This window comes from Candidatus Manganitrophus noduliformans (assembly GCF_012184425.1).
GTDB classification, from domain to species: Bacteria; Nitrospirota; Nitrospiria; order SBBL01; family Manganitrophaceae; genus Manganitrophus; species Manganitrophus noduliformans.
Window position 1 is genome coordinate 169,452 of the sequence record NZ_VTOW01000005.1, and the last position, 115,343, is coordinate 284,794.

The window sequence follows — 115,343 nt, forward strand, 5'->3', positions numbered from 1 at the left end:
GACGCCGGGTACGGGGAAAAATCGCAGTTCAAAGTCATGGATGCGGAGAAGCTCCAGTTCGAAAATAATTTTTTTGACGTGATCGTCTGTAGCGGAGTCCTGCATCATCTCGACGTGACAAAGGCCTTTCCCGAGCTCTCGCGCGTGTTAAAACCGAACGGACAGATTATCTGCCTGGAGTCGCTCGGTTATAATCCGGTGATCAACCTCTATCGAAAAAAGACCCTTCATTTGAGAACGGCCTGGGAAGCGGAGCATATTCTCACCATGCGGGAAGTAAACCTTGCAAAGAACTATTTTAACAAGGTCGACGTCAACTTTTATAACCTCTTTTCGATTTTGGCCGTTCCCTTCAGGAACAGCTTTATTTTTAAACCGCTTCTCACTCTACTTGAGGGAATAGACGCCATTGCCCTGAGGATTCCGTTTGTCAAGCTGATGGCTTGGCAGATGATCTTTGAATTGAAAGAACCCAAGCAGAAGGTGGAAGGATAAAATGGACACAGTTTGATGCGGCATCACAAACCGAGCAAAACATCTGGCCTGTCATGATTAAAAGAATTTTCGACATTGTTTTTTCATCCCTGGGACTTGCGGTACTTTTCCCTTTGCTGCTGCTTATCGGGGTGATCATCAAGGCCGGATCGCCCGGTCCAGTCTTTTACAGAGGGACACGGACCGGGCGATTCGGCCGGCCGTTTCGAATCTATAAATTCAGAACGATGGTGGTCGATGCGGAGAAAAAGGGGGGGCCTTCGACTGCGTTGAATGATCCGCGCCTGACCGACATCGGAAAATTTCTCCGGAAGTACAAACTCGACGAGTTCCCCCAATTGATCAATATCTTTGTCGGAGAGATGAGTTTTGTCGGGCCGAGGCCTCAGGTCGAACGATATACCCAACTTTATAACGACGAAGAAAAGGTCATTTTAACGGTGCGGCCCGGTCTCACCGACTACGCTTCGATCCGATTTATTCACCTGGACAAGATCCTTGGAGATGATCGGGCCGATGAAAAGTATCTGAAGGAAATAGAACCGGAAAAGAACAGACTGCGAATGAAGTATGCAATGAAAAACTCGCTCTGGATCGACACCAAAATCTTGATTCAAACCTTTATCCAGCTTTTCAAAATAAAATCCTTATGGAATACAAAAAACTTGGGTTAACTGATTTGGTGGTCTCCCGGATCGGGTTCGGCTGTTGGGCGATCGGCGGACACGGTTATGGGAAAGTCGATGACCGGCAGTCGATCAATGCCATCCGTGCCGCATTGGATTTAGGGATCAACTTTTTCGATACGGCCGATGTCTATGGTTTCGGTCACTCAGAAGAGATCCTTTCAAAGGGACTTGGGTTTTCTCGGAATGATGTGGTTGTCGCAACAAAGTTTGGTGTTGCCTGGGATAGCAACGGAAATACTTATCACGATTGCAGTCCTAAAAGAGCGGTGGAGGCACTTGAGGGGAGTTTACGTCGATTAAGGCTAGACTGCATCCCTTTGTACCAAATTCATTGGCATGACAACGTCACGCCGATATATGAGACGTTGGAGGCTTTGAGAAAGTGTCAGGAGTCCGGAAAAATACGTTACATCAGTTGCTCCAATTTTTCGATTGACCTCGTTAGAGAGGCGATCAAAGTCCACCGGATTGAATCATTACAGTGTTTGTATAACATCATCCAGCGGGATACTGAACGCGACATGGCTGAGTGCCATGATCAATTTAGCCTCGGTATCATCGTCTATGGACTGCTGGCCCGTGGTTTGCTCTCGGGCAAATACAGCCTGGGCAGCCAGTTTGGAGAGAATGATACCCGTAGCAAATGCGAATTATTCAAAGGGGAGAACCTCAAAAAAAATCTTCATTTTGTAGAAACGCTAAAGCGGATCGGCTTACTTTATGGAAAAACAAGTGCTCAGGTAGCGATCCGATTCGTACTGGAGAATCCGGTCGTTACATGCGCGATTACAGGTAATAAAACGAGAGAGCAAGTAGAAGAAAATGTGTCAGCATTAAATTGGAAGCTAAAGCAAGAAGATCTCCAAGCGCTTCAGCCATCCGATGAGTGTTATAACCTTAAATAGAAGGAGAGATAACATTGAGCCATAACGTGTCTTTTGTTGACCCTAAAAAGAATTATCAGAGTATCAAGGAGGAAATCGACGAAGCTTATTTCGATGTGATGTCGAACGGAGATTTAATTGATCGGCGCCACCTGAAATCGTTCGAAGAAAATTTAGCTAGGTTTGTCGGAACCCGCTACGCGGTGGGTTTAAACAGTGGCTATGATGCGCTCCATATGTCTTTGCGCGCGGCCGGCATCGGGCCTGGAGACGAGGTGATTGTTCCGGCTCATACTTTTGTTGCAACGGCATCTGCGGTGGTGAATGTCGGGGCAACCCCGGTCCTGGTCGACGTTGCCAAAGATTTCAATATCAACATTGACCTCATTGAAGCGGCGATTACGGATCGGACAAGGGCGCTTATGCCGGTGCATCTGAGCGGACATATGGCGAACATGGTCCGTGTGATGGAAATCGCCGATCAATATAATCTGATTGTGATTGAGGACGCCTGTCAAAGTCTTGGCGCCAGCCTGAACGGCAAGAAAGCAGGATCGTGGGGTCTGACCGGATGCTGGAGCTTTTATCCATTTAAGATGCTCGGCGGTTATGGAGATGGAGGCGCCATCACGACCGATGACCCTGATGTGGCGCTCTTCGCCCGGCGCATGAGATTTAATGGTGAGGATAGAGAAACCGGTGAATACCATGGTCACGGGTTCACTTGCCTGCTTGATAATTTACAGGCGGCATTCTTGGACGTAAAACTTAGTCACCTGCCTGCATGGATTACTCGAAGAAAAGAGATTGCCCAGCGTTACCGAGCTGCTCTTTCCAATCTCCCAGACTTGATGCTTCCTCACTATGATTATCCTGGCTATGATGATGTTTATCAAAACTATACCGTTCGATCTAAGCAGGGAGATGCTTTTTCAGAATATTTAAAAAGCCACGGTATTGGGATCTTAACGCAATTCCGGAAGCCCTATTACAAGCATATGGCGCTGAAATTGGTAGACCGCGGTTTCCCGGAAACGGAAGCGCTCAGTCGAGAGGTCTGCTCTTTGCCGATGAATTCCGAAATAAGCAATGAGCAGATTGATTATGTGATTAAAACCGTTCGATCTTTCTACGGTCGTGAATGGAGAGGCGGAGGAAAGTAAAATGAAAGAGTTATCGAAGATCACAGAATCGTTCTCTGAATCTGTTATTCGTGAGATGACCCGCGTCTGCGACGCGGCGGGCGGATACAACCTGTCCCAGGGCTTTCCCGATTTTGAGAGCCCGAAGGAGATTAAAGAAGCAGCCATTGCTGCCATTCATAAGGAATATAACCAGTATCCTGTCACATTCGGGGAACCGGAGTTGCGCGAAGCGATCGCTAAGAAAGCAGCGCGGTATAACGGAATCCAGTGCGACCCGGATACAGAAATTACGGTCACTTGCGGTTCGACAGAAGCAATGATTGCGACGCTGAAGGCAATCATTAATCCCGGAGATGAGATCATTGTATTTGAGCCGTTTTATGAAAATTACGGTCCCGATGGCATCTTGTCTGGAGCAACGCCTCGCTATGTCACCTTAAATGCTCCAGACTGGTCTTTTTCATTAGAAGAGCTTGAGAAGGCTTTCAATAAAAAAACAAAAGCGATTATTATCAATACGCCCAATAATCCCACCGGAAAGGTTTTTTCACGAGAGGAGCTGCAACAAATTGCGGCTTTATGTGTTCAGTGGGATACGTATGCAATTACGGATGAGATTTATGAACATATTTTATATGAGGGCGAGCATATCTCACTTGCAACCCTTCCTGGGATGAAGGAGAGAACGGTTACAATCAACTCCATCTCAAAAACCTACTCCGTGACGGGTTGGCGTGTTGGATGGGCGATTGCAGATAAAAAAATCACCCAGCGGATTCGCAAAGTCCACGATTTTCTCACCGTCGGAGCGCCGACCCCTTTTCAGCATGCGGCCTCTGTTGCACTCGCTTTCCCGAATGAGTATTACGAAACGCTCCGAGCGCATTATCAGAAGGCAAGAGCCTTTCTTGTCGGTCTTCTCCGGGAGGCCGGATTCAAATGCGCCCCTCCCGAAGGAGCCTACTATATTATTGCCGACACTTCCACGTTAATGGCCGAGCTGGATGTCGATAATGATTTTTCATTCAGCAGCAAACTGATCGAAGTCACCGGCGTTGCCACCGTCCCAGGCTCGTCGTTCTATTCTATTCCGAGCAAAGGGAGAAACCAGGTTCGGTTTTGCTTCTGTAAAAAATGGGAGACCTTATTCGCCGTCGAGAAGGCATTTAAGAAGTATTTCAAGGAAATCGGAAAGTACTGAATCGGGTTTTGTAGAATTTATTGGTCACAATCGAGGAGACTCAAGATCATGAAAAACAGAATAGAGGGGTTGGGCGGACTTGCGGATCCACAGCTGTTTAACGAAACGCTTGAGATATCGAAATGGAAGCAGGAAACCCTGCTCCAACAACTGAAAATGATGTTGATTATCCGGGGTGCCGAAGAAAAACTCGCGGAGGGGACCGTCGCGGGAAAAATAAAATGTCCCTGCCACCTTGGAATCGGCCAGGAGGCGGTCGCCGTCGGCGTATCGACCAATTTACGTTCCACCGATCGCGTTTTCGGTGCCCATCGATCTCATTCCCATTACCTGGCCTTGGGTGGAAGCGTCGAGGGCCTTTTTGCAGAAGTATTGGGACGGGTGACCGGTTGTTCGAAAGGGATGGGTGGATCGATGCATCTATACGACGGCGCCCGTGGATTTATGGGATCCGTTCCGATTGTGGCGGCGACCATCCCGCTCGCCGTGGGAGCGGGATTGGCAGCCAAAATGGATGGAAGAGGAGATGTCGCAGTCGGTTATTTCGGCGACGGGGCTGCGGAAGAAGGAGTCCTGCACGAATCCCTTAATCTCGCTTCCAGCCTGAACCTTCCGGTCTTGTTCGTTTGTGAAAATAATTTCTTCGCGAGCCATCTCCATATCGGATTAAGGCAGCCGAGCGATTCCATCGCCCGTTTTGCGGAAGCCCACCATATTCCGAACGAGGTGGTCGACGGCAACGATGTCGTTGCCGTCACAGGGGCCGCTGCAAGGATGATCAACCGGGCCAGAAGAGGAGAAGGGCCTTCTTTCCTCGAAGCGGTGACCTATCGCTGGAAAGGCCACGTCGGTCCGAGCGACGATATCGATGTCGGAGTGAAACGAAACCAGGATCTGACGAAGTGGAAGGGACGCGATCCGGTCAGACGGTTGGCGAAAGCGATGCAGGAGAAGGGATTCCTCTCTGCGGAGCGGTTTTCTAAAGTGCAGGAGGAGGTTTCCACATTCATTAACGCAGCCTGGATGAAGGCGGAACAGGGGGATTTCCCCGACCAAGCGGCTCTGCTCGACTTGGTCTATTTTAGAAAGGATGAAAAACGATGACGACATCATCTTTGACGTATGGAGAGGCGATCCTGTCGGGGTTTCGCTACCTTCTTTCAAATTATCCTGAAGTGTTTGTGATTGGCCAGGGGCTTTGGTCTCCCTGGTACGTCGGTAATTCGATGACCGGCCTCGACAAGGAGTTTGGTCAGAACCGCATCATCGACAGTCCTGTCTCGGAATTGGCGGTTACCGGCGCCGCCGTGGGCGCCTCACTCTGCGGTTACCGCCCGATTGTGGTCCATCCGCGGATGGATTTTATGATCCTGGCCACCGATCAGATCGTCAACCAGGCCGCGAAATGGTCCCACATGTTCGGAGGACAGGCCCATGCTTCTGTCACGGTGAGAAGCATCGTCAACCGCGGGGGAGAGCAGGGGGCGCAGCATTCCCAATCGCTTCATGCCTGGTTCGCCCACATTCCCGGGCTTCGGGTCGTGATGCCGGCGACCCCGGAAGATGCCCGCGACCTGCTGATTGCCAGCGTCTTGTCGGGCGATCCGGTCCTCTACATCGATGACCGGTGGTTATATGAAATCGAGCAGGAAGTTTCGCCGATCGTCGAGAAAAATTTAAGGACGGAAGGCCCCAAGGTTATCCGAACGGGGACCGACTGCACATTGGTCGGGAGCAGCTACGCCACCCAACTCTGCGTCGAGGCGGCCGCCCATCTGGAGAAGCAAGGGGTCTCCTGCGAGATCATCGACCTCCGGGTGGTGAACCCTTTGATTTTTGATGAGATCATCTCCTCTGTTGAAAAAACAAGAAAGCTCTGCGTAGTCGATGGAGGTTGGAGTGCCTGTGGCCTTGCCGGTGAAATCATTGCAGGAATATGTGAAAAGACGGCCCCTTCTTTGCTGGAGAGCACGCCGGTCCGCCTGACGCTTCCGGATGCGCCGGCCCCAACAAGCGGTCCCCTTGAATCAACTTATTACTTTCAATCGGATGACATCGTGGCAGCCGTCCTCCGGCTTGTTTCCAAACGGGTTGGTGAACTCAGCCGTTAAGATCACTTTAAGGCCCGACTTTCTTAAAATCGTTCGCTATTTTCCGAGAAAAACATCCCGACCACTTCTCTATAAGGGGCCGTTTCGTATGTGATCGGAAAAACGGAATTTGAACTGAGCTCCTATCAACCGGTTCGTTCATCAAAAACCGTTTCATTCGTATGTCATCGTGGACTGACCCGACCCTGTTTTGCAGTGGAAGTGCAACCCGCCCGTCTCATCGAGAACGCTTTTTTAAAGAATTACTAACCATTTCATAAATGGCCGCCTTGCAGCAATGCAAATGGCTGTCCTAATCTCCTGAGGAGGCTTTATGTTGCCCGTACATGAGCACGCCCTGGAAAAGAAAACCCTGATTAAAAAAAAATGTGCTAAAAGAATGTTTAACTTCGGACTGTCGCTGGCAGCATTGATTCTGTTGGCTCCCGTCTTCATCCTGATTGCCATTGTCATTAAGTTGACCTCCAGGGGGCCTTTATTTTTCACACAGGAGCGAATCGGGAAAAACTTCGCTCCTTTCCTAATCTATAAATTCCGAACAGTTGAAACCTTGTCGGGAGATCCCGGCCAGGCGTCCTGCCATCGGGTTACCCGAATCGGATCTCTCCTTCGTTCGTGCAAACTCGACCGGCTTCCGCAGCTGATTAATGTACTTAAGGGAGAGATGAGCTTGGTTGGTCCTCGCCCCGAATTGCAAAAACATGTAGATCTGTTCCGAAAGGATTACGAAACAATTTTGTCGATCCGGCCTGGAATGACCGATTTTGCGACCATTGAAATCCGGGATGTCTCCCTTCTTTTATCAAAGGTGGATGACCCGGAAGCTTATTACATCAATACCGTTTTGCCTAAGAAGATCAAATTGGCCAAACAGTATGTGTACCAACGAAGCCTTGCTCTTGATGTGAAAATCCTCTTCACCAGCGTGATGGCTCTCTTGCTTTGTCTACCTTTCCCATTCTCAAAAAAAGAAGGGGCCGAAAAGAAAACCATCAAAGAAGTGATTGAGAAATATAGAAAGGGGATTATCATTTTTATTCACGCTATGGCTATTCTATTATCGAATTGCTTCGCATTCTTGCTCCGATTTGACGGGAAGGTTTCTCCTAATGAAATCAATCTCCTGATAGTCACTCTCCCGATTGTTCTTCTGATGCGGTTGTTTGCTCTGCAGTATTTCGGGCTTAATCAAGGGCTTTGGCGTTATGCTAGTATTCAGGATTTGATTGACCTTGGGTGGGCAATACTTGCCAGTTCAATTGGAATTTGGGGGGGAATTACGTTCCTGTCAATAAATGGATATCCTCAATCTGTAATTTTGATCGACGCGATTCTCCTCTTTTTGCTCTTGGCCGGCTTTCGGGTTACGAAGAGAGTCTATTCGGTCCTTACACAAATAGAAATCGGAGCTCGACGAGTTTTAATCATTGGTGCCGGGAATGCCGGAGAATTGGTTGCTCGGGATATGATGCAAAACCCCTCCTATAATCGTCAGCCGATTGCCTTCATTGATGATGACCCTAAGAAAATATCCTCAAAAATTCACAGCATCCCAGTGATGGGAAACAGTAACCAGTTAGAAAGGGTCGTCCAGACATTGCATCCGGATGAGATCCTCATTGCCATTCCTTCCGCAGGTCAGAAGCAGTTAAAAGGAATTATTAGCCGATGTAAATCTTTCGGTATTCCTATCAAATTTCTTCCTAGTTTGACCGGGCTCCTGGGCGGAAAAGTCTCGATCACAGATATTCGAAACCTGGATATTGAAGATTTAATCGGAAGGCGCGAAATTGAAATTTATGATCCTCAGGTTGAGTTTAAAATAAAAGATAAAAGAATATTAATCACGGGTGCGGGAGGATCCATCGGATCCGAGCTTTGCCGTCAAGTGGCCGCTTTCCGTCCTGAACTTCTGATCCTTTTTGAAAGGAGTGAAAACAATCTCCACCATATCCAGGTCGAGCTTTTGGATAAATTCCCCGGCATTTCTCTCAGCGTCGTTTTAGGAGACATCCTCGACGAAGAAAAACTTCATCAGGTTTTCTCCATGTATCGTCCTCACGTCATTTTTCATGCGGCGGCCTATAAACATGTTCCGATGATGGAAAGCCATCCCCTGGGGGCGGTCCAAAATAATATCTTGGGAACCTACAATGTGATCCAAATGGCGGATCAATACGGCGCGGAAGATTTTGTGCTGATTTCGACTGATAAAGCGGTTCAACCCACCAGTGTCATGGGCGCGACCAAGCGGGTGGCCGAAATGCTGGTTCGATATTTTAATCAACAAAGTAAAACCAGATTGGTTTCGGTTCGTTTTGGAAACGTTCTCGAGAGCAATGGAAGCGTCGTTCCGCTCTTCCGTGCGCAGATCAAAAAAGGAGGACCGGTCACTGTTACTCATCCTGATATCAAGCGATACTTTATTACCATTCAAGAGGCAGTTCAGCTTGTCTTGCACGCGGCGGTTCTTGGAGAAGGAGGAGAGACTTTTGTTTTGGATATGGGGGATCCGATCAAAGTTATCGATATTGCCAGGACAATGATCATTCTATCCGGGTTTTCCCCGGATGAGGATATCCCGATTCAGATTGTCGGCTTGCGGCCGGCGGAAAAACTGGTTGAAGGCCTTTTCGAAGAGGCAGAAAAGGTGACGCAGACCCGCCATGAAAAGATACGGGTGGCGCAAAATGGAAAGGTCACAGATGAGTTAATGTCTTATGTTAAAAAATTTGCAAGCATGGATCATGAGACAGACCCGAACGAAATCAAAATAACACTGAAAGAACTCATACCGACGTATCAGAACGACTCTCTTCCGTCTCACGCTTCTAGCAAAACACCTTCTGCCTGGGACGATGCTTCACCGAACAACTCGCTATTTCCCGCCCCAACGCGGCCCCCTTCGTCTGAAACGCCTCTGTACCACTAATCAAAACCGAGTCATTTTTTTATTATTTCCCCTTCAAATAATCGGTCCGGCAATTGCAATTCTCAGCCGTCGAATTCCAATCAATATTCGACGAAGCGTGATCCTAGAGGAACGGATGCCACTAACCACGCTCATTCTGTCTCACAGATGATTTGCATGGAGTGGCAATGTTCGCGAACGATTTCCGATTTGCTTGTATTCTGCAAAATATTGCAAGAATGCTGCAAGGTTTTGCAGAAATTTGCCATAGAAAGGTTATTTTTTTCTATGTTATTTCTCATCTTTTTACTCAGCTCCTCATCGTAGATCAAGTGGCAGCTGAGGAGCGTACCCCCCCTTCTGACGTCCGCGTCGGACTTTATTTCAATTACTACCTTCCCAGCTATACAAACACCCCTCTCTTCATCCGAAGGCAGTGCGGCTGCCAATTGGGATACCAAACAGGAGTGGTTGTTCAGTCGCCGATGTTCTGGCGGCTTTGGTTCAATTTCCATGGGTATGTCCTGGGCGCCAGCCCGAGCATCGCCCAATCGCCGGAGCAGTTCGGGTCCCGATTCGAATTTCATGTCCGCTTTGAACGATTCATTTTTCTATTCGGGCATCATGGCGAGTGGGATGTTTATCGTTCATCGAATTTCCCGACACATTCAAAAGAGGGAAACTACATCAGTACGGGCGGACTTCGGGAGACTTATATCGGCATTACCTGGTTACTGCGTTGAGGTATTTTGATGTGGGGTGAGAAGGGAAGAATATGAATTTATGCAATCGACTGAAAAAAGAGATTTTCCTGATTTTGTTCACTATTATTTTTCCGACACTGATGGTTGATCAAGCGATCGCCCAGGATGAGGCCTCTCCGTTGGATACACGGGTGGGTCTTTATTTCAATTATTACTTCGAGAGATATACGAACACCCCTCTTTTGATCCGCAGAGACTGCACCTGCCAGCTCGGCTATCAAACCGGGATCGGGATTCAAAAACGGTTCTTCTCGAAAATGTGGCTTAATCTGCATCCCTACGTCCTCGGCGGGACACCGGGAGCGGGGGAGAGCCACGAGCAATTCGGGGTCCGGATGGAGGGACAGTATCGCCTCGACCGCGTCACCTTCCTGATCGGCGTGCATAATGAATGGAACGTCGATCGGCCTTCCAACTTTCCGACGACCTCCCGGAATGGAAACGATGTGGGAACGGATGGCCTTCGGGAGACCTACGTCGGGATCACCTGGTGGATTAAACCATAGAGACGGGGGTCAGGAGACGGAGCGACCGATCAGCGTCCGGGCAATGACTTGACCGCGTCCCCACCAGGAGAGCCGGATCTGCCGATCCAAAACGGTAAAGGGATCTTTCTCGATCCGGTCGATCAGGGCCACGTAGACGTTCCGCATCAAAGAGACCGACAGGCGCGCGTCCGCCTCGATCATCGGAATCAACTGGGCCGATTCGTTGAAGTAGTTTCGGATGCGGTCGCATTGAAACCGCATCAGCTTCAGAAACGCCTCGTTTTTCACCCGCGCCGTCAATTCCTCCTCGGAATAGCCGGCCGCTTTGATTTCATCCAACGGAAGATAAATCCTTCCGCGTCCCAGATCTTCTCCGATGTCCCGGACGATGTTGGTCAGCTGCAGCGCCGTGGAGAGGGCCCGGCCGTAAGCGACCCCCTTCGGGTCGCGATAACCAAAGACGGGCAGGGAGAGATCTCGGATGGTCGTCGCCACCAGATCGCAGTAAACCATCAGTGAATCAAAATTTGGGTAGCGGTTGTAGAGGAGATCCATCCGGCATCCCTCGATCAACCCCTCAAAACCCTTTTTGGGGATCGGATATTTCTTGATGGCGTCTGCCAAGGCGACGGTGATCGGATGGGTCGGCTTCTGTTGATAGCAGCGATCCAATTCTTCCTGCCAACTTTTCAGAAGTTCTTCGAGTGCCGCCTCCTGCGCTTCATCGACGATGTCGTCGGCGTACCGGCAGAAGGCGTAGACGGCATAGATCGCATTTTGCTTCGACGGGGGGAGAAAGCGAAAGCCGACCGAGAAGTGGGGGCCGCAGCGGTGGGTCAGCCGGCGACAATACTGATAGGCCTCTTCCACGGAGATCATGGCTTGATCGGCCCCAGCTCGGGATGAGAGGAGACCGGCTTGTGCCGGCACCAATGGGGGGAGAGACGATGGGCGCACCGACCGGCCCGCTGCCATCCCCATTTTAAGATCGGCAGGGCCAGACGCTTCCACCAGGAAGGGCGGTGCCACCCCCCGAGGTAATCTTGAAGATCGCCGCGTCCGGCCTGACGAATAAAGAGACTGAGCCCCCGATTGCCCCCCCATTCGTAGAGGAACCGGTTGACGACGCTGATCTCCTGCGCCGGACCGAGCGCCTCTTTCCAGAGGCGGTCATAGGAGGTCTTCTTTAAGAGGCTCTCCGCCGCCGCATACCCGGTCGTCAGCGCGTAGCGAATCCCCAGTCCGAAGAGATAGTCTTGAAATCCGCCCGCCTCGCCGACAAAATAGCGTCCGCTCGCTTCAGCGGATGCTTTCAAGCTGAAGTTCATGAAAGAGTAAGCGGTCCGGTCGTTCTCGATCGGAAAAAAGGTTAACTCCTGAAACCGCTGCAACGAACGGTCGAAGTAGTAATTGATTCGGGAGAGGTCCCGGGTGATCGCGCAACCGAAGGTGGCGATGCCGTCTAAGACAAAAAGGTAAGCGTAACCGCCGGGGGAGAAGTTCATGTCGAAGAGAACCCAGACGGTGTCGGGGAGGGAGGTGGTGAAAGTCATCTCCTTCGCAAGTCCGTCGGGAGTGGCCGGCCCAGTGGCGATGATGTCGGCCTCTTCCGGTTTGATCCGCGTTTGGTAGTGGATCTTTGCTCCCGCCGCAAGCGCCTGTGTCAGAAGGCCCCGGTCGAGAGTCTCCCTCTCGCTTCCCCGCCGAATGAAGTAACCGAAGGGCCGGCGGCTCCCAACCTCTTGGGAGCGAAGCCGATGATCGAAGAAGAGCGCCTGCCGGACCGGACGGATGAAGAAGTTCGTATCCAGACCGAACCGCTTCAACATCTCCAGGGCATCTTCTTCCCGGCTCATGTTTTCGATCACCTGAAAATCGCCGATGAAGCGCGCCCCGACGGCTTTACGCCCTTCAAAGAGGTCGACCTCGTAGCCGGCCTTGGCGAGGACGATCGCCGCCGTCAGTCCCGACGGTCCGGCGCCGGCGATCTTGATTTTCGGTCCTGTCTGTCCTACGATCACGTTATCCCCGCGGATGCTCTTCTTTTTGCTTTACCGCAGGGATTCTATCCAATATAATACGGGCTGTCAAACGGAAGAACCCGATAAATTGGACATAAGAATGAGTGATCGTTTTCTCTCTCCGGAGCCGGTCGTTGTTTTAGAGAAGGCCTTTGTCCGGCCATTCAAAAACTTCGTGGCAACAGCCAAGACCTGCTATTCCGGAAAAGGGGTCGTCCGCGATGAAGACCTCATTGAGGGTTATGAGCTGCTGGCCCAGAGCATTTATCAGGCGGGCCATCATACCACCCTCCAGCACGCCCACTTTCAATTCACCCTGACCAATGTCTCCCGGCAGTTTATCTGGTCGTTCCTTCACAGCCATCCTTTCTATAATTCCGAACAGGTCAGCCAGCGCTACGTCGCCGTCAAGCCGGAGAGTTTTTCGATTCCGCCCCTCTCGGGAGAAGCGCTGGATCTTTACATCGCCGGCGTCCACGAGCAGATGGAGGCGTATAAGAAACTGAACGAGATGCTCCTGCCGCTGGTCGATGCGGAGTACGCCCGGCTTTTCCCGCGCCAGCGGAGAAACTTCAATCGGGATGTCAAAAAAAAGGCGCAGGAGATCGCCCGCTACGTCGTTCCGATCGGTGCTTTCGCCTATCTTTATCACACGATCTCCGGGGTCACCCTCCTCCGCTATTACCGGCTCTGCCGGCAGTACGACACGCCGCTGGAGCAGCGGCTGGTGGTGGAGAAGATGGTTCAAGCTCTCCTCGACTTTGATCCTGAATACAAAAAGATCCTGGAGCAGCCCCTTCCGATCGAATCGACGCCGGAGTATCAATTCTATCAAGGTTATGCGGAAGGGATGACGGCGCAGGCGACCGAGCGGTTTCTCGACGAATTTGATGTTTCACTTGAAGGACGGGTCTCCAAACTGATTGATTATAAGGTGAACCAAGAGGCGGTCCTTGCCCAATCGGTTCGGGAGGTGTTAGGGGTGCCTCGGGCGGCGCTCGATGATGCCGCGGCAATCCGCCTGGCGCTCGATCCGGGGGAGAACCGATTGCTCGGAGAATCGCTCAACCTGACGACCCTCTCGAAGATCAGCCGGACCCTCTTTCATCCTTCTTACACCTTCCGGAAGAAGCTTTCGCATACCGCCGACTCTCAGGATCAACGGCACCGGATGACCCCGGCTTCCCGGCCGATCCTCTTTGCGCATACGAGCGATCGGCCTGATTACATTACGCCGGCGCTGATCAAAATCGATCCCAAGATCGAGGCATATTATCAAGAGGTGATGTCCCAGTGCTGGGACCGCTTCGCCCGGATGAAACGGCTTGGCGCCCCACTGGAGTATGCCCTTTATCTTTTGCCGAATGCGCTCTCGATTCGATTCACCGAATCGTCCGATCTTCTGAATCTGCACCACAAACATGCGATGCGCCTCTGCTATAACGCCCAGGAGGAGATCTGGCGCGCCTCTCTCGATGAGGCGCAACAGATCAAGGAGGTGAATCCGTCGATCGGAAGTTACCTCCTTCCCCCCTGCACCCTGCGGAACATGGCCGGCACCCGCCCGGTCTGTCCGGAAGGGGAGCGCTACTGCGGCGTGAAGGTATGGCGCCTCGACCTATCTGAATATCAACGAATCCTCTAGGATTGCCCGGAGAGATAATCGTTGATTGACACTCATCAGACAGCTTGCTAGTATTAGCTCGTGGTTTTTCTTGATCTAGGAAGAAGCATGATCTGCGAATCTTTTCCGGTCGGACCGTTTCAATGTAACTGCGTCATCCTCGCCTGCGAGGAGACGCGGACCGCCGTGGTATTCGATCCTGGAGACGAGGCCGATGAGATCCTCGGGAGCCTCGCGCGGCATCAACTCAAGGCGGTCTTTCTTTTCCATACCCACGCCCACCTTGATCATATTGGCGCCACCGACCTTGTCCGGACGAAGACGGGGGCGGCGGCAGGCCTCCACGAAGAAGACATGCCCCTTTGCGAGAATCTCCATATCCAGGCGTCGCTCTTCGGCCTTCCGACGCCGCCGACGCCGCCGATCGATCGTTTTTTGAAGCATGGCGATTCGTTCTCATTCGGCAAGGAAAAGGTCGAGGTGATCCATACGCCCGGCCATACGCCGGGGAGTGTCAGCTTTCATGTTCCGGCGTTCGGTCTATTGACGGGGGATACCCTTTTTGCCGGGAGTGTCGGCCGCACCGACCTTTGGGGAGGGTCCCACCCGACCTTAATCAATTCGATTCAAAAACGGCTTCTTTCATTTCCGGACGAAACGGCGGTCCTTCCCGGTCATGGTCCTCGGACAACGATCGGCAGGGAGCGTCGGAGCAATCCTTTTCTTGTCTGAGGGGTGTCCCGGCTTCACCGAGGTCCGGGATGGATATTCAAGTAGGTTAGAAGGGGAGGAAGAGATTGAGCACGCTGTACGGCGTTATCTGTCCTTATTGTCAGAAGAAGGCCTATGTTCAGGTTCCCGATACACCCCCGCCCGGTCCCAACGATGAAGCATCGGAAGTGACGGAAGAGAGCCCCTGTACCGCATGCGGTCAGACGATTGTCGCCTATACGAAGTCCAATGCAGAGTGGGGGGTTCGCCAGAAGAAGTAGAGAATCCAAAGGCAAGGAAAGAAAATGAAGACCGGCTTTGTTTCCCATCCCATTTATCGCCAACACGATACCGGTCCGGCCCATCCGGAGTCGCCGGAGCGGCTTGCCGCGATCGAAGGACACCTCGTGAAGAGCGGTCTGATCTCGGATTTGGTCGAAATCAAACCGGCCGACGATCCGGACCTGGCCGCCTGGATTGATACGGTCCACCATCCCCGTTATTACGAAACGTTAAAAAAAATGGTCCCCGAGGACGAAACGGTTTACCTCGATCCCGATACCCCTTTTTCCCCCCTGTCGCTGGCGGCGGCGGAGAAGGCGGTGGGCGGGGTTTTGACCGCCGCCGACCGGGTGATGTCGGGAAGCATCCAAAACGCTTTCTGCGCGGTCCGGCCGCCGGGCCATCATGCCGAAGCCGATCGGGCGATGGGATTCTGTCTGTTCAACAACGTCGCCATTGCCGCGCGGTATCTTCAGAAGAAGCATCATCTGGAGCGGATCTTTATCCTCGATTGGGACGTCCATCACGGGAACGGCACGCAGCATCTCTTCTACTCGGATCCGACCGTCTTCTACTTCAGCACCCACCAATATCCTTTTTATCCGGGGACCGGCTCCGAAAGGGAGCGGGGAGAGGGGGAAGGGGAGGGATTTACGTTGAACTGCCCGCTTTCATCCGGGGCGGGCGATTCCGATATTCTTCATCGGATCGAAACGGTCATGGCGCCGGCGCTGGCGGCGTTCAAGCCCGACTTCATCTTGATCTCCGCCGGATTTGACGCCCATCAGAGCGATCCGTTGGCAAGCCTCCAGGTGACCGATGAAGGTTTTTCGGAGATGACGCAAATCGTTCGGTCGCTCGCAGAGACCCACTGCGGAGGAAGGATCGTTTCCTGCTTGGAAGGGGGGTATCACCTCGCTGCGCTCGCCCGGTCGGTTGGACGGCATCTGGAGGCATTATCTGCATAGGGGCGCAGGCATGCCTCGCCCCTATCTCATCACACATACATTAAAACAGTTTGCTTCGCCCCGCAAACCCTTCCGTGTAGCCGTGGAAATACTCCAGGTTTGATTCGGGATATTGCCAGCAGTAATATCCTTCCCCATTGTCGAAATCGACCAGCCAGAGCCCTTTGACTTCACACCCCATCTGCTCAAGGGTCTGAACCCAATTGTTCACGATCACCGCCTGCTGTTTTTCGTACCGCTTCTTTTGATCTTCATCGCGAAGGGCGAAAATCTGGGCCGCGAGAACGCTGATCTCTTGAATCGCTTCTGTGGTGATTTTTTGGACCTGAGGAAGTGCTTCGAGGGCCTCTTCGTATGTAAAAATGCGCTTTGTCTTGTATTCTGCCATGGCTGCTCCGGATGCCTCTCCCTAGAATGGTTGATCCGCGAAGGAGCCTCCCGAAGTTCCGGTCCGGATGGAGGCCCTGCACGGATGCTCATATCTGAATTATATCGCGATCAAAATGACGATTACAACGTGGTCGTTCGGCGTTGCTTCCTCTGTCTCATGGCGGTGAGATCCTTCTCGGTGATTCCAAGAAGATAGAGGATGGAGTCGAGATTTTTCTGGGTGATGCTGTAATGTGCTTCTTCCCTGACGCGGGGTTTGGCGTTAAAGGCGATGCCGAGGCCGGCGCGGGTGATCATCGGGAGATCGTTCGCGCCGTCGCCGATGGCGATCACCTGATCGAGCGTGACCCCTTCCTTCCGCGCGATCTCTTCCATCAGGGCCGCCTTTTTCTTGCCGTCTACAATTTCGCCGACGATCTCGCCGGTTAAAACCCCCTCTTTAATCTCCAACGTGTTGGAGTAGGCATAATCGAGTCCGAGCGACTCTTTTACCCGAGCGCTAAAATAGTCGAATCCTCCGGAGAGGACCGCGGTTCGATATCCGAGCTTCTTGAGAATAGAAACCAGCTCTTTTGCGCCCGGCGTAAAAGGCATCCGCTTGCAGACCTTTTCAAGGACGCCGACCGGGAGTCCTTTTAACAGGCGGACCCGTTCTCGAAGCGCCTCCGGAAAGGAGATCTCCCCGTTCATTGCGCGATGAGTGATCGAGACGACCTTTTCGCCGACGCCCGCCTCTTTGGCCAGCTCATCAATCCCTTCGATCTGGACCAGCGTCGAATCCATATCCATGACGATGAGTCGCTTGGCGCGGCGGAAGAGGTTCTCTTCCTGAACGGCGATATCGACCCCGAACTCGGCATTGAGGTGAAGCAGCTTTCGAGTCAGAAGGCGGGGGTCGATCGGCTGGGTTGTCGACAGGGTCAGTTCAATACATTCCAACTGCTTGCGAGCGATTGTGTGAATCTTCTGGATGTTGACACGCTCCTCGGAGAGAAGCGTCGCCAGCTTGGCGATGACGCGAAGGGTCACCGCGGGGCCGAGGCAGGTGACGACGTAATTCTGGACGGGGGCCTTCTTTAGAACCTCCGTCGGCCGGACGACTTTGAACTCCATTGACAGACCGAACTCGTGCGCCCGGAAGAGGAGGTCGCGCAAAAGGTGTCGCTCTCCCTCTTCCGCGCCGTCCAGCTCGATCAAGATGGAGAGGGACAAAATCGACTGGGTCACGACCTGCTCGATGTCGAGAAGCCGGACATCGGATTCAGCCATAATCTCCGTCAGCGCGGCGGTAATCCCCGGCTGATCGGGGCCGGTGACGGAGACAAGAAGGGCTTTTCTCTTCGGCATGGTTTTCCTGATGACGGTAGAACTTCAGTGTTATACAAGAAAGAATAATCGAAGGCAAGCAGTTTTTGTTTATCGCCGAAGACAAGCGCATCCATATTATAGGGGCAAGAAGGAGGGGGAATCCGACTGAAACTGATCCGTGCCGGTTTCATTCTTATAAATTGACACCGGTCGGTTTCTATATTAGATTAAGAAGATTTTAAAGGATTTTAATTCACGCGGGAACCCTGGATGGACAAAAAAGCGCTTGCGGAAATTTACCATGAAGAGACCAAATACCATGAAGCGCGGATGGGGAAGTTTCAACGGCCGCTCGATTGGGGGGCGCAACCGTCTCCCTACAAAGAATATCACAGCGATAAAAAGATCGACCTGATCCCTTACCTTCCTTTTCAGAATAATCCCTTTACCGGAGAACCGCTCCCGCCCGCGAAAACCCAGGGGGGATATCCGTTCGGGATCGCGGAGATCTCGCGGTTGCTTTACTTCACCAACGGCGTCACCGGTATTCTGCAATACCCGACCGGCCAGACATTAACCCTTCGGGCCGCGCCGACCGCGGGGGGGCTTTATCCGACCGAGCTCTATGTCGCGATCCGGGGCCTCTCGGTCCTGGAGAACGGGATCTACAATTTTCAGGTGAAGGATCATTCGTTGGTCCTGGTCTGGGAGGGAGACTTTTGGGAGGAGTTTGAGCGATACTGTATGCACCACGAGGCGATCGCGAAGTCAAACCTCCTCGTTATCATGACGGCGGTTTATCAACGGAGCGCCTGGCGTTACCAGGAGCGGGCTTATCGCCGCATCCTGCTCGATACCGGCCATATTCTCGGGAACCTCGTCGTTTATGCGCCGGAGGAGGGTTTTAGCCCGGTCCCCATCGGCGGTTTCTTGGACACCTCTTTGAACCGTCTCCTCTTCTTGGATGAAGCGGAAGAAGGGGTCTTGGCCGTGGTCGCCTTGCCGCAAGGGGAGAAGATTAATCCGGAGGAGATCCGTCCGACCTCGGCGGTGGCGTCGATGCCGATCCCCAAGGGAGAGAATGACTTAAAGATGCTCCAACTCCAGCTCCACCGGGTCTCATCGATCTTGCCGGGAGAGAAGGTCGACCTGTCGGCCGTCCGCCGGCCTCCCGATCTGAATGTTCTGGAATCGAAACATTCCTACAAAGAGGCGACCCTCCTTCCCGAGTCTCCGATCGACTGGGGCGAGAGTGTCGGTCAATCGATTCTTTTGAGAAGGTCGACCCGCGGATTCTCGGGGGAAGGTTTTTTAAAGGAGGAGCTTGCCGGGATTTTAGGATATGCCTACTTTCCCGTTGCGGCGGTTCCATCGCCGTTTTTCGATCCCTCGATTCTCCAGACCTATCTGGTTGTGCAGAAGGTGGTCGGATTGCAGGAGGGGATCTACTACTTTGTGCCGCAAAAAAACGAGCTGCGGCTCCTGTCGGCCGGAGATTTCCGCGAGCAGACCTGGCATTTCTGTTTGGGACAAGAGTTGGCGCGCGACGCGGCGGCGCTGGTAATCCACATCGCCCATCTAAAAAGAGCGGTCGAGAAATACGGCGACCGGGCCTACCGTTATCTCCACCTCGATGCGGGGCAAATCGGAGAGCGGCTGAATCTGGCGGCGATTCGGCTCGGTTTGGGGGTCAGCGGGATCGGCGGCTTTTATGATGATGAAGTGAACGCGCTGCTCGGCCTCTCCCTCGACGAAATCGTCGTCTACATCACCACCCTGGGAAGGCCGCGATCCTCATGACCGGAGGTCCTCCTTTGGGGAGGGATGCTGAAGCGCGGGTGGAACGGTTTTGGGAGATTTTAAAATCGTCTGTGAAGGCCCGGCCCGGCGAGATCCTCTCCAAACCGGAGTTGCGCCCCGCCGCGGTCCTGGTCCCTTTCTTCGACAAGGAAGGGGCCCCTTATCTTCTCTTAACAAAACGAAGTGAAGGGGTTCAGCGGCATCAAGGGGAGATCGCCTTTCCGGGGGGCTGTTGGGAGTCGTCTGATGCCGATCTTTTTGAAACGGCGCTCCGGGAGTGCCGGGAAGAGATCGGTCTCGAACGGAACGCAGTGACGCTCATCGGGCGGCTCGACGACCACGAGACGGTGACCGGTTTCTCGGTCGCTCCCTTTGTCTCCATAATTTCCTATCCCTATCCATTTCGATTGGATTTTCGAGAGATCACGGAACTGATCGAGGTTCCCTTTTCCTTTTTAATGAATCCGGAAAATTGCCGATTGCGAACGATGCTCTTCAGGGGGACGGAAAGAACGGTCCGATCCTATCTGTACAATGGAAACGACATCTGGGGGGCCACGGCCGAAATGATCTATCGTTTGGTCGCGCGCGTTCAGGAGTGCTCAGGCAAGAGAGATGCTCGGGGGATGGGGTGAATAAGAAAAGGGATATTTTGAAGCGTCACAGTCGAATAAGCGGATTGTTGGCCGTTTCGGTCTGTTTGATGCTGGCCGGTTGTTTCGGTCCGAAAGAGCCTCCCCGTTATCTGGATGAAGGGGAGGGGCATCTGGTCCGCCTCGATCGAGTCGATCCGGCCGAGCAATATGATCATCCGGCGGAGATCGCGCTTGAAACGATCCAGGCGGTTCTGAACTCGATTGTCGTCCGACATGAAGTTTCGTTCTTGAATCGCCTCCTCACCCGACAGAAGGAGATCCGGGGGGCTGCCTTTACCCCGGAGGAGGCGGCCCTGCTGGCGGAACGGTTGAAGCGTGCCCTGGCGATCGCGACACCCGGAGAGCGGGCGGCGTTTTTTCTGACGTCGCGGAAAAACAGCATGACAACGTTGATCACGTCGGGGGTTGCATACGTCAAGGAGAAAGAGATCCACTTGATCTTCGGGAATGATCGGACGGCGATCTCAAACGAGCATCGTCCTCACATCCCGCGTGAGAATCCGCTTTATTCCTTTGAGCCGGGGAGCTTCAAGATTCTTCCTCAATCTCACCAGAGGAAGCTTTCGGGGGAAGGTCGAAGGGTCGAGGCGATTGCGGTGGACTTTGCCGCGCTGGTGTCGCCGACTCCGGAACCGAGTGCTTCGGAAGATGAAAAACCGGCGCTTTCTTCGGAAGGCGCTCCGCTTGAAGCGCAGCTCCGGCTCCTGAAAAAATTAAGGGAAGAGGATCTGATCACCGAGGAAGAGTATAAAGAGAAGAAATCAGAGCTGCTGAAAACATTGAAGTGAACGAGGAGGAAGAGATGGCGGATGTGACCTGTATTCGGTGCGGTCAAACGCGGGCGGAGATCGAAGGGATGCCGTACGGCGGAAAGGTCGGCGTGGAGCTCAAAGCGAAGGTCTGCAACGTCTGTTGGAAAGAGTGGTATGACATGTCGGTGAAGATCATCAACGAATACCGGTTGAATTTGCGGGAGCCGACGGCGCGGGAATTTCTGGCGACGCAGATGCGGATCTTTTTCAAAATGCAGGCGCCGCCCCCCGGCGACGGAATTCAGATTAAAGATACCCCCGATAAAGCCTCCGGCGGATAAGAGAGAGGATCATCGTTGTCGGCAAAACGCCTGCCAAAAAATCTGGAAGAAGATCGCGCTCGAATGGCCGAGATCCTTCGGCGTCTTGAGAAACAGTTTCCGGAGGCCGAGACGGAGCTGACCCATGAGGATCCCTTTCAGCTTTTAATCGCCACGATCCTTTCGGCCCAATGCACCGATGCGCGGGTCAACCGGGTGACGCCGGTCCTTTTCCGGAGGTATGCGACGCCGGACGCGCTTGCGAAGGCCGACCGGGAGGAGTTGGAGTCGATCATTCGATCGACCGGATTTTTCAAAAGCAAGGCCAAGAACATCCTTGGCTGTGCGGCGGCGATTGTGGATCGCTTCGGGGGAAAGGTCCCTGTGAATATGGAGGCGTTGGTGACCTTACCGGGGGTCGGTCGGAAAACGGCGAATGTCGTTTTGGGGAGCGCCTTCGGCAAACCGGCCATCGTGGTCGATACCCATGTTCGGCGCGTTTCCAATCGGCTAAAGTGGACGCGATCGGAAGATCCCGATCAGATCGAGGTCGATTTGAGCCGGCTGTTGCCGGAGGAGGAATGGACGGTCGGATCGCACCGGATCCTCCTACACGGGCGGTATCTCTGTGTGGCCCGCCGGCCGCGCTGTCTGGAGTGTCCGCTGTTCGATCTTTGCCCGGCCGAGACGGAAAAAAAAGGGGCGGAAAGCCGGGCAAAGGGCCGCTCTCACATTGACAATGCGGGGGGCAACGGCTATAATCAAGCCCCACCTTTAGTGAGTGAAAAATACAAATGATCCGAAGTATGACCGGCTACGGCAGGTCGGAGGGGAACTATAAAGGACGTCCTGTCGCGGTGGAGCTTCGATCGGTGAACCACCGCTACTGTGATGTCGTCATCCGGCTTCCAAAGCTGCTCGCGCCGCTTGAGGAGACATTCAAAAAAAAGGTCCAAGCGCGCTTTTCCAGGGGGCACATTGAGCTCTCCATCAACTTCAACGGCTCGGGAAATGCTCCAAAACAGTTCAAGCTCGATCTGGAGTCGGCCGAGGCGTACCATCGCATTCTAAAAAAACTGAAGACATCGCTCCATCTGAGCGGAGAGATCGACGTGGCGCTGATGAGCCATTTCAGAGAGATCATTACGACCTCCGAGCCGGAGGAAGAGACGGCGCCGCTGGGACGATTTGTCGATCGGATGGTGGAGCGATCGATGCGTGCGCTGGAGAAGATGCGTGGTGAAGAGGGGAGGGCGCTCGGTGAAGATTTGGCGGGTCATCTCGATGAATTGGATCGTATGCTGGGCCTCATCAAACAACAGGAGAAAAAGGCGGTCCAAGCTTACCATGAGCGGCTTCAAAAACGGGTTTCCGAATTGACCCAAGGAATCGCCGTTGATCCGGCGCGTCTGGCTCAAGAAGTGGCCATTCTGGTCGACCGGAGCGACATCAGCGAGGAGACGGCCCGTTTGAAAACCCACCTGGAGCAGTTTCGAAAGATGCTCCAGAAGGATGAGGCGGTCGGGCGCGCGCTGGAATTCCTGCTGCAAGAGATGAACAGGGAAGTGAATACGATCGGCTCCAAGGCGAACGACGTCAACATCTCGCTGCAGGTGGTTGCCATGAAAAGCGGTCTTGAGAAGATCCGGGAGCAGGTTCAGAATATCGAGTAGCGTCGTTCCAACCGTGGCCTTGGTAATGACGCGGCCACCAGAGAGAAATCGTGCCGTTTAAGCTGGTGAATATCGGATTCGGAAATGTGGTCCCTGCATCACGGATTGTCGCCGTTGTCGCGGCGAACTCTTCTCCGATGAGACGCTTCAAAGAAGAGGCGAGGGCGGGAGGAAAGCTCGTCGATGCGTCCCAAGGGAGGAAAACGCGCACCGTGATCATCACCGACAGCGGCCATGTGATCCTCTCCGCCATTCAGCCGGAGACGATCGCGCAGCGATTCGCTTCGGATGAAGACGGGCTCCCCGCCGGTTCCGCTCCCCTCGGTGAGAAGAAGGGGAGAAAACGTCGCTCTTCATGATGAGGCAATTGGATCGAAATGGATAGAAAAGGAATTATATTCGTTGTCTCGGCCCCTTCCGGTGCGGGGAAGACCTCTCTTTGCCGAGAAGTGGCAAAGCTGGTTCCAAACCTCCAGTATTCGATCTCTTATACGACGCGCTCTCCCCGGCCGGGAGAGACGCATGGGAAGGATTACTTTTTCGTCGATGAGGCGACCTTCCGAAACATGATCGATAAAAACGATTTCATCGAGTGGGCGGAGGTGCATGGGAATCTTTACGGCACCTCGCGCGAGCTTTTGATGGATTGGGTGAACCGCGGGATCGATGTGGTCTTGGACATCGACTCTCAAGGGGCGATGACGATCAAGAAAAAATATAACGACGGCGTGTATGTCTACATTCTCCCCCCTTCTTTCGAAGTGCTGCGGCAACGTTTGGTCGATCGAAAATCGGATTCTGCCGATGAGATTTCACGGCGGCTTCAAAAGGCGCGCGAAGAGATCTGGAATTACCGGCAATATTATTATCTGATCGTGAACTCGGAATTTCACAAGGCATTGAAGGAACTCGAAGCGGTGATGATCGCCGAACGGATTAAAATGAAGCAGATGAATCTTTCCTGGATCGAGGAGACCTTTATCAAGCATTTGAGCAAGGAAATCTGACCTACACCTTAGAAGGGAGGAGTAATCCCTTCTTTATTTGAAAGGAATGACTGATGGAAATTATTTCTCTTCCCGTTGAGACAGATTATTCGAAGATTGATTCCCGGTATCGATTGGTGATCATCGCATCACAGCGGGCGCGGCAGCTGATGGAGGGTGCGAAGCAGACGCACCAAAGCCGACATGCCAAGGCGAGCACGATTGCGCTTGAAGAGGTGCTCGGGGATGAATTGGAAGTGCTCTATGGAAAAGAAGCGAAACAGGCGCAGCGCGATGCAAAACGCCTGCGTGAGGAGATGAAAACCCGTCAGTTGCTGACCGAACGGGAAGAGGAGTTGGCAAGCGAAATTCGAAAGGATTTGAGCGTTTACTTGGAGGAGGCGAAGCGGCAAGAAGCGGCGCCTCCGGAGCCGGTCGTCAAGGAGGAGAAGGAGGAATAATCTCTCCTCGGAATGTCTTTCCCTTTGAGAGGGACCTTCCCCCGTGCTCTTTCGCCGATACGATGGGATGACGCGATGCTTTCAGGAAAAAAAATTCTCCTTGGAATCACGGGAAGCATTGCCGCCTACAAATCGCTCCAGATTCTCCGTGATTTGAAATCAATGGGGGCCGACGTCCAGGTCGTTCTCACCCCGACCGCCCACCGGTTTGTCCCCCCCCTGACCCTCCAGGTTTTTTCGGGACGGCCCGTCTTCACCGATCTTTTCGACCCGCATGAAGAGGTCCTTCATCTGACCCTGGCCGAGAAGGCCGATCTGATCTTGATCGCCCCTGCCACCGCCCACTTCATCGCCAAAATGGCGGTTGGCCTGGCCGATGACCTTTTGGGAAATCTGCTGCTGGCGGCATCCGCTCCCATCCTCATCGCCCCTGCCATGGACGTCGGAATGTGGGATCACCCGGCCGTCAAAGAGAATGTCTCCCTTCTTCAGAAACGGGGCGCCCAGATCATCGAGCCGGAGGTCGGTCCCCTTGCTTCCGGCAAGGAGGGAAAAGGGAGGCTGGCGGATGAAAAGATCATCCTTGAAAGGGTTATCTCCCTCCTCGCTTCGGAGCGCCCATTAACGGGAGAGGTCGTTCTCGTGACGGCGGGACCGACGCAAGAGCCGATCGATCCTGTCCGTTTTATCTCGAATCGATCTTCCGGAAAGATGGGCTATGCGTTGGCTCGCGTCTCCCGGGAGTGGGGGGCGCGGGTCATTTTGGTCAGCGGTCCGACACTGTTGCCTGCGCCTCCGGGGGTCGAGCGGATCATCGTTCGGACTGCGGAGGAGATGAAGAAAGCGGTTGAAGCGCGCTACAGCGAAGCCACGGTCGTCCTAATGGCGGCCGCCGTCAGCGACTACCAGCCTGTGGCGGTTTCCCCGCAAAAAATGAAAAAGAGCGGCGAGGCCCTATCGATTCGCTTAAGAGAGACAGAAGATATCTTAGCGGGATTACGGCTTCGAAAAGAAAAGAGGATCATCGTCGGTTTTGCCGCGGAGACCGACGCCCTGGTTGAAAACGCTCGGAAAAAGCTGTTCAGGAAAGGGTTGGATTTGATCGTGGCGAACGATGTCACCCAGGAGGGTGCCGGATTTGATGTGGAAACAAATATCGCACAACTCATTGATTCAAAAGGAAGAATAACACCCCTTCCGAAAATGTCCAAAGAGGCGCTTGCCCGGTATATCCTGGAGGAGGTTGTCCGGCTCAAAACGGACGTTTCTTGACTTTTTACCCTGATTTGTTATGATCTTCAAAATTATCTCTTTGAGCTGAAAATGTCTGATAAAATCGTTTCTCCCGAAATCGTGAAGCTGATGGACAAGATCACGCAGAATCCGACATCGCGTCTTTTTGTCCCATTGGCGGAGGAATATCTGAAGTGCGAGATGGTCGATGAGGCCATTATCGTATTGGTGGAGGGAATTAAAAACCACCCCAGTTATGTCGCTGCACGGGTCATGCTTGGGAAGACTTACCTGCAGAAGGACCAGATCCCGGAAGCGCAAGCAGAGTTTGAACAGGTGATCGCGATTAATTCTGATAATATTCTTGCACACAAAAAGCTGGCGATGATTTACCAGGGACAGGGACAACTACAGAGAGCCCTGGAGGCCTGCAAAAAGGTATTGGTCATCGACCCTTCCGATAAAGAAGCGAAGGGGCTGGTAGGAGTCCTCGAAAAGTCGGTCGCTTCCAGCGCACAGGCGGAAGAGGCGGCCGTTCTTTCGAGTTCGCCCGTTTCGTCTGAGCCGAGCCCGGCGAGTGAAGCTGAAATGAAGGAAGCCGATCCGGCCCCTCCGGTTGAGTCGGCATTCCCTGTTGAAATAAATCATGCCTCTTCCCAAGAAATGCAGATCGAAGAAGCCCCGATGCCCGTTGAATCGTCCGCTCCGGTCGATGAACTCGCGTTCGGAGTTCAAGCGGAACCGGTGATCCCCGCCGGTTCGGGAGTCAACGTCCCGGAGGTTTTTGAAAATCAAAACCCGGCCGCGGCGTATGATGAAAGGGTCGCGGAAGCGCCGATTGAAATTCCCGCTATTGCGGAGAACGGATTTGCCGAGGAGGATTCGTGGGAGGGGGATAAAACGGTGGTGGGCGGGTTTGAGATTCCTTCGATGGAGAAAGAACCGCTTTCTTCTCCCGGTTTGGAAATCTCGCCGACCTCCGATGAAAACGATAAGAAAGAAGAGTCGCTTCTTTCGACGACGCTCGCTTCTCTTTATATGAGCCAGGGGCATTATCAGCAGGCGGCGGATGTATATCAAAAGTTGTTGGCGCGAGACCCTTCCGATGAAGAAAGCAGGCAAGGTCTTGAAAAGGCCCTTCAGTCCCTTTTGCTCAAACAGGGAGGGGGCGGGGCTTCCCAAGAAAGTTCCGGAGCTGACGATCCGAAAAAGAAGAAGGCCCAACGCCTCCAATCTTGGCTCGATTCCATCCGGAAAAAAAATGAATCTTAAAGAGAATCTGAAGAAAATCTCCGAGAAGGTGGACGATCTCAGGGGCATCGCCATTGCCGCCGCAGACGGCATTATTGTGGAGGAGCATCGGGTCGATTCCTCGCTGGATCTAACCTCCATTGTCGCGGAATGCGGGGCTCTCTGGAAGTCGGCCGAGAAGGCCAGTCAGTCTGTCGAGCTCGGCGCGAGCGAGGAAATGACGATCGTGACCGAGCGGGCGATTATCCTCGTCAAAAAAATCAACCCTGAATATTTCCTGCTTCTGGTCGTCGCTTCAGAAAAGAACTTTGGGAAGGGAAGATTTCTCCTCAGAATGGAAGCCGCCACGTTGGTGGAGGAGTTGTCGTAGTGGCTCGTATTCTTGTTCTGCACGGTCCGAACCTGAACTTGCTCGGGATCCGCGAACCGGAACATTACGGGACGCTCCGATTGTCCGAGATCGACCGGCAGATCAGCGACCTTGCCGGTAAGGAGGGGGTCGCCGTTGAGATCTTCCAGTCCAATTCCGAGGGGGCGCTCGTCGATCGAATCCAGCAAGCCTTGGGCAAGTTCGACGCCCTCGTAATCAATCCGGCCGCCTACACGCATACCAGCATCGCCATTCGGGATGCCATCCTTTCGGTCGGAATTCCAACGATTGAAGTCCATTTGTCCAACATTCATTCCAGAGAGGCTTTTCGGAGGACCTCCCTTATTTCCGACGTGGTCGTCGGCCAGGTATCGGGTTTCGGTCCGCAAAGTTATCTTTTGGGTTTCCTGGGCGCGATCGAGTATCTTCGAGGGCCGGTTCAAATTCGAAAGGGGAGAAAGAAAGGGGAAGGGAAGTGATTTCAACGAGCGATTTTAAGGGTGGAGCCAAAATTCAATTGGATGGAGACCCGTACACCATTGTGGAATATCAACATGTAAAGCCCGGAAAGGGAGGCGCTTTCGTCCGGACAAAGCTGAAGAACCTCAAAACCGGAAACCTGCTGGAGCGAACCTTTCGTTCGGGGGAAAAATTCGAGCAGCCCGATCTTCTTGATCGGGAAATGCAATTCTTGTATGCGGAAGGTTCAGAGTACCATTTCATGGATAACAATACGTATGAACAATTGTTCATTACCGCGGAGCAACTCGGCGCCGCGAAGGACTTTCTCAAAGAGAACATGGTGGTGAGGATTCTTTTCTTTCAGGGGAAGCCGCTCGGAGTAGACCTGCCTCTCTTTGTCGAGCTGAAAATCGTCGAAACAGATCCGGGAATCCGCGGCGATACGGCGACAGGCGGGACAAAGATTGCAAAGCTCGAGTCGGGTGGAACAGTCAAGGTGCCTCTCTATATTGAAGAAGGAACGATCATCAAGGTAGATACGCGGACAGGAACGTACGTTGAACGTGTGAAGTAGCAATCGTTCGTTCCGACTCAATTCGGCTGCTGAGGCAGGGCCATTCACTTACTGAACTTGTGACACTGAAGAGAGCGATCATGGACTTGAACGAAATTAGAAAATTGGCCGACCTGATGTCCGAGATGGCGCTCACTGAGATCGAGCTGGAAGAGGGCGGAAAACGGATTCGGCTCCGCAAAGAGGTTCTCTTCGGGGCGAAAGAAAGAGGCGCGGCGCAGGCCGCTGCGCCCCAAATCGAAAGAGAGACGGCGACCGCCATCGAGACGAAGGCGGCGGAAGAGGGGCGTTATGCGATCGTCCGCTCCCCGATCGTCGGGACCTTTTATAAATCGGCTTCACCCGATGCCGACCCTTACGTCGAGGTGGGCGACGTCGTAAAAAAGGGGCAGATCCTCTGCATTGTCGAAGCGATGAAATTGATGAATGAAATCGAGTCGGACGTAGACGGCAAGGTCGCCGAGATTTGTGTGGAGGATGGGACGGCCGTCGAATATGGAAAACCTCTCTTTCGTATCGAGCCCCATTAACTTTCATCTTTTACTGCCGGCAAGCGAGACAAGTTTCCAGCCGATACTTCCGTCGTTTTTAGAACCCATGGGTTGAGCACTGTGTTTAAGAAAATTCTCATTGCGAATCGGGGAGAAATCGCTCTCCGGGTCATCCGAGCGTGCCGTGAGCTCGGGATTCAAACGGTGGCGATTCATTCGGAAGCCGACGCCGCTTCGCTGCATGTGCGGCTTGCAGATGAGAGTGTCTGTGTCGGTCCGGCCGACGCCACCCTTTCTTACCGGAATATTCCGAATATCCTCAGCGCGGCCGAGATCACCGGCGCCGAAGCGATCCATCCCGGATATGGATTTCTGGCCGAAAACAGCCATTTTGCGGAAGTCTGCGAATCGGCCGGGATTAAATTCATCGGCCCTTTTCCAGAGTGCATCAGCTTAATGGGGGATAAAGCGAAGGCGCGGGAGACGATGATGCGGAAGGGAGTCCCCGTCATCCCCGGCAGCGAAGGAAAGGTGACCAATGAGAAAGAGGCGATCGAGATCGCCAAAAAGATCGGCTACCCTGTTATTGTCAAGGCGGTTGCAGGAGGAGGCGGGCGGGGGATGCGGGTGGTCCACCGGCAGGAGGATCTTGCGAAATCGTTGCAGACGGCTCAGATGGAGGCGAAGACCGCTTTCGGCGATGATGGGGTGTACATCGAAAAATATTTCATCGACCCGCGCCACATCGAGGTTCAAGTTTTAGCGGACGAAAAGGGGAAAGTGATTTACCTCGGTGAGAGAGATTGCTCTATCCAACGAAGACATCAAAAGTTGATCGAAGAGAGTCCTTCTCCCGTTGTTGACGATCGGTTGAGGCGCGAGTTGGGGCGGGCGGCCTTGGATGCGGTCAGTGCTTCACATTATGTAAATGCCGGAACCGTCGAGTTTCTCCTCGATAAAGATCATAATTTCTATTTTATCGAGATGAACACGCGGATTCAGGTCGAACATCCGATTACGGAGATGGTCAGCGGAATTGATTTGGTCAAAGAACAGATCAAGATTGCGGCGGGAAGATCGCTCGAATTCAAGCAGAGCCAGGTTAAGCTCCGCGGGCATAGCTTCGAATGCCGGATTAATGCGGAAGATCCTGAAAAGTTCACCCCCTCCCCCGGAACGATTACCTCCTTTCATCTTCCCGGCGGGCCGGGCGTTCGGGTCGATTCGGCGATCTACTTGAATGGCGTTGTCACCCCGTATTATGATTCGTTGATCGCCAAATTGATCGTTCATGCCGGGACCCGCGATGAGGCGATCGCAAAGATGCGGGGAGCGCTCTCCGAGTTTGTCGTCGAAGGGATTAAGACGACCCTTCCGCTTCATAAACGCGTTTTTGATGATCCGGCTTTTATCAAGGGCCGTTTCTCAACAAATTTTCTGGAACGTTTTTTATCATCCCTTTCTCTCCCTTTACAGTGATGTTTCCGCTCTACTTCATTACAGACCCCTTTTTTTCTACAGTCAGAGACAATAAACATCCTCCCGCGACACAACGTGATCCGCACAAATCGCTCCTGGACGCGGTGCGGCAGGCGATCGAGGGCGGGGCCCGTCTCATTCAGTATCGGGATAAGACCGGCGGGAGAAGGGAGATGTATGAAACCGCCAAGCAGCTTCGAAAAATGACGGCGGAGCATGGGGCGGTCTTGATCATCAATGATCAGATCGATCTCGCGTTGGCGGTGAAGGCCGACGGGGTCCACCTCGGCCAAGAGGACCTTCCCCTATGGATTGCCAGAAAGATCTTGGGGAACGAAGCGATTGTCGGCATTTCAACGCACACAGTGGAAGAGGCGATACACGCCGAATCGGAGGGGGCCGATTACATCGGTTTCGGTCCGATTTTTCAGACGCAAACCAAGGAAGACGCCAGGGCCCCTGTTGGACTGGAGGCGATTGCCAAGGTCAAGCGGAAGGTGCGCATTCCGATCTATGCGATCGGAGGGATTCAACGATCCCATCTTTCCGATTTGATCACGGCAGGAACCGACGGTGTGGCGGTAATCTCCGCCTTGGCCGGCGACGTGCGCGCCAACGTGGCGGAATGGCTTGGAATCTTTAAGCGATTCGGAAAGCTTGATCTTGACAAAACAGAGGAGAGGGGATACCCTACTTTTACAAAAGGTTTTTAGGTTTGATGGTACGGAGACTTTATCTAAAAGTAGGTGACTGGGTAATCCATGGTCAGTTTCCGGAGTGGGGAGAGGGCATGGTGGTCGAGGAGCGGAATTCCGAAGTTCTGGGAGGCCTCTGCATGGTTCGCGTTCTCTTCAAAGACGGAAAAGAGAGATCTTTCATCAATAATTTGGACGACCACAACTGCTGTTATTATGCGGGTGTCCGTCTCTCCTAGGTTTCGCATCCTTCCCGTGCGGCAGATAGAGATCCGGTATGGCGCATGAAAAGATCTTGGTGGTGGATGACGAGGCGAATATCCGCCTTTTGTGCAGCGAGATCTTAACGCGTCATGAGTATCTTCCAACCTGTGTGGACAGCCCGCACATGGCATTGCGGGCCGTGGAAGAAGAGAACTTTGACCTCCTGATGACCGACATTTCGATGCCGGAAATGGACGGTCTTCAGCTTCTCCAATCGGTCCGAGAATTTCAACAAGACCTTCCTGCGATTATCATCACCGGCCACGGCCGACTTGATCAAGCGATCCACTCCCTCCATCTCGGCGCACAGGCGTTCATTGTGAAGCCGTTCACCCAGCAAGAACTCCTTCAGGCGATTCAGGAGACGTTGGAGAAGAATCGTCTGACGAAAGAAAATCTTCGCTTGAAGTTGCTTATGCCATTGTTTGAGATCAGCCAGAATCTTCTTCTGGAAGTCAATCCGACCGCGCTTTTTGAACAGATTGTGAATGTCGCCTCCAAGGAGACAAAATCAGATCAAGCGATTTTATCTCTTAGAGATGATGTGAGCGGGGCGCTTGAGATAAAGGCCTCTTTTCCTCCGTTGGATCTCGGCAGCGACGGGATTGATCTTTTTAAGAAGATCGGACAGAAGACGATTGAAGGGATGGAAGCGATTATCCATGTGGAAGGGGGCAAGCTGGATGGGGAGTGTTCCGAACTTCTTGAGAGATGCGGTTTCTCCTCTTTGGTCTCGATCCCCCTTTCCTATCAAGGAAAGGTGCCGGCGGTTTTGAGTTTATTTAAAAGAGTCGATAATATCTCTTACAACCAGAGTGATATCGAACTCATTTCTATTCTTTCCGGACAGGCCGCCATCGCGATCGAGAACGCCAAGTTATTCGATCAGCTTGAAAGATCCCATTTTGAATCGATGAAGGCATTGGCCCAAGCCATTGAGGCAAAAGATCTTTATACCCGCGGCCACTGCGACAGGATGGTCGAATATGCACTGGCGATTGCGGAGCGATTGGGACTCTCCGCCGAAGAAAAAAAACATCTCGGTTACGGCGCAGCGCTTCATGATATTGGAAAGATCGGCATCCATGAACTCATTCTCAATAAGTCGGGAAAGCTGACGGATAAAGAATATGAGATCATGAAGGCGCATCCGATGTTGGGCGCCGAGATCATAAAGGGGGTGGATTTTTTAAGCCCTGTCGTTCCGATGATTTATTATCATCAGGAGCGGTATGACGGAAAAGGATATCCGGAGGGGCTCTCGGGCGAGCAGATTCCGATCGGCGCCCGAATCATTGCAATCTTGGATACCTTTGATGCGATGACCTCGGACCGCCCCTATCGAAAGGCTCTTCCGATGGAGGTTGCATTTGCGGAACTTCGTCGGTGTACGGGAACCCAGTTTGATCCGACGATTGTCGAGACGCTCATTAAGATCATTCAAGAAGACCCACAGAACTCCTCCCACGCCCACTGATCTTCGTCACATTCGATCCGTGTCGATCCAGCGAAGGATCGCACTTTTCATCAATTCATTTCCCATCAATAATTTTTCAGACCGATGAATATCTTTCTCCCGGTTCCCGCTTTTCTTGAAGTAGGAAAGGGTGCCTAACAACGGGACGTCCGTTCGCTCAGCCAATATGGCCGGGTTTGTTTTGTCGGCCAGTGAGATGGACGGGACCGTTCGATTGAATAAAACCCCTAGAAATCGAATTCCAAGTCCGGCTCCATGATGAAGGGTCAGAAGAGTATGATTGAGCGTTCCCAACCCGCTTCGGGCCACCAAAAGAGCAGGTAGATCGAAGAGACGAATGAGATCGGAAACATCAGCGTGGGTGGTGAGGGGGACCATCAATCCTCCCACGCCCTCAATAATCAGGAACGGGTGCCGCCGGCGAAGCCAGTCATATGCAATGAGGATTGTTTCCAGATCGATCTCTTTTTTTTCCAGAAGGGATGCCGCCCGTGGGGCGAGAGGGGCATGATAAACATAGGGGGTGATCATTTTGAATGGATCGTTTGCCCGTGCCGCGGTTTTAAGGTAGGGCGCATCGGATAACGTCAGCCGGCCGTTCCTTTTGCGGCATCCGGTTTCAATCGGCTTCATGATTCCGACGTCGATTCCCATGGAGGAGAGCGCGCGTGCGATGGCCGCGGCGACCACGGTTTTCCCGATGCCGGTATCTGTTCCTGTAATGAAAAGGCCTTTTCCCATCGGGTCTGCTAGTGAATCCTGCTGTCTAGATTGAATATTTGTCCCGAAACGTATTTCATCTTTGATAAGTGGAAAATGAAATCTGAAACTTCTTCCAATGTCGAAGGCCGGTTTAACACGTTTTCTCCAATGAGGTTTCTTTTTTGCTCGGGCGTCAACGAGGCGGTCATTCCCGTATCGAGGAAGCCCGGTAACACGGCATTGACCTGTATCGCGCTGGCTCCCCACTCCCGCGCGGCGGAGGTCGTGAGCGCAATCAGGCCCCGTTTTGAGGCTGTATACGCCGCTTGGCCGACTCGCCCTGTGAATGCGCTTAAGGAGGCGATATTGATGATGTGTCCTCCGCCTTGGTCCTGCATAATCCGTCCCGCTTCGCGCATGGAGTAAAAAATGCCGGTCAGATTTGTTCGAATGACATGATCCCATGCGGTCTCGCTTTGCCGCGAAAAGAGATGGTCATCAATGACCCCCGCGCTGTTGATCAGGATGTGGATGCGTCCCCATTTTGCTAGAAAATTATCAAACATTTTCCGGGTTGATCCGGAATCGCCCAAATCGGATCTATAGAGCAACGTTTCTCGACCCTCCGAGGTAAACGGGCGAATGAGCGCTTCTCCTTTTTCGACATTTGAATACACATGGATCCCGATTGCATCATTCCCCTTCAAAAAGGATTTGCAGAGCGCTTGACCCAGTCCGCCCGACGCGCCTGTGATGACGACGACCCTTTTTTCGAATTTGTTTGGTTTTGACATTATTCAGATGAGCCGGAGTTTTTTTCCTATATGTTTGAGGGAGTTTAATAATAATTGAATCTGCTCATCCGTGTGCGTTGCCATCAGGCTGATTCGAAGTCGGCTCGTTCCATCCGGGACGGTGGGGGGGCGAATGGCCGGGATGTAGATTCCCTCTTCCAGCAATTTCTGAGAAAAGGTCAGCGCCGTTTCCGTTGGGCCGATGAGGATCGGGATGATGGGAGTCTCGCTTCCGCAGGTATTGAAGCCCATTTGATTGATTTGCGTACGGACACGGCTTGTAAGCCGCCAGAGGCGATTTCGAATTTCTGGATCGCTTTCGATCAACTCGAATCCGGCGAGAGCGGTTGCCAGGAGCACCGGTGGGAGGGCGGTCGTATAGATAAACGGCCTGGCCTTATTAATCAGGTATTCAATCAAGACTCGATCGGCTGCGATGAAACCTCCGAGACCTCCCAAGGCCTTGCTTAATGTTCCCATTTGGATGATTCTCGGGCTCGAGAGGGCAAAGTAGTCGCATGTCCCGCGTCCGTTGGGTCCGAGCACCCCGGTTGCATGGGCATCGTCCAGATAAATGAGCGCATCAAACTCCTCTGCAAGGCGCAAGATTTCAGCAAGGGGAGCGATGTCCCCATCCATGCTGAAAACCCCATCGGTGATGATCAGCGTTTGCCCCTTCTTTTTTTTCTGCCGGAGAAGTTTTGCAAGTTGTTCGGTATCTTTGTGGCGATAAACTCGAAGCGTTGCACCGGAGAGCCGGGCCCCGTCGATGAGGCTGGCATGGCAGAGGCGATCGGCGAAAATGAGATCCTGCTTCTGAACCAACGCTCCGATCGCGCCGATATTCGCGGCATATCCGGATGGAAAAACCAACGCCGATGCGGTGTTTTTAAATTTGGCGATTTTTGTTTCGAGTTCGAAATAGAGTCGAGAATTACCTGAAACTAAACGGGAAGCGCCTCCACCGACTCCCCATTCTTCAACCGCTCTGATTGCTGTCGATTTCAGGGTAGGGTGGCCTGCAAGACCGAGATAGTTATTCGATGAAAAATGAAGAAAGCTCTTTCCATTTTGTTTGAGAGTAGTCGCCTGTCCCGAGTCGATCGGGACCAGAGTCCGAATGAGATGATGTTTTGAAAGAAACGAGATTTCTTTTTGGAAGTTAAACATTTAGGAGACTCTTTTTGCCGCCATTGTTAATCGATTTGTCGGCCATTGTCAATCTGTTTTCCTAGAAATACCTTGACAACCCATAACTAGCGGGTTAGAATTAAAACGTAAGGTTTGAGTCTTCATAACCTTTAATAAGTCCTTGAAAAAAGCTCGAAAAAAGCTCAGGTGAAAAGGAGGAGGGATGTTCGAGAAATTTACGGATAGAGGCAGAAAAATCATTATTCTTGCCCGCGAAGAAGCCGAACGACATCAAAATGACTACCTGGGAACAGAGCACCTTGTCTTGGCCCTTTTGAGGGAGGGAGATGGGATAGCCCTTGCAGTCATTAAGAAAATGGGTCTTTCGGTTGAGCAAATCCGTTTAGAGGTGGAGCGAAACCTCCCAAGTGGTAGCAATACGATGACCTTTGGAGAGATCCCTTTTACCCCTCGTGTAAAAAAAGTGATCGAGTATGCGGTTGAAGAAGCAAAACTCCTCGGTCATAACTATATCGGCAGTGAACACCTTCTGCTTGGATTGTTGAGGGAAGAGGAAGGAATCGGAGGGAAGATCGTCCGAAGCCTTGGTGGAAATCTACTGACCGCACGGCAATTGACAATTAATCTCCTCCGTAAAACGACACCGCGAGAGAAGGATAAAAAGAGCAATACACCCGCCCTTGATGAATTCGGTCGCGATTTGACACAGCTCGCCGCGGAAGGATCGCTTGATCCCGTGATCGGTCGTCACGATGAGATTGAGCGGGTCCTTCAGATCCTCAGCCGCCGCACTAAGAACAATCCCGTTCTGATCGGGGAGTCCGGTGTCGGGAAGACCGCCATTGTCGAAGGTCTTGCTCAAAAAATTATCTCGATGGATGTTCCGGACAGCCTTTTTAATAGACGGGTAATTGCGCTCGATCTTGGTTCTCTTGTCGCCGGCACCAAATATCGGGGGCAATTTGAAGAACGACTCAAGGTAGTCATGAAGGAAATTGTCACTGCCGGCAATATCATTATTTTTATCGATGAGCTTCATACCTTAGTTGGTGCAGGCGCGGCCGAAGGGTCGATTGATGCTTCCAATATGCTAAAGCCGGCGCTCTCCAGAGGAGAGATCCAATGTATCGGTGCGACTACGCTGGATGAGTACCGGAAACATATTGAAAAAGATTCCGCTCTAAAGCGAAGATTTCAGCCGATTTTTGTTCAACCTCCATCACCAGATGAGACCATCCAGATCATCAAAGGATTGAAAGATCGGTATGAGGAGCATCACGGTGTGTCGATTACAGACGATGCGGTCGAAGAGGCCGTTCGGCTTTCCGATCGCTACATTTCGGATCGTTTTCTGCCCGATAAGGCAATTGATGTGATTGATGAGGCCGGCTCGAGAGCAAAGTTAATGGCTTACTCCCGACCGGAAGAGTTGCGGGCACTCGAACAGGAAGCGAAAAAAGTGGCCCGCGAAAAGGATTTGGCTATTCGACTTCAGAACTTTGAAGAGGCGGTTAAATTCCGAGAGGAAGAAGAACGTCTTAAAAAGTTGGTCGAAGAGACCAAAAGAGAATGGAAGAAAAACCAAGAAAAAAACCGTCCGAGTATTAATCGGGAAGAAGTGGCCTATGTTGTGTCAAAAATGACAGGGATTCCGCTTTTCCGCATGGAGGAAGAAGAAACGAAGAAACTTCTTCACATGGAGGAAGAGCTCCACAAAAGAATCGTTGGACAAGAAGAAGCGATTTCGGTTATTGCACGGGCCATTCGACGCTCTCGCGCAGGTCTTAAAGGAAATCGCCGGCCGATCGGCTCTTTTATTTTCTTGGGGCCCACTGGGGTCGGGAAGACCGAGCTTGCCCGGGCCGTTGCCGAATTTCTCTTTGACAGCGATGACGCTTTGATTCGGATCGACATGTCTGAGTACATGGAGAAGTTTTCGAGTTCCCGGCTTGTCGGCGCACCTCCGGGCTATGTCGGTTATGAGGAAGGCGGCCAGTTGACCGAAAAGGTCCGAAGGAGACCGTATTCCGTCGTTCTATTCGACGAGATTGAGAAAGCCCATCCCGATATGTTCAACATCTTGCTCCAGGTGCTTGATGATGGTTGCTTGACCGATAGTCTGGGTCGAAAAGTCGACTTTAAAAATACCGTCCTCATTATGACCTCCAACTTGGGAACAAGGATGGTTGATAAAGCGGGAACGTTAGGCTTCCAGAAGACATCGGATACGAGTCTCTTGGGAAAGATGAAGGATGCGATCCATGCCGAGTTGAAGCGGTCATTCAATCCGGAATTTTTGAATCGGATCGATGACATTGTCATTTTCCATCCGCTTGAGAAGAAGCATCTTGAGAAGATTGTCGATATTCTCGTCAATGAATTGAACCAGAAACTCACTGAGAAGGGAATCCATATCGAATTAACAGAGGAAGTGAAGCATTGGCTGATTCAAGAAGGATATGAGCCGTCTTATGGCGCTCGACCAATGCGGCGCTGCATTCAGAAAAATATCGAGGATTCTCTTTCCGAGGAGATTATTAAAGGTCGCTTCAAGGATGCCAAGAGAATAAAAGTTGTCCTCAAGGATAATGCCCCCGCTTTCGTTGAAGAAGAGGCAATGGCAGGAGTATAAAACCTCGAATCAAAAGAGACAGACCTCGTGAATGAAATTATAATACGGTATCGAGAATGAAAGCTCTCGATACCGTATTTTCATTATAAAGTACTTTTTTCAACCACGCAGAAACCGATTCTTGGAAGTTCTCTCAGATGAGTATTATTCATGAAGCTTTAAAAAAAGCGGCTTTAGAAGGCGCTTCAGAGACCTCAAGATCCTTCTCTCATGGCCATTTATTCAGAGCTTCTACCCAGACGCGGCGAATATATCGGTGGATTGCTATCGGTATATCGTTTTTAGTTCTGTCCGGTTTTTTCTTTTCCGTGCGGTATCCATTTTCTTTACAAAGTCATTTAGATAAATCGACACCTCCTTCCATACTGCCTTCCTTGGAGTCAAAAATAGAGTCTGCGGTCCCTCCGTTAGATCACATCTTGGCTGAAGATAAGAAAATAGATGACTCAGAAAGTATAGGAATATTGCCGAATTCTCAAGTAGAAGACGGCGAGCGCATGCTTATGACAGGAATTAAACTTTACAATGAAGGGAAAATTGAAGAGGCAAACAGCGCCTTCACAGAAGCGGTTGAGTTGCTCCCTCAATCTGCAGTAGCACATAACAATTTAGGAATGGTGCTTCGGTATCAAGAAAAGGCGGGTGAAGCGTTAATCCATTACCAGGAAGCAATTCGGCTTGATCCCAATTATGCTGAAGCGGAAAATAATATCGGTCTTATTTATGATAAAGCGGGATCAATCGATCAGGCGGCCATTCATTATAAGCGTGCAATTAATATCAAACCTGCTGTCCCCGTATTTCATTTAAATTATGCGACTTTATTGGAGCGAAAGGGCGATTTTTCGAATGCTCGGAAGGAATACAAAATTTACCTTGAACTTGAAACAGATCAGAAGAGCGAAATGATTCCTCTCGTACGTTCTCACCTTAACAAGCTAAAAGGCTTTGAATGATTATTCTCGGCATTGAGACCTCTTGTGATGAGACCGCAGTCGCGGTTACACAAGATGGGAAGATTATTCTTTCTGATCTCCTTTCATCACAAATCGATCTGCATCGTAAGTATGGAGGAGTGGTTCCGGAACTGGCCTGCCGAAGACACATCGAGGTGATCGGTCTGCTTGTTAAAGAAGCCATTGAGAAATCGGGCCGGTCGAATGAACAATTGAATGCCATCGCGGTTACAATGGGTCCTGGTTTAGTCGGCGCCTTGTTGGTCGGTGTTTCAATTGCAAAGTCCCTGGCCTACTCTCTGAAGATTCCGCTTCTAGGTATTCATCATCTGGAAGGACACATTTCAGCGGCTTTTATCGAGCATGAGGACATCGTTTTCCCGTCTATTGCATTGATTGTCTCAGGGGGACATACCAATCTTTATTATATGCCGCAGAGAGGAAAATATCGGCTGCTCGGGAAAACAATTGACGATGCAGCGGGAGAAATTCTAGATAAAGGAGCGAGGATGTTGGGTTATTCTTATCCTGGAGGACCTGTCATCGACCGTCTGGCTCAGAAGGGAGATCCGGAACGAATTCCCTTTCCTCGTCCTTATCGGTCATCTTCCAATTTAGATTTTAGTTTTAGCGGACTCAAAACATCACTCATGCAGACCCTGTTCAAGATGGGAAAAGCCCCCGAGGATTATATGTCCTCTCATCCTGATATTGCTGCAGGCTATCAATCGGCGATTGTGGACACTTTGGTTGAGAAAACATTTTCTGCCGTTCAACGGGAGAATGCAAAGAGTGTCATGCTGGTGGGGGGAGTGGCCGCAAATAGCCTTTTAAGAAAGAAATTCCTTTCGGCTGGGGAACGCCTCGGGATTGCAGTGTATATCCCTTCATCCCGGTTGTGCACGGATAATGGTGCAATGATTGCCATGGCGGGCATGTCTCATCTTGAAGAACATCATTTTTCATCTCTGGATTTAAATCCGAGTCCAAACTTGGAATTAATGAGTTAAATCCTTCCTGCAAACATTTTCTCCTTCTACACAACCTCCATATTTAATGAACAGACGTTGCCGTTTGAGCGCTCTAGAGGCTTCCGACATAAGCAATGTCATATCACGTTTACTCTCCTGCCTCAGTTATTAGAAATTTTTCATGAATCATTCAACAATGTTGTTATAACCCATCTATTTTATTCACATTTTAATCTATAAAATTTCCACTTTATTTGACAATTTTAAGACATATGATAGGCTAGTTATCGGGATGGTATAATACCGATTTGGTCTTGAATTATATGCCTACCAGAGTCAAATGATGATCGGGATTAACAAAAATAATTTAATATAAACAAGATCTTCAGAAAAGTTATTTCTGACTAAAAAATAACTACCAAACAGAGGCATGATGCTTATTCCTGGGAAAAACACTTGAGTAGACGAATATCCCGTTACCTGCCATATATTATTTCTATCCTGTTCGTTTTATCCCCCATATTAAGAAACAAGTGTTATTCCGAAGAATTACCTCTCCATACTTTTGAAAAAGGGGTTGAAGCCCTTCAAAAAGGGGACCTTCAATCAGCGGAAGAGATTTTTCGTGCAGTTTTGAAAGGTGATCCTGAAAATCCATTCGTTTATTTTAATTTAGGGAGTATTTTCGCTGCGACACGACGAATAGACCTGGCTTTGACGGTACTGAATCGAGCTGTTGAATTAAAGCCGGACCTCGTTGCTGCCCATATTCGTCTCGCTGAAATTTATGAGAGTCAGGGAAATCTTGAAGAAGCTCTGAGAGAGTATGAAGAGGCATATCTTTATCTCACGGACAGTTCTCCTCTTCAAGAAACGACTATCCTAGCTCGTCTTGAAAATATAGAGAAGACGGTTCACTTCAGGGAAAATTGGAACCGTGGAATAAATTTTTTTCGGAACGGAAACTATCAAGCGGCGGAGAATGCTTTTCGAACCGTTCTTACAGTGCAGGCCAACAATGCTCTCGCACACTATTGGCTTGGAACTGTATTAGGCGTCCAAAATCGTTTCGATGAGGCAATTGAAAGTTTCAAGACATCACTGCGGCTAAGACCGAACATGACCGACTCCAGAATTCGGCTCGCAGAACTTTACGAATTGAAGGGAGATCTTTTAGAAGCGAGAGTGGAAGTGGAAAGGGCGCTCTTCTTTATAGAAGACCGGGATGGTCCTGAAGTGCAGTCTCTTGAGGAAAAGTTAAACGCGATTGAAGATCAGCTTGAGGTAAACACATACATCGACCAGGCCCTTATACAAGCTGATAACAACAATATTGATGGTGCTATTTCAACATTACAATCGTTGTTTAAGATTAATCCCAATCAGGCATTAGCTTATTTCAATCTTGGAAATCTATGGGCTCGAAAGAATCGGATTGATCTTGCAGAAACGTCTTTTAAGAGGGCAATTGAGATACAGCCGAACTATTCGGAGGCCCATCAGCGCCTCGGCCAAATTTATGAAATGGTCGGATATTTCAATCGTGCAAAAACGGAATATCAAAAAGCCCAGGCTCCCTTGCAGAGGAACGATCGGCACCGAACGGAATTGGATCACTTCGTTGCAAGGGTTGAACAACAGATAAAGTTTGCGGATGAATCCGCCCGTGAACTTTATGAAGAAAGTCAAAAGCTGCTCCAAGAAGGAAAAGCTGAAGAGGCGATTACAAAATTAGAACAAGCCATCTCCATTCGTCCCGAAGATTCAGATCTGCACTATAAGCTCGGTCATCTTTATCGGCAAAATGGAAAAATCGATTTGGCGATTAATGAGATGTTAGGAGTTCTCGAGTTCAATCCGGGGCATGTACAAGCTCGTCAACAGCTTGGGGAAATGTATCAAGAAAAAGGATATCTTTATCAAGCTTTAAAAATGTTAAAAGACGCCGGTGCGCTCCTTGTCTCAGACGAAATAAGATTGCATCTTCAGAGCCTTGCAGAAAAGCTTTCTAAAATCGAATCAGAAACAGTTCTTCTTGTCAGAAAGGCGGAAGAGGAGTCTGCGGGCGGAAAATGGACAGCTGCGACTGAAACGCTGAAGCGGGCATTGTCAATCGTGCCCGATGATATTCGGATAAGACTAAAGTTGGCTCTTCTTTATATAAAATTAGGTAATACGACAGAGGCATATAGAGAATTGAATAGCATATCGCTACAAGACCCATCAACTGGGGAGGAGCAATATCATCTTGGGCTTCTCTATTTTTCGGCCGGTCAATGGGAAGACGCCAAACGAGCCTATGATCTGGCATTAAAGGCAAAAGCATTGCCTGAAGCGCTCCGCTCGAAGATTCAAACCGAGTTGGAACGGGTGAAGCGAAAGGCCAAAAATGAGATTGAAGCAAGACGGTATTTCAATCGCGGGAATCGATATATGAACGAGCAGGATTATCGCAGTGCGATTGAATCGTTTGAAAAGGTGGTTCTTTTTTATCCTTCGGATGTCGCCAGTTTATATTTTATCGGTTCATCGTATGAAAGCCTTGGAGAGGATGATCAAGCACGCAGATATTATAAGAGGGTGTTAGCAATAAACCCGATGAACATCCAGGCCAATCAACGACTTTCTTTCCTTTACGAAAAAGAAGGGAGAATTGAGAAAGCCATTCAAACATACCGCAATACGTTGGAGTTTTTAGGGGAGGGGGATTCTCCGGATGTGCTCTGGACGAGAGGGCGGCTCTCTCCTCTTGAAAAGCGATATACGATTAATCTAAGCCAGGTCATTTTAGGTTATGACAGTAATCCAAGCGGTGCATCAAATGAGGGGGGGGATATCTCTTCGTCCCTAGGGCTCACATTTAATTATTACCTTAAAAAAGACAGACGTTTACAAATACCGATCGGACTCAGCACCCAGAATACTGTTTTTTTTAGAACGAATACGGTCTTTAGCAGCGAGACCTTTTCAATTTCCGCAACCACGTTTCAAGATCCTTATTCTTTATCTTTTGAATATAACTTTTATTTGGGTATCGCCAGGGGAGGACCGACCAGCAGAGGACAAACCGGTATTCTGAGCATTTACAGAAGAGGCCATACACCTTCGGTGTTGGGATTTGTCTACAGCTATGATGATTTTTATTCATATGATCGCGAGAGCAACGATGCTGTCCGTCATAGAATCAGAATAAGCGCTGTTCAGAACTGGGAACTTAACAGCCTCAATGCTTCATATAGCTATTTTGATAATGATACCAATCTGAGTGACCAAGCCTATCAGTCTCACGGAGTCGGGGTTTCGTATAGCCGGCCATTTCTAGAAAATGCTGCGAGGGGAAGTATTTCTTATAACCTGGAGATGAAAGAATTCAAGAATCCTGATTCTTTTCTAGGAAGTTCTGCTTTTCGGAGAAATCTTCTCCACTCATTTACTCTAACCGCTCTCTATTTCCTTCAGGAGAGCTTATCCCTCGGACTCAGTTATACCGACCTAAGAAATCAATCGAACCTTCCAGCTGCCGTTTTTGTAACTGCGGAACAAAGACTATCGGGGCAAGCAGAATCCTTAGGAAGCTTCAGGGAGAAGATATATAATTTATTTATGAACTGGTCTTTTTAAAGCTAATATAAATCAATGACTTGCATAATTGACAGCGATTCACTCGTCTGGTAATTTTGAAGTAGTATCGAGAAAAAAATGCCAGGTTTGTATATACAAATAATAAGTAGCCCCAAAACAGCATATCGTTTCCTGCGTGTGCTGATCGTTTCCCTTCTATGGCTTGCGTTTATTTTCATCCTATCTCGAGGAATTGTATTCGCACAAGATGTCGAGGACATCTTTCCCAGCATTAAGACTCTCGAACAAAATGAGAAACCGACTCCACCTCCACCTGAAACTGAAAAGGGGACACAAGATCGCATAGAAAAACCGGCAGCGCCTCCTTCCCCTCTCTTTAATCGGCTTTTAGAGAAAATAAGCGATGATCTAACCTGGGGCGGGTACCTTCGAAATGAGACCTCATTTCGGTATGTTTCTCCCACCGGTTTTGACAAAATCCTCAACATTCTTCATCTGGAGGGGCGTTATCGTCTCGCTCCAAGGATTCAAGTTGCTGGACGACTCCGCGCATTTTACGACGCGGTTTACAACGTGGAAAGTATCGATGTCATCAGCCCCAGAAAAGGTCCCGACACGCTCCTCGTCGCCAATGTAACAGAGCCTGATCAGGTCCGCGGACTCGACCCCAACAATGTTCGAGACGTTCATATCGTCAAGTCTCGGATTGAATTAAAAGAGCTTTATCTCGACATCAATTTCCAGAATTTTGATCTCCGGATCGGAAGACAGATCGTCCGTTGGGGGGTTGTTGAAGGGGCTCGCGTCACAGACGAGATTAATCCGCTCGATTTTTATGAGTTGATTCTCAGGGATATTGATGACCGATATATTCCTCTCTTCATGATCAAAGGGGATCTCTACCTGGGGTCCAATACGTTTGAAGGAATTATTATCCCGGAGGTCCGGGGCCACCGTCCGGCTCCCAAAGGAAGCCAGTGGGAGCAATTCAGATTGCTTCCAAACCTTGAAAAGCCGGAGCAACCTTATGAGGATTTTCCAAACAACATCGAAAACACGGAAATCGCCTTAAAGTATACCCGCGTCTTCTCCGGTTTCGAACTCTCGGCGAGTTACTTCTACACATGGGACGATTTTCCTTCTTCTTTCCGGTCTATTGCCGGTTCAGGGGAATTCGCCCTTGCTCCGACTGTCGACTTTATCCCTAAATATAACCGTCTTCATATTTATGGGACGACTTATTCAAAGACCTTTCCGGGATTTGTATTCAATGCGGAAGCGGCCTACGTCGATGGAAAAGTATTCGGCGCTCGGTTTGGAGATGGATCATCGGTTCAAGAAGGGGAAATTCAAAAAAATTATGTGAAGTATGCGGTCGGACTCGATCTCTATATTTTAGGGATGGATGTTTCTCCCGCCGCGATCCAGCAATACATTATCGATTATGATCATAACATCATTCAGGACAGAGTCGATACGGTCGGGGCCGTTTTTATCCGCAAAGAATTTATTCACAACCTTTGGACGGGTAATCTTCTTGTACTTTACTTTTTTAACGACGAGGACTGGTTGATTCGGCCCCGAACATTTTATAACATCACTGATCGCCTCCGTGTCTCCTTCGGAGTCGATATCTTTGAAGGAAAAATCGGAACCGGTCTCCCGGGAGAATTCCACTTTGTCGGATTTTTCGATAACAACGACCGAATTTTTTGGGATATCACTTATAGCTTCTAATGCTTATGCGTACGCTCGTTACATGGTTTATCAATTTTATAGCCCTTGCTTTTGTCGGTTGCAATTCGCAAACCTTCCCCGGCGGGCCCGGATCGACCGGTATTCGTGATGTTCCCTTTTCAGAGACCTATCTTTTCGACTTCAAAACGGGCGCCGGCCCAATCTCCAGAGGCAATCCCGACGGCAATCTTCAAATCATCTCTGCCGCCGATCTTTTAACCCTCCTTGCAGCGGCTCAGGACCAGCAGTTACTCGGCCTCGGCACGGTGAGTGGACTCGTGCTTTCCAATGGAAGTCCTGTTCAAGACATTGCATTAAAAGTGACCGATGCAGATGGGAATCTTCTGGCGATTCGGATGGAAGGGAAAAAGGTGGGGAATAATCTTGTGCTTCCGGATGGGTTCATCTGCCCCGCAGAGAATATCTCGTTTGATAATATCTGCATCAAGGGAAGCGTTTACTACAACAGTCCGGGAGGGGTTCCCGATTTCTCGAATAACAGGGGGACTTCCGTCGCCGGGACATACACAATTTTCAACCTTCCTCCGGGAGAAGTCTATTTGTGGGCATCGCGGGGAGGAAGAGGCAGTGCCCGTATCAAAGTCTTTGCCAATAAAATCTCCGTCGGAAAGCTTCAAGTTATTCCGATCGCCATTTCGACCGTCGGCGTCACCGGAAGCGTGATTGAGGCGAAGGATGAATCGACAGCCGTTCCTGAGGCAACCGTATCTGTCTTGGGGACAACGGATCCGGGATTAACGACCACCAGCGATGCAAACGGCCTTTATTCATTTATCTCCATCGGGACCAATGGTAATTACCTCTTAAATGTAAGTAAATCGGGTTATTGGGATTCATACCATTCTCTGAACACAACTCCTTTCCAAGCGGCGACCAATATTCAAGATGTTACAAAAACCGTATCCACTTATTCGAACAGTTACATTGCCGAGATTGCCTCTGAGGGAGGAGTTCCGGTCGATCCCGATAAAGGGATTATCACCGGACGAGTGACCGGAGGAGATGGAACGCCGCAACATTGTGCCAAACTCTCTGTCAGGGATGCGGCTGGAAATGATCTTTCTGCATCCGGCACAGTGATTGTTTATGTCGATGGGTCTCGCGGCAGTTGTGAGGTTACAAGCGATACCGATCAAACCTCCACGAATGGACTTTTCTTTATTTATAACGTTCCGCCCGGAGAAATATTTGTAAGCTATTTCACAAAAGTGACCCTTGGATCGGGAGGGGCCACCAGCAGCTCCAGCGGCGGAATGATCGTTCCCTCTTTTCCGGGGGTGGTATTTGTACAAAACGTCACGAACTCGGGAACAAATACCGCTCAAGACCTCTCCGGAAGCATTATCGATGCAGCCAGCTCGGCCTCGGTATCCGGGGCGCAATTAACCTTCTTGGGGATCACCCCCCAAACATACTCAAGTGATTCAGCGGGCGACTATGAGGTTGATGATACACTTATTGGCGGAAGAGCATACCGGGCCAAAATATCAGAAGCCGGACATGCCGATACCTATGAAATCTTCACCATGACCGATACAGAGACAAAACAAAATTTTATCATTAGCCCGCCTTCCACTACGACGAATCCTGCCCTGGGAGAAATCTACACACTCTTAATCGATCAGGGAACGGGCCAGACGGCTGAGAATGTGACCCTGAGGATTACTGATCTCAATGGAAATCCAATTGCAGGGGGGGAAATTACCTCATCCGATGGCATTTTCCGTATTCCCAATGTGCCTCCCGGGATGGTGAATCTCTCTGTCATCTCCGGGGAAGACTCCGGTAATGCGACTCTTTATGTCTATCCAAACGGGGTGACCTATTTCGAATTCGTCATGACAAAAGTCATCCCGTCACGGGTGACTGTCTCAGGGACAATAAAGGATTCAGCAGGCGCCTCCGTCGTCGGGTCTCAATGGAGGGCCGTTGGCAGGAGTGATGTCATCTCGGCGGATGGTAATGGCGATTATCAGGGAACCTTGGAATCTTTTGGCCGGTTTATCATCAAGACGGAAAAAGACGGTTCCTACGACACCTATAATTTTTTCCCTCGCACCGGGGTACTCAGCTCAAAGAATCTCGATCTTTTCTCCATCTCTCGTGCACAGATCGGTGACGCGGCAACCCAAGCAGGAATTGCACAGAGCAGCGCCAACGGGTTGATTGTCGGGACGACGATTCGGAGCAGTTTTTCCCAAGAGATTTCTTCGACAGCCCTTGGAGCGGGCCCTCACGCCGCCGCGCTTGGGTTTTTTAATCAAGATGCCATTCTGGACATCGCGATTACAAATCCGGGAACGCCTGGAACAGTGACCGTGCTTTTTGGATCGGAAAGTGTGGACGGTGCCTTCGGTAATCCCAGCATCATTACCGATGGAATTGAAGATAATCCTTCCGCAATTGCCGTGGCGGATTTTGATGGAAATGGAAGCGCGGATTTGGTGATTACAAATCGAGACGACGATTCGATCACTGTCCTCAGGGGGGATAAGAATGGGAACTTCGTTGCTGTTGATAAACCGATCGTCGATGCCGAGCAGCAGGAAATAAACCCCCACCCACTGAGTGCCCCTATTGCGGTGGTTGCAGGTTTTTTTGATTCAGACACTTTCGCGGATATCGCTGTTGTGAATGAAGGAGACAACTCCGTGATTGTCTTGTTGGGCAACGGGAACGGCACTTTCCACCCCATTGTCCAGAATACCAGCATCGTTCAAAATGGAGTCGAAAATGCGCCGAAGGCGATTATCGCCGGCGATTTCAATCAGGACCAGCGGATGGATATGGCCATTTCTAATTCAGGAAGCGGAACAATCACCGTTTTGCTGGGAAGCACCGATGGAACTTTCCAACCGTTGAGCGACCCAAACACCGGTTCACCAATCTCCGTCTCGGTCGGAAGCGGCAGTCAACCCGAGTCCATGGCGTTAGTGGATCTTAACTCCGACGCCCGTTTGGATTTGGCCGTTATCGACAAAAACACAGATGTCCTAACAATCTTCATCGGGAATACCAGCGGAGGGTTCGATCGGTTAGCCGATGCAAATCAGAACTTCGTTCCGTCCATTGCGATAGGAAATGACCCTTCCTCTATCAGCGTCGGGGAGTTCAACGGGGATGGGCGGGCGGATTTGGCCATCACGCGTCAGGCCGATAATTCTGTTTTGGTCCTCTTTGGGAACGGGGACGGGACATTCACTCTTTCCGACCCGATTGCACTCGAGGCGCCGTTGACAACGCCGGAGAAAATTTTACTTTCCGACCAGGACAGAGATGGGCTCTTTGATCTTGTCGTTGTTGGCTCTCATATTGGGACCTTATTGGGACGTGAGAATCCGGTCGGAGGTATCTCGCTGGAAGCACGGGATATGAATGGGGCAAGGGTCGGAGAGGTTCGCTACCTGGATAGTGCGGGGCAAGTTGATGAGAGTCTGAGCGCGACTTCCGCCGGGGTTGGATTTAACGGTGGATTTGTTATTTTTAACGTTCCGCCCGGACTGGTTATCGTCCGTGCGACTAATGGGGGAGTGGGGAATAACATCCTCGATTCGATTCCGGATGCAGTCTCTTATACGAAGCTTCGGGCGCTTTCACTGTTGCCCTCTGTGGTGTCGATTAACGGGGTTACCTATGACCCTGTGGGACCGCCGCCCGCCGGTGTTCCCGTCGGAGCGGTCAATATCCAGGTGTTGGGAATGGATGTGCAAACAAAATCGGATGCGAACTCCGGGAGTTATTCATTCGATATCGATGCAAACGGCGAATATATCGTAAGATTGTGTTGGGACCTTCCTGGTCAACCCTGCCAATAAGGGCTTATTGCCTCATTTTCATTATAAAACTCCCTTTATATTTGTCGACCGTAGCTTAATTTCTTCTTGACATTTCTCCTTTTAGTGCTATTATATTTTTAAAAGTAGCATGGTATAGATAAGGTTATAATTATCGTATCACCTAGATCGACAGATGAAATCGGAGGAATTGATGTCTTGTGACGAATTCTATCATCGCCATTACCATAAAAAGGTCACTCACACGCATGCTCATTCAGACGATATGCATCATCACCACACCCACCCTGAAGGGTTCAATGGCCATGATCATCATGAAGCGCCACCCTCTAGCGATCCTAACCATCTCCATGAACATACCCATGAGGCAGCAGAGCACCAACATTCTTCAGAACACGATTTGCTTCATTCATGCGATTCTTTAGAAGAAAAGAATTCGTTGAATGGAAAAAAAAGGCATGTAATGCATGATAGAGAACCAATACAAACAGAGGAGGAATAAATGTCCCAATTTCCCAAAAAAGAGAGGATGTGTCGCTCTCTGTCTGGGTGGAAGATCTTCTTGGTTGTTCTGATGCTCGGCGTTTTTATTTCTAAGGCGCCCTCTGCAGAAGCCCACACCAAAGGGGTCAGCCTAAGTCGGTATGGCTTGGTCGATGTCTCCTGGACGGCCAATATCGTTTATGGGAATTTCACGAACTATGAGGAAGGGGTCAATCCGATCAAGCTGGGTGATCGTCAATTTGAAGGTTTATCCGTGACCAGTTTCGATTTGGCTTTCTCTCAGGATTGCTTTATTCTCTATGCCAACCTTCCGTGTAAGTGGGCGCTCTTTACGGCATTTGCACAGGATGAGGCTGCAATTGAAGAGGCATTTATCCTCTTTCATAAATTACCTTTTTCCCTTCAGGCGAAAACCGGAATCTTTCGGGTCAATTTCATGAAGCTAAACCAGTATCACGACCATGAATGGGCCTTTGCCGATCCTCCACTGATCTCCACCTTCTTCCTCGGCGTCGACGGAGTTCACAATGTGGGGCTTGAATTCAACTGGCAGCCGCCGACGCCAGTCTTTCTGGAGTTATCGGCTGCGCTGATGCGGGGTCCGGTCGGAAATTTCGATCGTACCTTCCCAGGTGAATGGGATGAGGTGGCGGGGGATGTGAGCGCCAATGAGTTTATTTTCTTTAGCCGGGCAACGACCTTCTTTGATCTGACCCTCAATTCCAACCTGGAGTTCGGAGCCTCTTTTGCGACGGGAAAGAATAAGAGCAACACAATGGACTTTGCTGATCCTGGCTTTAATCCGCTCGCAATCGACGCAGGTTTGGGCGACCGAACCATCCTCTACGGCGCCGATTTTACGTATCAATGGAAGCCGGCTCCATACAGCCCGTATGTTCGATGGACAACCGAGTATTTGGCAGGCAAACGGGAAAATCCGGTGGTATTGGCGCTCGACCGTTCCACCCGCGCCCCTGGGGTCGATCTTGAAAGCCAGGTTGTAAGTACGGTCATGGAGGATGATACAATCGGCGGTATGTATACGGAACTAGCTTATCGATTCTCTTACTATTGGGAGGTCGATGGCCGCTTTGATTATGTCGGCATCCCGAGGGGGCACGAAGACCGACAGGCCCGTTATACCGCCAGTCTCCGGTATTACATCAACCCTGTCAGCCGGATCAGCTTCCAATATAATCATACTGATCAATCCGGCGCGGATGAAGACTATGACGTCTTTTATGTCCAATTCAATATCGGCGGCGGAACGGTCACGCCGGGGTTGGGCAAGTTTTACAATCTATTCTAGTAAAGGAGTATCGGCATGAAAAAGACCATTTTGGGAATCTTCGCTTTAATCTTTTTGGGAGCCGCTCCGTCTTGGGCAAAGCTGAATATCGTGACCAGCTTTCCCCAAGATGCCGCGATTGTGAAAGCGATCGCACAGGATAAAGCCGACGTCAAGAGTCTCACGCTGGCGTCCCAGGACCCCCACGCCATCCAGCTGAAGCCGAATCTCGCGGTTATGCTCAATCGGGCGGATCTTCTAATCGTCAATGGTCAAGATATGGAGCTCGCCTGGCTTCCGACCGCGCTGACAAATGCCAGAAATTCTGAAATACTGGAAGGAGCGCCGGGCTATCTGAATCCGTCGGAGGGGGTCGAGCTCATCCCTTACTCCCCGGAAGAATTGTTGAGCACCCCCTTTTTCACAACCAATATTATCGCCGGAACGCAGTCGGCGGGGGGAGGGCAGGTATCGGTCGTTCGGGGGAATCACCACTATTGGCTCGATCCTGCGAACGGTCTGATTGTGGCCCAGAACATTGCCAATAAATTGGCCGAAATTGATCCGAGAAATGCGGACTTCTACCAAGCGAATCTAACCCAATTTCAGAGTGCCCTGAAAGAGCGGATCGCAAAGTGGGATGCGATGATGGAGCCATTCAAAGGGACCCCCCTGGTGAGTTACCACCGGGATTGGATTTACCTGATCAAACGTCATGGCTTAAAACACGCCGGCTACATTGAGCCGCGTGAGACCATTCCGCCCAGTGCCGCGGAGATGGCTTCCCTGATTCAGAAGATGAAAGCTCAAAAAATTCCTTTGATCGTCACCTCCCCGTGGCAGAATCTTCGTCTTCCGAAAGAAGTCGCAAAGCAAACCGGCGCAACCCATCTCGTTCTTCCCTCGTCGGTGGGGGAGGATGTCGGCGTGAAAGACTACTTCGACCTCTTTGAGGTGGTCTATGGTAAACTCACGGACACGTTGAAGGGTATTCAATGAGTTCAACCGGAAAAAATGAATGCAGGTTTCAGCGAAAGATTTAACAATCGGCTATCGACGCACCCCGATTCTCTCTGAAATTAACGTCTCGATTGATCGCGGAGATTTCTGGGGGGTCGTCGGACCGAACGGGGCCGGCAAGACCACCCTTGTCAAGACACTCTTGGGAATTATTCCTCCCTTGGGAGGGGTGGTGGAACGGGCGCCCGGGGTCCGGTTCGGCTATGTCCCCCAACGGGGGGTGATCGATGACATCTTTCCGGTGACCGTCCGTGATGTGGTTCTGATGGGGCGATATCCATTTCTTGGACTGCCGGGTCGGCTGGAGAAGAAAGATCACGATCTTGCTGCACATTTCATCGAAAAGGTCGGGATGACGTCTCAGGTAAACAAACCGTATCGGGCGCTCTCAGGAGGACAGAAGCAACGAACACTCATCGCCCGTGCACTCGCAGGCGAGCCTGATATTTTGGTCTTAGATGAGCCGACCGATGGAATGGACATCGCCGGGGAGAGCACCATTATGCAGCTCCTCCTCGACCTTCACAAAGAGGCGAGGTTATCGTTGGTGATGATCACCCATATGCTTAATCTGATCTCGAATTATGCCCATAAGCTGATTATCATCCACCGTGAGAATCAGACGGTGAAAATCGGCGACACGGAGATGTTGCTGACGAACGCCACGCTCAAAGAGATCTATCAGCTCGATATCGACGCGCATCTCCTCCACGGACATAAGTACTTCTTCGTCCATCGCCACAGCGATCACGACCATCCCGATCGGAAGGGTGATCACGAACATGGCGGGCAGGGGGATCACGAACATGCTTGAGTCAATCCCGATCATCGGCAGACTTCTTCTGGCGGAAAACGGCGGATTGACCTTTTGGGAGGCCCTCCCCATCCTTCAGAGCGGAGTCGTCGCCTCGATCATGGTCGCCCTGTTGGCCGGATATCTCGGCATCTACGTGATCTTAAAACGGATCGTCTTCGTCTCGGCAGCGCTCTCCCAGATCTCCTCACTCGGGATTGCCTTCTTCTTTCTCGGAAGTGCTCTTCTGGGGAGCGGGGCTGCTTCCGCCGGGTTGCTTCCGGCGGAAGAGGGGATCGTGAACGGGCCGCTTCTCTCCTCGCTCTTCTTCGGTTGTGTAACCGCCTCGATTCTGGCGGTACAGGTCGGTGAGAAGAAGCTGACGCGGGAGAGTATCCTCGGCATCGGATATGCCTTACCGGCGGGACTCGTTTTCCTGATCCTCGATAAGCTGGCGGCCGAGACCCATGATATTGAGAATATTCTTTTTGGAAATGTCATCTTCGTCCCGGAGCGTCATCTCTGGCTGCTTGCCGGGACACTCGTCGGAGTCTTTTCGATTCACTTTCTGCTCTATAAGCGTTTTGTTTATATCTCTTTTGACCCGGAGACGGCGCAGGCGACCGGGTCGAATGTCCGCTTGCTGAACCAGCTTCTTTTCGTTACCTTGGCATTTACGATCTCGGTCTCGATCGCGGCGATCGGCGCCCTGCCGGTTTTCTCGTTCCTAGTCATGCCGGCTGCCTCGGCGTTGATGCTGACTGATCGTTTGAAGATCGCATTTTCGCTGTCGATGATCTTCGGCGTTCTTTCGGCGGCGATTGGATTTTATCTCTCATTTGTTTACTCGTTGCCGACCGGCCCGGCAATGCTTGGAGCGGCTGGGTTTTTCTTGATCCCAGGGATCCTCAAAAGAGGGCTCGGGCCCTGACGCTTTGTGGAAGGGTGTGAGCCCTCGGTGTCGACCCATCAAAGAAAAAAGGGGGACTCCGGCTCGACGCCGGTCCCCCCTGCGGGTCAGAGCATTAATGTTGATGGTGCGGTTCGTTGTGATCATGAGCATGGCTATGCGTCATCGGCTGGTGCTCGTGATCGTGTGAATGCTCACTCTTTTCTTGATCATGCTTGTGATGTTCATCTGGACGATGCGGGTGGTTATGCTTCATCGCGGCATGTTGATGAGATTGGTCCTGCATGTGATCCTCCTTATATGAACTGCCAGAGATGGTTTCCGCCGAACCGGCTTTTTTGTCGTAAAGCGATTTTTTTGCCTCTCTGAGATTGTAGCATCTTATTGCGATTGGAGCCAAGAGGTGCGGAAAGGTCTGGTCATGAGCGGTCCCAATCCCGAAGATCCGAAGGGTCTTTCCCCACAGGGACGATGTCCTTTTTGTAAATATCGGATCTACTCACGTTTCTGAATCACTTCCGAGTGCCTCCTAATCTTATCGACCAAATGAAATCCTTCCCCGAATGATTCGCCTCATGATGGTAATCGTCTGAGTTGACTTTGAAAAAGGGGCATGTTAGAAGGCATACATCGGCAATGCTCTAAAAACGAGGATTGAGGTAAAATGGAAAAGTCGGGGTCGATCTATATTAGAGGACGAGGACCACTTTATTTTAGCCAACGGAGAGATCATGATCAAAGGAGCAACCCCTTTTAAAAACATTCCGGAAAATACAATAAGTAGCCGAGGGTCGATCGGTGTTCACCAAACGTTCGTGGGAAGCTTTTTCCCCGCTTTGATGCTGCTTTTCATTCTAATTACGACGGACGCTGTGGCGGCCGGCAAGTTGAAAGTAGTCACCACCGTCGCTCCGATCACCAACATCGTGAAGAACATCGGCGGGGATCGGATCGATCTGCACGGAATCGTCCCGGAGGGGACCGATTCGCATACCTTCGAGCCGGCCCCTTCCGACATCAAATACCTTGCACAGGCCGACCTTTTGATCTTCAACGGCCTGACGCTGGAGGTGCCGACGGAGGCCCTGGCGAATGCGAACAAGAAAAAGACGGCGAAGGTCCTCAAGCTGGGAGACAACACGATCGGCAAGAAAGAATGGGTGTTTGATTTCAGTTTCCCGGAATCGGAGGGAAATCCGAACCCTCATCTCTGGCTGAGCGTGGCCCATACGATGCGCTACACCGAACTGGTCCGCGATGCGCTGACCTCGCTTGATCCCGAGGGGAAAGCCTACTATGAGAAGCGGGCGGCGGAGTATCTTGCCCGATTGAAGAAGCTGGACGAGGCGATTTTCAAGGTGATGGAAACGATTCCCGCGAAGAACCGGAAACTCTTGACCTATCATGACTCCTGGGCCTATTTCTGCCCCCGTTACGGCTGCACGGTGATCGGCGCCATACAACCGTCCTCTTTTTCGGAGCCCTCCCCGAGGGAGATGGCTCGGCTGATCGATCAGCTGAAGGCGGAAAAAGTCCCGGCGATCTTCGGCTCCGAGGTTTTTCCAAGCAAGATTCTCGATCAGATCGGGAAGGAGGCGGGGGTGAAGTTCGTCTCGACCCTCCGGGACGATGATCTTCCCGGACCATTAGAGGCCCCGGAGCATACTTATCTCGGGATGATGGTGGAAAACGTTCAGACGATGGCCTCGGTGCTGGGCGGGAAAGGGGACGCACTAAACGGAATCGACGCGCGAAACCTTCCGTAAAAGCGCACCAAATCCCTTGACATTTCAGACGTTTTATAGCACACTCTCAGAAAAAGTGTTATCTTTCTGAAGGGGGTCTTCCGTGGCGAATTTGGTTCGATTCGGCGTCTCGATGGATGCCGGTCTGTTAAAACAATTCGATGAAATGATCGAGGAGAAAAAATACACCAACCGTTCCGAGGCGCTGCGCGATTTGATTCGGGATCATCTGGTCGAGCAGGAGTGGGACGAAAACAAGGAGACGATCGGGACGATCACCATCGTCTACGATCACGGCGTCCATGAGTTGATGGAAAAATTGACCGATCTCCAGCACCTCTATTCAAAGTTGATCCGGTCGACCCTTCATATCCATCTCGACGAACATCGTTGCCTGGAGGTGCTGGTGGTGAGGGGACGGGCCGGAGAGATCAGGAAGATTGCCGATTCCTTGATCTCCACCAAAGGGGTCAAACATGGAAAGCTGACCGCCACGACGACCGGGAAGGACCTCAGCTAGAAATGTCCGCTCATCCAAACGGCGAGAAAGCACTGGTTTCGCTCCAGGCAGTGACCTGCGGTTATCCCAAAAAAACTGTTTTTCAAAATCTCACCCTTCAGCTTTACCCCGGACAATTCGCCGGCTTGGTCGGTCCGAGCGGGACCGGAAAGTCGACCCTCCTCAAGGCCATCTTAGGGATCGTTCCGATTCTTTCCGGTTCGGTCTCCGTATCGGGAACGCAGGTTTCCGAGCAGAGCCTGCCTCACGTCGGATATGTTCCGCAGATTGAGACGGTCGATTGGGACTTCCCCGTCACGGTAGAGCAGGTCGTGGCGATGGGACTCTACCGGGAGTCGTCACGTCTTCCCTGGCTGACCGGAGCGGAGCGCGCCCGGATTCACGCGTTGCTCGAACAGCTCGGCATCGGCGCCTACGCGCATCGGCATATCAAGGCGTTGTCGGGGGGCGAGCAGCAGCGGGTTTTCCTGGCGCGGGCGTTGGTCGGAAATCCGAAACTCTTGATCCTGGACGAGCCGACCTCCGGCGTCGATCTGAAAACCCAACATGCCATCCTTCATCTGCTCGGAGAGTTGAATCGAAGCGGGGTCACCATCCTCTTGACGACGCACGACCTGAACGCCGTCGCGCGGCATCTTCCCTGGGTCATCTGCTTCAACCAGATCATTATTGCACAAGGGTATCCCGAAGAGATTTTCACCTCGGCCATTCTCTCCAGAACCTACGATTCGGAGATGTCGGTGGTCCGCCAGGGGGATGTCATCCTGGTGGACGACAGCCCAAAGGCCGGATTGCACTTCAAGAAACAGAATCATTCTTCAGCCCAAGGACCCCATTGAATTTCGTAACGGCCCCCCTTCAATATGAATTTTTTGTTCACGGTTTGATTGCCGCCTCGCTGGTCGGCGCGATCTGCGGACTGATCGGCGTTTACATCGTTCTAAGAAGGATGAGCTACATCGGGCATGGGCTTTCCCACGCGGTCTTCGGCGGCGCCGTGGTGAGTTATGTGATGAACTGGAATTTTTATCTCGGGGCCGGATTGTGGGGATTTCTCTCGGCCCTTTTGATCAACATGGTGACCCGCCGGAAAAAGATCGGCGCCGACGCCGCCATCGGCGTCGTGACGACCGCGAGCTTCGCAATCGGTGTGGCGATCATTAGCCAATACCGCCGCTTCACGAAAAACTTCGAAGCCGCGCTCTTTGGGAACATTCTCGGCGTGACGACGCAGGATCTCTGGGCGATCGCCGCCGTCACCGCGATTTCCGGCCTGCTGATTTTTATTTTCTACCGGCAGTTTCTCTTCACGACGTTCGATGCGGAGGTGGCGCGGATTTACGGGGTTCCGACGGGGTGGGTCGAATCGCTTTTCTCGCTGATGCTGGCGGCGACGATCATCGTCTCGATGCAGGTGATGGGGGTCACGATGATCGCCGCGGCGATCGTCTTCCCGGCGGTCGCCTCCCGCCTTGTCACCGACAGCTTCAACAAGATGGTTTTTCTTTCGACCCTGATCGGTTTTCTTTGCGGCGTCGTCGGAATGTATTCGAGCTTCTATTTCAATGTCTCATCGGGAGCGACGATTGTCCTAGTCGCCGCGCTCTTTTTCATGATCGCCTATGCTTATCATTTGATCAAGGAGAGCGGCTTTTCCACCCGGAAGGAGTCGATCGCACCGGTTGAGCCTGCCCCGGCGCACGACCATCCGCACGACCACGGCGGCCTTCAACACGTCCACGAACATTCCCACCAAAAAACATCCGCCCATCACAAGGGGGAACCTCCCGAGTCGCGCTGAATCGACGGTCAGATAATTCGACTACTCTTTCTTTAATTGAATGTCATACGATCCGAGAAGTCCTGCTGACGGAGGAGCATTCGGAGAGCGCTGGACATGCGCATAAAGGGTAGTTGTATTGCTGGCCGTCCAGTTAATCGATGAAGAGAGGGTGGTCTGGTCATTGTTGGGGCAGGTGCTGTTTCCTGTGAAGAGATTGGTGCCGCAGTTCTGATGATTCCGGCCGTTTCGATTATCGTTTTGCAACCCGGACAGCGGCGTGCTGGAATTTGGGGAATCGGTGATGAAGAGATAAGTATCGGCTCCGTTCGCGAGGTTCACGGTTTCCAGCGTGTACTTCATTCCCGCTGTCACGGAGAAGGGGATGACATCTTCGTCACCTGCTGCAGCAGCGGGGGAGGTTTGATAAAGGGTATGTTCCTGTGCGGCGCCATTTTCGGTCAATGCGGTTTCTTCGGGGGTTTGACCGCTCGTCTCGGAAGCGTCGGCGAAGAGGTCCATCTTTCGCTCCACCATGATCGATTGGAGGGCGGCGGCCGAGCCGGGATAGCTCGATTCGAATTGCAGCCAGAATGTCTCCATCGTTGCCGGTACGGCATCGGTAAATTGAAGGAGCGTCTGCCAGATCGGCTCAAAACCGAGGGCGATTTGGTCATGGGACTCAATTACGGGAGAGACCAGCGTGGCCGAATCGTCAAATAGGTCCCAAAGAACGCCGGTGACGGCGATCTCGCTGGTGGTATAAATGGCGACGCTGTTGAGGGTTGACGGCGCGGGTGCGGAGGAGTAATCCTCGAGATTGAATGAGAAAGAGCCCCCCGTCGACGTATCTACATAGACGGGGTTGTTCCGAACGGCGCTGGAGAAGAAATTTCCCCAGCCCTCCGACCAGCTCAACCGGATATCTTGTTTATTGTCGGTGATGAAATGCGCTCCGCCGGGAGAATCGTCTATGGAGAAGTGACGAACGGCGAAGTGGCCGTATTCGTGAGCGATGACGGAATCGTCGTATTCGTCGTGATCTCCGTCCGCATCTCCGCCTCCTAAAATAAAAATGGCGTCGAGTTGATCGTCATAGAAACTTCCCTCCGAACTCCCGGGTTCCCAGTAAGCCACCAGAAGGGGAGGGACGCAGGGGACGGTCGCCGGCGGCTTGCAGAGGCCTCCGTCCTGCTGGATGAATTCGCTCGACATCGAGAAGACGTCGAGGATATTGAAAAGGCCGCCGACGCCGGAATCGACGGTGGCGGTGACCTCAAGATTGGTGAAAGTGGTTCCGCTGCTGTCGTCGAACCCGGATGAGATCAAAGAGAGAAGGGCTTCTTCGTCCGGATTGTTTCGGATCTCAATTCGGGTTGGATTGTTCGGTTCCGTTTTGGAAACAACCTCGATATAGATACCTGCCCGCCGGCCGGAGTTGTCGATCACAGGAAAATCTGTATTGGGAAAACTAAAGTTACCGTCATTATCCGTGACACCGGTGGCGATTGTGGCGAAGCCGTCGATCGCCACGAGATTGACGACAGTTCCCCGGACCGGCAAAAACTCGGTGTCGCCGGTGAACCCTTCCATATCGTAGGGCCGATCTTCATATTGGACTGTTCCGGAGAAGGTGAGATTGCTCTGGCCGGAGTTGGGGCTGAGCACGCCGACCATCGCGCTTCCGCTGACGGTTTTGGTGATATTTCCGGATTTGTACGTTCCGGTGACCGCAATGATCGCAACGCCAATCTCGTTCCCGGTGGCTACGCCGTTTGAATCGATGCCGGCGACGGTGGGATCGAGTGACTGCCAGCTAAAAGAGACATTGTCTACTTCTTTTCCGGAGGAGGTGAGCGCGACCGCGGAGAAAGATCGCGTCTCCCCCACGATCAGGTTTCCTTGTTCAGGGGTAATCACGATTTGGGTGGCGGTTCCGGATCCACTGCCGCCGCCTCCGCCGCCGCAGGCGGATAAAAGAAAAAGGCAGAGTCCTAGCGCAGCCTGAAGGTGGGTTCGATTGAGCATGATCTCATTTCCCTTTGAATTGGAGAATGGTCTCTCCCCCTTCTTTCCGCTTGACGGAGGGGGGGCGGCGCGGCGAGTCTTTTTTTGCTTCATTGAGGGTCAGGGTCGCCTTTTCCACAAACTTTTCTCCTGCGGTTAATTCGATGACGGCCTTGCCGGTCACTTGATGGGGGGCCTTATTCGGGCTTTGAACAATTAACTCGATCTGTTTCGTCTCCCCCTTTTTCAACGGACCCTCCCACTCTTCCTCTCCTTCAACCAGTGAAAGGCCGAGCGGGAGCTCAAGAGAAAGATCGACATGGCTGATATCGACATTGGCCCTCGCAATCATCATCAGCTGGCTCTGCCCTCCGGAAAGGGGGATCTGCTGAAGGGAGAGCTGCAACGGCGGGCGGGGTTTAATCGCCCAGGCGGGGGGAGTGATCGTCATCACAAAAAGGAAAGCAGCGAAGATCCAAAGGACAATCTTGTGATAAAACATGGTTCACCCTTCCAAATTTAGTTTCTAGTTTACCATATTTGGCGGTTTCTTCCCGGTTAGGGCGGCGACCAAATTTTCCAGGACGATCCGCCCCATTCGGATGCGGGTTTCCAGGGAGGCGGAGCCGAGGTGGGGGAGAAGTACGGCTTCATCTCTCTCGCGCAATGCCCGGGGGAGGCTTGGTTCTTCTTCGAAGACATCGAGACCGGCCCCCGCGATCTTTTTCTGATGGAGCGCGTCGATCAGTGCCTTTTCGTCGACGATCGGTCCGCGCGCGGTGTTGATCAGGAATGCCGTCGGTTTCATGCGCCGGAGGGCCTTTCGGTCGATCAGATGGCGAGACTCCTTCGTCAACGGAAGGTGAAGGGAGACAAAGTCCGATTCCCTTAGGAGATCCGGCAACGGAAGAAAAGAGAGCCGAAGCCGCTTCTCATCTCGAGCGGGCAAGCGGTGACGGTTGTGGTAAACGACCCGCATCTGAAAACCGATCGCGCGCCTGGCGACCGCCTGTCCGATCCGCCCCATTCCGATGATGCCGAGTGTTTTTCCAAAAACATCGCCCCCGAGGAGCTGTGTTGGGGCCCATCCGGTCCACTTTCCGGACCGGGCGAGCCGCTCCCCCTCGGGGAGGCGCCGAGCGGCGGCCAGGATTAAAGCCCAGGTGAGGTCGGCGGTCGTTTCGGTGAGAACCCCCGGTGTGTTGGTGACGAAGATGCCCCTCTCCCGCGCGGCGATCAAATCGATGTTGTTATAACCGACCGCGTAGTTGGCGACGATCCGAAGACGGGATGCGGCGTGGATGATCTCCCGGTCGATCGGATCGCTCAACATCGAAATGAGTCCTTCTGCGTTGCGGAGGCCGCGAAGGATCTCCTTCTTAGAAAGGGGGCGATCTTCACGGTTGTACCGGAGCCGGAAGTGCCGTCGGATCTCTTTCATCACCGGATCGGGAAGGGCGCGGGTTAAGAAAACGGTCGGCGTCATGACCGGCGATGATAACGGAGTTCATTCGTTTTGACAAGAGGCGCGTGACAAATCCTCTCCTTTGACGTCCCAATAAAAATGTCCTATCATAAGGCGACATGAAAAAGCTGACTTTCTTTGCCTCCCTCATTCTTCTCTTTCTTTTCCTTTTTGCTTGGAATCGTCCCGATCAAGAGACCGACGGCGGCTCGACATTCAGAATGAACATCGCCTCGGAGCCGCCGACGCTCGATTGGTCGCTTGCGACCGACAACGTTTCGATCCGGGTCCTTGAAAACCTGATGGAAGGTCTGGCCGAATATGACGAGGCGCTTCGACCCCAACCGGCCATTGCAAAGGGGTGGGCGGTTTCGCCCGACGGACTTCGTTATCTCTTTATCTTAAGAGATGATGTCTTCTGGACCGATGGGAAGCAGGTGACGGCGCATGACTTCGAATATTCCTGGAAGCGGCTGCTCGATCCGAAAACCGCGTCGGAATACGCTTATTTCCTCTACGACATTCGGAACGCGGTCGAATATAACAGCGGGGAGCTGAAAGATCCCGATCAGGTGGGGGTGAAGGCGATCGATGAAAAGACCCTTCAAGTCGATCTGAAAAAGCCGGCGGTCTATTTCCCGTCGATCACCACCTTCACGGCGACTTTTCCACTGAGGCGCGACGTGATCGAGCGATATGGAGACCGCTGGACCGAACCGGAAAACATCATCACCTGCGGCCCCTTTCGCCTCAAGGAATGGCGGCACGAGTACCGTCTGATTTTGGAGGCGAATGAGCGATACCATGGCGGCCGTCCGGCGCTCGACCGGGTGATCTTCTATGTCGTCGAGGAAGATACGACCGCGCTGACACTCTATGAGACCGATCACCTCGACCGGGTCGCCCTTCCCCCGGTGGCGATCCCCCGATACAAAGACCACCCCGACTATCTTCGGGCCCCTTTTTTAAGAGGCTATTACTACGGCTTCAATGTTCAGAAAGCCCCCTTCAACGATCCCCGCGTGCGACAGGCTTTCTCGATGGCGGTCGATCGGAGCGAGATCCCGCAGATCTTGAAGGGAGGGGAGATCCCGGCGACTTCCTGGATTCCGGCGGGGATGTTCGGGCACAATCCGAAGATCGGGCTCGGCTTCAATCCGGAAAAAGCGAAGGCCCTCTTGGCGGAGGCAGGTTATCCGGGCGGGACCGGATTGCCGCCGATCACCCTCGGGTTCAACACCGATCCGACCAATCGTCTGATCGCGGAGAACATCCAGGCGCAGTGGAAGCGAAATTTAGGGGTGACGGTCGGACTCGATAACATGGAGTGGAAGGTTTATCTGAAGCGGTTGCGGGAAGATCCCCCGTCGATTTTTCGGCTGGGATGGGGGGCCGACTATCCCGATCCCGACAACTTCATGAACCTCTTCACCGGCACGAGCGGAAACAACCATACTCAATGGGAAAACGCCGAATACGACCGTCTCATCGCCGAGGCGGCGAGCGAGCCGGATGAAACCCGACGGATCGGCCTTTACGATGAGGCCCAGCGGATCTTGACCGAGAAAGAGGCGCCGATCATGCCGCTCTTCTTTGCGGCGCAGAATCTTTTGATCAAGCCGTCCATTCAGGGATTGGAGGTGAACGCGATGGATCTGCTTTACCTCAAGAAAGTGCAGAAGAGAGGTTAAAGCCGTTCAGTTATCTCCGGCCAAAGCCGTCATCTTTTCCTCCTGGGGTGTTGTGTTTGATATTTCTTTTCGATCCGGATGATCTGATTGACCCGGCGCCGGTGCCGGCCTCCTTGGAATTTTCCATCCAGCCAGGCCTGAACGATTTTTGAAATCTCTTCCTTGTTGTTTTCCCAACCGCCCAACACCAGGAGATTTGCATCGTTGTGTTCGCGGCTCAGCCGCGCATCTTTCACGCTTCCGACCAGCGCGGCCCGGATGCCCGGAATTTTATTGGCTGCGATGGAAGCGCCGATTCCGGTCCCGCAGGCCAGAATGCCTCTGCCGCCCCGCTTCGCAACGACCTTCAAGGCAACCTTCTCCGCATACTCCGGATAATCATCCGACGGGATCATCTCATACGCGCCGACATCTTCGATCCGATAGCCCCACCTCTCCAGGAGATTTTTAATCCGTTCTTTTATCTCGAATCCCGCATGATCGCTTCCGACCACAATCGTCTTCATCGGAGATCCTTCCCGAGGAGCGCGGCGGCGTCCTGATCTAAAAAAAAGAGACGCGCCCCCTTCCGGGGTTGAACCATGCGGGCGGGGAGGTCGGTTGATGGAGAATCGTCCGAAAGAACATCTCTGATAATCGACCTCTTCTCTTTCCCTGCCGCGAGGAAGATCACCCGCCGCGCATGATTGAGCGCCGGCAGGGTGAGGGTCAAACGCACGGCGTTGAGTTTCTCGACGTAAGGTGCGGCGACCCACCGAACCGTCTCCTTCAAAACCGGCGATCCGGGGAACAATGACGCCGTATGCCCGTCCGATCCGATGCCAAGCAAGACGAGGTCGAACGAAGGCCATCCCGGATCCGACGGACCGAAGAAATCGTGGAGGGTTTTTTCATACTCATCGGCCGCCGCTTGAAGATCGCTCCTCTCGCCCCGCATCCGATGGACATTTTGAGGCGGGATCGGGACGTGAGAAATCAACGTCTCATTCGCCAGATGATAGTTTGAATCGGGATGACCGGGGGGGACGGCGCGTTCGTCTCCCCAAAAAAGGTGGACCGACTTCCAGGAAATCTTCTCTGCAAACGCGGCGCTCACCAACGACCGGTAAAGCGCCCGGGGAGTCGCGCCGCCGGCCAGCGCCGCCGAAAAGCGGCCGCGAAGCGAGACCGCCTCTTGGGCAAGTCGGACGAAGGATCGGGCGGCCTGATCTCCAAGGTCCTCCCGGTCGCGGCAGATCACGATCTCTTCAGGGGGACCGCCAGTGGCGCCCATCGCGTTCGATAAGCTCATCCGCCTCCTTCGGCCCCCAGCTTCCGGCTTCATAACTCGGAAGAGAAGAGGCAGCGCTTTCCTTCCATCGGTTCAGAACCGGAGCGAGAATCGACCAGGACCAATCGATCCACTCCTCCCGCGAGAAGAGCATCGGATCTCCCGCCAGACAATCCAACAACAGCCGCTCATAGGCATCGGGGGAGGGGACCTGAAAGGCGCCGTGGTAATTAAAGTCCATCGTCACCGACCCCATGCAGAGTTTCGCCCCCGGGCGTTTCGCCTGGAAGGTGAGGGAGATTCCCTCGCTTGGTTGGACGCTCAGCACCAGCGTGTTCGGCTCGATCTTCTCCGAGAAGAGCGGCTTGAAGAGAAGATGCGGGACCTGCTTGAATTCGATGGCGATCTCGGTCGCCTTTTTGGCGAGCCGCTTCCCGGATCGCAGATAGAAGGGAACCCCCTGCCACCGCCAATTGTCGACATAGAGCTTCAGCGCGGCGAAGGTCTCGGTATGGGATTGAGGGGCGACCCCCGGCTCGCTTTGATATCCGACAACCGGACGATCTTCGATCAGGCCGGCTTGGTATTGTCCTCGAACAGCAAACCGATCGACCTCCTCGGCAGAGATGGGCCGGACCGATCGTAAGACCTTGGTCTTCTCATCCCGGATCGCTTCCGCCTCGAAGCTCGCCGGCGGCTCCATGCCGACCACGCAAAGAAGTTGAAGCAGGTGGTTCTGAAACATATCGCGGAGTGCGCCCGCGCTCTCGTAATAGCCGGCGCGGCGCTCGACACCGAGACGCTCCGCGGCGGTCACTTGCACATGGTCGATGTAGCGCCGATTCCAGATCGGCTCGAAGATCGTATTGGCGAAGCGAAAGAAAAGAATGTTTTGGACCGCTTCTTTCCCCAGGAAGTGATCGATCCGGTAAACCTGCTCCTCCCGAAAAGCCGCACGGACCTGGCGGTTCAGCGCCCGGGCCGATTCGAGGTCCGCGCCGAACGGCTTTTCGATGATGATCCGAGTCCATCCCTTCCCGGAGGATCGGTTGAGCCCCGCCGTCCCAAGCTGACCGATAATTTCAGAATAAAGAGAAGGGGGGGTGGCGAGGTAGATCAGCCGGTTTCCGCCGGTTCGGTTGTTCTGATCGAGTTGGATCAGCCGTTCTTTCAGAAAGGGATAATACTCCGGGTCATGTGAGTCGCCGGCCAAATAATAAAACCGGCTCATGAAGGCGTTTCGGGGAGAAGGGCTTGCAGACCGGGCGGCTGGAAGGGCCTCAAGGGATTGGGCGACGGTTTTACGAAAGCCTTCGTCGTCCATCGCGGTCCTTCCAATGCCGACCACGTACCATTGATCGGGAAGAAGGTTCCCTTGGTCCAAGTGGAAGAGGGCGGGGATCAGCTTACGGTGGGTCAAATCGCCGGAAGCGCCGAAGATGATGATGCCGCACGGTTCCGGAACCGATTCCGCGCAGTCGCTCTGCCGGGTGATCCCCCCGGAGACCACGGCCGGCGGCGGCGCTTCATTTTTTTGATTTTGTTCCATGGCCTCCAAACTCCTTTCGAAGCGCGGCGATAAACTGGTCGGAGAATCGGTCTTCTTGGCGCGACTGAAAACGGCGGAAGAGGGAGGTTGCAATCGCCGGGACGGGGACTCCTCGCTCGACCGCCTCCAAAATCGTCCAGCGTCCCTCGCCGGAATCGTCTACGTAACCTTTGACGCTGGAGAGGGTGGGATCTTTTTCAAAGGCCTCCTCCGCCAGCTCCAGAAGCCAGGAGCGGACGACGCTTCCCTGGTTCCAAAGGTGCGCCACCCTTTTGAAGTCGAATCCGAAAGGGGAGGCCTTCAAAAGCTCAAACCCTTCCCCGTAGGCTTCCAACATCGCATATTCGATTCCGTTGTGGACCATCTTCGCAAAATGTCCCGCCCCGTTTTTGCCGCAGTAGAGATAACCGTCGGGTGGGGCGAGCGTCTTGAAAATCGGTTCAAGTTTCTTGAAGCGCTCTTCTTCCCCGCCGATCATCAAGCAATAACCAACTGAAAGTCCCCAGATTCCTCCGCTGGTTCCGACATCAAGAAAAGAAATTTCTTTTTTCTGTAGGGCCTCCGCCCGTTGAATCGCATCCTTATAATAAGAGTTTCCGCCGTCGATGAGAATATCCCCCGAAGAGAGGTGGGGAAGGAGGGTGCTGATCGTCTCCGCCACCGGCTCTCCTGCCGGCACCATGATCCAAACGGCGCGGGGCCGCTCCAGCTTTCCGATCAGATCGGCGAGGGAGGTCGCCCCGACCGCGCCGTGGCGGGTGATCTGCTGCACGGCGTCCGGGGTTCGATCATAACCGACGACGGCGTGTCCCCCCTCCGCGAGTCGTTGCACCATGTTGGCCCCCATTCGTCCCAGTCCGATAAATCCGATTTGCATCGGTTGCTCCTTCTATTTGTATGCGGGTTGTATGTGGGGCCGGCGCTGGAGGCAGTCTTTGATTTCAGATCCTCACACCAGGTGCGCCATGCCCCACACCCTTCAGGCGATCTTTTTGGCGAGCATGTTCCGCCGCTTCTCCGCAAGGCGGGCAAACAATTTCTCAAATGACTCCGAGAACGACTTCACCCCTTCTTCCTGAATGTCATGGGTCATTCGTCGGAGATGAATCCCGATTGCGGATAGTTTCTGGAGCGTCTCGCGCGCTTCGCCGAGGTTTTCTTCCAAACTCGGCCGAACCTTTCCATGGTCTTTAAAAGCGGCGAGGGTGGCGGGCGGAACGGTATTGATCGTTTCCTGTCCGATCAACGCTTCTACATAGAGCAGATCCGGGTAATTTGGGTTTTTGGTTCCGGTGCTGCCCCACAAAACGCGTTGGAGAGAGACCCCCTGCTTTTGGAGTTCGAGAAAGTCTGGACCTTGAAAGATCTCTTTGAATTTTTGATAGATCATCTTGGAGTTGGCAATGCCGGCTTTGCCGAGGAGGGCCTTGAACGCCGCCCGCTCCGCCTCGATCCCGGCCTCCTGAATGTGCGCTTCCAACAGCCGATCGACAGCGGTATCGATCCGGCTGACGAAAACAGAGGCGACCGACCGGATCGACGCCACCGGCCGGCCTTGTTGGAGCCGGCTTTTGATCCCCGCGATGTAGGCGCTCGCCACCTGCTCGTATCGCTCCAGCGAAAAAAGAAGGGTGATGTTGATCGAGATCCCCTCCGCCGTCAGGGCTTCAATCGCCGGAATTCCAGCCTCGGTGGCCGGGACTTTGATCATCACATTCGGCCGGTCCAGCCGGGGGTGGAGCGCTTTGGCCGCTGCGATCGTTGCTACGGTCTGATGGGCGAGCGCCGGGTTCAGCTCGATCGAAACAAATCCGTCCGCGCCGTTCGTCCTCTCATAAATCGGACGAAAGAGATCGGCCGCCATCTGGATATCTTTGATCGTCAGCGCATCGATGATTTCCGAGACCTCCTTCCTTTCCGAGACGAGCCGCCGGATGTCCCCGTCATAGTCGGCGCTCTCTCCGATCGCCTTCTCGAAGATCGTCGGGTTGGAGGTCAGTCCGGTCAACCCCTCATCGATCAGCCGTTGCAGCGCTCCGGAGGTGATCAAGGCGCGATTTACATTGTCGAGCCAGAGGCTCTGGCCCTGCTTCTGTAGTTCCTTAATCGGATTTTTCTTCATGACCCTTTCCTCCTTCCCGCGCCGGCCCCGGAAGGGGCGTTGAGAAGAGGCCGGGCGTGGGCCAGCACATTTTCCACGGTAAACCCCAGCTCCCGCATCACCACCTCGCCGGGAGCCGATGCGCCAAATCGGTTCAAGCCAATCATGGCCCCGCTCCCTCCGACGTAACGCTCCCAGCCGAAGGTCGAAGCGGCCTCGATCGAGATCCGCGCCGTGACCTCCGGGGGGAGGACCGCCGTGCGATAGGAGACCGGTTGCCGCTCGAAGAGTTCCCAGCTCGGCATGCTGACCACCCGGACGGCGGCCCCTTCTTTCTCCAATGCCTGCGCCGCTTCCACCGCCAGATGGACCTCCGAGCCGGTCGCGATCAAAATCATCTCCGCCGCGCGCCCTTCCGTCTCGCTCAGGACATACGCCCCCTTCTCCAATTGATCGGCCGGGGCGGACCGGCTTCGATCGATGAGGGGAATTTTCTGCCGTGTGAGGATCAACGCGACCGGTCCTTTGCGCCGCGCGACGGCCAAGCGCCATGCCGTGGCGGTCTCCGTCGCATCGGCCGGACGGATCACGGTTAGATTCGGGATTGCCCTCAAGCCGGCCAACTGCTCGATCGGTTGATGGGTCGGCCCGTCTTCTCCCAGGCCGATGCTGTCGTGGGTGAAGATATAGATTACCGGCAGCTCCATCAGCGCCGCGAGACGGATCGAGGCTTTCATGTAATCGGAGAAGATCAGAAAGGTTCCCCCATACGGGATCACGCCGCCATGGAGCGCCATTCCGTTGAGGGCCCCTCCCATCGCATGCTCGCGGACGCCGAAGTGGAGGGTGCGCCCCTCATAATGCCCCGCGAGAAAATCGCCGAGCCCTTTCTGGGTGGTATCATTCGAAGGGGCGAGGTCGGCCGATCCGCCGATCAGGTTTGAGAGCCGGGGGGCGGTGAGGTTGAGCACTTCTCCGAAGGCGCGCCGGGTTGCGGTCGCCCCCTTCGGCTGGTATTTTTTGATCTCGGAGTCCCACCCCTCCGGTCGCTCGCCTTTCACCATGCGCTGCCACTCCTTTGCCAGATCGGGATCGGCGGCGGCGTAGGCGTCGAATCGGCGCTGCCACTCCGCTTCCAGCCGCTCTCCTCTCCCGGCCGTTTTTCGATAATGTGCGAGCGCGGGCTCGGGAACATAGAAGTCGGGCTCCGTCGGCCAACCGAGATGTTCTTTCGTCAGCCGGACCTCTTCTTCCCCCAGCGGCTCACCGTGCGCCTGGGCGCTGTCTTGTCTGTTCGGACTTCCGTAGCCGATATGGGTCCGGACGATGATGAGAGACGGGCGCTCGGTCTCGGCCTGGGCCGCTTGAATCGCCTTCGACATCGCCGCAAGATTATTCCCATCGGGCAGGGGGCCGATTACGTTCCAGCCGTACGCTTCAAAACGTTTTTTGACATCTTCACGGAAGGCGAGGTCGGTGCTCCCTTCGATCGTGATTTGATTGGCGTCGTAGAAGCAGATCAACTTTTCAAGTTGAAGATGTCCGGCAAGCGAGGCCGCCTCCGAAGCGATCCCTTCCATCATGTCGCCGTCGCTGGCGATGACATAGGTGTGATGATCGACGATGGAATGGCCGGGACGGTTAAAGTGCGCCGCCAGAAAGCGCTCGGCGATCGCCATTCCGACCCCGTTGGCAAATCCCTGCCCCAGCGGGCCGGTCGTGGTTTCGACGCCGGAAGGGACATGGCCCTGCTCCGGATGGCCGGGGGTCTTGCTCTCCCACTGCCGAAACCGCTTGATCTCTTCCAGCGACAGATCGTAGCCGGTCAAGTAGAGCAAGCTGTAGAGGAGCATCGAGGCATGTCCCGCCGAGAGGACAAAGCGATCCCGATCGGGCCAATGGGGATTGTTCGGGTTGTGTTTTAAAAACTGCGTCCAGAGAAGATAACCCAACGGGGCCAGCCCCATCGGGGTGCCGGGATGGCCGGAGTTGGCCTTTTGCACCGCATCGGCGGACAACATCCGGATGGTGTTGATGCAGAGTTGATCGAGATCGTGCTCTTTCAGATCCATTCGCCCTCCTCCAACGTCGATTCTCTCGTCCTCTTCGCCGCCCCTCAGAACAGAATAAGCCGGGCTTGATCGCTTCTTTTAGTCTGCACCATTCGGCTCGACAACGTCTACCCCCATCCTCCGAATTCCAGATGGGGAGGGCAGAACGTAGAATAGACCCGATCCATCATAGCGGGTGGAATAAAAATATTCAATCGGACGAGACCGCTCTTGGGAGAGATCGATCTCCGGATTACATCAAATCTAGACTTCGGTCGGCGGAAAGGATACACTGTCGCCTTGGGACTCAGATGCAACGCATCATCCGTTTCAAAGGTACCCAATGATCCTGACCTTCATTCTTCGCCGCATCCTCTGGGCGATCCCGGTTCTCTGGGTGGTCGCGACCCTCACCTTTTTCATCATGCATATCGTGCCGGGAGGGCCGTTTGACCGGGAGAAGAAGCTTCCTCCGGAGATCAAGGCGAACGTCGAGGCGAAGTACCATCTCGACCAGCCGCTCCACAGGCAGTATCTCCTCTACATGAAGGGATTGGTCCAGGGAGATCTGGGGCCGTCTTATAAGTATCTGGGAAGGACGGTCAACGACGTCATCGGCGACACCCTTCCCGTTTCGATCCAGTTGGGCCTGCTGGCGCTCGGCATCGCCGTTCTGTTCGGCTTGATCGCCGGGATGATCTCCTCGATGACCGCCCATTCCTTCTGGGATCGGTTCAGCATGTTTCTTGCCACGGCGGGGATTTCGACGCCGAACTTCGTCCTCGGCGCGTTGCTGGTTTATCTCTTCTCCCATCGGTATCAAATTTTTCCGCCGGCCCTTTGGGAAGACTTCCGCTATGCGATCCTTCCCGCGGTCACGTTGGGTCTCGCGCCGGCGGCCTACATCGCGCGGCTGAGCCGGTCGAGCATCCTCGAAACGAACCGGCAGGATTACGTCCGGACCGCCCGGTCGAAGGGGCTCTCCGAGGCGGCGATCCTCTTCCGGCATGTTTTGAAAAACGCCCTCTCCCCGGTGGTGACGATCTTGGGCCCGCTGACGGCGGCGTTGGTCACCGGGTCGTTCGTCGTCGAGTTCATCTTCTCCGTTCCGGGGATGGGGAAATTTTTCATCACCGCCGTGACCAATCGGGATTACCCGCTGATCATGGGGGTGACCCTCATCTATGCCGTCTTGATCGTCGTCGCGAACCTTCTGGTCGATATTTTTTATACGTTCATCGACCCGCGCGTGAAATTATCGTAGGACCTGACTTGGAAGGGAATCCGTTCTGGAAACGGTTCAAGCACGACCGGCTCGCGATGGCGAGCCTGGGGGTGATCGCCTTGCTCTTTATCGTCGCCCTCTTCGGAAATGCGGCGGCCCCTTATCCGTTCGATTTACAGAACACGGCGGAGAGTCTCTCCCCCCCGAGCCGCGCCCACTGGATGGGAACCGACGAGCTGGGACGGGATCTTTTCTCAAGATTGATTTACGGCACCCGCGTGTCGATGTCGGTCAGCCTCCTCACCGCCCTCTCGGCGTTGGTCCTCGGGACGCTGTACGGCGCGATCTCCGGGTATGTCGGAGGGAAGATCGATAATTTGATGATGCGGGGGGTCGATGTCGTTTATGCCCTTCCCGATCTGCTGCTGATCATCCTGATTACGGTGGTGATCGGCCGGGGGATCGTCGGCGTCTTCTTGGCCCTGAGCTTGGTCGGATGGATCACCGTGGCGCGGCTGATCCGCGGAGAGGTTCTTCGCTTGAAGGAGTTGAGCTACATCGAGGCGGCGCGGTCGATGGGAGCGAGCCATGCGCGGATTCTTCTCCGACACGTTCTTCCAAACACGGTCGGGGTGTTGATCGTCACGCTGACCTTTCGGATTCCCTCGGCCATCCTGGCCGAATCGACCCTCAGCTTCATCGGCCTGGGACTGACCCCGCCGGCGGCCAGTTGGGGGACGCTGGCGAACGAGGGATGGAAGGCGCTCAAGTTTTATCCCCACCTGATCATCTTTCCGAGTCTTGCGATTTTCATCACGATGCTGGCATTTAATTTTTTAGGAGATGGGTTGCGCGATGCGCTCGATCCGGGTCACTCCGACGCGCCGGGGCCGATCCGGCGGACGGAGGTCAAACGGGTCGGGGCCTAATGTTCGGAGGAAGGTTGTTGCGCCGATGCGTGTAGGAATTTATCCGACAGAAATTTTCCGATTGATTTGCCTGCCGTTTTCATAGAAAATGAGTCACCGCTCGATTTTTCAAGCGGATTCGCATATTCGTCACCTCCAAACTGGTATTACCAGAGCACCAGAGCCCTGAAAGAGATTTTGCTCCAACGGGATTTGATCGATCCCAGCCGTTTAGCGGTTTATAAGAGCAGAGATGATCTCAATGATATTTTTGTCAGGGGTTATACTTCTTTTATTTGCACCTTTTTTAATCTTTCTCTATCGAAAGAATCAGGCCGCTCAGTGGCGATCGGGTGGCAAGCCGTTAAAACAGAGCGACAAGACTCTCCTAGACCAAATCAATGATGCCGTTGTGGCCGTCGACTCAGAATGGGTGATCCTCGATTGCAATCCCGCCTTTACCTCCCTTCTCGGCTATACCCCCGATGAGTTAAATGGGAAGCACTTCCGTTTCCTTTACGCGGAGGGGGAGGCAGGCGCCCCTGAAGCAGATTTTCCGAAGCGTGGAACTTTAGAAGTGATCCGCTACCGGAAGAAAAGCGGAGAGGCTTTTTCAGGAGAGACGAGTTTCTCCCTTATCCAGGAGAGCGATCGCCGCCTGAACCGGATCGTCGCATTGATTCGGAACCATCCCCCTCGGCCAGAATCAGAGTCCGATGTCAGGCGACTGAATAAAACCTTGGAGCGGCGGGTCATCGATCGCATGGCGCAGTTGCATGCGATGAATCTCGATCTTCAGGTCGAAATCAACCAGCGAAAGCGGGTCGAGAGCCATCTCGCCGCCGAACATGCGATCACCCGCATCCTGGCCGAATCCGGAACGCTGGTCGAGGCCGCTCCGAGAATTCTCCAGGTCCTTTGCGAAAGCCTTGCTTGGGATCTTGGCCTTTTCTGGAAGACGAATGATCAGGTTTGTGTCTTGACCTGCATTGAGACCTGGCGTCCCGCCGCCGCCGGTCTTTCCAAATTCGAAGCGATCAGCCGTGAAAAAATTTTTTGGCCCGATGAAGGGCTCCCGGGGCGCGTTTGGTCCGAGGGAGAGCCGATCTGGTTGACCGGTGTGACCGAAGCGGCCGGTTTCGTCCGGATGGTCCAGGCGGCGGAGGCAGGATTTTACTCGGCCTTGGCCTTTCCCATTCGAAGCGGCGAAGGGGTTGCGGGTGTCATGGAGTTTTTCAGCCGGGAGGTCAGACGGTCCGATCATGAGCTCTTGGAGATATTATCGAATATCGGGAGCCAGATCGGGCAATTCATCGATCGGAAAGAATCGGAAAAGGCCCTTCGGGAAAGCGAGACGAGAAAACGGGCGATCATGGAGTCGGCGCTCGATTGCATGATCACCGTCGATCACGAAGGAAGGATCATCGAATTCAATCCGGCCGCCGAGCGGACGTTCGGCTATTCAAGAGGGGAGCTTCTCGGGCAGAACCTGGCCGAGCGGATCATCCCGCCGCATTTGAGAAAACGTCATCGGGACGCTTTTGCGAAGTATTTGGAGACGGGAGCGGGGCCTGTTTTAAATCAACGGATCGAGACGACCGGGATGCGGGCCGACGGAAGCGAGTTTCCGGTCGAGCTGACGATCATGCGGATTCCGCTGGAAGGTCCCGCCGTGTTTCAAGGGTTTCTTCGCGATATCACCGAGCGAAAACAGGCGGAAGAGGCCCTTGCGGCGGAGAAAGAGCGTCTTGCGGTGACCCTCGGCTCCATCGGAGACGGGGTTATTGCAACAGATGTGACGGGCCGCGTGATCTTCATCAACCGGACCGCGGAGGAGCTCAGCGGCTGGTTTCGAGCGGAGGCGATCGGCCGGCCGTTGCCGGAGGTCTTTCGAATCGTTCATGAAAAAAGTCGGGCCCATTGCGAAAACCCGGTGGAAAAAGTCCTCGCCACGGGGAATGTCGTCGCCCTTGCAAATCATACCGTTTTGATCGCGAAAGACGGGAAGGAGCACGCCATCGCCGACAGCGGGGCGCCGATCCGAAATCGGGAAGGGGAAGTGATCGGAGTGGTCCTTGTTTTTCGAGATGTCACGGAGAAACAGAGGATGGAGGAAGAGCTCCTTCGGGCAAGCACCCTGGAGTCGGTCGGCCTCCTTGCAGGGGGGGTGGCGCATGATTTCAACAACATTTTGACCGCCATCCTCGGGAATGTTTCTCTCGCGATGCTCTCGCTCGACGAACGGTCGGAGCCCTACGAGCGGCTGGCGCAGGCGGAGAAAGCGTCGATGCGGGCGAGAGATCTCGCCCAACAGTTACTGACCTTCGCAAAGGGGGGCGTCCCGGTCAAAAAGACCGCGTCTCTGGTCGATCTTCTCCGGGACGCATCCGATTTCGTGACGAGAGGCTCCAACGTTCGATGTGCGTTTTCAATTCAGGAGGGGCTTTGGCCGGTCGAGATCGACGAGGGGCAGATCGGCCAGGTGATCCACAATCTGGTTCTGAATGCGCAACAGGCGATGCCGGAGGGAGGCACCATTGAAATCCGCGCCGTAAACAAGACGGCCGGCGAGGTGAAGGGGCTTCCCCTCCACGAAGGAAACTACGTTCATATCGCCGTCCGGGATTTTGGAATCGGCATTCCCAAGGATCACCTTGCGAAGATCTTCGATCCGTACTTTACGACCAAACGGAAGGGAAGCGGCCTGGGATTGTCGATCTCTTATTCGATTGTCAAAAAACATGACGGCCACATGACCGTTGACTCCGAACCGGGAAAAGGGGCCACATTCTCCCTCTACCTCCCCGCATTCCCGAAGGCCGCTCTTCCAAAGGGAAAAGAGACGGCTGAAGTCGAATCCCTGACCGGCCGGGGAAGGATTTTGGTGATGGATGATGAGGAGAGCATCCGCGACGTTCTCGACAAGCTGTTGCGCCGGCTCGGCTACGAGGCGCTCCTTGCCGAGGATGGGGCGGAAGCGATTTCGCTTTATCGGCAAGCGATCGAATCGGAGACGCCGATCGATGCCGTCATCATGGATTTGACGGTGCCGGGGGGGATGGGCGGAAAAGAGGCGATCCTTGCCTTGCGTGAGATCGATCCGGAGATCAAGGCGATCGTTTCCAGCGGCTATTCGAATGATCCGATGGCGGCCGCTTTCATGGAATACGGATTCAGCGAATTTATCGCCAAGCCGTTCAAGCTTGAAAATCTGGGGAAGGTCCTCAAGCGGGTCATTCCGAGGGACCGTTGAACAGGTCCGGGAAATTCGTGTTGTTCTTTGCAGGGGCGTATTGCAATACGCCCCTGCAATCATCCTTCCTACGGCGCAGGCGCCGGCGTCCCGTCCGATTGGACGTTGAACGACCCGACGCCGGTGTTCCCGTCGATGTCGTCGTAAATATTGAAGCTGATGTTCGGTGTGCTGATCGGATGAACGAAGATGTCCGCTTCGGCCGCGCCGTTTCCGGTGATCCGATTGTGCGTGATCATGATCGGCGAAGACGAGAGATTGAAAACCCCCTCCTCCCCGTTGTCGGTGACGGTGTTCCCGATGATATTCACCGACGCGCCGATTTCGTTGGTAATCCCTTTTCCTCCGTTTCCAGAGACGGTGTTGCTGATGATCGTGGGGGACCCTCCCTGGCTGGAGATCCCGTCGGTGGTATTCACGGCGATCAGGTTGCCGTTCAAGTTGGGGGAAGAAGAGACGTTCCGGACGCCGGCGCCGTTATTGTTGCGGATGATGTTGCCGACGATCGTCGGGGTGGTGTCGACGGAGTTGAGAATCCCGCGGCCGTTGCCGGTGATGATGTTTCCCTGAATCATCGGGGAGGCGTTGTTGAAATTGTCGATTCCTTCGTTCGTATTGTCCGCAATAATATTTCCGGCGATGATGGGCGACGCGTTGTTCTGGCTGGTCATGCCGAATTGATTTCCGGTCAGGGCGTTATGCAAGATCGTCGGCGAGGAAGCGACAATGGAGATTCCGAAAAAACCGCCGGTGACCGTCAGGCCGGAGATCGCCACATTCGTCAGGGTATTCAGGACGATCACGCTCTGGTCCGGAGCGGCCGATTGGATCGTCGTCACCTCCCGGCCCGCCCCTTTCAGGTGGACGTGGCTCTTCATCGCAATATTGTCGATGTAGATTCCCGGCATCACCTTAATCAAGTAGGGATAGTCCGCAGAAGGATCGATGTCGGCCAGCGCCTCGCTCACGCTGGTGTAGTCTCCCCCTTTTTTTGCCACGATCACGACGTGGGCCGGTTTTTTCGTCAGGTCGAAATCAAGCTCGTCTTCGGAGACGCAGGCATTGCAGTCGAGATCGGTTGCGGTTTTGTCTTTGACAGGTTTTCCCTTTTGAAAGCCTCCTGGAATTTTCTTCGCCTCGGCGGCGGCGTGTCCCATAAAGAGGAGCGTGATCATCAACGTCAATATCGAGAGTGAGCGGGTGCGGTTCAGCATAGTGTTCTCCTTTTTTATAAGGGGAGAAGAGGGAGGCGGTCCCGTTCCGGAAAGGAGCGGCCCGCCTCAGCGGTATTGAAGGTGAGAATAATCGGTTTTGTTTTTCCAGTCTGTAAGCGGAATCACGGTTTCGTGAATTGCCGCTCGGAAGGGCCTTCAAGACGTAAATGGATGGAACGGTTCTTGCGAGATCATTCGTATTCGCGTGTATACAGGAGATCGAGGCTGCTCTCTTCGCCGCTCTGGGCGCGCAGCGTCAGCTTTTCGCTGATCGTGTACCGGAGAGAGAGGGTATTGGCCGCTTCAAAGAGACCGATGCCGTAACTGACATAAAAACGGGGCGACAGATACCTCCCGATCACCAGCGTCGTCTCCTCGATCGTTTCGCCTCCCTCCAGACGGACATCGTCGAGTCCGAGGGTCCGGCCGATCCGCTTGGCGAGGAGGTTCCCCCCCCTCACGCCGAGGGCCGCGATCGCCTTTGTCATCAGATCCCCTTCCTCTCCGGAAGCTTGGTTGAGGGGGCGTCCTAGGAGGAGGTAGGAGAGGGTGTTCGCCTCGTCCATCGGAGGGTCGGAGAAGAGGGTGCTTTGAGGGCGCTTCAGCGTCCCGCTGACATGAATGCCGGCGGTGATCTCTTCCACTTTTCGGACCGCCCGGATGTCGAGCCCGGGGTTGTCGGTGGGGCCGGCAAAGATGAGCCGTCCCTCGGTGATTTCTAATTTCTGGCCGTAGGCCTGATATTTTCCTTCTTCGATTCGCAACGTTCCTTCCGCGAGTGTCGGCTGATCGGGAGCGTCGGTCGCCAGCAGTTCACCGGTGATCTTCCCGGTGAGACCGAACCCGTTGAAAGAGATCTCTTCTCCCAGACGAATCCTCACGCGGGTATGGATCTCCCATCCCTGCGCGGCATCGGCCACGGTTTCCTTTCCCGAGGGGGCGCGAACGATGACGACATCCTCCGAGACCTGGACCGCCCCCTCGGGAAGCTCGCGCGGGGTGATCTCGGCTTCCGGAATAAAAACTTCGCCGGTCAGTTCGATCCGCCGTCCCAGCACCTCCAGGGTGAGATCGGGGGAGGCGAGAAGATGCACCTCCGGCAGATCGACCGCCTCAAACCGCTCGCCGCGGATCGAGAGACGCGCCGGCCAGCCTCGGTCGGCATCCATCGCGATTGTTCCATTCACGTTGATCCGGCCGGGACCCGATCCGGCTTCCGCATCGATGAGAAGCGTTCCCGGGTCCCGGCTTCGAATCGCCAGGCGGAGGGGATCGAGCGTGATCCCGAGCGCCGCAATCCGAACCGTCCCTCCCTGCAGGGTCGCTTCGCCGGTGACTTGGGGATCGGTTGGGGTCCCACCCAGAGCGAAATTGATCCGAAGTTCCCCTCCGGATTGTGTCACGTTCGGGATCAGCGCCGTGATCGGCTCCAGACGGTCGAGGCTCGCCTTCACGGTTCCGTCAAGTCGGCCCTCCCGCCAATCGGCATCGAGATCGAACGGGGAGAGGGTGACGACGCCTTGAAGGCCGCCGTGTCCCGTCAGGGTCAGCCGGGCCTCGGCGTGTAGGGTCTGATCCTCTAGCTCCGCTTGAAAGAGCGCATCTTCATAGGGGAAGCGGAGCATTTCCTCTTCGGTCACGTTGTAAACCAAAGTCCCCGGTTGGGGAATCCATCTCGTTTTGAACTGAAGCCGTCCGTCCCGTTGGCTCGCCCGCCATTCTCCATCGAGCGCGCCGGAGAGGGTTGTCTCGGAGGGAAGCCATGATTTGATAAGATCGAGCGGGATCTGCTCGGCGCGTCCTTCGGTTTGCCAACCTTGTTCCTGTTGCCACGCTCCGGCGATGCAGAATCGGGCCGTCTCCTGATGCCAGCATCCCATATCGACATCAGCCGCGTCGGCCGAAAGGATCATCGGAACCGGCGTGTCGAGAATCCAGTTGCCGAGGGCTTTGTCCTGCAAGGCCGATCGTCTCAACGCCCCTTTCCACCGTTTCCCCTCAACGCCTCCCTCCATCCGAAGGAAGATCCTTTGATCGCGTGTGCGGGCATCGGCCTGGAGGGCATGGCTCGAAAGGAGGCCCTTTCCTTCCACCTCGATCCGGGTGATCGTCTCCCCGGCCGCTTCGACCCCTTCAACGTCGATGTCGATAGAAGAGGGCATTTCACCTTGAAGATCGACCGATCCTTTCAACCGCAGCTGCTTTATCTTCGTCTCCGCCCATCGCAATCCTTCTCCGCGGACCTCGGCCGAAATGGCCGGAAGGGATCGCGCTCCGCGAATCCGTCCGCTGCCGGCGAGTCTTCCGCCGGCGTCGGGGAGAAGGGCGGCGAGATCGGGGGCCTGAATTTTCCAGCGAAGGTCCCAGCGATCGGACACTTCCCCGGCGGCCGTCAGACGGGCCGATCCGGAGTGAAGTTCGAGCGCTTCAATTTCGTAGGCTTCCCCATCGACCTTTAGATCGGCCTGCGCGCGGACCGGGTAGCCGCGAAGTTCTCCCTGAAGCGCGTCGAGTTGAAACGTTCCAACCGGACCGGCGTCGGTCAATTTTCCTTCGGTGTTGAGATGAAAGGTGATCCGTCCGTTCCATTCGGGCCAGCGCGCTCCCGGATTGAGGGTTGACCCGTCGAGGGCGAGCGCCCAACGGACCTCCGGCGCCCACGCGATCTCTCCTTTGCCGGTAATCTCTCCGTCGAGCGTCCGGACCGCCACTTCACGGACGGTCGCCATTTTTTGAGATCCGGTCCCTTCGATTTCCCATAGGGTCTCGGGAAATTGCGGCCCGCGCAGGTCGGCTTGAAGGCGGAAACGATAATCGTCAATCGGCCCGCTGAACTGATAGGTTCCCTGATGGCTTTCGATCATCGCCTCTTCCGTAAGAGGCCACTGCGCCTTGCTCCAGGAGCCGGTTAGGTCGACCACCGGTGTTCCCTCTTCCAGCCGGACCGTCCCTTGTGTGTCGATAGAGAAAGGCGCGGTCAGTTGGTGGCGAAGGGCAAATTTTCCCAATGTCCCCTTCGCCTCGCCCTTTCCTCGAAGCGAAGCGTCCGGAAGGAGATCGGCGGACCAGTCGGCCGAGAGGTCAAATGGATAGGCTCCGCGCGGATCGACCTTTCCGGAGAGCGAGACGGCGAATTGGGGCGCTTCGACTCGGAGCGATTCGATCCGAAGACCCTGTTCATCCATCCGTCCGGCGAGCGCGACATGGTCGACCGTGACGGTCTGATCGCCCGAGGTAAAGGTGATGTCGTCCAGGGTCGCCTTCGAGACGACGACCCGGATCGGAAGGTCGATCGACGGGAGAGCGCTCCCGCCCGTTTCAGGGGGAGGGGTTTCCTCGGCGTCCTGTTCGTAATCGACCCCCTCGATCGACAGGAGTTCGATCGAAAGTTCCCCGCCGAGCAGGTGCGCTGGACGCCAGGCGAGCCGGGCTGCTCCGATCGAGAGCCGGCGGGTCTCGTCTACATACGCGACCCCTTTTAAAGTAAGGGGGCCGAGAAGCGTTCCATCGACCTGCTCGATCTCAAGCTTTCCCGGAACAAATCGGCCGGCCTGGGCAAGGAGCCATCGGGCGCCCAGCTCGGTGGCGACGAGGAGCACGGCTCCGAGTCCGAGAAAGAGAATCAGGAGTAGCGGGATGAACCAGAGCCATCGGTACCTCATAGATCGGGCCCCATGTTGATGTGGACCCGCAAGGCGAAGCCCGGCCGATCGAGGGCATAGGCGAGATCGACCCGGATCGGTCCGACCGGCGAATACCACCGGCCCCCGACGCCGACGCTGTCTTGAGGATTGAGATCCCAATCGTTCGCGGCGTTGCCGATATCGTAAAAAAGAGCGACCCCCCACTGCTCCGCGATTCGATAGTCATACTCCACGCTTCCGGTCGCGAGGTAACGTCCTCCGATCACCTCGCCCGATTCGTTTTCGGGCCCCAAGGTGTTGTAGCCGTAGCCGCGGACGCTCCGGTCTCCTCCGGCGAAGAAGCGAAGGGAGACGGGGAGATCGTTGAAATTGGAAACCGAAGTCCATCCGAACTCTCCCCGAAGGAGGATTCGGCCAGACGACCGGACGGGACGGATGATCTTCGCGCGCACTTCCGATTGAAGCAGGCGGATGTCGGAAAAGAGGACCTCGTCGGTCCCCCGGACGGTGAAGGAGACGCGGCTCCCGCGGCGGGGATTCAGGCTGCCGTCGGCGAGGGTGCGGGTCCAGGTGACCCCCGGCAGAATGAGCCGTGAGTGTCCCACCTCCCCGCCGACTTCGAATGTTTCCGACTGGTAATTGAGGAAGAGGGTCTCGATCCAACGGCTTCCCCGCAGAACGCTGCGGCTCACCCCGATTTTCGCAAGGCGGGACTCGGCTGTCTCGGTCTCCTCCCGTTGGATGCCGGCCTGGAGATCGACCTTGTCGGTCGCCGGCCGCCGGAGCGGAATTTGATAATCGGCGGTCAGGCTTTGTCGGAGAACGGAGAGCTCCAACTCCGAGCTGAAGCGGTGGCCCCATTCGTTGACCCGGTGGTTATCCCAGCCCAGGATCGCGCGGGGACCGGTGTCGGTGCCGTAGCCGAGCCCGATCGAGAGCGCATATTGTTTCCGCGCGATCGCGGTCACTTCGATAGGCACCGTGTGATCGGCCGCCTCTTCTCGAAGCGGCCGCAGATCGACCCGGGCAAAATAGGCGCTGTTGACCAGAAGGCTGTTGAGGGCGAGGATCTGATCGGCATGGTAGGGCTCTCCCGGCTCGAAGGGGACGAAACGGGCGAGAAAGCGGGGATCGAATGCCGGCTCCTCTTGTTTAAAACGGACCTCGCCGAGCCGGTAGCGCGATCCGGTGTCGAAACCGATCTCCACGGCGGCCTCGTTTTTCACGAGATCGACGGCCGCCCGGTGGGTCATGAAGCGCGCGTCGAAGTAGCCCCGCTCCGCCGCGAGATTTTGGAGCATCTCTTTGGTCCGTTCGTATTCTCCGTGGTGAAAGGTCTCTCCTTCCCGGAGCGGAATCTCCGCCAGAAGCTCGTCGAAGGCGGAATCGCCCCTCCCTTCGCCGGTGACGGTGAGATCGATTCGAGCGACGCGGACCGGCGGGCCGGGATCGATCTTGAACCGGGCGACCCAGCGCTCTTCGGCGCGGGTCAGCTCGGAGTCGATCCGGGGTTGATAGTAGCCGAGCGCCTGAAGCGCTTGATGGATCTCCTCCGGCGCCTGGCGGTAGAAGCGGCGGAGGGTCGATTCGGTGAGGGGGGAAGGGGGTTCTTCAAGGCTCAAATAGGCTTGGACATTCTCAAGTAGCGCCCCTTCAACCCCTTCGATCTCGACCGTGATCTTCTCTTCACCCCATGCAGCCGGGGGAAGCCAGAAGAAAGAAATGAGGAGAATGACGGCGATGCGAAGGCGCCGTTCGGTCTCGACCCGCGCCGGGCGGGGGAGTATAGGGTTCAACGACTGATCCGTCCGAGAGAGAAGGTTAAAGGAAAATGGCGATCATGGGTGAAGCCGGTAGGCTGCAATCGTCTCGTCTCCCAAAGTTCGGTCGCCTCTTTGGAGGACACTCTTATCGTACTATAGTTCGGGTGGTCGGTTCAAAGGGGGAATGTTTAAGGGGTCGCTTTTAAACCGGACGGAACACGGGAACGGTCAAAACGGATTCTTATCAGTACGGAAAATTGATGATTGACATAGTTCTAATTAGAACTATACTGATTAGGACAGTTATTCATCGACGGAGCCGAACATGAGCCCTGCGCCGAAAGATCCCGGAGATGAGCCTTATCTGAAAGTGCTGCGGCCGTTGGTCGAGGCGTTTTACGCCTTTCTCTCGAAGGATGATCGCCATATCCGCTCCCTGGGACTCACCCTTTCCCAGTTCGACGTGATCGCCACATTGGGGGACACCCGAGGCATGACCTGCAAACAGCTGTCGGAGGAGACGCTGGTCACCAAGGGGACGTTGACCGGGGTCTTGGACCGGCTGGAAGAGAAAGGCCTGATCGAGCGGGTTTTCTCCGAAGAAGACCGCCGCGTGACGATAATCCGCCTGACCCGAAAAGGGGAAAAGAAATTCAAAGAGGTCTTTCCAAACCATATTTATTACATCAAACCGTTCTTCGAACGGGCCCTCTCTCCCGCCGAAATGAAGACGCTGCGGGGGCTTCTGCTCCGTCTGAAAGATAGCTTCGAGCGGGATGAGGGAAATACCATCAAAGGAGGAAAAAAATGAAAGGACTCTTTCAAACCGATGATTCTTGGTCGAACTTCATCCTGCGGGTCATGATGGGCCTCATCATGTTTCCGCACGGGGCTCAGAAGCTGCTGGGATGGTACGGCGGATTCGGATTTTCCGGAACGATGGGTTTCTTTACGGAGAAGATGGGGCTTCCGTGGATCATCGCTTTTCTCGTCATCATGGGAGAATCGATCGGCGCCCTGATGTTGATCGGCGGCGTCCTGACCCGCTTTGTGGCGGCGAGCCTCGCGGTGATCATGGTCGGGGCGATTTGGTTGGTTCATTTGCCGACCGGCTTCTTCATGAATTGGTTCGGGAAGCAATCGGGGGAAGGATACGAATTCCATCTCCTCGTCATTACCATCTGCGCCGCGTTGGTCCTCTGCGGCGGGGGAAAGTGGTCGGCGGATAGAGTGATCGCCAAGAAGCTGGCAAGATAAGGACTCTCCGACGGCAGCGCACCGGGTCGGTCCGCTTCTTCTTAGAAGAGGTATCCCAATCCGAACAGTCCATGGAGCGCCATGTTCGCTCCCTCCGCGCTTCCGCCGCGAATCGGGACGTCGAAGTAGGACGCGGTGACTTTTCCCTCGAGTGAGGCGAAGAGTTTTTCGGTCAGCGCGAATCGTCTGGCGACGGCGGCCTGAAGCGCCGGGCCGGCGAGATCGTATCCTTCGTCCAAAAGCCCTCTCTCCTCGGGAAGCCTCCTCCCCCGGACCGTGATCTCCGGATGCGCAATGACCACGCCTGCTCCGATGCGGTAAATCCACTTTGATTTTTCCCAGGCCCGATTCAGCATGAAGAGATTGTACCCATGTGAAATCGAGAAGTTCTCCACCTCGGGCGGTTTATTTGCCAAAAACAGCTTTACATGGATCATCTCCAACTCCCAGGCCCGGTCTTCCTTCCATCGGCCCAGACGGATGGAATAGTAAGGGGGGGCCTCAAAGCCGCGGGTGTGGTATTTTGCGTCGAGGTCGATTTCCGCCTCGCCCTGTTGCTCGATGGTCAGGGGTGTCCGCGCATGGTAAGCCGATCCTCCCAGTACCTCCAGACGCCAGTTCTCCGCAGCGCTTGTCAGAGGAATGAGAAGGAGAACAAGGAGAGGCGGGAGCCAGGGAACCCGCTTCTTTTGAGCGCTATTCGGTTTCACTCCGATTCCCTTCGCCCCCTTCTTTGATACAGACGGTTTTGATGTTGACGAATTCCCGGATTCCGAAGTCGCTCAGCTCCCTTCCATAACCGGACTGCTTCACCCCGCCGAAGGGAAGACGGGGGTCGGAAGCGACCATTGCATTGACAAAGACCATTCCCGCCTCCATCTCTTCGATGAAGCGGGCCCGTTCCTCGCGATCGTTCGTCCAGACGCTGCTGCCGAGGCCGAAGATGGTATTGTTCGCGAGATCAATCGCTTCGTCGATATTCGCGACACGGAAAAGCGAAGCGACCGGACCGAACATTTCTTCGCGATAAGCCGGTGTTTCTTTCGGAATGTCGGTGAGAACCGTCGGCGGATAATAAAATCCGGGACGATCGACCGGTTTCCCTCCAGTCAGAAGCCGGGCGCCCCCGGACACACTTCTTCGTACCTGCTCATCCAATATCTTTACCTGATCGGCCGTGGCGAGCGGACCGATGTCGGTCTTCTCATCCATCGGATCGCCGATCTTTAGATTTTTCATCGCCTCAACAAATTGGCGCTCGAATGGTTCCGCGACCGATTCCGCCACGATGAATCGCTTTGCGGCGATGCACGATTGGCCGTTGTTGATCGTCCTGGCCTGGACGGCCGTCTTGACCGCCACATTTAGGTCGGCGCTCGGCATGATGATGAAGGGATCGCTTCCGCCCAATTCGAGGACCGTTTTCTTAATGCGCCTTCCGGCTTCTCCTCCGATCGCCTTTCCCGCGCCGATGCTCCCTGTCAATGTCGCGGCGCGGACCCTCGGATCATCGATCACATGTTCCACCTCTTCGGATCCGATCAAAAGGGTTTGAAAGACCTCCGCCGGAAATCCGGCGCGCGTGAAGATTTCCTCAATCGCGAGAGCGCATTGCGGCACATTGGAGGCATGTTTGAGGAGGGCAACGTTCCCCGCCATCAGGGCAGGGACGGCAAATCGGAAGACCTGCCAAAAGGGAAAGTTCCACGGCATGACGGCGAGAATCGGACCGAGCGGCTGGAAGTGAACATCGCTCCGTGTCGCATCGGTCTTGATCTCGATGTCGGCTAAAAATCGCTCCCCATTTTCGACATAATAACGGCAGGCCCAGGCGCACTTGAGCGCTTCGGCTTTGGCGGCCTTGATCGGTTTTCCCATCTCGAGGGTCATCATCCGCCCGAACCGATCTTGTTCCTCTTCGAGGATTCGGGCGGCCTGAAGCATCCATTTTCCCCGGTCGGCGAAGGAACTCCAGCGATAGGATCGGAAGGTCTCTTCGGCCTTTCCGATCTTTTCATCGATCTGCGGATCGGTCAGCGGGGCAAAGGTTTTGATGATTTCTCCTGTCGCCGGATTGATCGTTGCGATGGCCATGGTTGACCTCTCTAAATTGTCAAAGCGATTTCTTCTATTCTAAGAAGTAGTAAGGAATGGAAACAATCCGCTGAGAAGATGATGTCGATTCGGGTGATTGGTGTGATAGTCAACAAAGGGGGAGCTTAAAAAAGGGCCGGCTCATGCGGCGCGCCGATGATTTCTTCGTCCGTCTTTCAGCGATTCGAGGAATTCATTGCGTCCGAGGGTATTGAGAATATCGGAGCGCTCGGCCCATCCGCGGCGGGCCATGCCGATTCCGAAGTGAAGGTGAGAGAGGTGGCGGATGTGGTGGGCGTCGGAGTCGATCACCAGCTTCACCCCCGCTTCGACCGCTTTCCGGATATGCTCATCCTTCAAATCCAACCGATCGGGATAGGCGTCGATCTCCAGCACCGTTCCGGTTTCTTTCGCGGTCTGGATCACCGCATCGATGTCGATATCGACCGGCTCGCGCCGCTGAATTCTCCGTCCGGTCGGATGAAAAAGGATATCGGCATGGGGGTTTTTCATGGCGCGGATGACCCGGCGGGTCATCTCCTCCCGCGGCAGGCCGAAATGGGAATGGACGGAAATCCCGACGACGTCGAGCTGGGCGAGGGTCTCATTGGAGATATCGAGGCGGCCGTCTTTCAGGATATTCACCTCAGCTCCTTTCAGGAGTGTGATGCCGCTTCGTTTTTTGTTCAATGCATCGATGGCGGCCATCTGCCGGCGGAGCTTCTCTTCGTCCGCCCCTTTCGTTACGGTGAGGCTCTTCGTGTGATCGGTGATGGCGATATATTCCCGCCCCAAGCGCTTCGCCTCCGCCGCCATCTCTTCGATCGAATGGGCCCCGTCGGTCCAGTTCGTTTGGATCTGAAGATCGCCGCGCAGACTATGATAGTCGATCAACTCCGGGAGGGCCCCCACTAAGGCGGCGCCGATCTCTCCGGCATCTTCCCGAAGCTCGGGTGGGATGAAGGGGAGGCCGAGGGCGGCATAGACCTCCTCTTCGGTTCGTCCCGCAATCGGCCGGTCCTCACGAAAGACGCCATATTCGTTTAATTTGAGCTGCTTCGCAATCGCGATTTCTCGAAGCGCGATGTTGTGGGCCTTGCTGCCGGTGAAATAGCAAAGGGCGGCGCCGAAGCTCTCCTCAGAAACGACGCGCAGATCGACATTCATCCTGTTGCTCAGCTTGATACGCGATTGGGTCGGTCCTTTGGCATGGATATAAATCGCCTCCGGCATGCCGACAAAATAGTCCATCACTCGATCGGGGTCGTTTGAGATCACGAGTAAATCGGCGTTGCCGACCGTCTCCATCCGGCGGCGAATCGATCCGGCGACCGCCACCTGTTTCACCCCCGGCACCATTTCCAGGCGGGCCTGAATGTCGTTGGCCAACGGGAGGACCGCCCCAAGCAGATGCCGGCCTCCGCTTTTGAGGAAGGCGATCCCTTTGAGGATCTTCTGCTCGCTCTTCTCTCCGAAGCGAGGAAGTTCCCGGATCTTTCCGGCCAATGCGGCCCGCTCTAGATCTTCGACCGTTCGAATACCGATCTGTGCGTGGAGGGTGTTGATCGTTTTCGGCCCCAGTCCCTCGATGAGGGAAAGACGGGCGAGATCGACCGGGCTCTTCTCACGCAGCGCCTCGAGGTAAGGGAGTCTCCCAGTTTGGATCAAGGTCGCTATCTTCTCGGCGATGCCGGCTCCGACGCCGGAAATTTCTGTCAATCCCTTGAGGCCGTCCCGCCGGTAGATCTCTTCAACGGAGAGGTCGGTGATTTTGACGGCATGGGCCGCCTTTTCATAGGCGCGCGGCTTGAAAGGAACCCCTTGCATGTCGAGCAGGGAGGCGATTTCCCGAAGGGTCTTGGCGATTTCGGCGTTCGTCATGACTTCACCTGTGATTAAGCTTCCTTTCCTTATAGAAAGCGTAATCCGTTTTCAGGTGAAACTTCAAGAGAGGACTCGGCAAGGACTCTGAAATGCGATAAGAAACGATTTGTGCAAAAGATATCATAAGATGAAAAGTGGGAAGACGGCGCGCACCACCCCATGTCGGATTACTAACCCCGTTCGCCGTCACCCAAGAGGGGCTGTTTTCTTTGCGATGTCTGATCTGACGCGGCGCATTTCCTGTCGCACTCGGCTCACCCGGCGAGTTCGCCGAGAAGGATGAGGGCTGAGAAGCCCGAAGCGGCGAGAACGCCGGAATAGCGGGGTCCATTGTGGAAGGCCTCCGGGATCATCGTTTCAGCCGCCATCGCGATGAGCGCCCCGGCTCCGGATGCCTTGAGGATTGCCGTCACCTGAGGGCCAAGATCGCTCAGGAGGTAGAAGGCAAGCGTCGTCGTCGCCGCAGTCCCGAGCGCAATACCGCTCCATAAGCTCAGCACGTAAGTAGATGAGCGCGAGGCGAGGCGCATCCCGGCCGTCCCGGAAAGCGCCTCCGGCAAGTTCGAGAGCGCGAGCGCCATGACCAGTGCCAGATCGGGTCCATGGGCCCGCAGGGTGACGCCGAGGACCAGCGCCTCCGGCACAGCATCCAGCGCGGTGCCGAGCGCAATCGAGGTGCCGCTGCCCGGCGCCTCGGCTTCCGAGGGCTGCGGCTTGCATTCTCCGCAGCGCTTGCGGTCCTTGGCGGTTGAGAGCGCTGCGTTCGCGATGCTGAACGTGGCGGCACCGGCAATCATTCCGCCGACCGTGGATGCCGCGCCGGCCAGCTTGAGCGCCTCGGCCGCGATCTCGATCGAGGCGACTGAAAGCAGCACCCCCGCGCCGAGCGACATGACGGCGGCGATGGCCCGGTGCGGGAGGCGCGTTATCAGCCCGAGTACTGCCCCTCCAAGGACGCCGGACGCCGCAGCCAACCCCCAACAGAAGGCCCACACTCCTCCCATGCTCCCTTCGGACATTGCATGCTCATCGGACGTGTATGAAGTGAATATCGAGCGCGTGGATGTTGCCGTGTGTGATGTGGGAAAAGCGGCCACGAACTGCGCACCGTCCCCCTGGTTCCAATCAGCGCAGCGGCCTGAACGCCGCTCTCACCTCTTCTGAAAAGAGCTGCGGCTGCTCCCACGCCGCAAAATGCCCGCCTTTGTCGAGCTTGTTGTAATGGATGAGGTTGGGAAACACGCGCGCCGCCCAACTCCGCGGGGCTTGATAGAGCTCGTCCGGAAAGGCGCTCACGGCCACCGGAATTGAAACTCCCATCGGCGCAAAAAAGACCAACTTGTTTTCCCAGTACAGGCGCGCCGAAGAGATCGCCGTGTTCGTCAACCAATAGAGCGTGATGTTGTCGAGGACATCGTCTCGCGTAAGGCCCTCACGCTGACCGTCAAAAACGCGTGCGATGAGCGCGTAACTACGTGCGTCGTGGTCGAGTATCCAGGCGGCGAGGCCGACGGGTGAATCCGCAATCCCGTACAGCGTCTGTGGGCGGTTCTTCATCTCGATGGCGTAACCGAGGCCGTTCTTATAGAAAAAGTCCAGCTGGTCGTACGCGTGTCTTTCGTCGGCGGAGAGACCGGACGGCGGCGGATCGCCGAATTGGAGTGCCCTCGCAACGTCGGGGGGTACGGCGGCAGGCATGTTGGAATGAATGCCGAGCAACTCCGGGGGGGCCTGCACCGCCATCTGCTCCGATACGGGATCCCCCCAATCGCCTCCCTGGGCCACAAATCGCGTGTATCCGAGGCGTTTCATCAGCGCGATCCAGGCGCGTGCGATCCGAATGGGATCCCAACCCGGAGTCGTCGGCTTTCCTGAAAACCCGTAGCCCGGCAGCGACGGGATCACGACGTCAAAAGCGTCCGATTCACTCCCGCCATGGGCCGTGGGATTCGTCAGCGGATCGATGACCTTCAACTGCTCGATGATCGAGCCGGGCCATCCGTGCGTGACGATGAGCGGCAAGGCATTTTTATGTTTCGATCGAACGTGGATGAAATGAATGTCGAGCCCATCGATCTCGGTGATGAATTGCGGCCGGGCGTTCAGCTTCGCCTCGCACTTGCGCCAATCGTATTCGGTCGCCCAATAGCGTGCGAGCTGCTGCATCGTCGCGAGCTGCACCCCTTGCGAGGCATCGGCGACTGTTTCCCGCTCAGGCCACTTTGTCGCTTTGATGCGCTTGCGCAATTCGGCAAGCTCCGTATCCGAAAAAGTCACACGAAACGGGTGAATCGCATCCTTGTCAGCGACTCGCTCGCTGCTCTGTCGTCTCGGACTGGTCTGGGCCATGGTCTCCTCCTTTTGAGTCGGTTTGGATTTTTAGTGTGTGCGTGCCCAGGCGTTGAGTCGGTAGCGCATTGCGCAAAAGGGTTGGCCTTATCCTTCTTTCATTTGAAGGACACTTACACCTCGCATATCGAGCAAGTAGTGACCCCTGATATGCGCGACGCGGATGAGCGCCGCATCACATCTGTTACAGCGGATGATCGTCCCCATCCCGTGCATGTAGGCGCCGGCCGCGCCGATCACATCGTGGGCGCCGCAGCCCGCGCAGGTGGCCTGGGCGAGGGTCATTTCAAAGGGGAAAATCTCTTCCAAGTTGCCCGCGGCGGCGTTGCCGTCGAGTTTATTCTCCATCATGCTTTTCTCCTGTCGGTCCGAATCGTTCCGTCTTGATGCGGGCCGGTTCATGTCCAAGCTCCACGAGAATGGCCGCGGCCGTTTCGACGAAGGGGGTCGGGCCGCAGACAAACGTCAGCGGACGCTGCGCCACCGGCCAGGCGACCTCGCGCAGCATCTGAAGATCGATCCGCCGGGAGTAGCCGGTCCATCCGGGCGGCTGCGCGCGCGTCAGCGTTTGCGCCACCGCCAGCATCGCGCTGCGCTTCACTAACCGGTCGAGTTCGTCCCGGTAGATCACCTCCTCCAGGGAGCGCGACGAGTAGAGCAGGCGGGTCGCCACCGTGCTCTCCGCAGCGGCCCGGTGGCGCAGCATCGCCATCAACGGCACGATCCCCGATCCTCCCGCTACCAGCAGGAGCGGCCCCCCCATCTCGGCCTCCCAGACGAAGTAGCCTCCGATCGGGCCGCGCAGCTCCAATTTGTCGCCGACGCGCAGCTCCTCGGTGAGGTAGGGGGAGACCTCGCCGTCATCGAGCCGTTCGACGGTGAGGGTCACCCGCGGCGCCTCCTCGGGCGGAGAGGCGATGGAGTAGCTGCGCTCGGCCCGGTAGCCGTCTTCCGCCGTGAGCCGCACGTCGACGTGCTGCCCCGCTCGATGCCCCCTCCAGCCGGGGAGATCGAGTGTGATGCTCTTCGTCCTGGCGGTTTCCGGCCGCGTGGCCACCACCTCGCCGAGTTGCCAGCTCAGTCGCCCCAGTAGCGTTCTTCTTTCCATGGGTCACCGTGATTGTTGTAGCCCAACGACTCCCAGAAACCGGGCTCATCCTCGTCGAGCAGACGCAGGCCGCGCACCCACTTGGCGCTCTTCCAAAAGTAGAGGTGGGGAACCAGTAAACGGGCCGGACCGCCATGCTCGGGCGCCAGCGGCTCTCCTTCATAGGTATCGACAATCCAAGCTTTCCCTCCCGTCACTTCTTCCAGCGGCAGATTGGTGGTATAGCCCCCGTCACAGAAGGCGATCACGTAATCGGCCGCCGTGGCGACCTGCGCGAGCAGGGTATCTAGGGAGACCCCTTCCCAGTGGGTATCGAACTTCGACCACTTGGTCACACAGTGAATGTCCCGGGTGATCGTCTCGCGGGGGAGCGTATGAAATTCATCCCAGCTCCAGCGTTTTGGCTGATCGACCTCCCCGACAATGGAGAAATCCCAGTTCGCGAGAGGCGTCTGCGGTGTCGGCCCTGCCGAAAGGACGGGAAAGTCCCGCTCAAGATATTGTCCCGGCGGGAGTCTTTCGCTGAGCTCACTCTTCCGGCGGCGACCGCGAAACCCGCGTGAGAAGAACTCTCCACTCATCTCTTCACCTCCTGTTCTTTCTCGCGTCCACTATAGGGGGCGGATCGTGAGCAAGCCGATGACCTTGAGAAGCTCGAAGACCGAGCCCGGCCTGCTGTACATCATCCCTTCTTCGTTGATCGGTCAACCAGTGCCGCTTCCGGAACGTTGATGTGATAGGGACGCAACGCAAATCGAATGCCAATCGTAAGTTATTGGAAATTATTAAGGGCGCAAATAATAACGTCGTGAGCCTTCGAGATTGATGATAACGATTCGTCAAAAAAGTATCAGAGTGTATCGTAAGCAGAGAAAACCCCGTCTGCCGATCAGGACAGATTACATCCATTCTGGAGCTTCAGTCTAGAAAGATTCAAAATCCGAATCCTTCTCCTTTAATCTTAATTCGACCAGTATTTCAGAAGAGAAAATCTAAGAGGTAGACATGTAGGTGTCGCGCCGGCTCTTTCCGGAGGAGGCCAGAGGAATCGGCCTGACCTGATAGAAGGCGGATCGCATCGCGCCCGATTTTATTCTTTCGCAATCCCCGCGGCGACCAGGTCGATCGACGGTTCCCCGGCGTGGCGGACGATCTCGGCTTTGGCAAGATCCCTCAGTCGGACGATCTGCCGCCAGTCCTTTCCCTCGGGATGGATCGGCTTGCCGATGGTCACCCGGATCGGTCCGCGGCGGGGGATCCAACGGCCGGGCCAAAGAACTTCGCGGGCGCCCCGGATGGCGACCGGGCAGATCGGCCGTCCGGTTTCCGCGGCGACTTTGAACGCCCCCAATCGGAACGGACGGATCCCCCGGAATCGCGAGAAGGTCCCTTCCGGAAAGATCAAAATGGAGTGGCCCTGCCGGAGCGCCTCCTCGATTCGGCGGGTGGTCGTGACGCTTTCGGTAAAGTCGAGCCGATCGACCGTCAAATGGTCCGCCTTTTTAATGACGGTCCGAATGATCGGCGCCTGCATCAATTCCCGCTTGGCCACAAAGCGAAAACCGGGGGGAAGCGCCGCCATCAAGACGACCGCATCGAGGTAGCCGGAGTGATTGGCGACCAGAACGGACGGGCCGGCCTGCGAGAGATGCGCGCTTCCCTCCACCGTCACGGGACAACCGATCCAGGAGAAGAATCGGCGCGACCAGGCATGAGAAAGCCGCGCCGGCATCTTCCCCTCCGGGAGAAGGAGCATCGCCGCCCAGACGGGGGGAATGGTCAGAAGCGCGATCGATCCGACATAAACGGTATAGACCAGACGGCCGAACGAGGAGAAAGCCTGCTTCAAACGGGCGCCGAGACCGGAGAACCATATCCGGGCGATCTGAAACGCGGCGGGACGGCGCGGCGGACCCATCTCTCCTTTCAGGTAGGCGCTCCGCAATGCGGCGCGGCGAAGTTTGCCGCTGGAGGTCTTCGGGATCGTGTCCGGGGGAACCAGCGAGACAATATCGGGACGGATATCGGTGACGGCGGCCACCTTCTCCATGACCTCGCCAATCAACCGGCGCCGCGCTTCTTCTTTCTCCACCCTTGTCTCCGCAACGACGACCAGCTTTTCCGTTCCGATTTCCGGATCGGTGATGCCGAAGGCGGCCACCCGTCCGCGGCGGATTCCGGGAATCTCTCCTACCGTTTCTTCCACCTCTTGGGGGTAAAGATTGCGGCCCGCCTTGATAATCATGTCTTTGCGGCGGCCGGTCACGAAGAGCTCTCCCTCCGCGAGATAGGCGAAATCACCCGAGTCGCACCAGCCGTCTTGGAAGGTTTTCTCGGTCGCTTCCGGATCACGATAATATTCTCTCATTGTCGACGGTCCGCGAAATTGCAGCGCCCCTTCGGTCCGTTCCCCCACCTCATGACCCGACGCATCGACAATGCGAACCGCATGGCCCGGAAGGGGAGCGCCGCAGGAGACGAATCGAAGCGGAGACGGCTCGGTGGGAGTGGCCGCTACCGCTTTTCGTTCTCGCTCGAAGGTTTCGCGGGTGATCAGATCGATCCGCGGCGGCCGGCCGACGGGGGGGAAGGTCAGCGCGACCGACGACTCGGCCAGCCCGTAAACCGGAAAAAAAGTTTCCTTCCGGAAGCCGTATGGAGCAAACCGCTTCGTAAATCGCTCGAGTGTCTCGGGGCTGACCGGCTCGGCCCCGTTGAAGGCGACCCGCCAGGAGCTCAGATCGAGTCCTTCGATCGCGCGCTCGTCGATCTTACGGACGCAAAGTTCATAGGCAAAATTCGGCGCGGCGGAGTGGGTCCCCCGATGATAGTGGATCGCCCAGAGCCATCGCTCCGGCCGGGTCAGAAAGGTCAGCGGCGAGAGGATCGTGATCGGGATGCCGAAGTAGAGGGCGCCGAGCCAGGAGCCGATCAGACCCATGTCGTGATAGAGCGGAAGCCAGCTGACCCCGACATCGCCCGGTCCAATCTGGGCGGCCTGCCCGATGGCGCGGATGTTGGCGAGGATATTCTCGTGGGCGAGCAGCACCCCTTTGGGAAGGCCGGTGCTTCCGGAGGTGAATTGAATCAACGCCGGATCCTCCGCCCGGAGATCGACTTTCGGCCGCTCCGAAGCGGCGCGGCGCAACGCTTCAAACGTCGTCACATCGGTTAAACCCGGAACCATCGGCTGGAGAAGATGCCCCAATCCCTCCACCCGGCCGGAGGCGATCAGGAATCGGGCACCGGCCTTCTGCAGGATGGCGATCTGACGGCGGGCATACTCCTCGATCTGGTCCATCCGAACGGGAGGATAAAGCGGAACGGGGATCCCTCCGGCGAAGAGGACGCCGAAGAAGGTGAAGAAGAAGTCGGAGCCGGTCGGGAGCATCAGCGCCACCGTCTCATGGCGGCGGAGCCCTTGCTCCAAAAGTCCCTGCGCCACGGCGCCGGCGGCGTCGACGAGCTGGCCGTAGGTGATCTTCTGTTCGGTTCCGTCTTCCTGCGGAAGGTAGATATGGGGGCGATCGGCCTCTCTCTCCGCCCGGCTCAGAAGGACTTCCGGAAGCGAGGCGGCGGAGGCGGGGGGGGGCGTGGCGGCGCCGATCGTTTGGATCCTTTCCAAGGAGAGGGGGCGGCCGGGGGCCTCGGAACGGAGAACGGCGCCAGCCAGATCGCGCGGGCTCCTCGCCTCCGCAACCAGATGCTCCGGAATCCGGACCGAGAACGCTTTTTCGATCCGAAGAATGAGCTCGACCCGCTCCAAACTTCCCAGACCGAGATCCCGATCGAGGGAGGCGTCTAACGAAACAGCGTGAGCGGCCTGTTCCATCCCAAGCTCGGCGACAAACGCGCGGAGGATTGAAAGGACTTTTTGTCTGACGGTCTCACTTGGATCGGGATGGCGCTCAGTGGCCATGTGAATAACTCCATTGCGGAACAAGCTTCAATGGTCGGATCATCTAAAGCAATAAAGGGTTCCCCTCCTTATATAAGGAAAGATCGCCCCTATCATGAGACAATTCTAAAAAAAGGACAATAGCTCGAAGGGAGTAGGGTCAAGAGAGCGCTTTCACGCCGATTCCCTCTTTTTCCAACCTCCCGCGAAGCGCAAGCAGGATCGATGCGGCCTGCGGGGTATCGCTGTGAACGGAGAGGGTCTTCGCATCGACCGGCACCTCGACCCCTTCCGTGGAGAGGACGAAGCGTTGCCGGACGATCCGAAGGGCTTGCCGGCAGGCCTGCGCCGGATCGGTGATGAGGGCGTTTTCCTTTTTCCGGGAGCGGAGGGTTCCGTCCGATTCATACGCTCGATCGGCGAAGGCCTCTCCGGCGGTTCGAAATCCCATCTCGGTCCAGACCGTCAACATCAACGATCCGGCCAGACCGACCAGCGTGAGATCGTCCCGCCATCGCGCCGCCCCTTTCGCGATCGCTTCCGCCGTCGCGCGATCATGCGCCGCGGTATTGTAGAGGGCGCCGTGCGGTTTGACATGGCGCACCCCGGTTCCGAGGGAGGCCGCCTTCTCTCCCAGTGTTTTAACCTGTTCGAAGACAAAGGCTTGAATCGCTTCGGGCGACGACGACAAGCGTTCCCGGCCGAAGCGGGCGCGGTCCGGATAGCCGGGATGGGCGCCGACCGCCACGCCGTATTTCATGCAGAGCCGGATCACCTGCGCCATCGTCTCGGCATCACCCGCATGGCCGCCGCAGGCGATGTTGGCGCTCGAAACCAACCGGAGGATCGCCTCTTCGCTCCCATCCGCAAGGGCTTCCGGCCGCTCGCCCACATCCGCATTCAGATCGATTGTCCGGGCCATCAGAAATTCAGCTCCCTTTGAAGAGGGGTGTCGGTTAAGAGGCGATCTTGTTTTCGGTAAAGCCGGATCGCTTCGTCAACGTCGACAAATTGAAAGTGGACTTCATCCCGCGGCTTCAGCTGTCCCACTTTGCAGAGATCGGCGGAGATGACATTCGCGATTTTCGGATACCCTCCGGCGGTCGGATGCTCCACGAACAGGAGGATCGGCTGACCGTCGGCCGGAACCTGGATCGCCCCGAGCGAAATTCCCTCTGTGATCAACTCCTCTTTCTTTTCCCGGTCGATCGGTTTTCCCGTAAGACGCAGGCCGACGCGGTTCGACGATTCGGAGACGACATAGGATGCGGTCGTCAGGACCTTCAACGATGAGTCAGGAAAAAGATCGGTCTGCGGGGCCCGTGTGATTTTGATCTTTGTCCTTTCTTGCAAATATCGTTGCAGTGTGTTCGGAACCGATTGAAGACGAAACGCGCTCGGATGGAATGACCCGTCCAGGGGAAGCCGCTCTCCTTTTTGAATCGCCCGGCCGTGCCATCCGCCGAGGCCGGTCTGGAGATGCGTCGCTGCGCTCTCCATGACCTTCTGAACGGAAATTCCTCCCTGGATAGAAAGATACGTTCGGGCCCCCTCTTGCATCGCGCGGCATTCTAATCTCTGTCCGGCGCGGATCGGGATCGTGGTCCACATCGGGATCGACTGTTGACCGAGCGTCGGACCGCAATCGGCGCCGGTGAGGGCGATGAGACGATCCTCTTCGAATTCGAACGTTCCTCCGAGGAGGGTCATCTCCAGTGAAGGGGTATTTTCCTGATTTTCGACCAACCGATTTCCGAGCCGAAAGGCGACCGGATCGGCCGCCCCGGACTGGGAGACCCCCAGGTGGGCGAAGTGAAACCGGCCGGCGTCTTGAACGGAGGTTTGAAATCCGGGTGAAATCACTCTCAGCATCGATCTCTTTTCAAGGTGGGTGGATCTCATCGAATTCCGCGCGGGAGATTCTCCTGAACCGGACCTCCCTTCCGAGCGCGAGCAGGGAGGGAGGGTCTCTGTCGGGAACAAAAAGTCGAAGCGGGGTCCTCCCGATGATCCGCCACCCGCCGGGGGTGGCGGTCGGGTAAATTCCCGTTTGATTCCCCCCGATCGCCACGCTTCCGGCCGGCACGCGTCTCCGCGGCGTCGCCAGGCGCGGCGCTGCGATTCGTGGCGACATCCCGCCGAGATAACCGAATCCGGGTGTGAACCCGATGAAGGAGACGTAATACTCTCCGGAGAGGTGAATGCGAATCACTTCCTCCGTCGATAGTCCGTTCAGTGAGGCCACATCGGAGAGATCGGGTCCGAATGCTTCGTCATAGCAGACGGGGATTTCAATCCGGCGGGGGGAAGCCGGCGGCTCCGCCGTCGTATCGATCAGGAAATTCCGGACGGACGACTCGATCTCTTGAAATGTGGCGCGGAGCGGATCGAAAGTGATGAGGAGGGAGCTGTAGGCCGGATGAATGTTGAGGATGGCGTCAGGGGGCTGCCTCAGCAAGCGTTCGGTGAGCGCCCGCACACGTTGATGAAACGCCAAAGAGATCTCCTCTCCAAAAGAGATCAAAAGAGAGCGATCGCTCGCTGGGATGGTACGGTAGAGGAGGGGATCACGCTCCACGGTTCGGCTCCTTCTCATTGGGGATCGATCGTGCCGACATTATAATCCATCTCGTCGTTTCATTCCAGAGAGGGGTCGAACCGGAGATTGATTTGACTCGGAGACCGGTTCAATGGCAGAATGGGGACCATGTCGCATCTACAAGATCAAGTCGCCATCATTACCGGGGGAAGCAGCGGAATCGGTTACGCCGTCGCCCAAGCGGCGTTGTCCGAAGGAATGCGGGTGACGATTTCCGCCCGGAACAAAAACAAACTTTCCCGCGCTCTGACGGAGTTGAAGAAAGAAGTGAAAGGGGAGGATCGCCTGATCGCCGTCCCGGCCGACGTCTCGGTGGCGGCTCAGGTCGATGAGATGGTCCGGGAGACGATCGATAAATGGGGCCAGGTCGATCTCCTGGTGAACAACGCCGGCGTCGGCCAATGGGGCGCCATCGAAGAGATCAGTGAAGAAGATTGGGATCGGGTTCAGGCGATCAATCTGAAGGGGACCTTCCTCTGCACGAAGGCGGTCCTGCCGGTGATGAAGCGGCAACGCTCCGGTTATATCGTCAATATCTCCTCGTTGGCCGGGAAGCAGGGGATGGGAGGGGCATCCGCCTACTCCGCGTCCAAATTTGGCGTCATCGGATTTACCGAGAGTCTCTTGGAAGAGGGGATCGCGCATCAAATCCGGGCGACGGCGATCTGCCCCGGTTTTGTGGCGACGCCGATGGTGGCCAGCGCCTCGGTGCCGCCGGAAGAGATGATCCCGCCGGCCGACATCGGGAAGATCATCATTGATCTCCTCCATCTCGCGCCGGTGACCGTGATCAAAGAGATCGTCGTCCAACGCCGCGGCGCAATCGATTAAAATGGCCAACGTCTACCATCTCGATCTTTCCCGGAGCATGTTGAAGGGGGCGGCGCTGGCCCTCCTTCCGGGAGATCCGTTTCGCGTCCCCAAAATCGCCGCGCAGATTGAAGCGCGGAGCGGGGAGAAAGCGGTGGAGCTCGCCTGGAAGCGGGAGTATCGAAGCTTCTTGGGAACGCTGGCCGGGGAAAAGGTTCTCGTCACCTCCACCGGGATTGGCGGGCCGTCGACCTCTATCGCCGTCGAAGAGCTGGCCAAGCTCGGCGTTCGAATTTTTCTCCGCGTCGGGACCGCCGGCGCGATCCAGCCCGGCATGAACATCGGCGATCTCGTCGTCACCACCGCGTCGGTTCGCCTCGACGGCGCCTCCACCCATTATGCCCCGATCGAGTATCCGGCGGTCTCTCACCCGGAAGTTCTCATCGCCCTGATCGATGCGGCGCGGCGACACGAACGGGAGGGGATCTCCACCCATGTCGGGATCACCGCCTCTTCAGATACCTTTTATGCCGGGGAGGAGCGGACTGACGGCTTTTCCCATTACCTGCTGCGGCGGCTGCGGGGGTTGACCGAGGAGATGAAGCGGCTGCACGTTCTCAACTTCGAAATGGAGTCGGCGACGCTGCTGACGATGTGCGCCGCGCTCGGCCTGAAGGGGGGGGTGATCACGGGGGTGGTGAATCGAAGGAGGAAGAAAGAAGAAAAGATCACGCCGGAGCGGCTGCGGGCGGGCGAAGAGAATGTCATCCGGGTGGCGCTCACCGCCGCCGAACGGCTTTTGGCGCTTCGAAAAAAAGAGTGACGATCACCCCGGTTCTAAGAAAGGGGGGGTGAGTTCATCTCTTCATGATGCTTGATGTACTCAAGCAGTCTCGGATTTTCCTTCCCGATCCGATCAAAGCGGATGTGGATCGCATAGGTGATTCCATTTTGCAAAGGGCTTGTCCAAGCCACCTCTCCCACGATCGATTCGGTTGTTGTCTTTCCTCGATCGGTTCCAAAAATGACCTCGACACGGACGAACTCCCCTTTTTGGAATTTCTCCGGACAAAGGATTCCGATCCCGTGGGTACAGATGTCCTGGACCAAAATGTCGCTCGTCGGATGTATCCCGAGCCGGGTGAGGCTCGAAATCGAAATCATTGGGATTCGGAAGCGGCTCCTTCGATTGTACAAAGCGCTTTCGATCGATGGGATTCTGGAGCGATCGAGCTTTTTCTTGCTGTCGATGGCTTGAGCGATTTCGACCATCAATTGTGGAACATTGAACGGCTTGGTGTAATAGCTTCTTGCTCCGAGCCGGACCAAATCGGCGGCGCTCCCCTGATTTCCGGCGCCGTACCCGGTGATAATCATGACCTCGATATGAGGGTTATACTCTTTGATCGACTTCAATACGGCGACCCCGTCCATCCCCGGCATCCTTAAGTCCAGCGTGACCAGATCGACCGTCCTCTTTCGAATGATTTGCATCGCCCGAAGACCGCCGTCCGCTTCCTCCACTCTGTAGTGGGACTTGAGAAGCAACTTCAGCGACTCACGCGGGCCGGTTTCATCATCGACGATTAAAACGGTACTCTTGGAATTCATCCCAGGTCTCCTTTTTCTTGGTCGTTACTTCAAGGTTTGTTGTTGCATGTTTTCACACTGGAAGAGGCTTTCCCGTTCGTGATTTCCCTAGGTGGAAAGGTATCAGAGATTCGTAATTCGTCAATAAAGAATACTCGGTATAGGGTCAAATCGATGTGATCCATCCGTCCCTTTTTATAGGGATTGAGAGCTCCAAAAGGGTTCTGTTATGTTAAGTAAGGTGAATGCAGCGCCGCGATAGGGAAAGGAGAATGAGATGAAGTTTTCATTTTTGGTGATATGGACCTTCCTGCTCTTGAGCGTTGACCCCCCTGCAACGCATGCCCAAGGCAACCCAATTCAACAGTACGACGGAAACATCATTCTTCCGAGCACCTTTGAAGATCTCATCTGTTTGGGAAATTGGAATGCGGAGCTGGAGCGGTGTGAGGGGTCTGCCGTGAGTTCCGGCGCTTTGGCCGCGATTTCCGCCGCGAAATCGGCCGACCGGCTGGAGCAGATCCGCCTGCTTCTGAATTCCATCAACAACAAACTTTCGGAGAACACGCAAGCGTTGATCGATCTTCGGAACGCGTTCGATCTGCAAGGCGCTCCGACGACGCAGTCGCTGCGCGAAGCGATCATTACCCGATTCGAGGCGGTTCCCTCGGGGATCTTGACCGAGGATTCAGTTAAAGAAGAGCTTGATCGGTTGAGGAATGACATCCTCGGAGAGGTGGAGCGGAGAAATTTGACGCCGCCTCGATCCTCCGGAGAGTGAGGGGCCGGGAGAGCATAAAAGCGGCGCTTTCCGTAGACCCCAGTTTTAATCGAGTAGAAGCGTAATCCCCGCTCCAGACAGCCCTTCCAGAGTTCCCCCTTGTATACGATAAAAACAATTCTGTAGAATAGAAAAAGTCTTTAATCGAGAGAGAATGCCACAGGTGAAAGAGGGAATGAATATATTATTGGTCGATGATCATCCGGAGAATCTTCTGGCTCTGGAAGCGGTCCTGGATGTTCCTGAATATCGCCTGGTCCGGGCACAGTCAGGGATGGAAGCGCTCAGACTTCTCCTTAAAGAGTCATTCTCCCTCATTCTGCTCGATGTCCATATGCCGGGGCTGAATGGCTATGAGACGGCCGCCCTCATCCGCGAGCGCCCAAAGACGCGCGACATTCCGATTATCTTCATTACGGCCGTCAATAAATCCGAAGAAGATGTGGAGAAAGGGTATTCGGTCGGGGCAGTCGATTACATCATCAAGCCGTTTGATCCGGAATCCCTCAAGGCGAAAGTGGCAATCCTAACAGGATTGCACAAAAAAGAGGAACTCTCCCGACCCGCTGAGAACCTTCCTTTAGAGAATACAGCGCTCTCCCCCCAGCCTTACCGAAATCTAACCCACGCCATCCCACAGATTGTCTGGATCGCCCAGCCGGACGGGGCCGTGGATTTCTTCAATCAGCCTTGGTTTAACTATACCGGTCTGAGTTTTGAACAGAGCGAAGGGTGGGGATGGACCAAGGTGATCCATCCGGAAGATCATCCGTCGGCGATCGATCAGTGGACGGAAGCCCTCAGAGGAGAAAAAGAGTATCAGATGGAGTGCCGGCTCAAGCGGGCCGACGGCGCCTATCGCTGGCATCTCTATCGCGCTTCTCCGGAGCGAGATTCCCAAGGGCGGGTTCTTGCCTGGTTAGGGACGGCAACCGATGTCAACGATCAGAAGCAGGGACAGGAGAAATTACAGGGAATCATTGAGGAGTTGGAACAAAAAAAGAAAGAGGCGGAGGCGGCAACCCGTCTGAAATCAGAATTCGTCTCCAACGTCTCCCATGAGCTGCGAACCCCGCTGAATGCCATCCTCGGCTACGCTTCTCTCGTATTGGAAGGGACTTACGGCGAAGTCCCCGAGTCTCTGAAGGGTCCGGTGGACGGAATCCAACGAAACGCCTTCGAGTTGCTTGAGTTGATCAATAACCTCCTCGATCTCTCTAAAATGGAATCGGGCCAGATGCCGATCGCGATCGCGCCAGTGGACTTAAGACGCCTTCTTCCGGAAGCGGCTCAGAAGGTGGCGCCGCTGTTAAGCGGAAAGAAGGTTGCGGTGAAGTGGAGAATCGCGGACAACCTAAAGAATATTCAAAGTGATCCGCTGAAGATCCGGCAGATTTTCATGAATCTTCTCAGCAATGCGATTAAGTTCACAGAGGAAGGATCGATTGCCATCTCTGCGGTCGATTCAGATGGAGGAATTCTTTTGTCAATTGAGGATACCGGTATCGGAATCAGAGAAGAAGACCTTCCGGTCATTTTCGATGCCTTCCGGCAAATCGATGGCTCCGCGACACGAGAAGCAGGCGGGAGCGGCTTAGGATTGACCATCGTCAAAAAAATACTTGAAGTGCTTCAGGGAAGAATCGAAGTTCGAAGTAAGCCCGGGAAGGGATCGACCTTTACGATTTTTCTGCCCGAGGATCTGCCCAATCTTCCCAAACCGATCAGTACCCCAAGTGGGGCTCCATCGGCGAATCCTGATCCGGCTTCGTTAGAGAAATCTAACTCCGCGTCAGAAGAGACGGTTTGAAGCGTACCTCCTCCCCACCATCGATACCGGTTATTCTTCATCAACGAGCTTGTAACCCAAAGACGGGACTGTCTCGATGGCATCGGTCAACAATGGAATCTTCTCCCTCAGCCTTCGGACATGCACATCGACCGTCCGTGTGGTCCCGAAGTAGTCGTACCCCCAGACGGTGTTCAACAGATGGTCGCGCGTCAGGACCTTCCCTTTATTCTTCAGCAGATGTTCGAGCAGGGCAAATTCCTTGGCAGTGAGGGTCACCCGGTTCTCCGAGGCGCTCACCTCATGGCGGGGGACATCCATCACCAGATCGCGATACGCGTAGCTTGAGGCGCTCTCCTTGCGCTCGGTTCTCCGGAGCAGCGCTTTCACACGCGCCATCAGCTCTTTGGGGGAGAAGGGCTTGGTGACATAATCGTCGGCCCCCAGCTCCAGCCCCACGACTTTATCACTTTCCTCATCTTTGGCGGTGAGGAAGAGAATCGGAATCGAGGCGGTCTCCTCTTTGTTCCGCAGCTTCCGGCAAACCTGGAGCCCGTCTTCCCCCGGCATCATGATATCGAGGATCACCAACGAGAAAGGCTGCTTGGCCAGCGCCTTGAGCGCGTCCGAGCCGTTGGAGACGCAAAGCGGCTCGAACCCTTCTTTCTGCAAATGGTGCGCGACCAGCTTGCTTAAATCGGCCTCATCGTCCACCATCAATATTTTCTGCGACATCGGTTCTCCTTCATAACGGCGAAGTGATTTTTAAACTTTCAAGTAAACCTTGAACTTTCTGCTCGATCCTGTTTCGTACCTCTCGGAACTGATCGATGGGCCAATGTTTCGGATCGGGGATCGCCCAATCCTCGCGGTGTTTCGCCTTCACCATCGGGCACTCGTCTCCGCAGCCCATCGTGATAACCGCGTCGTATTCAATATCCGGGATCTCACGGAGCGATTTGGAGGTATGCTTCGTCAGGTCGTAACCGACTTCCCACATCGCTTCAACCGTTTTCGGATCGATCTTTCCCGACGGGCGCGATCCGGCGCTGTAAACCGCGACCGCTTCTCTTCCATAGCGCCGCGCGAATGCTTCGGCCATTTGGCTGCGGCATGCGTTTTCGATGCAGACAAAGAGAATCCGTTTCATCATCAGCCGGTCTCCTCCGGCGGACGGAATTTATAACCGATGCCCCGAACCGTCAAAATGAATTGAGGATGAGAGGGGTCGGGCTCCAGGTGTTGCCGGATGGAGTGAATATGAACGTCGAGGTTATGCTCTTCGACGAACTGGTTTTCTCCCCACAAGGTCGTGATCAATTCATCCCGCTTGAACACCTTTCCGGGGTTCTGCGCCAGGAACTTTAAAAGTCCGAATTCGGTGCGGGTCAGCCGAATCAATCGCCCGGCCATCCTAATTTCGTGACGCTCGGTGTCGATTACCAGCGCGCCGGCGCGGTACGCGCCGCCCGGTTTCTGCTCGGCGGCCATCCGCTTGCGACGGAGGAGCGCCTTGATCCGGGCGATCAGCTCCCGAAGGCTCACCGGTTTGGGGAGGTAATCGTCCGCCCCCGACTCCAGACCGAGAATGCGGTTGGCTTCTTCTCCCAGCGCAGTAAGAATAAGAAGGGGAATCGCCTTGGTTTTTAAGTTTTTTCTAAGCAACCGGCAGACCTCCCAGCCGCTTAAGCCGGGGAGCATCAAATCGAGGATAATCAGATCAGGCGGCCGGCGCTGCGCTTCGGAGAGCCCCGTTTCCCCTTCGGCGGCGACCCGGACGTGATAATGATGTCGGGTCAGCTCTTTTTTGAGGATATCGATCATGTCCGGATGATCCTCGATAATGAGGATCTCTTCAGGCTTTGGAGACGTGACGCGAAGACGACTTTGCACCATGTAACCGATGTTACCCGAGCGGTGTTTTATGAGGATTACGCCGATGTTAAATTTCTGTTTCTTGACCGGGCGTTGAAAGCATCGGGTCCGGGATCACCAGGCTTCTCTCTTGACCCCGTTTTTCGTTCCTCTGAGCGCTTGATGAAGCCGGCCTGCGGCGGCGAAAATCTGTTCTCGAACGGAAAGGGGAAGCAGCGGGGTCCAGAGAAGAAACACCCCATAGACGGTCCAGTAAAAGAGGGTGTCAAAGATTAAAGCCGTGAAGGGAGCGATCGAAAGTGTTTGACGGAGAAATACGGCGGGGAGGAAAACGGAAACAGCCAGGAAAAGCGTTCCGGCGAGTTTCCCCCAGGGGAGGAATTTTCTCCAGGAGGTGTCCATTATTCTTCGTATCTTCCAGAGCATCATCCCTTTTCCGAGATACATCACCAAAACGGTGGTGAGGACCGCTCCGGTGAGGCCGGCGATGTGGATGAGGGGGATGATCAGGAGGAGGGTCAGAACGATTTTTGCGGAGGTCGTTAAAAGAATAAATGGGATTCGGGCGTAACATCGGAGCATCCCGTCGGTTAGAAAGACCGCCGGCAGAATTCCGAGCGCGGAAATCTGAAAAAGAGGGATACTTTCCCGATAGGCGTCCGTAAAGAGAAGCGCGATCATGTCGGGGGCGATCAAGACGAAGAAAATTCCGACCGGGAAGAAAAAAAGGGCGAGGCGGGCGGTGACATCATGCCACAGGGCGAGCCGTTCTTGATTCGAGCCGTTCTTCAGAAGCGACGACATTCGTACCATCAGAACCTGGGTGGTCGGCGTGTAGATGAAATCGATGATCGGAATTTGCATGATGCCGACCGAGTAGACGGCAAAGGTCGCGACATCGAACAGGGAAGCGACGGCATACTGGTGAAGATTCTGTTGAAGGACATCAACCACCACGGCGGCGCCGAAAGGGAGGGCATAGGCGAGCTGTGTTTTAAGACCCTCCGTCCGGATCAACGACATTCGATTTTTACCACGAAGGAGGATTCGGACCGTATAGGCCGCCGTCATCGCCAGCCGCAACGCCGCAAAAGAAAGCAATCCGATGATGACGGCTGAGAGGGAGCGGCCGATCAGAAGGGGGAGAATAATAAAGAGGGCGCGGATCATTTCCGATAGAAAAAGGACCGTTGAACCGGCTGCGATCCGCTCCTGAGCAACCAGCATCGTCTCCAGATGACATGAGGCGAGCATCAAGACGAGAAAGAGGGCCAACTTGGGAAGATAGGGAACAAGGGATGGGTTGGAAAACCAGTCGGCGAGCGGTTCTCCCCCCAAGAGAAGGCCGACGCCGGCAAGCACGCCTGCGGCGGTCACAAAAAAAATCGCCTGAAAGATCCAGGACGTTCTGCGGTTTGGATCGTGGGGAATAAAGTAATAAAGGCTCTGAACCATCCCTCCCTGTAAGATCAGATAGAGGGTTGTAAAGATTAAAAAGATCTGCTTGAAAGTTCCATATTCGGCCGGGTCCAACCCGCGTGCCAAAAAAATAGGGATAAAAAAGGTGAGGGTAAAGGAAGCGATCCGTCCGATGATCAGAATGAGCGCCTGCGAGTGAACCGACTTGGGTTTGACTTCGGATGCGATCTCCATCGAGCCATTTCTCCTGCCAATTCAGAAAGTGAAGGGAACACCCGGTTTATTGTCACTTCACCAGAGGTCTTTTTTCAGGTTAAGGAGCTCCGGGGAGATGTCGGGCGAGGTGAGCGCATTTTCTCTTTTCATTTCACTCGGCCTCCGTTTTGCTTTGCCCGACCGGTTCCATCCTTTTAGAAAGGAATCGTTGTAGATGCGAGCCAGGTAAAAGAGAATCATGAAGGTGCCTCCTAAATAGAGGGTCCACTCTGCGATGTTTAGCTGATTGCGCCATCCGATGAGAGCGGGAATGGTCTGCACAAGAAAATATTGGACGACATAAGTGAATAACGATGTTTTACCGAAGAGGGCGAGCGCCTTTTCGAACCGCCCGAAGTTCTTTTCCATTTCGATCTTCCGAACAAAATAAGCCAGAATCAGAAAGAGAACGCCGATATAAAACGGAAGCAGAGAGGAGAGTTTTTCAGGGTAGAAGAGCGTTTTCAGCGTGTTTCCAAAGAAGCCCTCCGAGAAGAATTTTCCCGCTCCCCAGAGTCCGACGAGGAATCCGGATAAAAGAATCAACGGGACGATGCTTCTTCGGAGTGTTCCGACGAATTGACCGAGTGTTGCACCGACAATCGACCGGGCGAAGCTGTTTCCGAGGACCGTTCCGATCATAAAGAGGCCGGCCAGAGGAACAATCGGGTAGGTATCTCCCAGAAGAGGGTTGTCGCGGAGGGAGACCCCGAAAGTGAACTCTTTGACAACGAGCAAGATCGGCGAAGAGATCGAAGGGAAGAACGAGAAGAGCTTCCATGAAAGGAGACAGGTTATCCCGAGGACGATCCGAGCGGGTCGGTCCAACCGTGGAACCAAGGTCGGGAGAAGCATGAAAAGGACCGCCAGCGCGTCGGTGATGTACCAGTAGCGGAGGCAGGCCTCGATCAATGAGGTTTCCTGACGGAGCGGATAGGTCGCCAAGGAAATGAGCAGATGGGCAAGGGTGAGAAGCTGGATGCCCCGGATGAAGTATTTCCATCGAATGCGTTGAAAGTGTGAATAAGTCGACTCGAAATAACCGAGCAACATGCCGCTGATCATTGTGAAGCCGGGGGTTCCGAGGTTGGTGACTTTCGTGATCAGAAGGCCCAACCATTTATTCGATTCCGAGTCGTTTAAGAGAATGAGGCCGTGACCGACGGTGATCACACACATCAGCAGGCCGCGAACGACATCGACGGCATCGACACGGTTTCGAGGCGACGGGGTCGGAGGGTTGAGAAGATCTTGATGGGGCGAGTCGGGGAGCGCTAATACAGCCATCGTGCCAATTTATCAGGATGAACGCCGGGAATCCGCGGATCGAGCGAGCGTCTATACAGACCAGAGAACCGTGCGACGGACGTACGATTTTTTCTTAGACGGAGAAAAGTTCGCGCGATTGATCAGGATGATCGGATCGATGATATCGCCGCAGAGGATACAGCGCCAGATAAAATGCTCCGCGCGTCCGATCTCATCCAGGGCTCGATCTTTTATCATCATCCCGCTACAACGTCTGCAAGGCATCATCCCATCCTTATTTTAATTTTTTTATCGGAGCGCCGTTTCTTTTATCTTCTTTCATCATAAAGGAAGGATATTTCTTCGCGATCAAAGAGATGTTAACGGGTTGTTAAATGTGACGGGGCCGGAGGAGCGAGAGAGAAAGACGGGGTCGTTCTCCCATAAGGAGGCAGGGTTTCGTCTCTACTTGTTTTAACCGATTGCTTTTTGCGGCTCGCGGCGCATCTTTCCCGATCGGTAAACCGTCGGCGTCGACATCAACGCGCGATAGAGGGGACACCAGCGATGCAAGCGGGTCGTACAATATTGGTCCAGCTCGAGAGAGCTCGGTTCGAAGACCCACTCCCGCGCGCGGCACTCCGCTTCCCCTTCCGTGCTTTCGGCTTTTCCGAGACAAGGACAATGCATCGTCATTCTCCTTTGTTTTGATCTTCCTCTCCGTATTTTGGGATCGATTATCCCTGTATATCTGAATCGCATCCTACCCTCTGCTTGTTCATGATGAGTTATATTTCTGTTAAAAGGGTGTTAATTCCACCGTCGGATAGACGGGGATCTCGATCAAGAAAGATTCGGGGAGCTTTAATCCAGCATTCATCCGCTTTAACCGCTCCGCCCAAGAAAGCGGAGACCTGGTATACTATATCGAAATATCAGCATGGATGGATCTTTCAAAGCGGCAGTGCCGCATTTAAACGGAGAAGAAAAATGATTCCGAGAGTGCCCGTCGAAAGAGTCATGTGCGAGAAGCTCCTCACCCTCGATCAGACGGAATCGGCCCTGCGGGCCGCCGGGGTGATGACGGAGCACGGGATCGGCTCCGTCCTGGTCTCTCGTGACGGAGAGATCATCGGCATCGTCACAGAAAGCGATCTGGTACGAAAGGTCCTTGGACAAGGGATCGATCCGAAAGGGGTCAAACTCGAAACGATTATGAGCTATCCGCCGATTACGATCGATGTAAAGGGGATGCTGGAGCAGGCGTACAAATTGATGGGGGAGAATCAGATCCGCCATTTTGTGGTCACGCGGGAGGGAGCGCCCTGCGGCATCGTTTCCGCCCGCAGCTTCATGGAGTCGATCTATCCGTGACGGCATTCCATTTATCGTACCGCCGGTATTCCTTGCAGCTTCATTGAAAAATCCCTCCGACCTTCGAAAAACCCGCCTTTAAAATGTAAAAGGGCTGTCCTGAACAGCCCTTCGGAAAAACATCGGTTCCGTCCTCCGTCATTTTTATCGCTTGCCGCGTCCGAGATCCTTCATCGTCTTCTCATAGGCGAGCTCGTGATTAAAACCTTCCTTAAGGTACTTCCAAAGGAGCGTAATTTTCTGGAGATCTTCCTGGGTAAAGAGCCGCAATTCTACGTTGCCGATCGGTTTCAGGCGGGGAGTGATATATCCCATTTCCTCCAGGTAATAAAGCTTGTGGCGCGGAATGCCGACCTTTCGCAAAATATCCGCTGTCGTGAGTGGAAGCCGCTTCATCTGCACCGCTGAAGAAGGTTTCTATCTGATTTCTAAAGGTAATGGCAGACTTAAGATTACCAGAACAACGGAAGCTGTCAAGAAACGCATTTATCTCAAACGTGGCGGAGATCCTTTCTCCAATCGAATGCGAAAGCCTGTACAACATTTTTTTGTCGTGCCGATGGAGCGGATAGAAAATTAAAGGAAAAGTTTATCTCTTTCCGAAGAGACTCAATCGATCGGGATTGGAGCTCTCCCTTCATCGGTCTTATGCGGCATCAGTTTCTCCTCTTGCCTCCGACGGAATCAGAGAGAGTGATTCGATCGCCTTTAAAAAATCCTCTTCCTTGATGGCCGAGAGGTGGCTCCGGAGGCGGACCGTTCCGGACCGGTCGAAGAGGAGGAGATTGTAGAGGGGGCAGGCCCCTTGTGGGTGGGGGAATCCGAGGATGGTGCCGACCCAGTCGTTGGGATCGAGGAGGAGGGGAAAGTCGATCTGGTGCGTTTGAAGAATCCGCTCCGGCGTCGTGCGATCTTCTCCCAGTGTTGAGACGGCAAAGATCTCAAGATGATCGTGACGGGTTTGATAAACCTCTTGAAGCAGGGCGATCCGCTCCTCGCAGGTCGGGCAGAGATTGGTGAGCCAGAGGACCGCCCCTTTTTTGGGGAAGGTCTTAGAGAGGGTGAACGGCCGGCCGGAGAGATCGCGCAGGGTAAAATCGGGTATCCTCCCTCCAATGACATCCCTTTCTCTGCGCCCCCGAGGGAGACGCCAGCGGGTCTTGATTACAATCTTCCAGAAGAGTCCCTTCATTTGAGAAAGGATATTCCGCGTGGATCTCCTCATGGCTCATGCTCCATTTCGACCCAAATTTCCTCTCCCCGCACTTCAACCGGATAGGTCCGCACCTCCTCCTCCGGATTGGCGAGGCAGCGCCCGGTGGCGACGTCGAACGTATTCCCATGCCAGGGGCAGAGCAATTGTCCGTCGATCACCTCTCCCTGTACGAGCGGGGCGGCCCGGTGAGCGCAGAAACGATCGAGGGCATAGAAGCGGCCGTCGATATTCATCAGGAGGATCTGTCGCCGCCCCACCTTCACCACCTTTCCCTTCCCCTCGGGGAGATCGGCGGTTTTTGCAATCGGTTGATACGCGGTCATGTCGTCTCGTTTTCAATGCGCGATGCCAGATATTCGATCGCGCCGTTCAACGTCGTCAGCTGGGGATAATCCGCCTCAGGAATTTCCACTTCGAATGTCTGATGCAGCGCGATCATGATGTTGAGGAGATCCATCGAATCGATGTCGAGCTGCTCCCGGAAATTGAGATCGGGCTTCAGCTGCGTCAGATCGGCCTCCGGCGCAATTCCGCCGAGCGCTTTGAGAATGATTTCCTTGATTTCTTCTCTCGTTCGTTTCGCAGTCATAACCGTCTCGGCCCCTGTAGCAGGCGATCGACGGCGGCAAGGAAGAGGCCGCCGCGATGGCCGTCGGTGACCCGGTGGTCCCCCGCGAGGCTGGCGGTGATCACCGGCCGCGGGATCACTTTTCCCTCGACCACCCAGGGGCGCTCGACGATCTTCCCGAATCCGACGATCGCGACCTGCGGGGGGTAGATGATCGGATAGATCCCTTCCACCCCTTGCTCGCCGAGACTGGTGATCGTGATCGTCGGATCGGAGAACTCGGAGCTTCGGAGCGACCCGGCCCTCGCCCGTTGAACGAGGTCGCGAAACTGCCGCATCAGGGTATCGAGGTCGAGGCGGTCGGCATTGTGAAGGGCCGGGGCGACGAGCCCGCCTTGTCGCAGAGAGATTGCGACACCGATATGGATCGCCTCGCTTTGAACGACCTTTCCCTCCTTCCAGACGGCGTTCAACTCGGGGACCTCGCGCAGGGCGACCGCCACCGCCTTGATCAGCAGGACGCCGTAGAGGAGCCGGTCGGGGACCGAGCGCTTTTGGTTCTCTTCGGTCAGCCAAGTCATCGCCCGGTGCAGGTCGACCGTGGTCTGAAGATAGTAGTGGGGGATTTCCCGCTTGGAGCGGGCCATCGCCGCCGCGATCGCTTGGCGCATCCGGGCGGTCCGATCAAGAGGCGGCAGGCCGAACGTCCGATCGAGAGGCGGCAAGCCGAACGTCCCATCGACGGGGGCTTTCTCCACGGCCGGTTTGCCGGCCGCCGCTTGTTCAACGTCTTCCCGGGTAATCGCGCCGCCGGGTCCGGTCCCTTTCACCTTCGTCAGATCAACACCGAGCGACTCGGCCCGCTTTCGCGCGAGAGGGGAGATCCGAATCCGGCCCGTTTCGGACAATCGGATCGTCGGCGGTATCACGGGGGAGATGATCTTGGGTCGGGGAGGGACCGGTCGGGGGATCTCCGTCGAGATCGGCGCCGCAGGCGCACCCGCTTCTCGAATGATCGCCAGCGGTGTGCCGACCGGGACCTCGGTTCCGGTATCGACCAAAATCTTTTCGAGGACGCCGTCGGTGAAATTCTCAACTTCGATCACCCCTTTGTCGGTCTCCACCTCGGCGAGGATCTCCCCCTTCTCCACTGGATCGCCCGGTTTCTTCTTCCACTCCACCAGCGTGGCGGAGAGCATGTCGGCGCCGAGGATCGGCATCAGAAATTCAGCCATGGCGTTGAACCATCTCCTGAGCGGTTTTTACGATCGTATTGACCTGCGGCAGCGCCGCCTCTTCCAGATGTTTCGCATAGGGAATCGGGACCTCCGCGCTGCAGACGCGTGCCACCGGACGGTCGAGATCGTAGAAGGCCCCCTCCATGATCTGGGCGCTGATCTCGGCGGCGAAGCTTCCGGTCCGCCACATTTCATCCACGATGACGGCCCGGTGGGTTTTTGCCACCGAGGCGAAGATCGTCTCTGTATCGAGGGGGCGCAGCACGCGCAGGTCGAGGACCTCCGCGTCGATCCCGATCGAGGCGAGCCGGCCGGCCGCTTCGATGCACTTCCAAAGTGAGCCGCCGTAGGTGATGAGGGAGAGGTCGCTTCCCCGCCTTCGGACGGCGGCCTTCTCCAGATCGACCGGGTCGATCGTCTCGTCGAGCTCCCCCTCCATCGGATAAAGGAAGGCGTGCTCGAAAATGATCACCGGGTCGGGCTCGCGAAACGCGGCGGAGAGAAGCATCCCTTTGGCATCGGTCACCGTCGCGGGGGCGAGGACACGGATGCCGGGGACGTGCGCGTACCATCCCTCCAGACTGTGCGAGTGCTGCGCCGCCACTTGACGCCCCGCCCCGGTCGCCATCCGGATGACGAGGGGAACGCTGAACTGTCCCCCCGACATGTGGCGCAGCGTCGCCGCGTTGTTCACGATCTGATCGAGCGCCAGGAGGTTGAAGTTGACCGTCATTACCTCGACAATCGGCCGCATTCCGCCGAGGGCGGCGCCGATTCCCGCGCCGACGAAGGTCCCCTCCGAGAGGGGGGTGTCGCGGACCCGCTCCGGGCCGAACTCTTCCAACAATCCCTTGCTGCACGCGTAGGCGCCGCCGTATCGGCCGACATCTTCTCCCATCAGGAAGACCCGCCGATCTTTCTGCATCGCTTCCCGGAGGCCCTCACGGACCGCTTCACGATAGGTTATTTTTTTCATCTTTACCTCGGTGAGGTGACATCCTTCGTCAAATCTTCAACCGGCTCCCATGGACCGGCTTCGGCAAAGGCGACCGCCTCGGCCACTTCAGTGTCTACGACGGTTTCCATCTTCGCAAGATCCCCCTCGGCGAGCAGCCCCTCTTTTTGGAGACGCGCGGTGAATGTGACGATCGGGTCTTTTTGTTTCCAAGCCTCGACCTCTCCCTTGTCGCGATAGAGCTCCGGGTCGTACATCGAGTGGGCGCGGAACCGGTAGGTCCGCGCCTCCAGAAGAAAGGGCCCCCCTCCGACACGGATAAACTCCACCGCGCGCCGCGTCGCCTCTTTGACCGCGAGCAGGTCCATTCCATCGACCGCGGTATTGGCAATGCCGTACCCTTCCGCTTTCCGGGCGATGTCGGTCTGGGACTGATGCCGATGGAGCGCCGTCCCCATTGCATAAAGATTGTTCTCGCATATAAAAAGGACCGGCAATCTCCAAAGGGCGGCGAGGTTGAGCGATTCGTGAAACTCCCCCTCGGCGACCGCTCCGTCGCCAAAGAAACAGGCAGTGATTGCGGATCGTTTCCGCATTTGATCGGCGAGCGCGAGGCCGACGGCGACCGGGAGTCCCTCGCCGACAATGGCATAGCCGCCGTAGAACCGCCGGCCGGCGTCGTAGAAATGCATCGAGCCGCCCCGCCCCCGGCTACAGCCGTTTGCTTTCCCGTAGAGTTCCGCCATCAGCGGCCCCATCGTCATCCCGCGCGCCAGGGCATGGCCATGCTCCCGGTAGGTCGCGACGACGGCGTCTTCCGCCGTCAGCGCCTGCATGGCGCCGACGGCGACCGCCTCTTCGCCGATGTAGAGGTGGAGGAAGCCGCGGATCTTCCCCTTTGTATAAAGCTCGGCCGATTTTTCTTCGAACCGGCGAATCCGAAGCATCTGGTGCAACAGCGCCACCGCATGGTCTCGACCGCTATTCATGACTCCATTCCCTCCAATGTCGATGTATCCCCGATCGGGAGACCCAGCTCCTGTGCCTTCAGTAAGCGCCGCATGATTTTCCCGCTGCGGGTTCTTGGGAGCGACGGACGGAAGTCGATCTCCTTCGGCGCCACCGCCGCCCCGAGGCGGGTCCGGGCGAAGGCGAGCAGATCGCGCCGGAGCGCCTCGGACGGCTCATGTCCGGATTTCAACGAGACAAACGCCTTCACCACCTCCATCGCGACCGGATCGGGTTTTCCGATCACGCCGGCTTCGGCGACCGCCGGATGCTCCATCAGAACGCTCTCCACCTCAAACGGCCCGATCAGATGTCCCGAGGTCTTGATGACATCGTCGGCCCGGCCGACGAACCAGAAGGTGCCGTTTTTCTCCCGCTTCGCCAAATCGCCGGTGAGGTACCATCCGCCTGCGAAACATTTTCGATACCGCTCCGGCTCGTTCCAGTAGCCTCGAAACATCGACGGCCATCCGGGCCGAAGCGCCAGCTCCCCCTGCACCCCCGGCGCTTCGATGACTGCGATCTCTCCCGTTTCGGTTTTTCCGACGATCGCCGCCTCGATTCCCGGAAGGGGACGCCCCATCGCGCCGGGATGGATCTCCAGTGCGGCGAAGTTCGCGATCATGATCCCGCCGGTTTCGGTCTGCCACCAGTTGTCATGGAAGGGGAGGCCGAAAGCCCGCTCTCCCCAGACGACCGCCTCGGGATTGAGCGGCTCGCCGACGCTGGCGAGAAAGCGCAGCGCGCTGAAGTCATATTTGCTGAGCGGTTCCAAACCGATCTTCATCATCATCCGGATCGCCGTCGGCGCGGTGTACCAAACCGTCACCTTTTGGTCTTGTAGAATCCCGTACCATCGCTCGGCGTCGAACTCCGCCTCGTCGATAATGCTCGTCACCCCGTTCGTCAGCGGCGCGATGATTCCGTAGGAGGTTCCGGTCACCCAGCCGGGATCGGCGGTGCACCAGAAGATGTCGTCGGGATGAAGATCGAGCGCCAGCTTCCCGGTGATGTGATGGGCGACGACCGCCTCGTGGACATGGACGGCCCCCTTCGGCGTTCCGGTCGTTCCGCTGGTGAAGTGAAGCAAGGCGGGATCTTCCGGTTCGGTCGGGCCGATGGTGAAGTCCTCACCCGCCTCCTGCATCAACTGATGAAAATCGTGGGTGTCGTGAACGTCGGTCGGTTTTCCCTCCTCTCCGACGAGGAGAACCTGTTCGAGTTTGGGGAGCAAGGGGCGAAGACCGGCCACTTTTTTCCGATAGAGCGCTTCGGTGGTGACGAGAAGCTTTGCCTCGCCGATCGCCATCCGCGCCCGGATCGGCTCGGGGCCGAATGCCGAAAAGAGGGGACAAAAGACAGAGCGATTTTTAAAAATTCCGAGCGCGGCGACGTAGAGCTCCGGAATCCGGCCGGCCAGAAGATAGACCCGGTCGCCCGGACCGATGCCGAGCCGCTTGAGGACATTTGCGAACCGATTGGAAAGGTTTTTAAGGTCGGCGTAGGTGAACTCGCGAACCTCTCCCTTCTTTCCGAGCCAACGAAGGGCGGTCTGATTCCGTCTCGGTCCATCGGCATGACGATCGACCGCCTCGTGGGCGATGTTCAGTCCCTTCCCCTCGGGCAGGCCGTCCAACTCGCGCCGGGCCGCCTCCCAGGTGAAAGCGGACTTCGCCGTTTCATAGTCGATGAGATTCGGGGGCGAGCCCGGCCGAGGTCTCTTCAGAATCGGTTCGAGTCTTCCCTCCATCGGTCTCTTCCTTCTCAGTGAATTGTTCCGATCGGCGCCGGCGGCTTTGTGAACTTGATTTTATTTTGAGCCGATTTAACCGGAGAGACAACCCCACGAAAGAGGGGTTTTTTAGAAACGTGCGGCCATCGCTTGGAGTATTCCCCACTAGTAACAAATGATTGACAAGCCGTTTTGCCTATAGGAAAATACAAACACACGAGGGCGATCCACACACCAAGATGAGACCGTTTCTATCCATTTCCACCCCCAGCCCATACCCTCTTTTCTGCAGAAATCAATCTGTCTATCAGGCATATT

107 protein-coding genes (1 of these 107 only partly in view) are annotated in these 115,343 nt (G+C 54.8%); 59 read left to right on the plus strand and 48 right to left on the minus strand.

Annotation, left to right across the window (positions count from 1 at the left end):
- The 10 genes from MNODULE_RS20765 to MNODULE_RS20810 form a co-directional block, all read left to right on the plus strand.
- Positions 1-495, plus strand: partial view of a class I SAM-dependent methyltransferase gene (locus MNODULE_RS20765; RefSeq protein WP_168063094.1) — the 3' portion only. The gene continues 297 nt to the left of window position 1, outside the view; only the last 495 of its 792 coding nucleotides appear in the window; the start codon falls outside the window, past its left edge; the stop codon is at positions 493-495.
- A gap of 53 nt (positions 496-548) precedes the next feature.
- The gene (locus MNODULE_RS20770) at positions 549-1,169 is read left to right on the plus strand and encodes a sugar transferase (protein WP_168063095.1); all 621 of its coding nucleotides are present in this window, start codon (positions 549-551) and stop codon (positions 1,167-1,169) included.
- Positions 1,145-2,089 carry an aldo/keto reductase gene (locus MNODULE_RS20775; RefSeq protein WP_168063096.1) on the plus strand — a complete coding sequence of 315 codons (945 nt, stop codon included), beginning with the start codon at positions 1,145-1,147 and terminating at the stop codon, positions 2,087-2,089. Before MNODULE_RS20770 ends, MNODULE_RS20775 begins: the two co-directional genes overlap by 25 nt.
- A gap of 14 nt (positions 2,090-2,103) precedes the next feature.
- Positions 2,104-3,231, plus strand: coding sequence for a DegT/DnrJ/EryC1/StrS family aminotransferase (locus tag MNODULE_RS20780; RefSeq protein ID WP_168063097.1), 1,128 nt, complete (start codon positions 2,104-2,106; stop codon positions 3,229-3,231).
- 1 nt (position 3,232) lies between these two features.
- Positions 3,233-4,414, plus strand: coding sequence for a pyridoxal phosphate-dependent aminotransferase (locus MNODULE_RS20785; protein WP_168063098.1), 1,182 nt, complete (start codon positions 3,233-3,235; stop codon positions 4,412-4,414).
- Between the two features lie 48 nt (positions 4,415-4,462).
- Positions 4,463-5,518 (plus strand): thiamine pyrophosphate-dependent dehydrogenase E1 component subunit alpha, encoded by a 1,056-nt coding sequence (locus MNODULE_RS20790; RefSeq protein WP_181071144.1) that lies wholly within the window; start codon positions 4,463-4,465, stop codon positions 5,516-5,518.
- Positions 5,515-6,525, plus strand: a complete 1,011-nt coding sequence (locus tag MNODULE_RS20795) for an alpha-ketoacid dehydrogenase subunit beta (RefSeq protein ID WP_168063099.1) — start codon at positions 5,515-5,517, stop codon at positions 6,523-6,525. Before MNODULE_RS20790 ends, MNODULE_RS20795 begins: the two co-directional genes overlap by 4 nt.
- 313 nt (positions 6,526-6,838) lie before the next feature.
- Entirely contained in the window at positions 6,839-9,457 is a 2,619-nt protein-coding gene (locus tag MNODULE_RS20800) for a polysaccharide biosynthesis protein (protein WP_168063100.1), read from the plus strand.
- Between the two features lie 167 nt (positions 9,458-9,624).
- Positions 9,625-10,179 (plus strand): hypothetical protein, encoded by a 555-nt coding sequence (locus MNODULE_RS20805; protein ID WP_168063101.1) that lies wholly within the window; start codon positions 9,625-9,627, stop codon positions 10,177-10,179.
- Positions 10,180-10,211: 32 nt separating this feature from the next.
- On the plus strand, positions 10,212-10,706 hold the full coding sequence (locus MNODULE_RS20810; RefSeq protein ID WP_168063102.1) for a hypothetical protein: 495 nt from the start codon (positions 10,212-10,214) through the stop codon (positions 10,704-10,706).
- Between the two features lie 9 nt (positions 10,707-10,715).
- Here the strand turns inward: MNODULE_RS20810 and MNODULE_RS20815 are convergent, their stop codons facing one another.
- Positions 10,716-11,567, minus strand: a complete 852-nt coding sequence (locus MNODULE_RS20815; protein ID WP_168063103.1) for a phytoene/squalene synthase family protein — start codon at positions 11,565-11,567, stop codon at positions 10,716-10,718.
- Positions 11,564-12,709, minus strand: coding sequence for an NAD(P)-binding protein (locus MNODULE_RS20820; RefSeq protein ID WP_168063104.1), 1,146 nt, complete (start codon positions 12,707-12,709; stop codon positions 11,564-11,566). The genes MNODULE_RS20815 and MNODULE_RS20820 overlap by 4 nt, the downstream gene beginning before the upstream one ends.
- Positions 12,710-12,809: 100 nt before the next feature.
- On the opposite strand from MNODULE_RS20820, the gene MNODULE_RS20825 reads away from it, so the two are divergent.
- From MNODULE_RS20825 to MNODULE_RS20840, 4 genes are all read left to right on the plus strand, one after another.
- Positions 12,810-14,354: an FAD-dependent thymidylate synthase gene (locus tag MNODULE_RS20825; protein WP_168063105.1), complete on the plus strand. Its 1,545-nt coding sequence runs from the start codon at positions 12,810-12,812 to the stop codon at positions 14,352-14,354.
- Between the two features lie 87 nt (positions 14,355-14,441).
- Positions 14,442-15,065, plus strand: coding sequence for an MBL fold metallo-hydrolase (locus MNODULE_RS20830; protein WP_168063106.1), 624 nt, complete (start codon positions 14,442-14,444; stop codon positions 15,063-15,065).
- 65 nt (positions 15,066-15,130) lie between these two features.
- Positions 15,131-15,325, plus strand: a complete 195-nt coding sequence (locus tag MNODULE_RS20835; protein WP_168063107.1) for a hypothetical protein — start codon at positions 15,131-15,133, stop codon at positions 15,323-15,325.
- A 24-nt stretch (positions 15,326-15,349) separates the two neighbouring features.
- Positions 15,350-16,294, plus strand: coding sequence for a histone deacetylase family protein (locus MNODULE_RS20840; protein WP_168063108.1), 945 nt, complete (start codon positions 15,350-15,352; stop codon positions 16,292-16,294).
- Positions 16,295-16,334: 40 nt separating this feature from the next.
- On the opposite strand, the gene MNODULE_RS20845 is transcribed toward MNODULE_RS20840, so the two are convergent.
- Both MNODULE_RS20845 and serB read right to left on the minus strand, forming a co-directional pair.
- Positions 16,335-16,682, minus strand: a complete 348-nt coding sequence (locus MNODULE_RS20845) for a DUF2203 domain-containing protein (RefSeq protein WP_168063109.1) — start codon at positions 16,680-16,682, stop codon at positions 16,335-16,337.
- 122 nt (positions 16,683-16,804) lie between these two features.
- On the minus strand, positions 16,805-18,031 hold the full coding sequence (gene serB / locus MNODULE_RS20850; protein WP_168063110.1) for a phosphoserine phosphatase SerB: 1,227 nt from the start codon (positions 18,029-18,031) through the stop codon (positions 16,805-16,807).
- 231 nt (positions 18,032-18,262) lie between these two features.
- On the opposite strand from serB, the gene MNODULE_RS20855 reads away from it, so the two are divergent.
- The 19 genes from MNODULE_RS20855 (at position 18,263) to MNODULE_RS20945 (ending at position 32,936) form a co-directional block, all read left to right on the plus strand.
- Positions 18,263-19,792, plus strand: a complete 1,530-nt coding sequence (locus tag MNODULE_RS20855; protein WP_168063111.1) for a SagB/ThcOx family dehydrogenase — start codon at positions 18,263-18,265, stop codon at positions 19,790-19,792.
- Between the two features lie 14 nt (positions 19,793-19,806).
- Positions 19,807-20,427, plus strand: a complete 621-nt coding sequence (locus MNODULE_RS20860; RefSeq protein WP_238339672.1) for an NUDIX hydrolase — start codon at positions 19,807-19,809, stop codon at positions 20,425-20,427.
- Positions 20,424-21,236, plus strand: coding sequence for a hypothetical protein (locus MNODULE_RS20865; protein ID WP_168063113.1), 813 nt, complete (start codon positions 20,424-20,426; stop codon positions 21,234-21,236). Before MNODULE_RS20860 ends, MNODULE_RS20865 begins: the two co-directional genes overlap by 4 nt.
- Before the next feature lie 14 nt (positions 21,237-21,250).
- Positions 21,251-21,541 carry a Fe(2+)-trafficking protein gene (locus tag MNODULE_RS20870; RefSeq protein WP_168063114.1) on the plus strand — a complete coding sequence of 97 codons (291 nt, stop codon included), beginning with the start codon at positions 21,251-21,253 and terminating at the stop codon, positions 21,539-21,541.
- A 63-nt stretch (positions 21,542-21,604) separates the two neighbouring features.
- On the plus strand, positions 21,605-22,318 hold the full coding sequence (nth, locus tag MNODULE_RS20875; protein ID WP_168063115.1) for an endonuclease III: 714 nt from the start codon (positions 21,605-21,607) through the stop codon (positions 22,316-22,318).
- Positions 22,315-23,193, plus strand: coding sequence for a YicC/YloC family endoribonuclease (locus MNODULE_RS20880; RefSeq protein ID WP_168063116.1), 879 nt, complete (start codon positions 22,315-22,317; stop codon positions 23,191-23,193). Before nth ends, MNODULE_RS20880 begins: the two co-directional genes overlap by 4 nt.
- A 50-nt stretch (positions 23,194-23,243) precedes the next feature.
- Complete coding sequence (locus tag MNODULE_RS20885; RefSeq protein WP_320412501.1) at positions 23,244-23,552, plus strand: DUF370 domain-containing protein; 309 nt, start codon at positions 23,244-23,246, stop codon at positions 23,550-23,552.
- 18 nt (positions 23,553-23,570) lie between these two features.
- On the plus strand, positions 23,571-24,200 hold the full coding sequence (gene gmk / locus MNODULE_RS20890; protein ID WP_168063117.1) for a guanylate kinase: 630 nt from the start codon (positions 23,571-23,573) through the stop codon (positions 24,198-24,200).
- A gap of 53 nt (positions 24,201-24,253) precedes the next feature.
- Complete coding sequence (gene rpoZ / locus MNODULE_RS20895; protein ID WP_168063118.1) at positions 24,254-24,640, plus strand: DNA-directed RNA polymerase subunit omega; 387 nt, start codon at positions 24,254-24,256, stop codon at positions 24,638-24,640.
- 75 nt (positions 24,641-24,715) lie between these two features.
- The gene (gene coaBC / locus MNODULE_RS20900; protein WP_168063119.1) at positions 24,716-25,912 is read left to right on the plus strand and encodes a bifunctional phosphopantothenoylcysteine decarboxylase/phosphopantothenate--cysteine ligase CoaBC; all 1,197 of its coding nucleotides are present in this window, start codon (positions 24,716-24,718) and stop codon (positions 25,910-25,912) included.
- A 51-nt stretch (positions 25,913-25,963) separates the two neighbouring features.
- On the plus strand, positions 25,964-27,145 hold the full coding sequence (locus tag MNODULE_RS20905; protein ID WP_168063120.1) for a tetratricopeptide repeat protein: 1,182 nt from the start codon (positions 25,964-25,966) through the stop codon (positions 27,143-27,145).
- The gene (locus MNODULE_RS20910) at positions 27,135-27,494 is read left to right on the plus strand and encodes a roadblock/LC7 domain-containing protein (RefSeq protein ID WP_168063121.1); all 360 of its coding nucleotides are present in this window, start codon (positions 27,135-27,137) and stop codon (positions 27,492-27,494) included. Before MNODULE_RS20905 ends, MNODULE_RS20910 begins: the two co-directional genes overlap by 11 nt.
- Positions 27,494-27,973 (plus strand): type II 3-dehydroquinate dehydratase, encoded by a 480-nt coding sequence (aroQ, locus tag MNODULE_RS20915; protein ID WP_168063122.1) that lies wholly within the window; start codon positions 27,494-27,496, stop codon positions 27,971-27,973. The genes MNODULE_RS20910 and aroQ overlap by 1 nt, the downstream gene beginning before the upstream one ends.
- A complete protein-coding gene (efp, locus tag MNODULE_RS20920; RefSeq protein ID WP_168063123.1) occupies positions 27,970-28,530 on the plus strand; it encodes an elongation factor P in 561 nt (186 codons plus the stop codon). Before aroQ ends, efp begins: the two co-directional genes overlap by 4 nt.
- 80 nt (positions 28,531-28,610) lie before the next feature.
- Positions 28,611-29,060 (plus strand): acetyl-CoA carboxylase biotin carboxyl carrier protein, encoded by a 450-nt coding sequence (gene accB / locus MNODULE_RS20925; protein WP_168063124.1) that lies wholly within the window; start codon positions 28,611-28,613, stop codon positions 29,058-29,060.
- Between the two features lie 81 nt (positions 29,061-29,141).
- On the plus strand, positions 29,142-30,500 hold the full coding sequence (gene accC / locus MNODULE_RS20930; protein ID WP_168063125.1) for an acetyl-CoA carboxylase biotin carboxylase subunit: 1,359 nt from the start codon (positions 29,142-29,144) through the stop codon (positions 30,498-30,500).
- A complete protein-coding gene (gene thiE / locus MNODULE_RS20935; RefSeq protein ID WP_168063126.1) occupies positions 30,500-31,213 on the plus strand; it encodes a thiamine phosphate synthase in 714 nt (237 codons plus the stop codon). Before accC ends, thiE begins: the two co-directional genes overlap by 1 nt.
- A gap of 77 nt (positions 31,214-31,290) precedes the next feature.
- Complete coding sequence (locus MNODULE_RS20940; RefSeq protein WP_168063127.1) at positions 31,291-31,434, plus strand: hypothetical protein; 144 nt, start codon at positions 31,291-31,293, stop codon at positions 31,432-31,434.
- A gap of 38 nt (positions 31,435-31,472) precedes the next feature.
- Positions 31,473-32,936 carry an HD domain-containing phosphohydrolase gene (locus MNODULE_RS20945; protein WP_168063128.1) on the plus strand — a complete coding sequence of 488 codons (1,464 nt, stop codon included), beginning with the start codon at positions 31,473-31,475 and terminating at the stop codon, positions 32,934-32,936.
- A 6-nt stretch (positions 32,937-32,942) separates the two neighbouring features.
- On the opposite strand, the gene bioD is transcribed toward MNODULE_RS20945, so the two are convergent.
- Genes bioD through bioF form a run of 3 tightly spaced genes read right to left on the minus strand, consistent with a single transcriptional unit; the run spans position 32,943 to position 35,602 of the window.
- The gene (gene bioD, locus MNODULE_RS20950) at positions 32,943-33,677 is read right to left on the minus strand and encodes a dethiobiotin synthase (protein WP_168063129.1); all 735 of its coding nucleotides are present in this window, start codon (positions 33,675-33,677) and stop codon (positions 32,943-32,945) included.
- Positions 33,678-33,685: 8 nt separating this feature from the next.
- Positions 33,686-34,432, minus strand: coding sequence for an SDR family NAD(P)-dependent oxidoreductase (locus tag MNODULE_RS20955; RefSeq protein ID WP_168063130.1), 747 nt, complete (start codon positions 34,430-34,432; stop codon positions 33,686-33,688).
- 3 nt (positions 34,433-34,435) lie between these two features.
- On the minus strand, positions 34,436-35,602 hold the full coding sequence (gene bioF, locus MNODULE_RS20960; protein ID WP_168063131.1) for an 8-amino-7-oxononanoate synthase: 1,167 nt from the start codon (positions 35,600-35,602) through the stop codon (positions 34,436-34,438).
- Between the two features lie 184 nt (positions 35,603-35,786).
- On the opposite strand from bioF, the gene MNODULE_RS20965 reads away from it, so the two are divergent.
- The 11 genes from MNODULE_RS20965 (at position 35,787) to MNODULE_RS21015 (ending at position 53,813) form a co-directional block, all read left to right on the plus strand.
- Positions 35,787-38,216 carry an ATP-dependent Clp protease ATP-binding subunit gene (locus tag MNODULE_RS20965; RefSeq protein WP_168063132.1) on the plus strand — a complete coding sequence of 810 codons (2,430 nt, stop codon included), beginning with the start codon at positions 35,787-35,789 and terminating at the stop codon, positions 38,214-38,216.
- 137 nt (positions 38,217-38,353) lie between these two features.
- On the plus strand, positions 38,354-39,172 hold the full coding sequence (locus tag MNODULE_RS20970) for a tetratricopeptide repeat protein (protein WP_168063133.1): 819 nt from the start codon (positions 38,354-38,356) through the stop codon (positions 39,170-39,172).
- On the plus strand, positions 39,169-40,182 hold the full coding sequence (tsaD, locus tag MNODULE_RS20975) for a tRNA (adenosine(37)-N6)-threonylcarbamoyltransferase complex transferase subunit TsaD (RefSeq protein ID WP_168063134.1): 1,014 nt from the start codon (positions 39,169-39,171) through the stop codon (positions 40,180-40,182). The genes MNODULE_RS20970 and tsaD overlap by 4 nt, the downstream gene beginning before the upstream one ends.
- A gap of 417 nt (positions 40,183-40,599) precedes the next feature.
- Positions 40,600-43,764: a tetratricopeptide repeat protein gene (locus MNODULE_RS20980; protein ID WP_168063135.1), complete on the plus strand. Its 3,165-nt coding sequence runs from the start codon at positions 40,600-40,602 to the stop codon at positions 43,762-43,764.
- Between the two features lie 78 nt (positions 43,765-43,842).
- A complete protein-coding gene (locus MNODULE_RS20985) occupies positions 43,843-45,462 on the plus strand; it encodes a DUF1302 family protein (protein WP_320412502.1) in 1,620 nt (539 codons plus the stop codon).
- A 5-nt stretch (positions 45,463-45,467) separates the two neighbouring features.
- Positions 45,468-49,298, plus strand: a complete 3,831-nt coding sequence (locus MNODULE_RS20990; protein WP_168063137.1) for an FG-GAP-like repeat-containing protein — start codon at positions 45,468-45,470, stop codon at positions 49,296-49,298.
- A 172-nt stretch (positions 49,299-49,470) separates the two neighbouring features.
- Complete coding sequence (locus MNODULE_RS20995) at positions 49,471-49,779, plus strand: hypothetical protein (RefSeq protein WP_168063138.1); 309 nt, start codon at positions 49,471-49,473, stop codon at positions 49,777-49,779.
- Positions 49,780-51,090 carry a hypothetical protein gene (locus MNODULE_RS21000; RefSeq protein ID WP_168063139.1) on the plus strand — a complete coding sequence of 437 codons (1,311 nt, stop codon included), beginning with the start codon at positions 49,780-49,782 and terminating at the stop codon, positions 51,088-51,090. It abuts the gene before it with no gap.
- Between the two features lie 15 nt (positions 51,091-51,105).
- The gene (locus tag MNODULE_RS21005) at positions 51,106-52,068 is read left to right on the plus strand and encodes a metal ABC transporter substrate-binding protein (protein WP_168063140.1); all 963 of its coding nucleotides are present in this window, start codon (positions 51,106-51,108) and stop codon (positions 52,066-52,068) included.
- 19 nt (positions 52,069-52,087) lie between these two features.
- Positions 52,088-52,903 carry a metal ABC transporter ATP-binding protein gene (locus tag MNODULE_RS21010; protein ID WP_168063141.1) on the plus strand — a complete coding sequence of 272 codons (816 nt, stop codon included), beginning with the start codon at positions 52,088-52,090 and terminating at the stop codon, positions 52,901-52,903.
- Positions 52,896-53,813 carry a metal ABC transporter permease gene (locus MNODULE_RS21015; protein WP_168063142.1) on the plus strand — a complete coding sequence of 306 codons (918 nt, stop codon included), beginning with the start codon at positions 52,896-52,898 and terminating at the stop codon, positions 53,811-53,813. The genes MNODULE_RS21010 and MNODULE_RS21015 overlap by 8 nt, the downstream gene beginning before the upstream one ends.
- A 94-nt stretch (positions 53,814-53,907) precedes the next feature.
- On the opposite strand, the gene MNODULE_RS21020 is transcribed toward MNODULE_RS21015, so the two are convergent.
- Positions 53,908-54,078 carry a hypothetical protein gene (locus tag MNODULE_RS21020; protein WP_168063143.1) on the minus strand — a complete coding sequence of 57 codons (171 nt, stop codon included), beginning with the start codon at positions 54,076-54,078 and terminating at the stop codon, positions 53,908-53,910.
- A gap of 445 nt (positions 54,079-54,523) precedes the next feature.
- Between MNODULE_RS21020 and MNODULE_RS21025 the strand changes: the two genes are divergently transcribed.
- From MNODULE_RS21025 to MNODULE_RS21040, 4 genes are all read left to right on the plus strand, one after another.
- Complete coding sequence (locus MNODULE_RS21025) at positions 54,524-55,558, plus strand: metal ABC transporter substrate-binding protein (RefSeq protein ID WP_202882299.1); 1,035 nt, start codon at positions 54,524-54,526, stop codon at positions 55,556-55,558.
- Between the two features lie 82 nt (positions 55,559-55,640).
- Positions 55,641-56,057, plus strand: coding sequence for a nickel-responsive transcriptional regulator NikR (gene nikR / locus MNODULE_RS21030; protein WP_168063144.1), 417 nt, complete (start codon positions 55,641-55,643; stop codon positions 56,055-56,057).
- 2 nt (positions 56,058-56,059) lie between these two features.
- Entirely contained in the window at positions 56,060-56,896 is an 837-nt protein-coding gene (locus tag MNODULE_RS21035; RefSeq protein ID WP_168063145.1) for a metal ABC transporter ATP-binding protein, read from the plus strand.
- Entirely contained in the window at positions 56,893-57,858 is a 966-nt protein-coding gene (locus MNODULE_RS21040) for a metal ABC transporter permease (RefSeq protein ID WP_168063146.1), read from the plus strand. Before MNODULE_RS21035 ends, MNODULE_RS21040 begins: the two co-directional genes overlap by 4 nt.
- Positions 57,859-57,879: 21 nt before the next feature.
- Here the strand turns inward: MNODULE_RS21040 and MNODULE_RS21045 are convergent, their stop codons facing one another.
- The 3 genes from MNODULE_RS21045 to MNODULE_RS21055 are packed head-to-tail and all read right to left on the minus strand — an operon-like array spanning position 57,880 to position 61,330.
- A complete protein-coding gene (locus MNODULE_RS21045) occupies positions 57,880-59,865 on the minus strand; it encodes an Ig-like domain-containing protein (protein WP_168063147.1) in 1,986 nt (661 codons plus the stop codon).
- Positions 59,866-59,869: 4 nt separating this feature from the next.
- Positions 59,870-60,346 carry a hypothetical protein gene (locus MNODULE_RS21050; protein ID WP_168063148.1) on the minus strand — a complete coding sequence of 159 codons (477 nt, stop codon included), beginning with the start codon at positions 60,344-60,346 and terminating at the stop codon, positions 59,870-59,872.
- A gap of 24 nt (positions 60,347-60,370) precedes the next feature.
- A complete protein-coding gene (locus MNODULE_RS21055) occupies positions 60,371-61,330 on the minus strand; it encodes a 2-hydroxyacid dehydrogenase (protein WP_168063149.1) in 960 nt (319 codons plus the stop codon).
- Between the two features lie 98 nt (positions 61,331-61,428).
- Between MNODULE_RS21055 and MNODULE_RS21060 the strand changes: the two genes are divergently transcribed.
- A complete protein-coding gene (locus MNODULE_RS21060; RefSeq protein ID WP_168063150.1) occupies positions 61,429-63,000 on the plus strand; it encodes a peptide ABC transporter substrate-binding protein in 1,572 nt (523 codons plus the stop codon).
- A gap of 29 nt (positions 63,001-63,029) precedes the next feature.
- Here the strand turns inward: MNODULE_RS21060 and rpiB are convergent, their stop codons facing one another.
- The 6 genes from rpiB to tkt form a co-directional block, all read right to left on the minus strand.
- Entirely contained in the window at positions 63,030-63,506 is a 477-nt protein-coding gene (rpiB, locus tag MNODULE_RS21065; RefSeq protein ID WP_168063151.1) for a ribose 5-phosphate isomerase B, read from the minus strand.
- Positions 63,503-64,291: a 6-phosphogluconolactonase gene (gene pgl, locus MNODULE_RS21070; RefSeq protein ID WP_202882300.1), complete on the minus strand. Its 789-nt coding sequence runs from the start codon at positions 64,289-64,291 to the stop codon at positions 63,503-63,505. Before pgl ends, rpiB begins: the two co-directional genes overlap by 4 nt.
- Positions 64,248-65,819, minus strand: coding sequence for a glucose-6-phosphate dehydrogenase (gene zwf, locus MNODULE_RS21075; RefSeq protein ID WP_168063152.1), 1,572 nt, complete (start codon positions 65,817-65,819; stop codon positions 64,248-64,250). Before zwf ends, pgl begins: the two co-directional genes overlap by 44 nt.
- Entirely contained in the window at positions 65,797-66,696 is a 900-nt protein-coding gene (gnd, locus tag MNODULE_RS21080; RefSeq protein WP_168063153.1) for a phosphogluconate dehydrogenase (NAD(+)-dependent, decarboxylating), read from the minus strand. Before gnd ends, zwf begins: the two co-directional genes overlap by 23 nt.
- A gap of 102 nt (positions 66,697-66,798) precedes the next feature.
- Entirely contained in the window at positions 66,799-67,941 is a 1,143-nt protein-coding gene (tal, locus tag MNODULE_RS21085) for a transaldolase (protein ID WP_168063154.1), read from the minus strand.
- Complete coding sequence (gene tkt, locus MNODULE_RS21090) at positions 67,938-69,992, minus strand: transketolase (protein ID WP_168063155.1); 2,055 nt, start codon at positions 69,990-69,992, stop codon at positions 67,938-67,940. Before tkt ends, tal begins: the two co-directional genes overlap by 4 nt.
- A gap of 325 nt (positions 69,993-70,317) precedes the next feature.
- Between tkt and MNODULE_RS21095 the strand changes: the two genes are divergently transcribed.
- The 3 genes from MNODULE_RS21095 (at position 70,318) to MNODULE_RS21105 (ending at position 75,357) form a co-directional block, all read left to right on the plus strand.
- Positions 70,318-71,235, plus strand: a complete 918-nt coding sequence (locus MNODULE_RS21095; protein ID WP_168063245.1) for an ABC transporter permease — start codon at positions 70,318-70,320, stop codon at positions 71,233-71,235.
- An 8-nt stretch (positions 71,236-71,243) separates the two neighbouring features.
- Complete coding sequence (locus MNODULE_RS21100; RefSeq protein ID WP_238339673.1) at positions 71,244-72,125, plus strand: ABC transporter permease; 882 nt, start codon at positions 71,244-71,246, stop codon at positions 72,123-72,125.
- Between the two features lie 241 nt (positions 72,126-72,366).
- Complete coding sequence (locus MNODULE_RS21105) at positions 72,367-75,357, plus strand: PAS domain S-box protein (RefSeq protein WP_238339693.1); 2,991 nt, start codon at positions 72,367-72,369, stop codon at positions 75,355-75,357.
- 68 nt (positions 75,358-75,425) lie between these two features.
- Here MNODULE_RS21105 and MNODULE_RS21110 read toward each other — a convergent pair whose 3' ends face one another.
- From MNODULE_RS21110 to MNODULE_RS21120, 3 genes are all read right to left on the minus strand, one after another.
- Positions 75,426-76,571: a right-handed parallel beta-helix repeat-containing protein gene (locus MNODULE_RS21110; protein ID WP_168063157.1), complete on the minus strand. Its 1,146-nt coding sequence runs from the start codon at positions 76,569-76,571 to the stop codon at positions 75,426-75,428.
- 191 nt (positions 76,572-76,762) lie between these two features.
- Positions 76,763-80,233 (minus strand): translocation/assembly module TamB domain-containing protein, encoded by a 3,471-nt coding sequence (locus MNODULE_RS21115; protein WP_168063158.1) that lies wholly within the window; start codon positions 80,231-80,233, stop codon positions 76,763-76,765.
- On the minus strand, positions 80,230-82,011 hold the full coding sequence (locus MNODULE_RS21120) for an autotransporter assembly complex protein TamA (RefSeq protein WP_168063159.1): 1,782 nt from the start codon (positions 82,009-82,011) through the stop codon (positions 80,230-80,232). Before MNODULE_RS21120 ends, MNODULE_RS21115 begins: the two co-directional genes overlap by 4 nt.
- Positions 82,012-82,303: 292 nt before the next feature.
- Between MNODULE_RS21120 and MNODULE_RS21125 the strand changes: the two genes are divergently transcribed.
- Together MNODULE_RS21125 and MNODULE_RS21130 are read left to right on the plus strand one after the other, a co-directional pair.
- Positions 82,304-82,789, plus strand: coding sequence for a MarR family winged helix-turn-helix transcriptional regulator (locus MNODULE_RS21125; protein ID WP_168063160.1), 486 nt, complete (start codon positions 82,304-82,306; stop codon positions 82,787-82,789).
- A complete protein-coding gene (locus MNODULE_RS21130; RefSeq protein WP_168063161.1) occupies positions 82,786-83,235 on the plus strand; it encodes a DoxX family protein in 450 nt (149 codons plus the stop codon). Before MNODULE_RS21125 ends, MNODULE_RS21130 begins: the two co-directional genes overlap by 4 nt.
- Positions 83,236-83,276: 41 nt before the next feature.
- On the opposite strand, the gene MNODULE_RS21135 is transcribed toward MNODULE_RS21130, so the two are convergent.
- The 12 genes from MNODULE_RS21135 to pxpB form a co-directional block, all read right to left on the minus strand.
- Positions 83,277-83,945: a hypothetical protein gene (locus tag MNODULE_RS21135; protein ID WP_168063162.1), complete on the minus strand. Its 669-nt coding sequence runs from the start codon at positions 83,943-83,945 to the stop codon at positions 83,277-83,279.
- Positions 83,932-85,329, minus strand: a complete 1,398-nt coding sequence (locus MNODULE_RS21140) for an NAD-dependent succinate-semialdehyde dehydrogenase (RefSeq protein ID WP_168063163.1) — start codon at positions 85,327-85,329, stop codon at positions 83,932-83,934. Before MNODULE_RS21140 ends, MNODULE_RS21135 begins: the two co-directional genes overlap by 14 nt.
- A gap of 141 nt (positions 85,330-85,470) precedes the next feature.
- Positions 85,471-87,210 (minus strand): DNA polymerase/3'-5' exonuclease PolX, encoded by a 1,740-nt coding sequence (polX, locus tag MNODULE_RS21145; protein WP_168063164.1) that lies wholly within the window; start codon positions 87,208-87,210, stop codon positions 85,471-85,473.
- Positions 87,211-87,467: 257 nt separating this feature from the next.
- A complete protein-coding gene (locus MNODULE_RS21150; protein ID WP_168063165.1) occupies positions 87,468-88,106 on the minus strand; it encodes a ZIP family metal transporter in 639 nt (212 codons plus the stop codon).
- Between the two features lie 232 nt (positions 88,107-88,338).
- A complete protein-coding gene (locus MNODULE_RS21155) occupies positions 88,339-89,562 on the minus strand; it encodes an epoxide hydrolase family protein (protein WP_168063166.1) in 1,224 nt (407 codons plus the stop codon).
- Between the two features lie 87 nt (positions 89,563-89,649).
- Complete coding sequence (locus tag MNODULE_RS21160) at positions 89,650-89,913, minus strand: DUF6510 family protein (protein ID WP_202882301.1); 264 nt, start codon at positions 89,911-89,913, stop codon at positions 89,650-89,652.
- Positions 89,900-90,670: a ferredoxin reductase gene (locus MNODULE_RS21165; RefSeq protein ID WP_168063167.1), complete on the minus strand. Its 771-nt coding sequence runs from the start codon at positions 90,668-90,670 to the stop codon at positions 89,900-89,902. Before MNODULE_RS21165 ends, MNODULE_RS21160 begins: the two co-directional genes overlap by 14 nt.
- Complete coding sequence (locus tag MNODULE_RS21170; RefSeq protein WP_168063168.1) at positions 90,640-91,251, minus strand: sulfite oxidase-like oxidoreductase; 612 nt, start codon at positions 91,249-91,251, stop codon at positions 90,640-90,642. The genes MNODULE_RS21165 and MNODULE_RS21170 overlap by 31 nt, the downstream gene beginning before the upstream one ends.
- A 509-nt stretch (positions 91,252-91,760) precedes the next feature.
- A complete protein-coding gene (locus MNODULE_RS21175) occupies positions 91,761-94,589 on the minus strand; it encodes an AMP-binding protein (protein WP_168063169.1) in 2,829 nt (942 codons plus the stop codon).
- A 139-nt stretch (positions 94,590-94,728) separates the two neighbouring features.
- Positions 94,729-95,490 carry a 5-oxoprolinase subunit PxpA gene (locus MNODULE_RS21180; protein WP_168063170.1) on the minus strand — a complete coding sequence of 254 codons (762 nt, stop codon included), beginning with the start codon at positions 95,488-95,490 and terminating at the stop codon, positions 94,729-94,731.
- Positions 95,490-96,440, minus strand: coding sequence for a 5-oxoprolinase subunit C family protein (locus MNODULE_RS21185; protein WP_168063171.1), 951 nt, complete (start codon positions 96,438-96,440; stop codon positions 95,490-95,492). The genes MNODULE_RS21180 and MNODULE_RS21185 overlap by 1 nt, the downstream gene beginning before the upstream one ends.
- A 10-nt stretch (positions 96,441-96,450) precedes the next feature.
- The gene (gene pxpB, locus MNODULE_RS21190) at positions 96,451-97,146 is read right to left on the minus strand and encodes a 5-oxoprolinase subunit PxpB (RefSeq protein WP_202882302.1); all 696 of its coding nucleotides are present in this window, start codon (positions 97,144-97,146) and stop codon (positions 96,451-96,453) included.
- Between the two features lie 129 nt (positions 97,147-97,275).
- Between pxpB and MNODULE_RS21195 the strand changes: the two genes are divergently transcribed.
- A complete protein-coding gene (locus MNODULE_RS21195) occupies positions 97,276-97,998 on the plus strand; it encodes an SDR family oxidoreductase (RefSeq protein ID WP_168063173.1) in 723 nt (240 codons plus the stop codon).
- Complete coding sequence (udp, locus tag MNODULE_RS21200; RefSeq protein WP_168063248.1) at positions 97,994-98,800, plus strand: uridine phosphorylase; 807 nt, start codon at positions 97,994-97,996, stop codon at positions 98,798-98,800. The genes MNODULE_RS21195 and udp overlap by 5 nt, the downstream gene beginning before the upstream one ends.
- A gap of 14 nt (positions 98,801-98,814) precedes the next feature.
- Here udp and MNODULE_RS21205 read toward each other — a convergent pair whose 3' ends face one another.
- On the minus strand, positions 98,815-99,588 hold the full coding sequence (locus tag MNODULE_RS21205) for a response regulator (RefSeq protein WP_168063174.1): 774 nt from the start codon (positions 99,586-99,588) through the stop codon (positions 98,815-98,817).
- Between the two features lie 256 nt (positions 99,589-99,844).
- Between MNODULE_RS21205 and MNODULE_RS21210 the strand changes: the two genes are divergently transcribed.
- Both MNODULE_RS21210 and MNODULE_RS21215 read left to right on the plus strand, forming a co-directional pair.
- Positions 99,845-100,348, plus strand: coding sequence for a hypothetical protein (locus tag MNODULE_RS21210; RefSeq protein ID WP_168063175.1), 504 nt, complete (start codon positions 99,845-99,847; stop codon positions 100,346-100,348).
- Between the two features lie 154 nt (positions 100,349-100,502).
- Positions 100,503-102,158: a hybrid sensor histidine kinase/response regulator gene (locus tag MNODULE_RS21215; RefSeq protein WP_168063176.1), complete on the plus strand. Its 1,656-nt coding sequence runs from the start codon at positions 100,503-100,505 to the stop codon at positions 102,156-102,158.
- Between the two features lie 30 nt (positions 102,159-102,188).
- Here the strand turns inward: MNODULE_RS21215 and MNODULE_RS21220 are convergent, their stop codons facing one another.
- From MNODULE_RS21220 to MNODULE_RS21250, 7 genes are all read right to left on the minus strand, one after another.
- Positions 102,189-102,872, minus strand: a complete 684-nt coding sequence (locus tag MNODULE_RS21220) for a response regulator transcription factor (RefSeq protein WP_168063177.1) — start codon at positions 102,870-102,872, stop codon at positions 102,189-102,191.
- A gap of 10 nt (positions 102,873-102,882) precedes the next feature.
- Positions 102,883-103,290 carry an arsenate reductase ArsC gene (locus MNODULE_RS21225; protein WP_202882303.1) on the minus strand — a complete coding sequence of 136 codons (408 nt, stop codon included), beginning with the start codon at positions 103,288-103,290 and terminating at the stop codon, positions 102,883-102,885.
- Positions 103,290-104,033, minus strand: a complete 744-nt coding sequence (locus MNODULE_RS21230) for a response regulator transcription factor (protein WP_272953309.1) — start codon at positions 104,031-104,033, stop codon at positions 103,290-103,292. The genes MNODULE_RS21225 and MNODULE_RS21230 overlap by 1 nt, the downstream gene beginning before the upstream one ends.
- Before the next feature lie 93 nt (positions 104,034-104,126).
- A complete protein-coding gene (locus MNODULE_RS21235; protein WP_168063179.1) occupies positions 104,127-105,665 on the minus strand; it encodes a lipopolysaccharide biosynthesis protein in 1,539 nt (512 codons plus the stop codon).
- Positions 105,666-105,722: 57 nt separating this feature from the next.
- A complete protein-coding gene (locus MNODULE_RS21240) occupies positions 105,723-106,973 on the minus strand; it encodes a heparan-alpha-glucosaminide N-acetyltransferase domain-containing protein (protein ID WP_168063180.1) in 1,251 nt (416 codons plus the stop codon).
- Between the two features lie 51 nt (positions 106,974-107,024).
- Positions 107,025-107,222, minus strand: a complete 198-nt coding sequence (locus MNODULE_RS21245; protein ID WP_238339674.1) for a hypothetical protein — start codon at positions 107,220-107,222, stop codon at positions 107,025-107,027.
- A gap of 186 nt (positions 107,223-107,408) precedes the next feature.
- Complete coding sequence (locus MNODULE_RS21250; protein WP_168063182.1) at positions 107,409-107,624, minus strand: hypothetical protein; 216 nt, start codon at positions 107,622-107,624, stop codon at positions 107,409-107,411.
- 300 nt (positions 107,625-107,924) lie between these two features.
- On the opposite strand from MNODULE_RS21250, the gene MNODULE_RS21255 reads away from it, so the two are divergent.
- Entirely contained in the window at positions 107,925-108,308 is a 384-nt protein-coding gene (locus MNODULE_RS21255) for a CBS domain-containing protein (protein ID WP_168063183.1), read from the plus strand.
- A 144-nt stretch (positions 108,309-108,452) separates the two neighbouring features.
- On the opposite strand, the gene MNODULE_RS21260 is transcribed toward MNODULE_RS21255, so the two are convergent.
- The 8 genes from MNODULE_RS21260 to acsA all read right to left on the minus strand — a co-directional run bounded on the left by MNODULE_RS21260 (position 108,453) and on the right by acsA (position 115,043).
- On the minus strand, positions 108,453-108,704 hold the full coding sequence (locus tag MNODULE_RS21260; protein ID WP_168063184.1) for a hypothetical protein: 252 nt from the start codon (positions 108,702-108,704) through the stop codon (positions 108,453-108,455).
- Between the two features lie 250 nt (positions 108,705-108,954).
- The gene (locus MNODULE_RS21265) at positions 108,955-109,533 is read right to left on the minus strand and encodes a TlpA family protein disulfide reductase (RefSeq protein WP_168063185.1); all 579 of its coding nucleotides are present in this window, start codon (positions 109,531-109,533) and stop codon (positions 108,955-108,957) included.
- The gene (locus tag MNODULE_RS21270) at positions 109,530-109,847 is read right to left on the minus strand and encodes a Rieske (2Fe-2S) protein (RefSeq protein WP_168063186.1); all 318 of its coding nucleotides are present in this window, start codon (positions 109,845-109,847) and stop codon (positions 109,530-109,532) included. The genes MNODULE_RS21265 and MNODULE_RS21270 overlap by 4 nt, the downstream gene beginning before the upstream one ends.
- Positions 109,844-110,113, minus strand: coding sequence for an acyl carrier protein (locus MNODULE_RS21275; RefSeq protein ID WP_168063187.1), 270 nt, complete (start codon positions 110,111-110,113; stop codon positions 109,844-109,846). Before MNODULE_RS21275 ends, MNODULE_RS21270 begins: the two co-directional genes overlap by 4 nt.
- Positions 110,110-111,327: a dihydrolipoamide acetyltransferase family protein gene (locus MNODULE_RS21280; RefSeq protein ID WP_168063188.1), complete on the minus strand. Its 1,218-nt coding sequence runs from the start codon at positions 111,325-111,327 to the stop codon at positions 110,110-110,112. Before MNODULE_RS21280 ends, MNODULE_RS21275 begins: the two co-directional genes overlap by 4 nt.
- On the minus strand, positions 111,320-112,306 hold the full coding sequence (locus MNODULE_RS21285; protein WP_168063189.1) for an alpha-ketoacid dehydrogenase subunit beta: 987 nt from the start codon (positions 112,304-112,306) through the stop codon (positions 111,320-111,322). Before MNODULE_RS21285 ends, MNODULE_RS21280 begins: the two co-directional genes overlap by 8 nt.
- Before the next feature lie 2 nt (positions 112,307-112,308).
- Positions 112,309-113,274 carry a pyruvate dehydrogenase (acetyl-transferring) E1 component subunit alpha gene (gene pdhA, locus MNODULE_RS21290; protein WP_168063190.1) on the minus strand — a complete coding sequence of 322 codons (966 nt, stop codon included), beginning with the start codon at positions 113,272-113,274 and terminating at the stop codon, positions 112,309-112,311.
- Positions 113,271-115,043, minus strand: coding sequence for an acetate--CoA ligase (acsA, locus tag MNODULE_RS21295; RefSeq protein WP_168063191.1), 1,773 nt, complete (start codon positions 115,041-115,043; stop codon positions 113,271-113,273). The genes pdhA and acsA overlap by 4 nt, the downstream gene beginning before the upstream one ends.
- Positions 115,044-115,343: the final 300 nt, after the last annotated feature.

Coding starts and splice junctions, on each gene's coding strand:
- rpoZ (WP_168063118.1), top strand. CDS start 24,254: ATGGAAATTATTTCTCTTCCCGTTGAGACAGATTATTCGAAGATTGAT.
- pdhA (WP_168063190.1), bottom strand. CDS start 113,274: ATGAATAGCGGTCGAGACCATGCGGTGGCGCTGTTGCACCAGATGCTT.
- MNODULE_RS21210 (WP_168063175.1), top strand. CDS start 99,845: ATGAAGTTTTCATTTTTGGTGATATGGACCTTCCTGCTCTTGAGCGTT.
- MNODULE_RS21000 (WP_168063139.1), top strand. CDS start 49,780: ATGTCCCAATTTCCCAAAAAAGAGAGGATGTGTCGCTCTCTGTCTGGG.
- tkt (WP_168063155.1), bottom strand. CDS start 69,992: ATGGATCTGAAAGAGCACGATCTCGATCAACTCTGCATCAACACCATC.
- MNODULE_RS21010 (WP_168063141.1), top strand. CDS start 52,088: ATGCAGGTTTCAGCGAAAGATTTAACAATCGGCTATCGACGCACCCCG.
- MNODULE_RS21250 (WP_168063182.1), bottom strand. CDS start 107,624: ATGCATTGTCCTTGTCTCGGAAAAGCCGAAAGCACGGAAGGGGAAGCG.
- MNODULE_RS20955 (WP_168063130.1), bottom strand. CDS start 34,432: ATGTCAAAACCAAACAAATTCGAAAAAAGGGTCGTCGTCATCACAGGC.
- MNODULE_RS21060 (WP_168063150.1), top strand. CDS start 61,429: ATGAAAAAGCTGACTTTCTTTGCCTCCCTCATTCTTCTCTTTCTTTTC.
- MNODULE_RS21285 (WP_168063189.1), bottom strand. CDS start 112,306: ATGAAAAAAATAACCTATCGTGAAGCGGTCCGTGAGGGCCTCCGGGAA.
- MNODULE_RS21165 (WP_168063167.1), bottom strand. CDS start 90,670: ATGGAAAGAAGAACGCTACTGGGGCGACTGAGCTGGCAACTCGGCGAG.
- MNODULE_RS21265 (WP_168063185.1), bottom strand. CDS start 109,533: ATGAGGAGATCCACGCGGAATATCCTTTCTCAAATGAAGGGACTCTTC.
- MNODULE_RS20880 (WP_168063116.1), top strand. CDS start 22,315: ATGATCCGAAGTATGACCGGCTACGGCAGGTCGGAGGGGAACTATAAA.
- MNODULE_RS21140 (WP_168063163.1), bottom strand. CDS start 85,329: ATGGCCATCGCAACGATCAATCCGGCGACAGGAGAAATCATCAAAACC.
- polX (WP_168063164.1), bottom strand. CDS start 87,210: ATGACGAACGCCGAAATCGCCAAGACCCTTCGGGAAATCGCCTCCCTG.
- MNODULE_RS21155 (WP_168063166.1), bottom strand. CDS start 89,562: ATGGCCCAGACCAGTCCGAGACGACAGAGCAGCGAGCGAGTCGCTGAC.
- MNODULE_RS21280 (WP_168063188.1), bottom strand. CDS start 111,327: ATGGCTGAATTTCTGATGCCGATCCTCGGCGCCGACATGCTCTCCGCC.
- MNODULE_RS20985 (WP_320412502.1), top strand. CDS start 43,843: ATGCCAGGTTTGTATATACAAATAATAAGTAGCCCCAAAACAGCATAT.
- MNODULE_RS20845 (WP_168063109.1), bottom strand. CDS start 16,682: ATGGCAGAATACAAGACAAAGCGCATTTTTACATACGAAGAGGCCCTC.
- MNODULE_RS21170 (WP_168063168.1), bottom strand. CDS start 91,251: ATGAGTGGAGAGTTCTTCTCACGCGGGTTTCGCGGTCGCCGCCGGAAG.
- nth (WP_168063115.1), top strand. CDS start 21,605: ATGGCCGAGATCCTTCGGCGTCTTGAGAAACAGTTTCCGGAGGCCGAG.
- MNODULE_RS21225 (WP_202882303.1), bottom strand. CDS start 103,290: ATGATGAAACGGATTCTCTTTGTCTGCATCGAAAACGCATGCCGCAGC.
- MNODULE_RS21195 (WP_168063173.1), top strand. CDS start 97,276: ATGTCGCATCTACAAGATCAAGTCGCCATCATTACCGGGGGAAGCAGC.
- MNODULE_RS21185 (WP_168063171.1), bottom strand. CDS start 96,440: ATGCTGAGAGTGATTTCACCCGGATTTCAAACCTCCGTTCAAGACGCC.
- MNODULE_RS20940 (WP_168063127.1), top strand. CDS start 31,291: ATGGTGGTCGAGGAGCGGAATTCCGAAGTTCTGGGAGGCCTCTGCATG.
- MNODULE_RS20795 (WP_168063099.1), top strand. CDS start 5,515: ATGACGACATCATCTTTGACGTATGGAGAGGCGATCCTGTCGGGGTTT.
- MNODULE_RS20995 (WP_168063138.1), top strand. CDS start 49,471: ATGTCTTGTGACGAATTCTATCATCGCCATTACCATAAAAAGGTCACT.
- gnd (WP_168063153.1), bottom strand. CDS start 66,696: ATGCAAATCGGATTTATCGGACTGGGACGAATGGGGGCCAACATGGTG.
- MNODULE_RS21220 (WP_168063177.1), bottom strand. CDS start 102,872: ATGTCGCAGAAAATATTGATGGTGGACGATGAGGCCGATTTAAGCAAG.
- bioF (WP_168063131.1), bottom strand. CDS start 35,602: ATGTTTAACTTCCAAAAAGAAATCTCGTTTCTTTCAAAACATCATCTC.
- MNODULE_RS21235 (WP_168063179.1), bottom strand. CDS start 105,665: ATGGAGATCGCATCCGAAGTCAAACCCAAGTCGGTTCACTCGCAGGCG.
- pgl (WP_202882300.1), bottom strand. CDS start 64,291: ATGAGCTTATCGAACGCGATGGGCGCCACTGGCGGTCCCCCTGAAGAG.
- MNODULE_RS20800 (WP_168063100.1), top strand. CDS start 6,839: ATGTTGCCCGTACATGAGCACGCCCTGGAAAAGAAAACCCTGATTAAA.
- MNODULE_RS21205 (WP_168063174.1), bottom strand. CDS start 99,588: ATGAATTCCAAGAGTACCGTTTTAATCGTCGATGATGAAACCGGCCCG.
- MNODULE_RS21015 (WP_168063142.1), top strand. CDS start 52,896: ATGCTTGAGTCAATCCCGATCATCGGCAGACTTCTTCTGGCGGAAAAC.
- MNODULE_RS21275 (WP_168063187.1), bottom strand. CDS start 110,113: ATGACTGCGAAACGAACGAGAGAAGAAATCAAGGAAATCATTCTCAAA.
- MNODULE_RS21255 (WP_168063183.1), top strand. CDS start 107,925: ATGATTCCGAGAGTGCCCGTCGAAAGAGTCATGTGCGAGAAGCTCCTC.
- MNODULE_RS20830 (WP_168063106.1), top strand. CDS start 14,442: ATGATCTGCGAATCTTTTCCGGTCGGACCGTTTCAATGTAACTGCGTC.
- MNODULE_RS21050 (WP_168063148.1), bottom strand. CDS start 60,346: ATGTTTTATCACAAGATTGTCCTTTGGATCTTCGCTGCTTTCCTTTTT.
- MNODULE_RS20910 (WP_168063121.1), top strand. CDS start 27,135: ATGAATCTTAAAGAGAATCTGAAGAAAATCTCCGAGAAGGTGGACGAT.
- MNODULE_RS20945 (WP_168063128.1), top strand. CDS start 31,473: ATGGCGCATGAAAAGATCTTGGTGGTGGATGACGAGGCGAATATCCGC.
- MNODULE_RS21055 (WP_168063149.1), bottom strand. CDS start 61,330: ATGACGCCGACCGTTTTCTTAACCCGCGCCCTTCCCGATCCGGTGATG.
- accB (WP_168063124.1), top strand. CDS start 28,611: ATGGACTTGAACGAAATTAGAAAATTGGCCGACCTGATGTCCGAGATG.
- MNODULE_RS20805 (WP_168063101.1), top strand. CDS start 9,625: ATGTTCGCGAACGATTTCCGATTTGCTTGTATTCTGCAAAATATTGCA.
- MNODULE_RS21045 (WP_168063147.1), bottom strand. CDS start 59,865: ATGCTCAATCGAACCCACCTTCAGGCTGCGCTAGGACTCTGCCTTTTT.
- MNODULE_RS21230 (WP_272953309.1), bottom strand. CDS start 104,033: ATGGTGCAAAGTCGTCTTCGCGTCACGTCTCCAAAGCCTGAAGAGATC.
- MNODULE_RS21025 (WP_202882299.1), top strand. CDS start 54,524: ATGATCAAAGGAGCAACCCCTTTTAAAAACATTCCGGAAAATACAATA.
- zwf (WP_168063152.1), bottom strand. CDS start 65,819: ATGGAACAAAATCAAAAAAATGAAGCGCCGCCGCCGGCCGTGGTCTCC.
- MNODULE_RS21130 (WP_168063161.1), top strand. CDS start 82,786: ATGAAAGGACTCTTTCAAACCGATGATTCTTGGTCGAACTTCATCCTG.
- bioD (WP_168063129.1), bottom strand. CDS start 33,677: ATGGGAAAAGGCCTTTTCATTACAGGAACAGATACCGGCATCGGGAAA.
- MNODULE_RS21270 (WP_168063186.1), bottom strand. CDS start 109,847: ATGACCGCGTATCAACCGATTGCAAAAACCGCCGATCTCCCCGAGGGG.
- acsA (WP_168063191.1), bottom strand. CDS start 115,043: ATGGAGGGAAGACTCGAACCGATTCTGAAGAGACCTCGGCCGGGCTCG.
- thiE (WP_168063126.1), top strand. CDS start 30,500: ATGTTTCCGCTCTACTTCATTACAGACCCCTTTTTTTCTACAGTCAGA.
- MNODULE_RS21005 (WP_168063140.1), top strand. CDS start 51,106: ATGAAAAAGACCATTTTGGGAATCTTCGCTTTAATCTTTTTGGGAGCC.
- tal (WP_168063154.1), bottom strand. CDS start 67,941: ATGAAGAAAAATCCGATTAAGGAACTACAGAAGCAGGGCCAGAGCCTC.
- MNODULE_RS21260 (WP_168063184.1), bottom strand. CDS start 108,704: ATGAAGCGGCTTCCACTCACGACAGCGGATATTTTGCGAAAGGTCGGC.
- MNODULE_RS21105 (WP_238339693.1), top strand. CDS start 72,367: ATGATATTTTTGTCAGGGGTTATACTTCTTTTATTTGCACCTTTTTTA.
- MNODULE_RS20840 (WP_168063108.1), top strand. CDS start 15,350: ATGAAGACCGGCTTTGTTTCCCATCCCATTTATCGCCAACACGATACC.
- MNODULE_RS20970 (WP_168063133.1), top strand. CDS start 38,354: ATGAGTATTATTCATGAAGCTTTAAAAAAAGCGGCTTTAGAAGGCGCT.
- MNODULE_RS21245 (WP_238339674.1), bottom strand. CDS start 107,222: ATGATGCCTTGCAGACGTTGTAGCGGGATGATGATAAAAGATCGAGCC.
- MNODULE_RS20870 (WP_168063114.1), top strand. CDS start 21,251: ATGGCGGATGTGACCTGTATTCGGTGCGGTCAAACGCGGGCGGAGATC.
- MNODULE_RS21215 (WP_168063176.1), top strand. CDS start 100,503: ATGCCACAGGTGAAAGAGGGAATGAATATATTATTGGTCGATGATCAT.
- MNODULE_RS21115 (WP_168063158.1), bottom strand. CDS start 80,233: ATGAGGTACCGATGGCTCTGGTTCATCCCGCTACTCCTGATTCTCTTT.
- MNODULE_RS21180 (WP_168063170.1), bottom strand. CDS start 95,490: ATGGCCCGGACAATCGATCTGAATGCGGATGTGGGCGAGCGGCCGGAA.
- MNODULE_RS21020 (WP_168063143.1), bottom strand. CDS start 54,078: ATGCAGGACCAATCTCATCAACATGCCGCGATGAAGCATAACCACCCG.
- MNODULE_RS21160 (WP_202882301.1), bottom strand. CDS start 89,913: ATGATGGAGAATAAACTCGACGGCAACGCCGCCGCGGGCAACTTGGAA.
- gmk (WP_168063117.1), top strand. CDS start 23,571: ATGGATAGAAAAGGAATTATATTCGTTGTCTCGGCCCCTTCCGGTGCG.
- MNODULE_RS20855 (WP_168063111.1), top strand. CDS start 18,263: ATGGACAAAAAAGCGCTTGCGGAAATTTACCATGAAGAGACCAAATAC.
- MNODULE_RS21240 (WP_168063180.1), bottom strand. CDS start 106,973: ATGGCTGTATTAGCGCTCCCCGACTCGCCCCATCAAGATCTTCTCAAC.
- MNODULE_RS20785 (WP_168063098.1), top strand. CDS start 3,233: ATGAAAGAGTTATCGAAGATCACAGAATCGTTCTCTGAATCTGTTATT.
- MNODULE_RS20770 (WP_168063095.1), top strand. CDS start 549: ATGATTAAAAGAATTTTCGACATTGTTTTTTCATCCCTGGGACTTGCG.
- MNODULE_RS21150 (WP_168063165.1), bottom strand. CDS start 88,106: ATGTCGCTCGGCGCGGGGGTGCTGCTTTCAGTCGCCTCGATCGAGATC.
- serB (WP_168063110.1), bottom strand. CDS start 18,031: ATGCCGAAGAGAAAAGCCCTTCTTGTCTCCGTCACCGGCCCCGATCAG.
- MNODULE_RS20810 (WP_168063102.1), top strand. CDS start 10,212: ATGAATTTATGCAATCGACTGAAAAAAGAGATTTTCCTGATTTTGTTC.
- MNODULE_RS20815 (WP_168063103.1), bottom strand. CDS start 11,567: ATGATCTCCGTGGAAGAGGCCTATCAGTATTGTCGCCGGCTGACCCAC.
- MNODULE_RS21175 (WP_168063169.1), bottom strand. CDS start 94,589: ATGGCCACTGAGCGCCATCCCGATCCAAGTGAGACCGTCAGACAAAAA.
- MNODULE_RS21110 (WP_168063157.1), bottom strand. CDS start 76,571: ATGCTGAACCGCACCCGCTCACTCTCGATATTGACGTTGATGATCACG.
- MNODULE_RS20905 (WP_168063120.1), top strand. CDS start 25,964: ATGTCTGATAAAATCGTTTCTCCCGAAATCGTGAAGCTGATGGACAAG.
- coaBC (WP_168063119.1), top strand. CDS start 24,716: ATGCTTTCAGGAAAAAAAATTCTCCTTGGAATCACGGGAAGCATTGCC.
- MNODULE_RS20825 (WP_168063105.1), top strand. CDS start 12,810: ATGAGTGATCGTTTTCTCTCTCCGGAGCCGGTCGTTGTTTTAGAGAAG.
- rpiB (WP_168063151.1), bottom strand. CDS start 63,506: ATGAAGACGATTGTGGTCGGAAGCGATCATGCGGGATTCGAGATAAAA.
- MNODULE_RS20965 (WP_168063132.1), top strand. CDS start 35,787: ATGTTCGAGAAATTTACGGATAGAGGCAGAAAAATCATTATTCTTGCC.
- MNODULE_RS20990 (WP_168063137.1), top strand. CDS start 45,468: ATGCGTACGCTCGTTACATGGTTTATCAATTTTATAGCCCTTGCTTTT.
- MNODULE_RS20790 (WP_181071144.1), top strand. CDS start 4,463: ATGAAAAACAGAATAGAGGGGTTGGGCGGACTTGCGGATCCACAGCTG.
- MNODULE_RS20775 (WP_168063096.1), top strand. CDS start 1,145: ATGGAATACAAAAAACTTGGGTTAACTGATTTGGTGGTCTCCCGGATC.
- MNODULE_RS21125 (WP_168063160.1), top strand. CDS start 82,304: ATGAGCCCTGCGCCGAAAGATCCCGGAGATGAGCCTTATCTGAAAGTG.
- tsaD (WP_168063134.1), top strand. CDS start 39,169: ATGATTATTCTCGGCATTGAGACCTCTTGTGATGAGACCGCAGTCGCG.
- MNODULE_RS21035 (WP_168063145.1), top strand. CDS start 56,060: ATGTCCGCTCATCCAAACGGCGAGAAAGCACTGGTTTCGCTCCAGGCA.